General features: G+C 59.7%; 108 protein-coding genes, 5 tRNA genes and 1 riboswitch (2 of these 114 running past the window's edge). Of the genes, 30 read left to right on the top strand and 83 right to left on the bottom strand.

Annotation, left to right across the window (positions count from 1 at the left end):
• The 3 genes in view from ACIROY_RS11780 to ACIROY_RS11770 are tightly spaced (at most 58 nt apart) and all read right to left on the bottom strand, a layout consistent with a single transcriptional unit that may run on beyond the window.
• A protein-coding gene (locus ACIROY_RS11780; protein ID WP_402272973.1) for a RelA/SpoT family protein crosses the window boundary here: on the bottom strand, positions 1-231 show its 5' end (the start). 2,028 nt of this gene lie to the left of the window's left edge; the window shows 231 of its 2,259 coding nt (coding positions 1-231); its start codon is at positions 229-231; its stop codon lies off the left edge, out of view.
• 58 nt (positions 232-289) lie between these two features.
• Positions 290-640, bottom strand: coding sequence for a RidA family protein (locus tag ACIROY_RS11775; RefSeq protein ID WP_402272976.1), 351 nt, complete (start codon positions 638-640; stop codon positions 290-292).
• A 41-nt stretch (positions 641-681) separates the two neighbouring features.
• Entirely contained in the window at positions 682-1,548 is an 867-nt protein-coding gene (locus tag ACIROY_RS11770) for an alpha/beta fold hydrolase (RefSeq protein ID WP_402341675.1), read from the bottom strand.
• Between the two features lie 235 nt (positions 1,549-1,783).
• Here ACIROY_RS11770 and ACIROY_RS11765 point away from each other — a divergent pair.
• Positions 1,784-1,876 (top strand) — tRNA-Leu (locus ACIROY_RS11765).
• 123 nt (positions 1,877-1,999) lie between these two features.
• On the opposite strand, the gene ACIROY_RS11760 is transcribed toward ACIROY_RS11765, so the two are convergent.
• The 4 genes from ACIROY_RS11760 to ACIROY_RS11745 all read right to left on the bottom strand — a co-directional run bounded on the left by ACIROY_RS11760 (position 2,000) and on the right by ACIROY_RS11745 (position 7,883).
• Positions 2,000-2,935, bottom strand: coding sequence for an alpha/beta fold hydrolase (locus tag ACIROY_RS11760; RefSeq protein ID WP_402341673.1), 936 nt, complete (start codon positions 2,933-2,935; stop codon positions 2,000-2,002).
• Between the two features lie 149 nt (positions 2,936-3,084).
• The gene (locus ACIROY_RS11755) at positions 3,085-4,647 is read right to left on the bottom strand and encodes an MFS transporter (protein WP_402341671.1); all 1,563 of its coding nucleotides are present in this window, start codon (positions 4,645-4,647) and stop codon (positions 3,085-3,087) included.
• A gap of 308 nt (positions 4,648-4,955) precedes the next feature.
• On the bottom strand, positions 4,956-7,088 hold the full coding sequence (locus ACIROY_RS11750; RefSeq protein ID WP_402341669.1) for an ATP-binding protein: 2,133 nt from the start codon (positions 7,086-7,088) through the stop codon (positions 4,956-4,958).
• 207 nt (positions 7,089-7,295) lie between these two features.
• The gene (locus tag ACIROY_RS11745) at positions 7,296-7,883 is read right to left on the bottom strand and encodes a flavin reductase family protein (protein WP_402272987.1); all 588 of its coding nucleotides are present in this window, start codon (positions 7,881-7,883) and stop codon (positions 7,296-7,298) included.
• A gap of 184 nt (positions 7,884-8,067) precedes the next feature.
• Between ACIROY_RS11745 and ACIROY_RS11740 the strand changes: the two genes are divergently transcribed.
• Positions 8,068-9,585, top strand: a complete 1,518-nt coding sequence (locus tag ACIROY_RS11740) for a PLP-dependent aminotransferase family protein (RefSeq protein WP_402341667.1) — start codon at positions 8,068-8,070, stop codon at positions 9,583-9,585.
• On the opposite strand, the gene ACIROY_RS11735 is transcribed toward ACIROY_RS11740, so the two are convergent.
• Entirely contained in the window at positions 9,555-12,305 is a 2,751-nt protein-coding gene (locus tag ACIROY_RS11735; RefSeq protein WP_402341665.1) for an EAL domain-containing protein, read from the bottom strand. The genes ACIROY_RS11740 and ACIROY_RS11735 overlap by 31 nt on opposite strands.
• A gap of 450 nt (positions 12,306-12,755) precedes the next feature.
• Between ACIROY_RS11735 and ACIROY_RS11730 the strand changes: the two genes are divergently transcribed.
• Positions 12,756-12,992, top strand: a complete 237-nt coding sequence (locus ACIROY_RS11730) for a hypothetical protein (RefSeq protein WP_402341663.1) — start codon at positions 12,756-12,758, stop codon at positions 12,990-12,992.
• A 92-nt stretch (positions 12,993-13,084) separates the two neighbouring features.
• Here ACIROY_RS11730 and ACIROY_RS11725 read toward each other — a convergent pair whose 3' ends face one another.
• The gene (locus tag ACIROY_RS11725) at positions 13,085-14,473 is read right to left on the bottom strand and encodes an MFS transporter (protein WP_402272996.1); all 1,389 of its coding nucleotides are present in this window, start codon (positions 14,471-14,473) and stop codon (positions 13,085-13,087) included.
• Positions 14,474-14,526: 53 nt separating this feature from the next.
• Complete coding sequence (locus ACIROY_RS11720) at positions 14,527-15,921, bottom strand: dihydroorotase family protein (RefSeq protein WP_402341662.1); 1,395 nt, start codon at positions 15,919-15,921, stop codon at positions 14,527-14,529.
• A 122-nt stretch (positions 15,922-16,043) separates the two neighbouring features.
• On the opposite strand from ACIROY_RS11720, the gene ACIROY_RS11715 reads away from it, so the two are divergent.
• Genes ACIROY_RS11715 through ACIROY_RS11705 form a run of 3 tightly spaced genes read left to right on the top strand, consistent with a single transcriptional unit; the run spans position 16,044 to position 18,140 of the window.
• A complete protein-coding gene (locus tag ACIROY_RS11715; RefSeq protein WP_402273002.1) occupies positions 16,044-16,805 on the top strand; it encodes a GntR family transcriptional regulator in 762 nt (253 codons plus the stop codon).
• Positions 16,806-16,818: 13 nt separating this feature from the next.
• On the top strand, positions 16,819-17,142 hold the full coding sequence (locus tag ACIROY_RS11710; protein WP_402273005.1) for a hypothetical protein: 324 nt from the start codon (positions 16,819-16,821) through the stop codon (positions 17,140-17,142).
• Positions 17,139-18,140 (top strand): CobW family GTP-binding protein, encoded by a 1,002-nt coding sequence (locus ACIROY_RS11705; RefSeq protein WP_402341660.1) that lies wholly within the window; start codon positions 17,139-17,141, stop codon positions 18,138-18,140. Before ACIROY_RS11710 ends, ACIROY_RS11705 begins: the two co-directional genes overlap by 4 nt.
• 61 nt (positions 18,141-18,201) lie before the next feature.
• On the opposite strand, the gene ACIROY_RS11700 is transcribed toward ACIROY_RS11705, so the two are convergent.
• Entirely contained in the window at positions 18,202-20,118 is a 1,917-nt protein-coding gene (locus ACIROY_RS11700; protein WP_402341658.1) for a sigma-54-dependent Fis family transcriptional regulator, read from the bottom strand.
• 297 nt (positions 20,119-20,415) lie between these two features.
• Between ACIROY_RS11700 and adh the strand changes: the two genes are divergently transcribed.
• Positions 20,416-21,936, top strand: coding sequence for an aldehyde dehydrogenase (adh, locus tag ACIROY_RS11695; protein WP_402341656.1), 1,521 nt, complete (start codon positions 20,416-20,418; stop codon positions 21,934-21,936).
• A gap of 157 nt (positions 21,937-22,093) precedes the next feature.
• Positions 22,094-22,417, top strand: coding sequence for a DUF779 domain-containing protein (locus ACIROY_RS11690; protein WP_402342016.1), 324 nt, complete (start codon positions 22,094-22,096; stop codon positions 22,415-22,417).
• A 2-nt stretch (positions 22,418-22,419) separates the two neighbouring features.
• On the opposite strand, the gene yddG is transcribed toward ACIROY_RS11690, so the two are convergent.
• Entirely contained in the window at positions 22,420-23,343 is a 924-nt protein-coding gene (gene yddG, locus ACIROY_RS11685) for an aromatic amino acid DMT transporter YddG (protein ID WP_402341655.1), read from the bottom strand.
• A 321-nt stretch (positions 23,344-23,664) separates the two neighbouring features.
• Here yddG and ACIROY_RS11680 point away from each other — a divergent pair, with 321 nt between their 5' ends.
• On the top strand, positions 23,665-25,461 hold the full coding sequence (locus tag ACIROY_RS11680; RefSeq protein ID WP_402342014.1) for a methyl-accepting chemotaxis protein: 1,797 nt from the start codon (positions 23,665-23,667) through the stop codon (positions 25,459-25,461).
• Here the strand turns inward: ACIROY_RS11680 and ACIROY_RS11675 are convergent.
• Positions 25,458-26,351: a LysR family transcriptional regulator gene (locus tag ACIROY_RS11675; RefSeq protein WP_402341653.1), complete on the bottom strand. Its 894-nt coding sequence runs from the start codon at positions 26,349-26,351 to the stop codon at positions 25,458-25,460. The genes ACIROY_RS11680 and ACIROY_RS11675 overlap by 4 nt on opposite strands.
• A 95-nt stretch (positions 26,352-26,446) precedes the next feature.
• Between ACIROY_RS11675 and ACIROY_RS11670 the strand changes: the two genes are divergently transcribed.
• The 6 genes from ACIROY_RS11670 (at position 26,447) to ACIROY_RS11645 (ending at position 33,066) form a co-directional block, all read left to right on the top strand.
• Positions 26,447-27,229, top strand: a complete 783-nt coding sequence (locus ACIROY_RS11670; protein WP_402273022.1) for an NAD(P)H-dependent oxidoreductase — start codon at positions 26,447-26,449, stop codon at positions 27,227-27,229.
• Positions 27,230-27,412: 183 nt separating this feature from the next.
• Positions 27,413-29,572 (top strand): VTT domain-containing protein, encoded by a 2,160-nt coding sequence (locus ACIROY_RS11665; protein WP_402341651.1) that lies wholly within the window; start codon positions 27,413-27,415, stop codon positions 29,570-29,572.
• Positions 29,569-30,315, top strand: a complete 747-nt coding sequence (locus ACIROY_RS11660; protein WP_402273027.1) for an endonuclease/exonuclease/phosphatase family protein — start codon at positions 29,569-29,571, stop codon at positions 30,313-30,315. Before ACIROY_RS11665 ends, ACIROY_RS11660 begins: the two co-directional genes overlap by 4 nt.
• 30 nt (positions 30,316-30,345) lie before the next feature.
• Entirely contained in the window at positions 30,346-31,905 is a 1,560-nt protein-coding gene (locus ACIROY_RS11655) for an FAD-dependent monooxygenase (RefSeq protein WP_402341650.1), read from the top strand.
• Between the two features lie 150 nt (positions 31,906-32,055).
• A complete protein-coding gene (locus tag ACIROY_RS11650) occupies positions 32,056-32,376 on the top strand; it encodes a hypothetical protein (RefSeq protein ID WP_402273032.1) in 321 nt (106 codons plus the stop codon).
• Positions 32,377-32,880: 504 nt separating this feature from the next.
• Positions 32,881-33,066: a hypothetical protein gene (locus ACIROY_RS11645; RefSeq protein ID WP_402273035.1), complete on the top strand. Its 186-nt coding sequence runs from the start codon at positions 32,881-32,883 to the stop codon at positions 33,064-33,066.
• A gap of 68 nt (positions 33,067-33,134) precedes the next feature.
• Here the strand turns inward: ACIROY_RS11645 and ACIROY_RS11640 are convergent, their stop codons facing one another.
• From ACIROY_RS11640 to ACIROY_RS11630, 3 genes are all read right to left on the bottom strand, one after another.
• The gene (locus ACIROY_RS11640) at positions 33,135-33,536 is read right to left on the bottom strand and encodes a response regulator (protein WP_016833583.1); all 402 of its coding nucleotides are present in this window, start codon (positions 33,534-33,536) and stop codon (positions 33,135-33,137) included.
• A 356-nt stretch (positions 33,537-33,892) separates the two neighbouring features.
• Positions 33,893-34,114, bottom strand: a complete 222-nt coding sequence (locus ACIROY_RS11635; protein WP_029363300.1) for a hypothetical protein — start codon at positions 34,112-34,114, stop codon at positions 33,893-33,895.
• 287 nt (positions 34,115-34,401) lie between these two features.
• On the bottom strand, positions 34,402-35,445 hold the full coding sequence (locus ACIROY_RS11630; RefSeq protein WP_402273038.1) for an NAD(P)H-dependent flavin oxidoreductase: 1,044 nt from the start codon (positions 35,443-35,445) through the stop codon (positions 34,402-34,404).
• 297 nt (positions 35,446-35,742) lie between these two features.
• Between ACIROY_RS11630 and ACIROY_RS11625 the strand changes: the two genes are divergently transcribed.
• Entirely contained in the window at positions 35,743-36,357 is a 615-nt protein-coding gene (locus ACIROY_RS11625; protein ID WP_402273040.1) for a DUF2242 domain-containing protein, read from the top strand.
• Between the two features lie 150 nt (positions 36,358-36,507).
• Here ACIROY_RS11625 and ACIROY_RS11620 read toward each other — a convergent pair whose 3' ends face one another.
• From ACIROY_RS11620 to ACIROY_RS11580, 9 genes are all read right to left on the bottom strand, one after another.
• Entirely contained in the window at positions 36,508-36,762 is a 255-nt protein-coding gene (locus ACIROY_RS11620; protein ID WP_402342012.1) for a hypothetical protein, read from the bottom strand.
• A gap of 292 nt (positions 36,763-37,054) precedes the next feature.
• Complete coding sequence (locus ACIROY_RS11615; protein ID WP_402341649.1) at positions 37,055-37,564, bottom strand: 6,7-dimethyl-8-ribityllumazine synthase; 510 nt, start codon at positions 37,562-37,564, stop codon at positions 37,055-37,057.
• Positions 37,565-37,648: 84 nt separating this feature from the next.
• A riboswitch (FMN riboswitch) is annotated at positions 37,649-37,822 on the bottom strand.
• Between the two features lie 150 nt (positions 37,823-37,972).
• Positions 37,973-39,046 carry an alcohol dehydrogenase catalytic domain-containing protein gene (locus ACIROY_RS11610; RefSeq protein ID WP_402342011.1) on the bottom strand — a complete coding sequence of 358 codons (1,074 nt, stop codon included), beginning with the start codon at positions 39,044-39,046 and terminating at the stop codon, positions 37,973-37,975.
• Positions 39,047-39,170: 124 nt separating this feature from the next.
• Entirely contained in the window at positions 39,171-39,833 is a 663-nt protein-coding gene (dhaL, locus tag ACIROY_RS11605) for a dihydroxyacetone kinase subunit DhaL (RefSeq protein ID WP_402341647.1), read from the bottom strand.
• Positions 39,830-40,837, bottom strand: coding sequence for a dihydroxyacetone kinase subunit DhaK (locus tag ACIROY_RS11600; protein WP_402341645.1), 1,008 nt, complete (start codon positions 40,835-40,837; stop codon positions 39,830-39,832). Before ACIROY_RS11600 ends, dhaL begins: the two co-directional genes overlap by 4 nt.
• A gap of 98 nt (positions 40,838-40,935) precedes the next feature.
• Positions 40,936-41,703: a GolD/DthD family dehydrogenase gene (locus tag ACIROY_RS11595; protein ID WP_402341643.1), complete on the bottom strand. Its 768-nt coding sequence runs from the start codon at positions 41,701-41,703 to the stop codon at positions 40,936-40,938.
• A gap of 19 nt (positions 41,704-41,722) precedes the next feature.
• A complete protein-coding gene (locus ACIROY_RS11590) occupies positions 41,723-42,676 on the bottom strand; it encodes a substrate-binding domain-containing protein (protein ID WP_402342009.1) in 954 nt (317 codons plus the stop codon).
• 75 nt (positions 42,677-42,751) lie between these two features.
• Positions 42,752-43,735, bottom strand: coding sequence for an ABC transporter permease (locus ACIROY_RS11585; RefSeq protein ID WP_402341642.1), 984 nt, complete (start codon positions 43,733-43,735; stop codon positions 42,752-42,754).
• Entirely contained in the window at positions 43,735-45,213 is a 1,479-nt protein-coding gene (locus tag ACIROY_RS11580; protein WP_402341640.1) for a sugar ABC transporter ATP-binding protein, read from the bottom strand. The genes ACIROY_RS11585 and ACIROY_RS11580 overlap by 1 nt, the downstream gene beginning before the upstream one ends.
• A 276-nt stretch (positions 45,214-45,489) precedes the next feature.
• On the opposite strand from ACIROY_RS11580, the gene rpiB reads away from it, so the two are divergent.
• Entirely contained in the window at positions 45,490-45,945 is a 456-nt protein-coding gene (rpiB, locus tag ACIROY_RS11575; protein ID WP_402341639.1) for a ribose 5-phosphate isomerase B, read from the top strand.
• A 60-nt stretch (positions 45,946-46,005) separates the two neighbouring features.
• Complete coding sequence (locus tag ACIROY_RS11570) at positions 46,006-46,965, top strand: sugar-binding transcriptional regulator (RefSeq protein ID WP_402341637.1); 960 nt, start codon at positions 46,006-46,008, stop codon at positions 46,963-46,965.
• Positions 46,966-47,032: 67 nt separating this feature from the next.
• Here ACIROY_RS11570 and htpX read toward each other — a convergent pair whose 3' ends face one another.
• From htpX to ACIROY_RS11545, 5 genes are all read right to left on the bottom strand, one after another.
• Positions 47,033-47,917: a protease HtpX gene (gene htpX, locus ACIROY_RS11565; RefSeq protein WP_402273046.1), complete on the bottom strand. Its 885-nt coding sequence runs from the start codon at positions 47,915-47,917 to the stop codon at positions 47,033-47,035.
• Positions 47,918-48,028: 111 nt separating this feature from the next.
• Positions 48,029-48,472: a hypothetical protein gene (locus ACIROY_RS11560; protein WP_402341635.1), complete on the bottom strand. Its 444-nt coding sequence runs from the start codon at positions 48,470-48,472 to the stop codon at positions 48,029-48,031.
• Between the two features lie 121 nt (positions 48,473-48,593).
• Positions 48,594-49,553, bottom strand: coding sequence for a diguanylate cyclase domain-containing protein (locus ACIROY_RS11555; protein ID WP_402273052.1), 960 nt, complete (start codon positions 49,551-49,553; stop codon positions 48,594-48,596).
• 10 nt (positions 49,554-49,563) lie between these two features.
• Positions 49,564-50,196 carry a chemotaxis protein CheX gene (locus ACIROY_RS11550; protein WP_402273054.1) on the bottom strand — a complete coding sequence of 211 codons (633 nt, stop codon included), beginning with the start codon at positions 50,194-50,196 and terminating at the stop codon, positions 49,564-49,566.
• Positions 50,193-50,576, bottom strand: coding sequence for a response regulator (locus ACIROY_RS11545; RefSeq protein WP_402273057.1), 384 nt, complete (start codon positions 50,574-50,576; stop codon positions 50,193-50,195). Before ACIROY_RS11545 ends, ACIROY_RS11550 begins: the two co-directional genes overlap by 4 nt.
• Positions 50,577-50,984: 408 nt before the next feature.
• Between ACIROY_RS11545 and ACIROY_RS11540 the strand changes: the two genes are divergently transcribed.
• Both ACIROY_RS11540 and ACIROY_RS11535 read left to right on the top strand, forming a co-directional pair.
• Entirely contained in the window at positions 50,985-52,364 is a 1,380-nt protein-coding gene (locus tag ACIROY_RS11540; protein ID WP_402273059.1) for a cache domain-containing protein, read from the top strand.
• Entirely contained in the window at positions 52,357-52,995 is a 639-nt protein-coding gene (locus tag ACIROY_RS11535; protein WP_402273061.1) for a response regulator, read from the top strand. Before ACIROY_RS11540 ends, ACIROY_RS11535 begins: the two co-directional genes overlap by 8 nt.
• Before the next feature lie 69 nt (positions 52,996-53,064).
• Here the strand turns inward: ACIROY_RS11535 and ACIROY_RS11530 are convergent, their stop codons facing one another.
• The 33 genes from ACIROY_RS11530 to ACIROY_RS11370 form a co-directional block, all read right to left on the bottom strand.
• Positions 53,065-53,619 carry a histidine phosphatase family protein gene (locus ACIROY_RS11530; RefSeq protein WP_402273064.1) on the bottom strand — a complete coding sequence of 185 codons (555 nt, stop codon included), beginning with the start codon at positions 53,617-53,619 and terminating at the stop codon, positions 53,065-53,067.
• Between the two features lie 15 nt (positions 53,620-53,634).
• Positions 53,635-54,459: an adenosylcobinamide-GDP ribazoletransferase gene (locus ACIROY_RS11525; protein WP_402341634.1), complete on the bottom strand. Its 825-nt coding sequence runs from the start codon at positions 54,457-54,459 to the stop codon at positions 53,635-53,637.
• A 1-nt stretch (position 54,460) separates the two neighbouring features.
• Positions 54,461-55,495 (bottom strand): nicotinate-nucleotide--dimethylbenzimidazole phosphoribosyltransferase, encoded by a 1,035-nt coding sequence (cobT, locus tag ACIROY_RS11520; RefSeq protein WP_402341632.1) that lies wholly within the window; start codon positions 55,493-55,495, stop codon positions 54,461-54,463.
• A 155-nt stretch (positions 55,496-55,650) separates the two neighbouring features.
• Positions 55,651-56,550 (bottom strand): hypothetical protein, encoded by a 900-nt coding sequence (locus ACIROY_RS11515; protein ID WP_402341631.1) that lies wholly within the window; start codon positions 56,548-56,550, stop codon positions 55,651-55,653.
• Positions 56,551-56,849: 299 nt separating this feature from the next.
• Positions 56,850-57,800 (bottom strand): chemotaxis protein, encoded by a 951-nt coding sequence (locus ACIROY_RS11510; protein ID WP_402273072.1) that lies wholly within the window; start codon positions 57,798-57,800, stop codon positions 56,850-56,852.
• 275 nt (positions 57,801-58,075) lie between these two features.
• Positions 58,076-58,151 (bottom strand) — tRNA-Gly (locus tag ACIROY_RS11505).
• A 10-nt stretch (positions 58,152-58,161) separates the two neighbouring features.
• Positions 58,162-58,235 (bottom strand) — tRNA-Cys (locus ACIROY_RS11500).
• Positions 58,236-58,360: 125 nt separating this feature from the next.
• Positions 58,361-58,436, bottom strand: a tRNA-Gly gene (locus tag ACIROY_RS11495).
• Between the two features lie 41 nt (positions 58,437-58,477).
• Positions 58,478-59,068, bottom strand: a complete 591-nt coding sequence (gene pgsA, locus ACIROY_RS11490; protein WP_116433523.1) for a CDP-diacylglycerol--glycerol-3-phosphate 3-phosphatidyltransferase — start codon at positions 59,066-59,068, stop codon at positions 58,478-58,480.
• A gap of 138 nt (positions 59,069-59,206) precedes the next feature.
• Positions 59,207-61,072, bottom strand: a complete 1,866-nt coding sequence (gene uvrC / locus ACIROY_RS11485; protein WP_402341630.1) for an excinuclease ABC subunit UvrC — start codon at positions 61,070-61,072, stop codon at positions 59,207-59,209.
• 18 nt (positions 61,073-61,090) lie between these two features.
• Positions 61,091-62,158 carry a beta-N-acetylhexosaminidase gene (gene nagZ / locus ACIROY_RS11480; RefSeq protein WP_402273078.1) on the bottom strand — a complete coding sequence of 356 codons (1,068 nt, stop codon included), beginning with the start codon at positions 62,156-62,158 and terminating at the stop codon, positions 61,091-61,093.
• Positions 62,155-62,547 carry a holo-ACP synthase gene (gene acpS / locus ACIROY_RS11475; RefSeq protein WP_402273081.1) on the bottom strand — a complete coding sequence of 131 codons (393 nt, stop codon included), beginning with the start codon at positions 62,545-62,547 and terminating at the stop codon, positions 62,155-62,157. The genes nagZ and acpS overlap by 4 nt, the downstream gene beginning before the upstream one ends.
• Positions 62,544-63,320, bottom strand: coding sequence for a pyridoxine 5'-phosphate synthase (pdxJ, locus tag ACIROY_RS11470; RefSeq protein ID WP_402341629.1), 777 nt, complete (start codon positions 63,318-63,320; stop codon positions 62,544-62,546). The genes acpS and pdxJ overlap by 4 nt, the downstream gene beginning before the upstream one ends.
• Positions 63,321-63,324: 4 nt before the next feature.
• Positions 63,325-64,572, bottom strand: a complete 1,248-nt coding sequence (locus ACIROY_RS11465) for a benzoate/H(+) symporter BenE family transporter (protein WP_402341628.1) — start codon at positions 64,570-64,572, stop codon at positions 63,325-63,327.
• Positions 64,573-64,586: 14 nt separating this feature from the next.
• The gene (recO, locus tag ACIROY_RS11460) at positions 64,587-65,468 is read right to left on the bottom strand and encodes a DNA repair protein RecO (protein WP_402341626.1); all 882 of its coding nucleotides are present in this window, start codon (positions 65,466-65,468) and stop codon (positions 64,587-64,589) included.
• 14 nt (positions 65,469-65,482) lie between these two features.
• Positions 65,483-66,409 carry a GTPase Era gene (gene era, locus ACIROY_RS11455; RefSeq protein WP_402273089.1) on the bottom strand — a complete coding sequence of 309 codons (927 nt, stop codon included), beginning with the start codon at positions 66,407-66,409 and terminating at the stop codon, positions 65,483-65,485.
• Positions 66,406-67,455 (bottom strand): ribonuclease III, encoded by a 1,050-nt coding sequence (rnc, locus tag ACIROY_RS11450; protein ID WP_402341624.1) that lies wholly within the window; start codon positions 67,453-67,455, stop codon positions 66,406-66,408. The genes era and rnc overlap by 4 nt, the downstream gene beginning before the upstream one ends.
• Before the next feature lie 209 nt (positions 67,456-67,664).
• Positions 67,665-68,576 (bottom strand): signal peptidase I, encoded by a 912-nt coding sequence (lepB, locus tag ACIROY_RS11445; protein WP_116433532.1) that lies wholly within the window; start codon positions 68,574-68,576, stop codon positions 67,665-67,667.
• Positions 68,573-70,372, bottom strand: coding sequence for a translation elongation factor 4 (lepA, locus tag ACIROY_RS11440; protein ID WP_402273093.1), 1,800 nt, complete (start codon positions 70,370-70,372; stop codon positions 68,573-68,575). The genes lepB and lepA overlap by 4 nt, the downstream gene beginning before the upstream one ends.
• A 201-nt stretch (positions 70,373-70,573) precedes the next feature.
• Complete coding sequence (locus ACIROY_RS11435; protein ID WP_402273095.1) at positions 70,574-70,828, bottom strand: glutaredoxin family protein; 255 nt, start codon at positions 70,826-70,828, stop codon at positions 70,574-70,576.
• 109 nt (positions 70,829-70,937) lie between these two features.
• Positions 70,938-72,431, bottom strand: coding sequence for a DegQ family serine endoprotease (locus ACIROY_RS11430; protein ID WP_402273832.1), 1,494 nt, complete (start codon positions 72,429-72,431; stop codon positions 70,938-70,940).
• Between the two features lie 17 nt (positions 72,432-72,448).
• Positions 72,449-73,474 (bottom strand): MucB/RseB C-terminal domain-containing protein, encoded by a 1,026-nt coding sequence (locus ACIROY_RS11425; RefSeq protein ID WP_402273835.1) that lies wholly within the window; start codon positions 73,472-73,474, stop codon positions 72,449-72,451.
• 1 nt (position 73,475) lies between these two features.
• The gene (locus tag ACIROY_RS11420) at positions 73,476-74,159 is read right to left on the bottom strand and encodes a sigma-E factor negative regulatory protein (RefSeq protein ID WP_402273096.1); all 684 of its coding nucleotides are present in this window, start codon (positions 74,157-74,159) and stop codon (positions 73,476-73,478) included.
• A gap of 149 nt (positions 74,160-74,308) precedes the next feature.
• On the bottom strand, positions 74,309-74,965 hold the full coding sequence (gene rpoE / locus ACIROY_RS11415) for an RNA polymerase sigma factor RpoE (RefSeq protein WP_402273098.1): 657 nt from the start codon (positions 74,963-74,965) through the stop codon (positions 74,309-74,311).
• 61 nt (positions 74,966-75,026) lie between these two features.
• Positions 75,027-75,509 (bottom strand): protein YgfX, encoded by a 483-nt coding sequence (locus ACIROY_RS11410; RefSeq protein WP_402273100.1) that lies wholly within the window; start codon positions 75,507-75,509, stop codon positions 75,027-75,029.
• A gap of 61 nt (positions 75,510-75,570) precedes the next feature.
• Positions 75,571-76,812 (bottom strand): beta-ketoacyl-ACP synthase II, encoded by a 1,242-nt coding sequence (gene fabF / locus ACIROY_RS11405; RefSeq protein WP_402273102.1) that lies wholly within the window; start codon positions 76,810-76,812, stop codon positions 75,571-75,573.
• 30 nt (positions 76,813-76,842) lie between these two features.
• Positions 76,843-77,082 (bottom strand): acyl carrier protein, encoded by a 240-nt coding sequence (acpP, locus tag ACIROY_RS11400; RefSeq protein WP_007881445.1) that lies wholly within the window; start codon positions 77,080-77,082, stop codon positions 76,843-76,845.
• 123 nt (positions 77,083-77,205) lie between these two features.
• A complete protein-coding gene (gene fabG / locus ACIROY_RS11395) occupies positions 77,206-77,970 on the bottom strand; it encodes a 3-oxoacyl-ACP reductase FabG (protein ID WP_402273104.1) in 765 nt (254 codons plus the stop codon).
• Positions 77,967-78,899, bottom strand: a complete 933-nt coding sequence (gene fabD / locus ACIROY_RS11390; protein ID WP_402273106.1) for an ACP S-malonyltransferase — start codon at positions 78,897-78,899, stop codon at positions 77,967-77,969. Before fabD ends, fabG begins: the two co-directional genes overlap by 4 nt.
• Before the next feature lie 48 nt (positions 78,900-78,947).
• The gene (locus tag ACIROY_RS11385; RefSeq protein ID WP_402273109.1) at positions 78,948-79,934 is read right to left on the bottom strand and encodes a beta-ketoacyl-ACP synthase III; all 987 of its coding nucleotides are present in this window, start codon (positions 79,932-79,934) and stop codon (positions 78,948-78,950) included.
• Positions 79,931-81,025, bottom strand: a complete 1,095-nt coding sequence (plsX, locus tag ACIROY_RS11380) for a phosphate acyltransferase PlsX (RefSeq protein WP_402273111.1) — start codon at positions 81,023-81,025, stop codon at positions 79,931-79,933. The genes ACIROY_RS11385 and plsX overlap by 4 nt, the downstream gene beginning before the upstream one ends.
• 146 nt (positions 81,026-81,171) lie before the next feature.
• A complete protein-coding gene (gene rpmF / locus ACIROY_RS11375; RefSeq protein ID WP_006463510.1) occupies positions 81,172-81,354 on the bottom strand; it encodes a 50S ribosomal protein L32 in 183 nt (60 codons plus the stop codon).
• Positions 81,355-81,460: 106 nt separating this feature from the next.
• Positions 81,461-81,961 carry a YceD family protein gene (locus ACIROY_RS11370; RefSeq protein WP_402273113.1) on the bottom strand — a complete coding sequence of 167 codons (501 nt, stop codon included), beginning with the start codon at positions 81,959-81,961 and terminating at the stop codon, positions 81,461-81,463.
• Between the two features lie 104 nt (positions 81,962-82,065).
• On the opposite strand from ACIROY_RS11370, the gene ACIROY_RS11365 reads away from it, so the two are divergent.
• Positions 82,066-82,701 carry a Maf-like protein gene (locus ACIROY_RS11365; protein WP_402341622.1) on the top strand — a complete coding sequence of 212 codons (636 nt, stop codon included), beginning with the start codon at positions 82,066-82,068 and terminating at the stop codon, positions 82,699-82,701.
• On the opposite strand, the gene ACIROY_RS11360 is transcribed toward ACIROY_RS11365, so the two are convergent.
• The 4 genes from ACIROY_RS11360 to ACIROY_RS11345 form a co-directional block, all read right to left on the bottom strand.
• The gene (locus tag ACIROY_RS11360; protein ID WP_402341620.1) at positions 82,694-83,347 is read right to left on the bottom strand and encodes an isochorismatase family protein; all 654 of its coding nucleotides are present in this window, start codon (positions 83,345-83,347) and stop codon (positions 82,694-82,696) included. The genes ACIROY_RS11365 and ACIROY_RS11360 overlap by 8 nt on opposite strands.
• Before the next feature lie 52 nt (positions 83,348-83,399).
• Entirely contained in the window at positions 83,400-83,591 is a 192-nt protein-coding gene (locus ACIROY_RS11355; protein WP_116433547.1) for a DUF1289 domain-containing protein, read from the bottom strand.
• A 236-nt stretch (positions 83,592-83,827) separates the two neighbouring features.
• The gene (locus ACIROY_RS11350; protein ID WP_402273122.1) at positions 83,828-83,959 is read right to left on the bottom strand and encodes a hypothetical protein; all 132 of its coding nucleotides are present in this window, start codon (positions 83,957-83,959) and stop codon (positions 83,828-83,830) included.
• 71 nt (positions 83,960-84,030) lie between these two features.
• Positions 84,031-85,230, bottom strand: coding sequence for an HPP family protein (locus tag ACIROY_RS11345; protein ID WP_402273124.1), 1,200 nt, complete (start codon positions 85,228-85,230; stop codon positions 84,031-84,033).
• 132 nt (positions 85,231-85,362) lie between these two features.
• On the opposite strand from ACIROY_RS11345, the gene ACIROY_RS11340 reads away from it, so the two are divergent.
• Entirely contained in the window at positions 85,363-85,788 is a 426-nt protein-coding gene (locus ACIROY_RS11340) for a MarR family winged helix-turn-helix transcriptional regulator (protein WP_402273126.1), read from the top strand.
• Positions 85,789-85,803: 15 nt separating this feature from the next.
• Here ACIROY_RS11340 and ACIROY_RS11335 read toward each other — a convergent pair whose 3' ends face one another.
• Together ACIROY_RS11335 and ACIROY_RS11330 are read right to left on the bottom strand one after the other, a co-directional pair.
• Positions 85,804-87,531, bottom strand: coding sequence for a GGDEF domain-containing protein (locus tag ACIROY_RS11335; RefSeq protein WP_402341618.1), 1,728 nt, complete (start codon positions 87,529-87,531; stop codon positions 85,804-85,806).
• Positions 87,532-87,757: 226 nt separating this feature from the next.
• Positions 87,758-87,847: transfer RNA gene (locus ACIROY_RS11330), tRNA-Ser, on the bottom strand.
• Between the two features lie 242 nt (positions 87,848-88,089).
• On the opposite strand from ACIROY_RS11330, the gene ACIROY_RS11325 reads away from it, so the two are divergent.
• Positions 88,090-89,982: an EAL domain-containing protein gene (locus ACIROY_RS11325; RefSeq protein ID WP_402341616.1), complete on the top strand. Its 1,893-nt coding sequence runs from the start codon at positions 88,090-88,092 to the stop codon at positions 89,980-89,982.
• Between the two features lie 102 nt (positions 89,983-90,084).
• Here the strand turns inward: ACIROY_RS11325 and serS are convergent, their stop codons facing one another.
• On the bottom strand, positions 90,085-91,383 hold the full coding sequence (serS, locus tag ACIROY_RS11320) for a serine--tRNA ligase (RefSeq protein ID WP_402273132.1): 1,299 nt from the start codon (positions 91,381-91,383) through the stop codon (positions 90,085-90,087).
• 183 nt (positions 91,384-91,566) lie between these two features.
• Here serS and ACIROY_RS11315 point away from each other — a divergent pair, with 183 nt between their 5' ends.
• Positions 91,567-92,160, top strand: a complete 594-nt coding sequence (locus ACIROY_RS11315; protein ID WP_402341614.1) for a hypothetical protein — start codon at positions 91,567-91,569, stop codon at positions 92,158-92,160.
• A 31-nt stretch (positions 92,161-92,191) separates the two neighbouring features.
• Here ACIROY_RS11315 and ACIROY_RS11310 read toward each other — a convergent pair whose 3' ends face one another.
• A complete protein-coding gene (locus tag ACIROY_RS11310; RefSeq protein WP_402273136.1) occupies positions 92,192-93,487 on the bottom strand; it encodes a replication-associated recombination protein A in 1,296 nt (431 codons plus the stop codon).
• A gap of 172 nt (positions 93,488-93,659) precedes the next feature.
• On the opposite strand from ACIROY_RS11310, the gene fdxA reads away from it, so the two are divergent.
• Positions 93,660-93,995 carry a ferredoxin FdxA gene (fdxA, locus tag ACIROY_RS11305; protein WP_402273139.1) on the top strand — a complete coding sequence of 112 codons (336 nt, stop codon included), beginning with the start codon at positions 93,660-93,662 and terminating at the stop codon, positions 93,993-93,995.
• 18 nt (positions 93,996-94,013) lie between these two features.
• Here the strand turns inward: fdxA and lolA are convergent, their stop codons facing one another.
• Both lolA and ACIROY_RS11295 read right to left on the bottom strand, forming a co-directional pair.
• The gene (lolA, locus tag ACIROY_RS11300; RefSeq protein ID WP_402341612.1) at positions 94,014-94,679 is read right to left on the bottom strand and encodes an outer membrane lipoprotein chaperone LolA; all 666 of its coding nucleotides are present in this window, start codon (positions 94,677-94,679) and stop codon (positions 94,014-94,016) included.
• Positions 94,680-94,690: 11 nt separating this feature from the next.
• Positions 94,691-97,021, bottom strand: coding sequence for a DNA translocase FtsK (locus ACIROY_RS11295; RefSeq protein WP_402273143.1), 2,331 nt, complete (start codon positions 97,019-97,021; stop codon positions 94,691-94,693).
• 345 nt (positions 97,022-97,366) lie between these two features.
• Between ACIROY_RS11295 and trxB the strand changes: the two genes are divergently transcribed.
• A complete protein-coding gene (gene trxB, locus ACIROY_RS11290) occupies positions 97,367-98,320 on the top strand; it encodes a thioredoxin-disulfide reductase (RefSeq protein WP_402341610.1) in 954 nt (317 codons plus the stop codon).
• 76 nt (positions 98,321-98,396) lie between these two features.
• A complete protein-coding gene (locus ACIROY_RS11285; protein ID WP_402273147.1) occupies positions 98,397-99,050 on the top strand; it encodes a Smr/MutS family protein in 654 nt (217 codons plus the stop codon).
• Between the two features lie 5 nt (positions 99,051-99,055).
• Here the strand turns inward: ACIROY_RS11285 and ACIROY_RS11280 are convergent, their stop codons facing one another.
• On the bottom strand, positions 99,056-99,943 hold the full coding sequence (locus ACIROY_RS11280; RefSeq protein WP_402273148.1) for a LysR family transcriptional regulator: 888 nt from the start codon (positions 99,941-99,943) through the stop codon (positions 99,056-99,058).
• A 150-nt stretch (positions 99,944-100,093) separates the two neighbouring features.
• Here ACIROY_RS11280 and ACIROY_RS11275 point away from each other — a divergent pair, with 150 nt between their 5' ends.
• On the top strand, positions 100,094-101,098 hold the full coding sequence (locus ACIROY_RS11275) for an aldo/keto reductase (protein WP_402341608.1): 1,005 nt from the start codon (positions 100,094-100,096) through the stop codon (positions 101,096-101,098).
• A 25-nt stretch (positions 101,099-101,123) separates the two neighbouring features.
• Here the strand turns inward: ACIROY_RS11275 and ACIROY_RS11270 are convergent, their stop codons facing one another.
• From ACIROY_RS11270 to ACIROY_RS11255, 4 genes are all read right to left on the bottom strand, one after another.
• Entirely contained in the window at positions 101,124-102,305 is a 1,182-nt protein-coding gene (locus ACIROY_RS11270) for a PA0069 family radical SAM protein (protein ID WP_402341606.1), read from the bottom strand.
• 101 nt (positions 102,306-102,406) lie between these two features.
• A complete protein-coding gene (locus ACIROY_RS11265; protein ID WP_402273154.1) occupies positions 102,407-103,504 on the bottom strand; it encodes an ABC transporter substrate-binding protein in 1,098 nt (365 codons plus the stop codon).
• 77 nt (positions 103,505-103,581) lie between these two features.
• Positions 103,582-103,920, bottom strand: coding sequence for a P-II family nitrogen regulator (locus ACIROY_RS11260; RefSeq protein WP_007881397.1), 339 nt, complete (start codon positions 103,918-103,920; stop codon positions 103,582-103,584).
• 97 nt (positions 103,921-104,017) lie between these two features.
• Positions 104,018-105,631: an NAD+ synthase gene (locus ACIROY_RS11255; protein WP_402273157.1), complete on the bottom strand. Its 1,614-nt coding sequence runs from the start codon at positions 105,629-105,631 to the stop codon at positions 104,018-104,020.
• Between the two features lie 79 nt (positions 105,632-105,710).
• Here ACIROY_RS11255 and ACIROY_RS11250 point away from each other — a divergent pair, with 79 nt between their 5' ends.
• Positions 105,711-106,874, top strand: a complete 1,164-nt coding sequence (locus ACIROY_RS11250; protein WP_402273160.1) for a GNAT family N-acetyltransferase — start codon at positions 105,711-105,713, stop codon at positions 106,872-106,874.
• A gap of 67 nt (positions 106,875-106,941) precedes the next feature.
• On the opposite strand, the gene ppa is transcribed toward ACIROY_RS11250, so the two are convergent.
• The 5 genes from ppa to hemC form a co-directional block, all read right to left on the bottom strand.
• Entirely contained in the window at positions 106,942-107,481 is a 540-nt protein-coding gene (gene ppa / locus ACIROY_RS11245) for an inorganic diphosphatase (RefSeq protein WP_402273163.1), read from the bottom strand.
• A gap of 166 nt (positions 107,482-107,647) precedes the next feature.
• Complete coding sequence (locus ACIROY_RS11240) at positions 107,648-108,847, bottom strand: heme biosynthesis protein HemY (protein ID WP_402273165.1); 1,200 nt, start codon at positions 108,845-108,847, stop codon at positions 107,648-107,650.
• A 16-nt stretch (positions 108,848-108,863) separates the two neighbouring features.
• Positions 108,864-110,042 (bottom strand): uroporphyrinogen-III C-methyltransferase, encoded by a 1,179-nt coding sequence (locus ACIROY_RS11235; RefSeq protein ID WP_402273167.1) that lies wholly within the window; start codon positions 110,040-110,042, stop codon positions 108,864-108,866.
• Positions 110,039-110,821: a uroporphyrinogen-III synthase gene (locus ACIROY_RS11230; RefSeq protein ID WP_402341604.1), complete on the bottom strand. Its 783-nt coding sequence runs from the start codon at positions 110,819-110,821 to the stop codon at positions 110,039-110,041. The genes ACIROY_RS11235 and ACIROY_RS11230 overlap by 4 nt, the downstream gene beginning before the upstream one ends.
• A 61-nt stretch (positions 110,822-110,882) precedes the next feature.
• Positions 110,883-111,836: a hydroxymethylbilane synthase gene (gene hemC / locus ACIROY_RS11225; RefSeq protein WP_402273171.1), complete on the bottom strand. Its 954-nt coding sequence runs from the start codon at positions 111,834-111,836 to the stop codon at positions 110,883-110,885.
• Between the two features lie 164 nt (positions 111,837-112,000).
• Between hemC and ppc the strand changes: the two genes are divergently transcribed.
• Positions 112,001-114,301, top strand: partial view of a phosphoenolpyruvate carboxylase gene (gene ppc, locus ACIROY_RS11220; protein WP_402273173.1) — the 5' portion only. 624 nt of this gene lie beyond the right edge of the window; 2,301 of the gene's 2,925 nt are visible here — the first part of the coding sequence; its start codon is at positions 112,001-112,003; its stop codon lies off the right edge, out of view.

Here is a 114,301-nt window from a genome sequence, read left to right as displayed (position 1 = left end):
CTCGAACAGCAGCCCGGCGATGCGTGTTTCGGCATCGACATTGAGCGCCGTCAGTACGCCGGCCACGCCCTGCACGAATGCCAGCGCGTCCTGTCCCGACGTGATCGGCTTGCCGCGATAGATCGGCTCGACGAAGGCCAGCGCCTCCAGCACGCGTGCGCTGTCTTCCGGACTCAGGCCGGCGACGATGGAGGCGTTGCCCTCCTGCTGAACTGCGACGACAGAAACCATGAAACCTTTGCCTGATTCGATAAACGTTGAAGACTGCCTTGGAACGTGCGCCGGAAGATTATTTTTGAGCAGCGACGATGATGATCTCGACCAGCAATTCCGGACGCGCCAGCTTGGCTTCGACGGTCGCGCGCGGCGGCGTGTTGCCGGTGGCCACCCACGCATCCCAGACCGCGTTCATGCCTTCGAAATCCTTGACGTCGGCGATGTAGATCTGGCACGACAGGATATGTTCCTTGCTGCTGCCGGCTTCAGCGAGCAGGCGATCGATGTGGCCCAGCACTTCGCGCGTCTGGCCTTCGATGTTCTGGGTGGTGTCTTCGGCGATCTGGCCCGCCAGATAGACTGTGCCGTTATGGATGGCGGCCTCGGAAAGACGCTTGCCGACGTGCAGACGTTGAACTGTCATGATGTTTCCTTTCAATCAATAAGAGCCCGGTCAGGATGAAATCAACCGAGCAAAAAGTCCTTGGCGACCTGGATTTGCTGAGCATGCATGAAGGTCGGCGCATGGCCGACACCCTCCAGCTCCACCAGTTTCGCCTTGGGACCGCGTTGTGTCATGGCCTGCGCCACCTCGGGCAGCAACAGGTCGGATTGCGCGCCGCGCACCAGCAGCGTCGGACAGCGGATCGCATCGTAGGCGGCCCACAGCATGGCTTCGCCGATGCTGGCCGCTTCCGGCGTCATGGTCTTGAACGGTTCGGCCAGGCGCAGGTCGTAATGACGCTTCCACTTGCCCTCTTCGTCCTGGCGCAGGACGTCGCTTGCCAGCTTGTGCCACTCCTCGTCCGTATGCGGACCGAAGCTCGCCGAAATCGTGCGGATGTACAGCGCCGCTTCGTCGAACGCGTCGAAGCGCACATCCTGCCCGATGTATTCACCGATGCGCGCCAGAGCCGCGCCGTTGATGGACGGGCCAATATCGTTGAGCACCAGGCGGCGAATTGGATTGTCCCGCAAGGATGCCAGCCCCATGCCGATCAGGCCGCCCATCGAGGTGCCGAACCAGTCGACGCTGTCGGCATCGAGCCGCGCCAGCAGCGTGACCATGTCGCTGACGTATTGCGGAATCGCGTAATGCTGCGGATTGCCCAGGCGACCGGAACGCCCCCGTCCGACCACGTCGGGACACACCACCCGATAGGTGTCGCACAAATCGCGCGCCATCACGTCAAAATCATCACTCACGCGCGTGACGCCGTGGACGCAGACCAGCACATTCGGATTGTGCGCGTCGCCCCACTCTTTGTAAGCCATGGAATGCAAACCGGCAGGCGAAATACATTGAACTGTCTTCAATACAGCTTGTGTCATGGTCTCAACCGATTTGAATTGGAATAGCCCACATTTTACTACCTGCGTGGATGTTACAGACTGGAAATGCCGGGCGACGGCAATCCGCGCCGGCGGAAGCGAATGTGCGTTGACAGGCGTTACATCGACAAAAACCGCGAAATGCATGACGCTGCGGAAACATTCGCGCAAATCCGGCCAAAGTCGCTGCTATAATGCGTTCCTTTTCCGGCCTCCTGCGCCGGAAACACCCAAGGCCTGAGTGGTGAAATTGGTAGACACAGCGGACTTAAAATCCGCCGCTTACCTGGAAAGGGGCGTGCCGGTTCAAGTCCGGCCTCAGGCACCAAGAAGCATGGCAGGATCGTACGCAAAAGTCGTGAAAAAGCCGCTCAAACGCAAGTTTCAGCGGCTTTCTGTTTTACGGCGATCGGTGTTATTTCAGATCCGACTGCCGATGCGCTTCACGCCGTCAGGGAAAGTAGCGCCGGATCTCGCCGGCGATATCGACGCCATTCTCTTCCAGCGCGAAATGTCCGGTGTTGTAGTAATGGACACCGGCAGCCGGAATCAGGGCCTTGATCACGTCGCCGCCAGTGGGCGAGAAAATCGGATCGTTGCGTCCCCATACGACAAGCGTGCGCGGCTGCCGGGATCGCAGGTAGTCTTGCCAGGCCGGATACAGCGCCAGGCTCGACGGAATATCGAGTTGCAGATCGGTCATGATGCGACGCTTTTCCGGGTCGTTCAATGCATAGGCGTCGACCGCCCAGGAATCCGGATTGAGTTGTTCGGGATGCGCGGCGCCGAACTGGTGCAGCAGATTTGAAGTCGCCTGCACGACGCGCGCCGCCGCCGCCGCGCGCTTCTCGGGCGTCATCGGACCGACGGCGCCGGCCTGGATTGCAGCAAGCCTCTTGCCATCCCAGCCGTCCAGTGAGACCGGCGAGTTCTGGATGATCAATCCGTCCACCCGTTCCGGATTGCGCACCGCCATGCGCATGCCGACCGGCCCGCCGAAATCCTGCATGTACAGAATGTAGTTGGACAGATTGAGCTTGACTGCGAAATCTGCCATCACGGTCGCCAGGTTGTCGAAGGTCGGCTTGAATTTTTCAGCTGCGGGTGCTTCGCTGGCGCCCATGCCCGGATAGTCCGGCGCCACCACATGAAAACGGTCCGCCAGCAATGGCATCAGATCGCGGAACATTGCCGATGAAGAAGGAAAGCCGTGCAGCAAGAGCAAGGTGGGCGCGCGCGGATTGCCTGCTTCCCGATAAAAAATGTCGATGTTGTCGACGACGGCATGACGATAGCTGACCGTCGGCGCGTCTGCCGCCTTCGCTGCAATCGGTGCGGCAGCGATTGCAGCCAATATCAGGGCTGCCAATGTTGGGCCGATTTTCATTCATTGATCTCCGATAGATTTACTGCGATTGCCAATTACCTGCCGCAGTTGTCCGACAGCAGAATGCGCACCTGTCTTCTCATGGCACTGGGAGATCCGCGATGCCAAGACCTGGAACATACCTGCGAGATGAAAATGCAAGACGCTGTTTACTCTCCCGGCACGACAACGGAATTCAGATCGTTCCGTGCGCTTGCCGGCAAGTCCTTCTCCCTCGGCATGATCAGATACATCAGCACCAGGCAAACCGCCGCAATCAACGCAGCGCCAATGCTGGTGGAGGCAAAACCGGCATCAAACGCATGGCGCAGGGCATCCTGGTAGCGCGAGAAATCCACTCCGCCGGCATGCGCTTGCGCCGCTTCACCTGCAACGAAATGCTTTGCCAGTTCCCGCGCGGCGTCGGGAGAAAGTCCCAGGCTCGCCGCACGATCCGAAAACAATCTGCTGGTTGTCGCGGCCAGCACGGCGCCCAGCGCTGCGACGCTGAGCAACAAACCGGTAAAGCGGACGGTAGCGCTGACGCCCGACGCCATGCCGGCGCGCTCTGCCGGAATCGCGCCTTGCAAGGCTTTTGCCGTTTCGCTGTTGAGCAATCCGGCGCCGACGCCTGCCCAGATCATCACCGCAGCGAAGACGCCATAACTCATGTCCGACACGCTCACCAGCGCCATCAACAGATTGGCGGACGCCGTGATCGCCAGCGCCATGCCGAGGATGGTCTTTGACGAAATCATGGCCGACAGGCGTGCGCCCACCTTGGGAATCAGGAACATCGGCAGCGCAAACGGCAACATCGCCAGGCCGGCTGCTGCGGGCTCGTAGCCGTAGGCTTTCTGAAGATAGACCGGAAGATAGAAGATCATCACCTGCGCACCGCCGGCATAACCGATCATCGCCAGTGCGCTGCCAGTAAAGCGCGATGTCGTCAGCAGCGAAAAGTCGACCATCGGATCTTGCTGCCGCCCTTCCACGACAACAAACAGCAGCAGCAACACGATACCGCCGGCAAGCCGCAAGGAAATGGCGGCGCTGCTCCAGCCGAGCGCATTGCCGTCGATGACTGCCCAGGTAAGCAGGAACAGGCCGACGCTGAAGGTAGCCACGCCGGCGTAGTCCAACTTCTTGGCCACCGGTGATTTCGATTCGGGAATGATCTTTTGCGTGGCGAACATCAGCACGGCACAAATCGGGACATTGATCAGGAACACCCAGTTCCAGCCCCAGTAGTTCGAGATCACGCCGCCGATGATGGGACCGCATGTGATGGCAATGCCCAGGCAAGATCCCCAGAACGCATAGGCGCGGGCGCGTTCCTTGCCCTGGAATTCGTTGTTGATGATGGCCAGCGCAGCCGTCAGCAACAGGCTCGCGCCGATGCCCTGCACGGCCCGCGCCAGGTTCAGCAGCAGCGGCGACGTGGCGATCCCGCACAACAGCGACGCCAGTGCGAAGATGAACTGCCCCAGCAAGATGGCTTTCTTGCGGCCGTAGATGTCCGCCCATGATCCGGCCGCAAGCAGCAACGCAGCGAAAGGAAGGACGTAAGCGGTAATGACCCATTGCAAGGCGGAAAAATCCGCCCCGATGGAACGCGCGATCGTCGGCAGCGCAACCGCCACCACATTGGAATCGAGCATCACCAGCGACGAAACGATGGCGGCAATGTAAAGGATGCGGTTTGCCTCGGCCGGGTTACGGGCAGCATTCATTTTGTTTCCATCTCCACATCGTCGGATCAGTCAGAAAGAGGTGTAACTATCATTTAGATAGTAATATTACTATCATTATGAAAGTAATTCATCATTTAATTGAATGATCAATCGAAGTGTCGCCAAAACATCTGCCCGAAGGCGCGCGCTTACCTTGGCATTGCGGGAATACAGCGGGGGGGGGGGAGTATTGGTTTGGCGGAACAGACGCCCACAAAAAACAGCGTTGGCCGTGCGCCGGCCAACGCATTGAAGGCAATCAGACAGCAGACACGGAGAAGCCGAAAAACCCTCCTGAAGTCCATCTTCTAGCCAAGCGGCCTGCCATCGAGTTGCAAATGCTGATTGATGCTTTCCAGCGAGAACGGTTTCGACACCACCTTGAAGCCGCTCTTCATCGCCGACTGCAGGTCTTCGGCATAGCCGCTGATCAGGATCACCGGCAATGCCGGGTGAGACAGCTGGAGTTTCTTCGCCAGCGCGATGCCGGTGATGCCTCCCGGCATGTGGATATCGGAGATCACCAGTTCGACCTGGTTGCTCAGCAGGAACTGCTCCGCATCCATTGCGTTCTTCATGTGCGTGACCTTGTGTCCTGCAGTCTGCAGCAAAGTAATGATGCCATCGGCTACGTCGAGGTTATCTTCGACCAGCAACAGTGTCAGCGGCTTGACTGCGGCGGGCACTACGGCCTGCTCCAATGCCTGCGGGGCGCCGTCGGCGGCGGGCAGGAAAATGGACACGGTGGTGCCGACGCCGAGCGTGCTGTCCAGTTCGACATGGCCGCCGGCTGCGCGCGCAAAATTCTGCACCTGCGACAATCCCAGCCCGGTTCCCTTGCCCGCTTCCTTGGTCGTGAACAACGGATCGAATGCTTGCCGGCGCGCGCTCTCGGACATACCAATGCCATGATCGATGATGGCAAGGCGCACGAAATAATCGTGTGTCTGCGCCTCGTTGCGCTTGAGGACGTTGCCGATTTGCAGCGTGATTCTGCCTTCCTGCGGGCTGGCGTCGCGCGCGTTCATGAGCACGTTGATCAGTGCCAGTTGCAGTTCGATCGGATCAACGCAAACCGGCCAGGTGTCGGGCTCCACCTCGACCGTACAGCGCTCCGCGCCGATGGGATTGAGCAGCAGCACCTCCCATTCAGGAATGCGGACTTGCAGAGAAAAAATCTCCGGTTTGAGGGGCTGGCGCCGGCTCACGCCGAGCAATTGCCGTGTCAGTTGCTGGCCGCCGTTGACGGCACGTTCGATGGCGTCGATCTGCTTCTCGACGCCGGCGATACGCTTGAGGCGAATGATCTGGATGCCGGTGGTCACCACCATCAGGCAGTTGTTGAAATCGTGCGCGACGCGTCCGAGCAGCTTGCCGAGCGCTTCGAATTTCTGTGATTCGCGCAGCGTGGATTCGGCCGTGTGGCGCAGGCTGAATTCGCGTCTCCAATGGCTCCAGGCGACGCGCTGGTCGCGCACTTTACGAATCGCGAACAGGATGATCCCGCACAGCAGCCCGCACGGCACCAGCAGCAAGGCCGCCGCCAACGCCATGTAGGATAGCCAGGCGTTTCGCACGCTTGTCAGCGAGCCGGCCGACACCACATACAGGTCGTGATTGGCGACGCGCCGATACGCGAGGATTTTCTTGTCGCCGTCGATGGGAGAAATACCGACCAACGCGCCCGACTCCGAGTTCGCCTGGATGCCACGGAAGAACGGCGACCCCGGCGGCACGGTCGAGAATTCGCCCAGCAGGCGTGGATAACGGACCAGGAGCGCGCCGTCCTCGCGCACCAGCGACAACGACTGATGCATGTCGCCGGGCAGCATTTCCTCATAGAAGGACAAGAAGTAATTTGGATCGAGCGACACCAGGATGATGCCGAGGAATTCACCGCTCTCCGAGCGCCGCGCCACGCCATCGGTAAACACCGGCTGCAACGCGCGCCGGCCGATCACGACGGGCGACACCGACTCCAGCTTGCCTTCCTTGAGTGTCTTGAAGTAATCCCGATCCGACACGATCGTCCCCGGCGACGGATACTCGCGGCTGTGCACCAGCAGCTCGCCGTCCTTGCCGATGATGCCGACTGACACGACCTGCGGCAGGCCGGCGATCATGCGGCGCAATTTGGTGTGGATGTTTTTTTCGTCGGCGTGGATCGCGCTCTCGCTCATCCCGCCGAGCAAGTCTTCAATACGTCCTTTGAGCGCGGCGTTGAGTTCGAACACCTTGTCCGCGTGTTCCTTGGCCACCACGGTGGCGCGCGCCGCAGACAATTCGGCTTGCTCATGCAAGGTATGCCACTGGACGAAGCCGAGCACGCTCAGCAGTGTGAAAGAAATCAGCACGCACAGCGCCAGCAAGGCGATCAGGAGGCGTCGCTGCAAGTCGAATCCCACGCGCGGTGCGCTGAGATCCGCTGCGTCTGTCGCCATTGGTTGATTATTGTTGGTGTCCAAGAGCTGTTCCCGATGAATGTTTGCCGCTCCCCCGCTGACGTCACAGGTTGCCATAGCACATGTACTGATGACAACAATGTTCCTTCCGGCGCTGAGGAGTATCTCCAATGCCGCCGCAAAAGAGCAGGTCGAGAAACACTGATTACCGTGTAGGACAAAGAGAAGTGATCGGCGCGGGCGTGGTTACGCCGCTTCGCCTCCGGCGGCACGCAGAGGTTCGCCGATGGCGTAGTAATTCCCGCCGGCAATGTAGTGCAGGCTGCGCCATTCCGGACCGGCGTCTTCGAAGCGCCAGTGTCCGTCGCGGAAAACCCGCGTGTCGGCCCAGGCGCCGACGACTTCGCCGATGAACAGATCGTAGGTATTCTGGTTGTGCGGCTCCGGGATCAGGCGGCATGCCAGCCACGCCGAGCAGCCGGCCACCAGCGGCTGGTCGTGACCTTCCGCCCGGAACAACTCCACACCGCAGCAGCTGAGCTTGTCCGGTACTTCCGACAGGCTGGTGCTGCCGACCGCCTGGGTCAGTTCCAGCTGGGCGGCGTTGGGCACCTGCAACACGAAGAACCCGCTCTGCTCCACCAGCGCGCGCGTGGCAGTGGCCTTGTCCAGCACCACCGTCACCTTGGGCGGGGCGAAATCGAGCGCGCAAGCCCAGGCCGCCGCCATGACGTTGACGGTGCCGCCATGTTCGGCCGACACCAGCACCGTCGGACCGTGATTCAACAATCGGTAGGCCTTGCCAAGTTCAACTGCGGATATATGTTCGCTCATGTCATTTACTTGAAGGTGGATTTCGGAAAATCTGTATTATCGTCTGATCCGGAAAAGCGGACAGGAACAGCCTTTCCGGCCGGAAATACAATAAGACGCGCTCATACTCTCGTATGATTGGCGGACGGCAGTCGGCGACATAACATGGAAAAAGGGTGCAATGAAGCACCTCGGGGAAAACACCATGAAGCTATACGAAACGCTCGCGGAAACCATCGGAGAACAGATTGCCAGCGGCGTTATGCGCGAGGGCGAAAAGATCCCATCGGTCCGGCGCACCAGCCAGCAGCACAATCTCAGCATCTCCACCGTAATCCGCGCCTACCTGTTGCTGGAAAGCCGCGGCGTGATCGAGAGCCGGCCACAGTCGGGCTACTTCGTGCGCGCCGGCCAAAAGGACGCCGCATCCTCGACAGCGTCCTCGCGCCCGCCGGCGATACAGCCGACGGCGGAAAACCTGTCGTCGTACGCACTGGTGCTGTCCAACCTGCGCATGATCAATTGCCAGAATTCGGTACCGCTCGGCTCGCCCTACCCCGACCCTTCGCTGTTCCCCGAGGCCAGGATCAGCCAGCTGGCACGCGGCCTCTACAAACGCCGCGAACGCCAGGAACTGATCGGCGCGCTGCCGCCCGGCCATCCCGAACTGATCCGGCAAATCGCCCGCCGCCATCTCGAAACCGGGCTGGCCATCGACGCCGCCGAAATCATCATCACCGAAGGCGCCACCGAAGCCATCAACCTGTGCCTGCAAGCGGTCGCCAGGAGCGGCGACGCCATCGCCGTGGAGGCGCCGGCCTACTACGCCGTGCTGCATGCCATCGCCCGCATGGGCATGCGCGCCGTGCCGATCGCCACCGATCCCGAGACCGGCATCGATATCGACGCCCTGGAAGAAGCCATCGCCGCTGAGGGCATCGTGGCTTGCATCGTCATGCCGAACTTCCAGAATCCACTTGGCTTCGTCATGCCCGAGCGGCGCAAGAAAATGCTGGTGGAGATGATGCGCAGGCATGATCTTCCCCTCATCGAAAACGATGTCTACGGCGAATTGCATTTCGACGAGCAGCGTCCGAAATCGCTGAAGGCCTTCGACCGCGCCGGACTGGTGCTGTACTGCAGCTCTTTCTCGAAAAGTTTGACGGCCGAACCGCGCATCGGCTGGACCTTGCCGGGGCGCTATCGAGAGAGTATCGAAGGTCTCAAATTCCTGAACACGGTGACGACGCCGTCGACGCCGCAAATGGCAATCGCCGACTACCTCAAGAACGAAGGTTTCGATTACCACCTGCGCCGCCTGCGCAAGACCTATGCGCAACAGGTTCGCATCATGAGCGCGGCGGTGCTGCGCTTCTTCCCGCCCGGCACCAGCGTATCGCGCCCGGCCGGCGGCTATCTGCTGTGGGTCGTCATGCCCGCGCACATCGATGCCCTGGAACTGTATTCGCGCGGCCACAGTGACGGCATCAGCATCGCGCCCGGCACCATGTTCAGCCTTGACGAACAGTTCCGCAATTGCCTGCGCCTGAACTGCAGCTTTCCCTGGAGTCCGAAACTGGAAGACGCAGTGCAAACGCTCGGCGGCATTGCCACGCAGCTGGACGTGGTAAGGCCCATTGCGGCAACGCCCCCTGCGGCCTTGCCGGAAGTTTCCCGGCCGCACGCAGCCGTTCAGGGAATCGGATTGACCAAGCTCAGGTGAGACGAGCGCAGGCTCGCCGCCGTGTCGTCGACTGCGGCGAACCAATGCCGCAGATCACCGATCGTGCCGGGCCGGGCGAACAGGTAACCCTGGAAGTTGCCGCAGCCGATCTTCTTCAGCGCCGCCCATTGCTCCGCCGTCTCCACCCCCTCCGCCACCACCTCCAGCCCCATGCTCTGCGCCAGATTGACGATGGTCCTGACAATCGATGATGCATGCGGCGTCAGCAGCATGTCCTGGACGAACGAGCGATCGATTTTCAACTGGTCAATCGGCAGCTTCTTCAGATAGCTCAGCGACGAATAACCGGTACCGAAATCGTCCAGCGAGAAGCCGACGCCATGCGTTTTCAGCATGCTCATCTTGCGGATCAGGTCTTCGACGTCGGTCAACAGCATGCTTTCGGTCAATTCCAGCTTGAGGCGGCGCGGATTGGCGCCGGTGCGCTCGATGATCTGCAGGATGCGCTGGGTGAATTCCGGCTGGCGGAACTGGCGCGCGCTGACATTGACCGCAATGGTCAGATGCGCAGTGTCGCGATGCGCCGACCATTGCACCAGTTGCTCGCAGGCGGTTTCCAGCGCCCATTCGCCGAACTCGACGATGATGCCGGACTTTTCGGCCTGGGTGATGAAGGTACCGGGAAATACCAGCCCGCGCTGCGGATGGCGCCAGCGCATCAGCGCCTCGACGCCGCTCAGGCGGCCGTCGTGGTCGACGATGGGCTGGTAGTGCAACAGCAGTTCCTTGCGCGCCAGTGCGTGTCGCAGGTCAGTTTCCAGCATGGCGATTTCGTCGAGCGCTTCTTGCATGCGCGGATCGAAAAAACGGAAAGTATTGCGCCCTGCCGCCTTGGCTTCGTACATCGCCATGTCGGCCTGCCGCAGCAAGTCGTTGACGGTGTGTTCGCCGCCTCCGAACATCACCACGCCAATGCTGGGCGTGCTGCGCAATTCATAGGCGCCGAGTGCATAGCCGGCGTTGAGCGCGGCCAGCACCTTGCGGCAAACGAACTCGGCGTTGTTGCCTGCCTCCTCGGGGGAAGCGCCAAGGTCATCCAGCAGGATCACGAATTCGTCACCGCCCAGGCGCGCCACGGTATCCACTTCACGCGTCACCTGCGTGAGCCGGCGCGCCACCAGGCCCAGCAACTGGTCACCCATGTCGTGGCCCATGGTGTCATTGAGTGATTTGAAATTGTCGAGATCGACGAAGATCACCGCTCCGTGATAACCGCCGCGTTCACTGCGCGCCACTGCATGCGCCAGGCGTTCCAGCAGCAGGCGCCGGTTGGGAAGATTGGTCAGGCCGTCGTAGAACGCCAAATGCGCGATGTCGGCCTCGGCCTGCTTGCGCGCGCTGATATCCATGCGCGTGCCGACCATGCGCACCGCCCGCCCCTGCGCGTCGCGCCCCACCACGCGGCCGCGGCACTGGATCCAGACCCAGCGGCCTTCGCGATGCCACATCTGATATTCGGCTTCGAACGAATGGCTGCTGTCGTGCAGATGCTGCCGCAGCACCCGGTCGAGTTCGTCGCGATGCTCAGGATTGACCAGGCTGCGCCATTCGCCGGGCGTATTGTGCTGGCGCTCGGCCGGATAGCCTAGCATGGCGTTGGCGCGCGCGTCGACGGTGCGGCTGTCGTTGGGGATATCCCAATCCCACAGACCAAGGTTGGCGCCGCTCAGCGCCAGTTCGATGCGTTCGGCGGTTTCGGCCTGATGCGCCTCGTGCACACGCACAAGATGTTGTGCAATGCGCTGGCGCCGTTGCACCAGCGCCAGCGCCAGTGAGCCGATCATGGCGAAGACGCACCACGCCAGCAGGTAGGACATCGCCAGGTCGTGCCAACCGGCATGCAGTTTGTCGACGCTGCGCGTGAGGCTGATGACCAGGGTCTTGTCCAGCCCGAGGTCGCCCGGCGCCACGCTTCTTTGCACCACCATGCGCTTCTCGCCGTCGCCGCCCAGCCCGACCAGTACGCTGGTGGCATTGCCGGCGCGCAAATGGCGTAGCAGAAAGTCGTCCTCGCCTGCGCCAAGCGAGCGCATCGCTGCCGTATTGGCCGGTACGAACAGCACGCGGCGGCCGTCTTCCTGGGTGATGGCGCTGTTCATGTCTTCCGCGTACAGCGCTGAACGCATGACGGCGTCGAAGTATTCCGGATTGAGGATGGCGCTGATGGCGCCGACGTTGTGCGCGCCGGCATCGAGGATGGGCATCGACAACTTGATGTTGAACACGCCCGGCGTGTTTTCAAACGGCTGCGACAGATACATCAGCTTGCGTGAGTACATCTGTGAAATCTGCGACAGGAAATCGCGGTCGTCCAGATGGCGGTCGCCCATGTCGTCGGCCGACATGCGGATCTTGCCCTCGGCGTCGAGCACGACCAGCGCACGCACGCCCGGCATGGCGCGCTTGAGCGAATGCAGCAGCAGGTTCTGGCAGTCACCACCGCAGCGCGTCGGGTCGCTGATCGCTTCACGCGCACTGTCGAGCGCATTGCGCACGCCCTGGAACTGATGCGACAGATTTTCTTCAATGATCCTGGCTTGCGTCTGCATGCGCGAGGTTTCCGAGGCCGTGATCAAGCGCCGTTCGGCCCAGATGAAGTTGGCGATCAGCAAGGCGGTGAACACCAGCACGGCGCAGAAAGTACACCACTCAAGGACGGTGCGGCTGAAGCCGACGTGATCGAAAAGATGTCTGCGCATATAGCCTCCCGCGATGGTGTTCACGCGACACAGATGGCGCGATGATCCATGGCCGGCCTGATCCGTATGGAAAGATTTCCGAGTGTCATCTGATGCCCTCGCTGTGCCTGAACGAACCGCGACACCTGCGCCGGATTGGCGCCGCTTGTCGCTATTCGAGCTGTTGCAGCAAGTGTAGAAGCAAGTGCATCGGTGCTGGACGCACACATGAGGCAACGTGCGAGGAACACAGTTGAGCTGGAATGAGAACGACTGGCATCGCGCGTAAGTCTTTACGGACAAGGGATTGCGCTATGAAGGAGTGCAGCCGGAACACGGTCGGAAAAAGGCGATGATTAAACCAAGGTATGAGCACAGCCACACCTTGGTCGGATGGTGGCAGCGGCAACGCGCACCTAAGCTCGACGTTCCAAACAATGCGCACACGCAACCACACCCAACGGAGAACGCATGCTGATTGAAGTCATCGGTCAATATGAAATTGTGCTCGAGGCCTACCCCGACCTGTCGTCATCGGCATGGACGCCGTACCTGACCATCTATCGCGGCCGCGCCGCCTCCTATCGCAGCATCCGCGTTCTGGAGCGCCAGCCGGTCGCGTCAGAACAGCCGGCGCAAAGCCGCGAGCAGGCCATTGATCTTGCGCGCGTGCACGCGGCGCGCAAGATTGCAATCGGGAATTTCTAGCCTTCAGCGTTCGCGGAACATCCCGGGTATGAAAAAGACCCGCTCTAAGCGGGTCTTTAGCTGGAGATCCCTGCGTCGGCAGACGCATTCGCTTAGCTCGAAACATCTTCCAGAGACTGTCCTTTTGTCGACGGACCAAATCTTGCGATGGCGATCGCCGCCACGAACAACACCACGTCGCTGATGAGAAAGACGAACAACTTTCCTTTCAGTACCGCGAATACGCCGAATACCAGGAGCAGGATAATGGCGCCGGCTCTTCCCCAGGCGGAGGCGATACCCATGCCGGTGGCGCGGATTTCAGTAGGGTACAGTTCAGGCGTATAGCTGTAGATCGCCGTCGATCCGAGGGCCAGGCAAAACGCCGTCAACCCGCCGAATGCCATCAGCATGGTTGATGTCGTTGCCAGGCCGAAGAGCGTGCCGAAAATTGCCGTTCCGATGAAAGCGAGAATCGCAGTCGGCTTGCGGTCGAGCCAGTCGACGATATAGCCGCCAAATATGTAGCCGGGAATGACCGATGCATAGATGGCGATCGAGAACTGAAACGACTTGACGATGCCAAACCCTTCCATGGCCAGCAAGGTCGGCACAAAAGTCATGAACGTGTAGAGCACCCCATACTCTGCGAACCAGGCCAGCCACAGCATGATGGTGGTCTTGCGGAATTTCGGACTGAGCAGATCCCGCGCTCGATATTTCTTGACTGGTACGGCGTCACTCGGCTTCACCTGAACGGCGATATCGGGCAAGATGCGACCAACCCGAGTCTCAATCCATGACAACGCTTCCTCCGCCTCGGCGGCGCGTCCCCTGCTCAGCAACCAGCGCGGCGACTCCGGCAGTCCGGATCGCATCAGGCCGACCACGATTGCGAAAGGCAAGGTCAGGAACAGTGCCGCGCGCCATCCCCATTGCGGAATGATGTTCAATGCCCAGATCGGCGAAAAGGCGATGCCCAGTGCGAAGAATCCCATCATCCAGCCGCCGAGCTTTCCGCGCACACGTGTGGGCCAGAGTTCGGCCAGGTAAGCCGGCACGATCGAACTTTCCGCGCCGACGAACAGCCAGGTAAAGAAATTCAATGCAGCAAACCCCCAGACGTCGTTGACCAGTCCGCGCGAGGCGGAGAATATCGAGTACATGACCAGGGTCAGCATGATCATTTTCTTGCGCCCGTATTTATCGGCGGCGAAACCTGCACAGGCGGAACCGACCAGATAACCGGACAAACCAATGGCGGAGATGATGCCGATCATCGCTGCGTCAAATCCCCAGATCGGTTTTAGCGCAGCCAACACGAAGCCGGTAATGACGGTATCGAGTGTGTCAAAGAACAAAGACATTGCTGCCACCACCAGCACGGTGATGTGAAATCTCGAAACCGGCAGACGGTCCAGGCGCGCAGCAATCTCCTGCTGCGTCAGTGGCGAAACGTTCCCTAGCGTGTTCATGTTTGACTCCCTTTGTATTGCCGGCATTTTCCGACAGTATGCTTTTATGAAGCAGATAACTGCTTTTTATGTGTGATTGCTCAGGCTGCGGCGATGCCGGGATGAAATTGTCCATGGCCTGGTACGCCGACAATCTTGCCGTGGTCCATTACGGTCACTCCCCGCACGATCGTGAACACGGGCATTCCTTTGGTGCCGATCCCTTCCCACGTGGTATAGCCGGCCTTGGTATGCATGTCGCCGACGGTGAAGGTCTGCTTTTTCTGCATGTCGACAATGGTGAAATCGGCATCGGCGCCAACCTGAATCCGGCCCTTCTTGGGGAATTGACCGAATCGCTTGGCCGGCGCTTCTGCGCATAATCGTGCGACATCGTTCAACCCGAGTTTCCCGTCGTTGACTGCGTTGAGCACCAGCGGAATGAATTCCTGGGCACCGGTGATGCCGAGCGGTACAGAAAAATTGTCGAGCCAGCCCGGAGAAATTTCTTCCAGCGTGTGCGGCGCATGTTCGCCGACCAGCATGTCGGCGGTGCCGTTGCGCACGGCTTCCCAATGCGCTTCGGGTGCATACGCCCAGGCGTACGCGCCAGGCCCTACTTTTTCTGCCTGCTCCCGCGTCATGAACAGCGTCGCCGCCTCCATCTCACAGGAAATATCCAGGCCCTGACTCTTGGCGTTACGCACCAGTTCATTTGCTGCGGGCGGCATGACGCCCATGTGCAGCACGTGCAGCCTGACCTTGGTCAGTTGAGCGTAATAGATGGATGCCGCCAGTCCCGCCGCCATTCCGTGTCCATACATGTAGCCGCGTTCATAGGCTTCCATGTAGTCACGGTTGGTGGTCTTTCCGGGATTGATGTAATCACGGAAGGTCAGGCGTTTGCACCACTCGCTGTCGTCATGATGCACAGCGCAAAGCAGGCCGGTATCGGCAATCGCTTCGTAGAGTTCATGCAGGATGCCGTGATCGACCACCCCGAGTTCCGAAATATAGGGATAGACCTCCTTGACATGGCGCGTGTTGAAGATCTTGATGCCGATGGCGCCAGCTTTGGCTAGCGCCTCTACAGTCTTGGGATACAAGCCGCCTCCATACAGGGCGTAGTCAACCAAGGCTTTGGCGGCGATTTTCTCGCGCTTCAATTCAAATGTCTCCAGAGTGGTCGGATGCGGATCGTTGTTCGTCATGTCAATACAGAACGTGATGCCGCCGGCCGCCGCCGCCGTGGTGCCGGAGGTGAAGTCTTCTTTATAGGTATGCCCCGGTTCGCGGAAGTGGCAATGCACATGCCACAAGCCGGGCAGGACATCCAGCCCGCCGGCATCAATAGTTCGCTTCGCCGGCGGCGTATTGGCCTCGTCTACCAAGCCCACAATCTTTTCGCCTTTGACGCAGATATTGACGATCGACCACCCCTCCGAAGTATGTACCCGCCCATTCCTGATCACCAGATCAGCCGTCGCTTCAGTCATTTTGGATCCCTCATTTAAATATACACAATAAATACACAGCTTATTTTTATTGTATAAACATCTTGTGTCAAGGGATTATTTTCACTAAACTTCTCTCAACACCACACTTTTGCAGAGAAGCAATGCCTAAAAAGAACGAAGTGAAACAAGATGACGTCACCAAAAATGCCAAAGGATCCGGCGCGACCAAGGCTTATCACCTGCTGCGCGAACGCATCGTGTCATTGGCGATGCGTCCCGGGGACGATATCGATGAACAGGCGCTCGTGGATGAGTTCGGCATTTCGCGAACACCACTGAGAGAAGCGATGATCCGTCTTGCAGCCGAAGGTCTTATCTCGCTGCTGCCGAACCGCGGCGCGCGGGTGGCGTCCATGGATATCCCGCAATTACAGGAGCATCTGGAAGCCTTCGAACTGGCGCAACGCGCGACGACCCGGCTGGCGGCGTTACGGCGTACGCCGGCGGATCTGCTTAAGATTGAAGCGCTGGTGGTCGCGTTTGAACACGCGCATGAACAGGGCGACGTCAACGGCATGATCGATGGCAACTGGGATCTGCATCTGGCCATCGGCAACGCCTGCGGCAACCGCGTGCTGGCGAAGATCTACGCCAATCTGCTGACGGAAAACCTTCGGGTGGCGCGTCTGGCGATGAGCTACGAGACTTTTCCGACCGAAGAGCAACGAGAAGGCCATCTCGGAAGAATATTGGACGAGCATCGGGAAATTCTGAAAGCCCTGGTCGAGCAAGACGCCGACCGCGCCGAGAACCTCGCCGCTTCGCATACCAACCTGGCGCGCAAGCGGGTCACGGAATATATCTCGCTGAGCGCCATCGGCGGCATGTCGGTCGGCATGTCGGCATTTCCGTCTTCACTGTAAGGAGCGCATTGCGATGTGTGAAGTATGTGCCGTCTTTGGCGTAGGCCAGCACTGGACCGACGCAGGTGACCCGATGGGGCAGCATTCTGTCGCCAAGGGTATTTTGGAGAATCGTGCAGAACGCACGCGGCGACTGCAACTGATCAAACGCATCCTGAGGCCGCGCGGCCTGGATGCCGGCGATTGGGATGGCGAGTCGTATTACGTCGAGAACGCCTCCGGTCGCCGCCAGGTCGCCGCCGACTTGTCGTCGTTATGGCGTATCGCGGAACAGCTCGGACATACTTTGCTGGACCCCCTTGAACCTGACTTTATTCAAGCGGAGAAGGCATCATGAGACTCGTCCCTCGCCTTGAACTGAATATCGTCACGGGATTTCTCGGCAGCGGGAAGACGACGCTGCTCAAGCGCTTTCTTGAAACAAGCTCCCCCGAATCGACGCTGGTCATCATCAATGAATATGGTCGTGAATCAATCGACGACCGTCTGACGCTGCATCTGAAGTCTGAAATCAAAACGATTGCCGATGGATGCCTTTGCTGCACCGTGCTGGAACATCTGCGCACGACGCTGCTGACCATATTGAAACGCCGGGCCGGTGGAGAATTACCGCATCTCCAGCGCATCATCATCGAAACCAGCGGCCTGGCCGACCCCGGCCCGATTCTCGGGACCATCCTCTCGGACGAGAATCTCAACGAATATATCCATGTGGGTCCCTGCATCACCACCTTCGACGCCCTGGAAGGAACCGAGTCGCTCAAGCGCTTTCCCGAAGCCGCCGCCCAGCTGGCGGCGGCAGACCGCGTCGTGCTCACCAAGACGGATCTGGTGTCCGATGAGGCTGCACAGGCCTTGCTGAGCGTGGTGCGCGCCGTTAATCCGGCTTGCACGATCATGTTCAGCGACGTGCCGGAACATGCATTTGCTCCGACGGAGATGGGCGTAGCTGTTAGGGAATTGCCGCCGATACAGGCAATCAGCCATGCACATACTTTGTCAGTGCAAAGTTTTTCGGCGGCTCTCGACGTGGCTCTTGACTGGGCGACATTTTCCGTCTGGCTCACCGCCCTCCTGAATCGCCACGGAGATCGGATCCTGCGCTTCAAATCAGTACTGTCGGTAAGATCCAGCCCGGGCAAGCTCGTCGTGCAAGGCGTCCGGCATCGCGTCTATCCGCCGACGCATCTTCCTGTTCAGGAGGCTGCGGATGATACTTCTCGCCTCGTGTTCATCACCGACGGCCTCACCAGTGAACGTATCCTCGCTTCGTTGCATCAGCTCGTTGAACATCGGCTGATTGACGGACGATTCGCCGAAATGGCGCTGCGCTGACCTTGACTGATCCGCTCTAAACTCCGCTCCGGAGAGCGCCGTAGTCGAATCAATCGTCGAATCAATCCTGCATTTTTCGATACAGCGTCTGCCGGCTGATGCCCAGCGTGCGGGCCGCCAACGAGACGTTGCCATCGCTCTTTTCGAGGGCCTGCCGGATGGCGTTGTGCGACAGCGCCCGCAGATTCTGCGGCGCTTCTTCCGAGACGGCGGTCGCCTGTTTTCGCGCCGCCAATAAATCTTCCGCAATGTCGTCCGGCAGATGCTTCCAGTCGATGCAGTTCTCATCATCGTCGAGCATGGCGACGGCGGTACGCAAGACGCTGCTCAACTGACGCAAATTGCCCGGCCAGGCGAAACGCTGCATCTGCTCCAACAGGGCGGGCGCCAGATAGAGCTCGCGTCCGGCGTGCTGGCCGGCTAGGATTTTGCCTGCCAGACTGCAAAAATCGCTGCGTTCGCGCAGTGCCGGAAGCTGTACCGTCAGACCATTGAGGCGATAGTACAGATCGCTGCGGAACGCCCCCTTTTCCGCCTCTTCACGCAACTTGCAATGCGTCGCGCAGAGAAGGGAAAAATCAACCGCGACCGCCGCGCCGCCACCCAAGGGCGTGACGCAGCGCTCCTGCAACACTCTCAACAGCCGCGTCTGCATCGTCAACGGCATGTCGCCTATCTCGTCGAGAAAGAGCGTGCCGCCCTGCGCCTCCTGCAAGCGGCCGGGGCTGCCTCCTTTCCTGGCGCCTGTAAAAGCGCCTGGTGCGTAGCCGAACAATTCGGCTTCAATGAGGTTTTCCGGAATGGCGGCACAATTGATCGCCACAAAAGGGCCGTTGCGACGCAGGCTGCTCTCGTGCGCTGCGCGCGCCAGGTATTCCTTGCCCGTTCCCGATTCGCCCTGGATCAGAATGGGAATGGATTTGTCCAGCACCCGACGCACCTTGTCCGCCGCGCTACGCCAATTGAGATCCCCGTTGTCGAGCACCGCCAGCGCATCGGCAGGAGGCGCAGCGCTGGCCGGACTGGCGGAAGGCATGGCAACCGCCGCAACGTAATCAGTCTGCAACTGGGCAAACAGCAGCACGCCGTTGTGCAAGTGCACCGGCGTCAGTTGATCCGGCCGGCGCCGATGCTGCGCCAGCAAGCTATCTAGGTTGACGTCGATCACCATGTTCAGATGCAACGCGCCGACCTGCAGCGAATTCATCCGAAACAACGCCATCGCGACACGATTGGCGCCGATGATCCTGCCGTCGCCGGACAACATCAGGATACCTTCCGCCAGCGTACCAATGCCTTCCGGCTGGGCATGAAAATGGATGCGCAGGTGCCGCTTGCGACGGCAGTCGGCCACCAGCAAGCGGTTCTCGATCATGCGTGCAGCGGTCTTGACCAGGCCCAGCGTATGCGACTGTCCGGTGTGCTGTTCGCCGGACACATCCAGAATGCCAAGCAGTTGGCCGCACGACGACATGATCGGCGCTGCGGCGCAGGTCAGGAAACCGTTACGTTCCAGGAAATGTTCGGGGCCATGGATTTCAATGGCACATTTTTCGGCCAGGGCCGTGCCGATTGCATTGGTGCCACGTTGTTCTTCACGCCAGGACGCACCTGCGGACAAGGCGACACGTTCGGACTTGCTCATGAAGTTGGGATCGCCCAGCGTGTGCATCAAGGTGCCACGGTTGTCCGCCAGCACCACCACGCTTTGCGAGGGGTGTACTTGCTCGAACAGGTACTCCATCACGGGACGGGAATAGGCGAGCAATTCGTGATTTCGCACCAGTACATGGCGCAAGGCGTCGCGCTCCGAAAATTCGACGGCGGGAAGCCGCCCCACGGGCAGCAGACCAGCCGCTATGCTGCGTTCCCAGGAACGCGCCAGCCGTTCGTTCACGACTCCGGCGGGCATGTTGCCATGCTCGATCAGATGCTGTCGCGCGTGGCGCAACGCCAGTACAGCGCTTGAATTGGCCATGCTGTCTCCTCGGTAGCGGTGTCGTTCCGCTTGTTGTTCCAGCAGTATAGAAATAGTTCGAGCGTCTGCGCAATGCTCTTGCCGGCGATATGCGCCGATTGTCACGTTTTGGAACAGTTGTCACGTTCCGGAACGTTGCACCTCTTCTGCCGACCGGCTCCGCAACACGCGTGGTCCGACAGCAAAAGAATCAAATCAACGACTTAGCGAACACGGGATGCCGTGGCACAAGACTTGATAGAGAGGGATACCCGCGAGGGATATTTTCACCATCATGACAACATTCAGGAGACAACAATGCTCTACGCATTCCCCGGCGCTGTCGGCGCCAAAATCACTTATCAGACGCACTACGACAACTTCATCGGCGGTAAATGGGTCGCACCGGTGACGGGACAATATTTCGACGCCATCACCCCAATCAGCGGCAAGCCTTATACAAAAGTGGCGCGCTCCACTGCGCAAGACGTGGAACTGGCGCTTGATGCCGCCCACGCCGCAGCCGACAGCTGGGGCCGCACGCCTGCCGCCGAACGCGCCAACATTCTTCTCCGCATAGCCGATCGGCTCGAAGCCAACCTGGAATTGCTGGCCTACGCTGAAACCGTCGACAACGGCAAGCCGATCCGCGAAACGCTCAATGCCGACATTCCGCTGGCGATCGACCATTTCCGTTATTTCGCCGGTTGCCTGCGCGCACAGGAAGGTGCATTGAGCAATATCGACGAAAACACCGTGGCCTACCATTTCCAGGAGCCACTGGGCGTCGTCGGACAGATCATCCCCTGGAATTTCCCGATCCTGATGGCCGCCTGGAAACTGGCTCCCGCCATCGGCGCCGGCAATTGCGTGGTGCTCAAACCGGCGGAATCAACGCCTGTCAGCATCCTTATCCTGGCCGGGCTGATTGCCGACCTGCTGCCGCCGGGCGTACTCAACATCGTCAACGGCTATGGCCGTGAAGCCGGTTTGCCGCTGGCTACCAGCAAACGCATCGCCAAGATTGCGTTTACCGGTTCCACCACCACCGGCCGCGTGATTGCCCAGGCCGCGGCCAACAACCTGATTCCCGCCACGCTGGAGTTGGGAGGAAAATCGCCGAACATCTTTTTTGCCGATGTCATGGACAAGGACGACGGCTTCCTCGACAAGGCAATTGAAGGACTGGTGCTGTTTGCATTCAATCAGGGCGAAGTCTGCACCTGCCCGTCTCGCGCCCTGATTCAAGAATCGATCTACGACAAGTTCATGGAACGGGTGCTCAAGCGGGTTGCCTCCATCAAACAGGAAAACCCGCTGGACACCGACACCATGATGGGCGCGCAGGCATCGCGCGAGCAGCTGACCAAGATCCTGTCGTATCTCGATCTTGGCAAACAGGAAGGTGCACAATTGCTGGCCGGCGGTGCGCAAACCCAGCTCGGCGGGGAACTGGCCGATGGTTACTATGTCCAGCCGACGCTGTTCAAGGGACATAACAAGATGCGCATTTTCCAGGAAGAGATATTTGGACCGGTCCTGGCCATTACCACCTTCAAGGATGAGGCCGAGGCGCTCGAAATTGCCAACGATACCCTCTACGGACTGGGAGCGGGGGTCTGGAGCCGTAACGGCAATGTCGCCTATCGCATGGGTCGCGCCATCAAGGCGGGCCGGGTCTGGACCAACTGCTATCACGCCTATCCGGCGCATGCCGCGTTCGGTGGCTACAAAGAGTCCGGCATCGGTCGCGAGACGCACAAGGTGATGCTCGATCACTACCAGCAAACGAAAAATCTGCTGGTGAGTTACAGCGAGCAAAAGCTGGGCTTCTTTTAAACATCAAGAGAAAAACACTGCCGCGAGGGAGACGGCCACCTGTCTCCCTCCGCACGACAGGCAGATCTGACGTCCGAGGCGCCATTTCAACAATGGAGACAACAGCATGGTAGACAAAGTAATTGCTACGCCAGCCGCGCTGGAACTTGTGTAGTTCCTGAAGAAGAAACACGGGGATCTGATGTTTCACCAATCCGGAGGGTGCTGCGACAACAGCGCGGCAAATTGTTACCTGCCCGGAGAGATCACGATGGGCGCCGGCGACGTCTATCTCGGCCACATAGGAGGATGTCCGTTTTACATCGGGCGGGCTCAGTATGCATACTGGAAGCACACGCAATTGATCATCGATGTGATCGAAGGGCATGGCGGCACCTTCTCACTGGAAGGCCCTGAGGGCAAAGCATTTCATACCCGCTCGCGGGTTTTTACCGAAGAAGAGATGCAAGAAATTCTGCGAGAAGAGAATCAGGAGGCATGAGTTCAGGTCCGCTCTGCGCCGACGCCTTCCGGCCCCGCTGAAGATTTCCCGGCGCCGGTTGCACGCCAGCACAATATCGATCCGGCACACACCAGAGACGCCCCGATCCAAAACGATCCCGGCAACGGAGCCCGGAGCAGGATCGCAGACAGCGCCGACGAGAAAACGGGAATGAAGTACGACGATCCTGCCAGAACGGTGACATTGCCGTGCAGGATGCCGACATTCCATGCCGCATACCCGAAGCCCATCGCTGCTGCCGCCAGGAGCAGATAGACCACGGCCGGTGTGCTGAAAGAGATCGGACGGTAATCCTGCAGAAAGAATTTCACCCAAAGCGCCAATGAGACAAGAATGAAGAACAGCGTCACGCCGTTTTTCCCCTGCGCGACATTGGTCGTGACGGTGCAATATGCAGCCCACACAACAGCTCCCGCCAGAGCCAGGCCGTAGCTGAGCGGATTGGCTCTGACATTGGCAAGCATGCTGAAGACATCCAGTCCCTGATCGCCACCCACTACCCAGGCAATACCAACAATGGAGCAAGCCACGCCGGGAACCACCAGCAAGGTCGCCCTTTGCCTGCTGAACGTCATTGCGGAGATGAGCGTGAATGTCGGCCACAAATAGTTGACCATTCCCACCTCAATTGCCTGTCTGCCCGAGTCGGCATACCCGATCGACAGGGAAAGACAAAGCTCATAAGTAACGAACAGAAGGCTTCCCCACAGTAGATATTTCCTGGGGAAGGAACCGAGCTTCGGCATGCCGACCGAGCAGAACAAAAACAAAGAGGCAACGCTGTAAATCATGGCCGCTCCCGCAGTGGCGCCGAAATACTCGCTCACGCTGCGGATCAGTCCAACGATGGAACTCCAGAGGAGCACTGAGGTAAGTCCTATGAGGGTGGCTTTCTTGCTATTCATTAAATTCCAACAAGTACGGGGTGAAAAAGGATAGCGCGAAGTCTAGCCGAACGAGGGGCTTGGCACTGCCCTTTCGGCGCCACAGATCAACTCGGCAGAACTTGACAGCTTTATTTATACAAGTAGTATACACCGTGTATTAATAATGCAAAACGACTCCCGTTGTTGCTTCGCTTCTGGAAGAACCATCGACTGCGGGGCGTTCTGACGACGGAATTGATCGGCCAGGCGACATGCCTGCAGACAGTTCTCATAACAAACCCGGGGATTGCGGACTGGCTTCGCATTCACGCCTTACTTATTCGAGGCTTCACCATGTCATTGTTCCGCTCAATCCGGACGAGAATTCTCATCGCCAGTCTGTCCATCCTCGCTGCGGCACTCCTCGCGAACGCAGCGCTTAACTATTTCGTGGCGAACATATTCAGCAAACAGTCGATCGTTTCGAATCTGGACTCCGTCTCCGCAGGCCACGTCGCCGGCATTGACGACTGGGTTGCGACGCGCGCACAGATGATCATTTCGCTGAGAACCGCGGCGAGCGAGCCTGATCCACTCTCGACGTTCATCGATGTTCAGAACGCAGGCGGTTTCACCGCCGTGTTCATGGGTCGCGCGGACAAGACTTTTGTATCCACCGCAAAAACCAATCTCCCTTCGGACTTCAATCCCGTCGAGCGCCCCTGGTACAAACAAGCGACGGCTTCGGGCAAGCCGATTGTCACGACGCCCTATATCGATATCACTTCCGGCAAATACGTCGTGGCCTTCGCCGCGCCGGCGGAAGGGCCGAACGGGATCAAGGAAGTTGTGGGAGGCAACGTCAGCATGGCGACCGTGCTGGCGAACGTCGATGCGATTCATCCGACGCCAAGCAGCCTGGGCATCCTGTTTGCAGGAAACGGAAATATCATTGCGTTCTCCGATGCAAAAATGATCGGCAAACCGATCTCCACGCTGATTCCGGATCTATCGATCAGTGCTTTGACGTCGGCTACGCAGCCCCTTCCGGTCAAGATCAACGGCGCGACGAAATTGCTGAAAGTAACGCCGATCAAGGGGACCGACTGGCACGTGGTAGTCGCGCTGGATGAGGCGGAAGCCACGGCAGGCATGCGTTCGCAATTGTCCGCCGCGATCCTGGTGCTTGTCGCGATCATGATCGTGGCAGCGCTGGTGATGTACGCGGTGACGACGATATTGCTCAGGCGCCTCGATACGATCAAAGACGCAATGATCGCGATTTCTTCTGGCTCGGGCGACCTGACTAAACGCTTGCCGGCCGCAGGCGAAGACGAACTGGCGCAGCTCTCCGCGGCGTTCAATCGCTTTGCGGAAAAGCTGCTGATCGTTACGCGCCAGGTACGCGTCATCAGCGAAGCGGTCCGGGAGGCAGCGAACCAGATTGCAAGCGGAAACGAGGAATTATCCGGAAGAACGGAAGCGGCTGCCGCCAGCCTGGAACAGACGGCGACGTCGATTGAGGAAATCACTTCTACCGTCAGCCTGTCGGCAAGTGCGGCCAAGGACGCCAACTCTAAATCGACTGACGCCTCGACGATCGCCGCACGTGGCGGCGAAGTGATCACGGGCGTGATTGCCTATATGCAGGAAATCGAAGTGGCGGCGGGCAGAATCCGCAGCATTATCAGTGCCATCGACGGGATTGCTTTCCAGACCAACATCCTTGCCTTAAATGCCGCAGTCGAGGCCGCACGTGCCGGGGAACAGGGACGAGGATTCGCAGTCGTCTCCAGTGAGGTCCGCAGCCTCGCACAACGAAGCGCGCAAGCCGCCAAGGAAATCAAGGGACTGATTGAAGCCACCATCGACAGCATCGCTTCAGGATCCTCGCGTGTCGCCGTGGCTGGACAGACCATGCAGGAAATCGTGGCGTCGGTCAACGACGTCAAAACAATGATGGGACAAGTTTCGGAAGCCGCGGATGAGCAGACGCTGGGCATCCACGAAGTCAATCGCGCCATGGGCCAGCTCGAGGCCATGGTTCAGCAAAACAGTGTCCTTGTGCAGGAATCGACTGCGACGGCATCGACCCTTTTGCTTCAAGCAAACGAACTTGCCGTGACGGTGAGTCAGTTCAAGACCGACAGTGACTAGACCGAATTCACCAGATAATCGCGCAACCATTGATGCGCCGGATCGCGATGCGAGCGTTCATGCCATAGCATCGCCATGTCGTAGCCGGGGACGTCGACGGGAGGCTCGACCACCTGCAGCGCGGCGGATCCGCGCATCAGGCGCGACGGCAGCATCGCCACCATGTCGGTGTTGGCCAGCACCGACATCATGAACAGGAAGTGCGGCACCGACAATGCCACGCGGCGCTGCAACCCCGCGGCCGCCAGCGCGTCGTCGGTAACGCCGCGAAAGCCGCCGCCATCCGGCGATACGATCACGTGCTCCAGCGCGCAGAACTGCGCCGGCGTCGGCTTGCGCCGGAGCTTGGGATGCCCACTGCGCCCCACCAGGACATAGCGCTCGCGGAACAGCACGCGCTGCCGCAGGCCCGGTGGCGCATCATGGCTGGTATGAAAGGCCAGGTCGATCTCGCCCTGCTCCGCCTGCCGCGCAATGCGCGTCGGCGCCAGTTCAACCACCGCCAGGCGCGTACCGGGTGCGGCGGCGCGCAATCCCGGCAAGGCCGGCAGCAACACTGCCGTTTCGGTGGCGTCGGTAGCGGCGATGCGCCAGGTATTGTCCGCCGTGGCGGGATCGAATCCTTCACCCGGCGCCACCGCACGCTCGAGCGCCTGCAAGGCTTCACGCAAGGGTTCCCGCAATTCTTCGGCGCGTGCGGTCGGCTGCATGCCGCGCGGTCCCGGCAACAGCAACGGGTCGCCGAAGATTTCACGCAGCTTGGCCAGATGCACGCTGACCGACGGCTGCGAGAAGTTGAGTCGCTGCGCCGCACGTGTGACATTGTGCTCAGACAGCAGCACGTCCAGCGTCACCAGAAGATTGAGATCGAGTTGCCGCAGCTTGTTCATGATCAGCTTTCGTAATACCTGTCATTGTAGAAATTCATTTCCAATATACCTGACACAGACCTAAGCTGGGCGCTTCCTTCTTTTGAAAGCCCGCCATGAATGTCCTGATTGTCTACGCCCATCCCGAACCGCAATCGCTGAACGGTTCCCTCAAGGATTTCTCGGTTGCGCGCCTGGAGGCGGCCGGCCACGCCGTACAAGTGTCGGATCTGTATGCCATGAACTGGAAAGCGCCGATCGATGCCAACGACAGCCTGGCGCCGCGCAACGGCGAACGCTTCGATGCATCGCTGGCATCGATGCATGCCTTTGAGAACGGCCTGCAAAGTGCAGATATCGCGCGCGAACAGGACAAGCTGCGCTGGGCCGATATGGTGATTTTGCAATTTCCGCTGTGGTGGTATTCCATGCCGGCCATCATGAAGGGCTGGGTGGAACGCGTGTACGCTTACGGCTTTGCCTATGGCGTCGGTGAACATTCCGATACCCACTGGGGCGACCGTTTTGGAGAAGGCACGCTGGCAGGGAAACGCGCGATGGTAATCACCACCACCGGCGGCTGGGAGTCGCACTATGCAGCGCGCGGCATCAACGGCCCGATCAACGACCTGCTGTTCCCTATCCACCATGGCATCCTGTATTACCCCGGCTTCGCGGTGCTGCCGCCGTTCGTCGTGTACCGCACCGGCAAGACCGATGCTGCGCGCTACGCCGACATCTGCGCAGCGCTCGGTGAGCGCCTCGACACGCTCGCCAGCACCACGCCGATTGCGTTCCGTCCGCAAAACGCCGGCGACTACGCCATCCCGGCGTTGACGCTGCGTGAGGAGATTGCGCCGGGGGTGTCGGGCTTTGCGGCGCACCTGCGGGATTTATGAATTCATTGGAATGATTCCAAAATCGCAACATTTCCCACATTGCGCTTGTTGCGCCCCTTCAACTTCCTTTTTGTCTGACTTTGGAAAAAGGCATTTGCCGATACCCGCGCCGGACTGTCCTGTTTACGCTGGAATCCCTTATTGCGCCTGCACCGCAGGCATTACCGAAAGGTCAGCGGATCCATGCATACCGAGCCAGCGCCATCCCGAACTCGCCTGCTCGAGCCCGGCAAGAATTGCTGGCGCATTGCGCCGGCTCATCGCTTCAAACTGCTGATCGACGCTGACGCCTATTTCAGCGCTGTGCGCGCCGCTGTGCGAAAGGCGCAGCGCAGCGTGTTCATCCTGGGCTGGGACATCGACAGCCGCATGCGACTGATGCCGGGAGGCGCCGACGACGGCTATCCGGAGGCGCTGGGCGACTTCCTCAACGCACTGATTGAGGAACGTCCGCAACTGCACGTCTATATCCTGAACTGGGATTTTGCGATGCTGTATGCCTTGGAGCGCGAATGGCCGCCTGCCTACAAGCACGGTTGGCGCAAGCGCAGCCGGCTCTACTTCCATATGGACGCCAGCCATCCGGTCGGCGCTTCGCATCATCAGAAAATCGTCGTGGTGGACGACAAGCTGGCCTTCGCGGGCGGCATCGATTTGACGCGCAATCGCTGGGACACGCCGGAACATGCGCCGGATCAACCGTTGCGCCGCGACATTGATGACAAATCCTACGGTCCTTTCCATGACGTGCAGGCCATAGTCGACGGCGAGGCCGCTGAAGCACTGGGCGAATTGGCGCGCATGCGCTGGTCGCGTGCCGGCTGCAGACCTGCGCTGGCGCTGAACAAGGCTGGAGGTGGCGACGACCTGTGGCCGGCCGGTGTGGAAGCCGACCTGTGCGAGGTCGAGATCGGCATCGCACGCACCGAACCGGAACGTGACGGCATCGACGGCGTCGGCGAAATCCGCCAGCTCTACCTCGACGCCATCGCAACGGCACGGCATTCCTTGTTCTTCGAAAATCAGTACTTCACCTCCAATGTGCTGCACGACGCGCTGGCGGCACGCCTGGCTGAAGACGACGCGCCGGAAGTCGCCGTGGTGTCGCCGCAGAACCAGAGCGGCTGGCTGGAGCAAGCCACCATGGGCCACCTGCGCGCACGCATTCATCAGCGCCTGAAAACCGCCGACCGTCGCGACCGCTATCGCATGTACTGCCCGCAACTGGCCGGCGAGCAGGACGGCTGCCTCAATGTCCACAGCAAGGTGTTCGCGGTCGACGATCACCTGTTCTGCGTCGGCTCGGCCAACATGAGCAACCGGTCAATGGCGTATGACACCGAATGCAATCTCGTGATCGAAGCCCATGGTGACGAGACCCAACAGGCGCGCATGCGTGCGGCGATCGCCGATATGCGCAACCGCTTGCTGGCAGAACATCTCGACGTCAATGTAGAAACAGTCCGGTTGGAAATCGACAAGGGCGCCGGCCTGCATGCCGCGATCGCCTCACTGCAGAGCGAGGGCCGGTCGATGGTCACGCTCGATCCGGAGCTGCTGCCGCAGATCGAGGCACTCATGCCCGACAAGGTGATGTTCGATCCGGAAACGCCGATCAATCCCGACGAACTGATTGCCCAGTTCGTGCCCGGTCATGCACGCAAGCCGGTGCCGCGCCGTCTGATCGGCCTTGGCGTGTTCGGTATCCTGCTGTTGGCGTTGACTCTGGCGTGGCGCTTCACGCCGCTGCGCGAGTGGCTCAACCTGAGTTCGCTGATCGCCCTGGCGCGCGGCCTTGAGGCATTGCCATTCACGCCGCTGACGGTGATGGCGGTGTATCTGGTGGCGGGTATGCTGATGTTCCCGGTGACCTTGCTGATCGCGGTGACGGGCATCGTGTTTGGACCGTTCTACGGCGCCCTGTATGCGCTGGCGGGATCGTTGCTGAGTGCGCTGGCCGGTTTCGGCTTTGGCGTCTGGCTCGGACGCGAGACGCTGCAACAGCTGCTGGGCCGCCGCGTCAACAGCCTGAGCCGGCGCTTCGCCAAGCGCGGCATCCCTGCCATGGTGGTGATCAGGCTGCTGCCGGTGGCGCCGTTCACGATCGCCAATGTGGTGGCCGGCGTGTCGCACCTGAGCCTGCGCGATTATCTGATCGGCACCTTCCTCGGCATGGCGCCCGGCATTATCCTCACGGTCGCATTTGCGCATAACCTGGCCGAAGCGATCCGCCATCCCAGCCTGGCGACAATGGCCTTGCTGGCAGGTATGGCGGCGCTGCTGATCGGCATGGCGCTGGGCTTGCAGAAATTGTTTTCACCGCAACAGCGGAGCGTGCGATGAACGACATCGCCGCCATCCTGGCGCCCCCCGCGCAAGCGGTACCGGTCAGCCCCACTCCCTGGCCGCTCACCGTCGCTACCTACAATATTCATAGTGCGATCGGCATCGATGGTCGCTTCGCGCCCGAACGCATCGCACGTGTCCTGCTCGACATCGGCGCCGATGTGATCGCGTTGCAAGAGGTGCCGCTGGGCGGATCCCGGAACGCAGACGTGCTGAAGGTATTGCAGGAAGCGACCGGCTTCCACGCTGTCGAAGGTCCGACTGAAGACTCTCCGCAGCGCCGCTACGGCAATGCGGTGCTGAGCCGCTATCCGGTGCGGGCGACGCGCGCCATCGACTTGTCGTTTGGCAGCCGCGAAGCACGCGGTGCGCTGGACGCCGATCTCGACTGCCACGGCCAGCCGCTGCGCGTGGTAGCGACGCACCTGGGCCTGCGCCCGGCCGAACGGCGCGATCAGATCAGGCGTCTGTTGCAGACCTTCGATACCGACCGCATGCCGGTGATCCTGATGGGCGACGTCAACGAATGGTTTGTCTGGGGGCGGCCGTTGCGCTGGCTGGTGTCGCACTTCGATGCGGTCCCGGCTCCCCGCACGTTCCCGGCGCGCTGGCCGCTGTTTTCGCTCGACCGCATCTGGATCAGCCCGCGCCGCCGGTTGTTGCGGGTGCACGTGCACGCGAGCCCGTTGGCGCGCCTTGCGTCAGACCATTTGCCGCTGGTGGCGCATATCGATGCCTAGTGGTTCGGCCCTCATTGAAAGGAACATCCAATGGAACAGCATGAAGTCCTGATCGTCGGCGCCGGCCCTACCGGCATGGTGCTCGCGTTATCGCTCAACAAATTCGGCGTGCGCGTGCGCATCCTCGACAAGGCGGCTGCGCCGGGCACGGCGTCGCGCGCGCTGGTGGTGCAGGCGCGGACGCTGGAACTGTATCGCCAGCTCGACCTGACCGAGGCCGTATTGGCAGACGGGCATCGGGCCCAGGCTTTCAACCTGTGGGCCGAAGGCGAGCACAAAGCGCACGTGCAGCTCGGCGCGATCGGCGAAGGGCTCACTCCCTACCCGTTCCTGCAGATCTTCCCGCAAGATCGTCATGAAAAACTGCTGGCCGAACGGTTGCAGGCAGCCGGCGTTGTGATCGAACGCGGCATCGAGTTCATCGACTACAGCGACGCCGGCCCGCACATCAGTGCGCGTTATCTCGACGCTGACGGCCGCGCACAGAACTGCGAGGCGCGCTATATCGTCGGCTGCGATGGCGCCCATTCGATGGTGCGCAAAAGCCTGGGGGCGGATTTTTCCGGCGGTACGTATCGCCAGCTGTTCTACGTCGCCGATATCGAAGGCAGCGGGCCTGCGCTCAACGGCGAGGTGCATGTGGATCTCAGCGAGGCAGACTTCGTCGCGGTGTTCGGTATGAATGCGGGCGGCCGTGCGCGCCTGGTCGGCACCATCCGCGAAGATCGGGTGAATGGTTTGAGCGGCAACGGACAAGCCGCAGCACTGAGCTTCGAGGATGTCTCCGAACGCGCCCTGCGCGAGATGAAGATCAAGGTCGACAAGGTCAACTGGTTCTCCAGCTATCACGTGCATCATCGCGTGGCGGACCGTTTCCGCTCCGGTCGCGCCTTCATCGCCGGCGATGCCGGACACGTGCACAGTCCGGTCGGCGGCCAAGGCATGAACACCGGCATCGGCGACGCCATCAACCTGGCGTGGAAACTGGCTGCGGTCTTGCAGGGCCAAGCCGGCGACAGTCTGCTGGACAGTTATGAAGCGGAACGTCTGACTTTCGCGCGACGCCTGGTGCAGACCACCGACCGCGCCTTCACGCTGGTGACTTCGCCGGGGAATCTGGCGAAGGTGGTGCGTACGCGCCTGGCGCCGGCGTTGCTGCCACGCGCAGTGCGTCTGCCGATGGCGCGCGAGTTCCTGTTTCGCACGGTGTCGCAAACCACCATCAGTTATCGCCACGGCCCGCTCGGCGCAGGACAGGCCGGCGCTGTCCGTGGCGGTGATCGCCTGCCTTGGGCGCCGACGCATGGCGGCGACAATTTCGCCAGCCTGGCGACGCCTGCATGGCAAGTTCACGTCTATGGCGAAGCGCGCGCGGAATTATCCGAGTGGGCTGCTGCGCGCGGCATCGCTCTGCATGTCTTCGCCTGGGCCGCGCAGCACGACCATGCAGGCCTGGCCCGCAACGCGGCCTATCTGCTGCGGCCCGACTCTTACATCGCGTGCGCCGATCCGGCGGGCGGCGTGCAGACGTTTGACGACTATTTGCAGCAGCGTGGCTTGCAGGTCGGCGGAGGCGCAAGAGCCGCATAGCCATCGGAAAAGACTTCAAACCACTACAAGCCGTCCGTCCTACTCTGACATCGTGTAGCGGTACTTGCCGACTTTCAATGGCGTCATTCTTCTTTAGCATGGTTCAACACGCCACGCGTCTGCCCGGCGTCCACATCCAAGGAGACCATCATGCATTCCAAACTCATTGCAGTTCTCGTCGCCGCGACCTTCAGCGCGGGCGCGTATGCCCAGGCCAGCACCGGTACCGCCGGCACCAGCACCACCAATGATTCGGCACAAACCGTGAACAACGACATGTCGAAGTCAAAAACCAAATCAACAAAGAAGAGCTCACGCCAACCGAAGGACAGCAACGCCGCACCCAAGCCTCCTGGTGGCGGCAACAGCGGTAGCGGAAATAGCGGCGGCGGTTCCGGCGGTGCAGGCGCCGGAGGCGCTGGTGCTGGTGCCGGAGGCGCAGGCGGTGCTGGCAGCGGCAGCGGCGGCTAATCCATTCGCGCCGTCAAACCGATCCGGCTTGCCCAGCGACTCTCTGTCGTAGCGGCAAGGCGGATCTCCTCAAGCGCTCAGTTCCTGCTTCGCCACCATCCAGATTGCGCCGGCGCATACTCCGGCCGCAGCCACGGCCAAAACGTGCAAGAGCCAGTCGAAACTCATTCCATTTCCTCCCGGCGTTCAATTTCCCCTGCACCCTCACAAGGCATGCGTCGAGTATAGGAAACAGCGCCGGCGAAGTTCGTTCGCGCCCGGTAAAACGCCGCAAAGTTTTGCAAAGACGGATAACCGCTGCCGCCTTGTCGAGGGTAGTTAAAAACAGGAATGATCGCGATGACAATCAAATGTGCAGTTTCATTTACATAACTGCACATTTTCTGCCCCAAGCTTTGACAAAGCGACAAGCACGAGAAAAGATTTCACCTGTTTTACACAAAACGTCCCGCGAAAAGCGAAAGGTTCATGCTAGGATTTTGCCATTCAAGGGAGAAACGAAGAATGCCTGACGGTCACCAATGTATCGAACTGCCGACCATCATCAACAATGTTGAGTATGTTTTGCAAAGCCGCACGATCGCAGCTGCGGATGGAACACAGCAGCCCGAGTACCGGGTGCTGCTGGAAGGTGTGGTGATCAAATCCTGGACTGCCGGCGATATACGCGCTTACTTCGCCATCGGCTGACGGCACGGCAGCCCGAGCAGCCGAACCGGTCGCCTGATGCGGCCCCGGCCCGCATATTTCACAGATCCTTACGTCGCCATGTTGGCGCGACGATGAATGATCTTTTCGATCTTATCTTTCAGCGTTGCCGCATTGAAGGGCTTGACGATATAACCGTCAGCGCCGGCTTGCGCCGCTTCGACGATATTCTCCTTCTTCGCTTCCGCAGTAATCATCAGGACCGGCAGATGCGCCAGGGACGGTGTCGCACGGATTTTTTTCAGCAAGGCCAAGCCATCCATCACCGGCATATTCCAGTCGGTCAGCACGAAGGTGATGGGAGCTGCGCCGCCTTCCAGCACTTTCATCGCCGCGGCGCCGTCTTCGGCCTCTGCCATCTTGGTGAACTCAAGTTCTTTGAGCAAACCGGTTACGATGCGCCTCATGGTAGAAAAGTCGTCTACCACCAGGAAATATTGATCATCTGCCATGTTGGGTAATGTGATTCTTGCGAGTTAGTGAGAGCGAGGGACTATCTAGATTTTTATCTGGATTTTTTACTGTTGCCAGTTTAAAACATTTCTGGAAACTTCAATACTCTACGGTACGAATATTGTAATAATCCATGAAAAATCAAGTTATCTATTTATAAATAAACAATATTTTTACGAGATCGTATTGTAAGGACATTTCCGGCGAGGCCACGTTCAATATCGGTAGAAACCCGATCTAACCGTGCGTCGATCCTTGGATTGGCAAAGCAAACTTGCGGAAAATACGCTACCTCTTTCCAGAGCAGGAAACAGACCAGGGTGGATGCCAGGAGCGATGATCCCGCCTTGCGACCCTATTTCTTGAGCAGTTCAATGGCGTCTTCGGCGACGCTGCGCAAATTGGTGATCGTCGCATTGAGATCGGCAAGTTCCCTTGCCGTCGGCGGCTCATCCATCCCACCCTTGACCAGCGACGCCTTGACGATCGTCGCCGCCATATGCCAGGCAGCGCGATTGTGCGCATTGATCAACTCTCTACGGATCCGCTCCAGTTCCGTTTTCTTTGTTTTATCCATCGCTTGTTTTTAGCTCGTCGGTTATTCGAATCTGACGGTTGACGCAGCCCCCACAACACTTCCGGTTGGAAAGATATTGTGAGACCCCCACCACCATACTATGCATCAATTCTTTCAAGCCCGTGACTCGCATTCACTTCGGTATCTTGATTGCAACTTGGCATTGCGAAATAGACATTACACCGAATTTCTATATCGAAACAATAAATCTTCTGACTTTCTATGCCAATTTTTATTGAGACATGATCCTGATCAACTTATTGCCGGCACACAGCCGCTCTCCAACCTTAAGCCCACCCGGCGGCCAACTCACGGGTCAGGTCAGCTGAAGGAATTTCCTTGCAACCACGGGCATTCTGTCCCGACCACAGCGGAGAAAAATCGCCGCTGCCCTGGGCTTCCGCCTTGGCGCGCAACGGCGCAATCGCGGCGGTGGCGAGCGGAAAAACTTGCGCGGCGCTGCTCAACGGCCCCAGCTCGCGCATGACGCGATTGACGATGCCGCGCGCCGGACCGCCTGTAAACAAGGTCGTCAGCGCAGTGTGTTCGGCGGCGGGCCCCTTGAGCGCAGCGCGATGCGGCGCGCTGGTAAGGGCTTCCGGTGTCAGCATGTACGCGGTGCCGATCTGCACGCCGGCTGCTCCCAGCAGCTTGGCGGCAGCCACGCCGGCCGCGTCGGCAATTCCGCCGGAGGCAATCACCGGGACTTTGACGGCACGGACAATTTGCGGCAGCAAGGCAAAAGTACCGATTTGCGTCGACAGGTCGTGCGTGAGGAAGAAGCCGCGATGACCGCCTGCTTCGAGACCTTGCGCAATAATGGCGTCGACACCCTGCTCTTCCAGCCAGCGCGCTTCCGCCACGGTGGTGGCCGAACACAGTACTTTGGCGCCCCACTTGCGTACGCGGTCGATCAATGCTTGGTCGGGCAAGCCGAAATGGAAACTCACCACCGGCGGCTTGAATTCGCTCAGCAGTTCCGCGGCCTCGGCGGAGAAAGGCGCACGGCCGGCCCCTTGCGGAATGAGCTCGGGATCGATGCCGTACTCGCGATAATAAGGCGCGAGCGCGGTGCGCCAGGCAGCTTCACGTGCGGCATCCGGCGTCGGCGGCGTGTGGGCGAAAAAATTGACGTTGTAGGGCTTGGACGTGCCCGCGCGAATCAATTCAAGTTCCTTGCGCAGGGTCTCGGGCGTCAGCATTGCACAGGGCAAAGAGCCCAGCCCGCCGGCATTCGATACCGCGATGGCCATGGCGTGGCCCTGAATCCCCGCCAGGGGCGCCTGAATCAACGGCAGCTCGATGCCGAGCAGTTTCTGCAGTGTGTCCATGACTGTTCTCTGTCCCGATTCTTTTTCTGCGGTTCATGATGCCGTCAAATTGCTGCGAAGCCGAAGCTGCCTCAAATGAAATTTTTACGTCATGACCGACGAGAAATATTCAACAAGAAATCAACGAAAATTCACATTTAAACCAAAATATTCGTGTTCATCGCCAGTATAACGGGCCGCGTCATTTCGCGTCGGCGGCGACTTCGCTGTTACCACTCCTTACCTTCTGCTTCGACTTGCGGGCTTGCCGATAATTTACAATCGGGGGTATCGAATTACCTTCAGGAGAATCCAGGCATGCGCCGCTCGCTTCCTTTGCCGTTCGCTTATACCGTGCTGCCGCTCGTGGCCGTCGCGCTGCTGGCGGGCTGCTCCACGTCCAAGCCATCGTTTTACCATCAGGAAGATTTCAGCGAAACCGACACCTATTCGCGCAGCTTCGGCGGCAGCGACGCCGCAGTCTGCGAAGCCGCGCGCCGCGCCCTCCTGGGCCAGGGCTACATCATCAGCAAGGCGCAGGCCAATATTGTCGACGGCACCAAGAGCTTCCAGCCGGAAGCCGACCAGCACGTCGAAATCGCCTTCCACATCGTCTGCGCAGGGAACGGCAAGGCCGATCAGAAGGCCTCGGTCTTCGTCAGTGCCACCCAGGATCGCTACGCGCTGAAGAAAACCAACAACTCGGCCAGCCTCGGCGTGGGTGTGCTGGGCTCAGTCTCCATGCCGTTCGGGTCCAGCGACGACTCACTGGTGCGGGTGGCCAGCGAAACCATCCGCTCGGCACATTTTTACGACCGCTTCTTTGGCGCGGTGGAGCGTTACCTGGCGCCGGGCGAGGATGATGCCGCCAAAGCCAGCAAAACCGAGCTTGACGGCCCTTTGCCGCAGCCACAAAAAAAGGAGTCCAAATAGGACTCCCTGCACAGTTTTTCAGCAACTGCCTGATTTTGAGGCGCGTCACAGTATTTCAATAAAATCAATGACTTGCCAAGGTTGTACAGACTTGCTCACATGGTTACCCACAGTTTCTGTGGGTAACTGTGGACAACCTTGCGAGGCGGTTTAACGGCGATGGTCGTGGCGATCATAATGGCCGTGGCCGTAATAACGCGGGCCATGGCGGTAATAACCGGGGCCGCGATGATAGTAGCCGCGCTCCACATAGACCGGCGCCGGAGCGTAATAGACCGGTGCTGGACGGACATAAACAGGTGGCGGCGGTGCATACACCGGCGCAGGGGCGTAATAGACGGGCGGTGGAGGCGGTGCATACACCGGCACGCCGATGTTGATGCCGACGCCGACATGGGTCGCCATCGCCGGCGTCGCGAACAGGCTCGCGGCGAGCACGCCGACAGAAATGACTGTCACGGAGAGAAGAGATTTTTTCACGATGGCTCCTTGGATGTACCTGAAGGTACTTAAATACTTTGCTAAATATAAAACGTTGAATCCTTAGCTGTATTTAAATCCAATTCGAGGCCGAGGACCAGTCAGTTGATGGTAAGCCTTGTAACAAGATGCTACAAATTCCTGACGTAGTTTGACACCTGCAATAAAAAACGGGCCTCGATACCAGCAAGGCCCGTTTTGTTTTCCGCCACGTGCTTCAGGCGGCGTTCAGCACCGCCACATTGCCCTGCCCCGCTTCAATACGCGCAACCTTGGCCACGGTATCGGCGCAAGCGCGCGCCACTTCCTGGCCCTTGACCACGAAGTGCTCATGGAAGAATTGCTGATGCTCGCCGTGCGAGTGGAAATGATGCGGTGTCAGCACGGCCGAGAAGACCGGTACTTCGGTCTCAAGCTGTACGCTCATCAGCGACGTGATCACCGCTTGCGCGACGAAGTCGTGACGATAGATGCCGCCGTCGACCACCAGGCCGGCCGCGACGATGCCGGCGTATTTGCCGGTCTTGGCCAACAGCTTGGCGTGCAGCGGGATTTCAAACGCGCCGGGCAATTCAAAGAAGTCGATGCTGGATTCGGCGAAGCCGAGTTTGGCGATTTCCGCAGTGAAGGAGATACGGCACTGATCGACGATCTCCTTGTGCCAGCTGGCCTGGATGAAGGCGATGCGATTCTTGGTGGACGAGGTATTGCTGGATGGGTGTTGCATTTGTTCAGGACTCCTGTTTGTCGAATAAAAAACAGGGCGCATGAAAACCGGCGAACGCATGCAGGCAGCATGCGCGCGGCAGGTTTTCGTTCTCTTTCATCCGGACTGTGACCGTCGGCCCCGGGATCACACCGGGTCTGCTGACCTCAACGGACAGGCGTCCGCCAAGCGCTCGCGGGCTCGCTGCAATGACGTCGAAAACAACGCCGTTACAGCATTACCGCCGGTGGGGATTTCCACCCCGCCCCGAGAACATCGTGGTCGAAAAATATCGCATCGGATGCAAAGTTTTTCGCCACGCAGGAATTTATCACGATTACAAAAATGCTGCAGAGCACACAACAACTTTTCCCGTTCCTTCCGCCAAGGGTAGCGCGTCGTCAACCCATTAATCGAACTACAGAAATGTCATGCCTCTGGTCTCAACAATACCTTGATAGATGCCATCGAATCGGCCACCTTGATGGCCTTGTCCCACTCCGCCAAGGTAAAACTATGCGTCACAATTCCTTTGGACGTGACTAACCCGCGTGCCAGCAAATCAATGGCAATCGGATAGCAATCGGCACTCAAGTGAGCACCCCGCAAATCCAGTTCTTTTTCCTCGCCTATGATGGACCAATCAACCGTAGTGTCCCGCCCGAATACGCTGAATTCAACAAAACGCCCGAGCTTGCGAATCATGTCCAGGCCTTGCGTGACACCGATTGGCGCGCCAGTGGTTTCAACGTAGACGTCGCAGCCGTAGTTGTCGGTCAGGTTTCGCACGACTTTCTCCGCAGTTTCCCGAGTTGGATTGATCACGATATCGGCACCGAAGATCTTGGCCAGTTCAAGCCGCTCATCGACCATATCGATGACGACGAGCTTCTTCGGTGTTTTCAGGCGCACCACTTGCACCATCAACAGCCCGAGCGTGCCGGCACCAGCAATGACCACCACATCATCGAGTTGGATGTCACCACGATTGACGGCATGAATAGCGCAAGACAAGGGTTCCGTGATAGCAGCATCTTCAAATGCGATATGTGTAGGTATCTTATGAATCACGGCACGTGCCGACAATCGCATATAGTCAGCCATACCGCCTTCCGCGACCTGGCACTGGAAGCCATAGACGTCATGTACCTCGCACATCCATCGATAGCCAGTTTTGCAATAGCGGCATTTCTGGCAAGGGACGATTTGCTCGGCGATCACCCGGTCGCCCAGCGCGACCCCATGATATGTTTCGGCGCCTGGACCAAGCTCCACGACATGCCCCCAGAACTCATGTCCGGGGATCACCGGCGGCTTGACATAGGACGGCTTGCTTTTTTCCTTGTCGCCCCAGAACCGCGCCGCTCCGGCGTAGCATTTACAGTCACCGGCGCAAATACCGCAAGAGGCGATTTTGATGATCACTTCGTTGATGCCGGCAGCCGGCCGCTTGACGCGTTGCAGTCGGTAGTCTTTCGGCGCATGGCATACCACCGCCAACATGTCTTGTTCATGGAAATTCACGTTTTTTCCTTTGACAATTGTGCTTTCACGTCTGCCCGTGAAGAACAGCGACGTCGGACGAAATAATCCGCATGGACAGTCCCTGCCTTATGGGCAAAATCTTTCATCGCTCAGGTTCTTCAGACAGCTTCGTTTGTAATGATCCTGCGATGCTTTGCAGGATCAGAAAGCAAGAACAGGATCCGGCATCGAGGACACCAATGGACCGTTCACCCAGCCTGCTGGCGCGGCCGATACGCGCCTGCATCGCCTTAGTTGATTGCATGCCGGCCTCCGCCGCTTTCGTCATTGTCGTTAAGCACTCTGCAAACGAACTACCTTGCGATAACGCCTGGCGATAGGCATCGCGTGCAGGAATCAAGGTGTCGACCAGAGTTTTGTCGCCGACCTTGGCGTCACCGATGGTTTGCACGGCATCGATTGCCGCCGACAAGGCGTTAAAGAAAAGTTCTTTGTCCAAGTTTTTTTGCGTCCCCAACACTTCACCGAAGGTCATGAAAAAACTCCCGTACAAGGGCCCCATGGAACCGCCGATGCCTTCCATCAAGACCAGATACAACTCGTTGAAAGCGCCCGCCAGCGATCCGCCGCGCTGCAGGGCCAGCCTTTCGCCACATTGCGTAAAACCTTTGCTCATGTTGATACCGTGGTCGCCGTCGCCAATAGCCCCATCGATTTCGCTCAGATATTCGCGGTTGCGGTTAATCGCAGCAACCAGATCTTCGACCACCCAATACGCCTGCGTCATATCGAAATCGTCTTTCATTTCCGCTCTCCGATTGTCAACCCCATGGATTCACAGGGATAGGACATGCATTGATCGAGTTCGTCGTCCAGGCGCATCAATGTCAACGTGACGCCCATCATTTCCAGCGAGGTAAACAGATTTCCGACCAGCGAATGTCGCACCTCAATGCCGGTCTCATGCAAATAATCGACGACATCTGCATAGAGGATGTATTGCTCCATTAATGGCGTTGCTCCCAGACCGGAAATCAACACCGCGACCTTGTCACCGCGAACGAAGGGCAAGTCCTTCAGGAGCTTGTCCAACATGAGCCTGGCCATGTCCTTTGCCGGCACCACACTTTGCACCAGTACGCCGGGCTCGCCGTGGTGCCCGATGCCGACCTCCATCTCGCCCTGCTTGATGACAAAATTGGCTTTGCCGACGGCCGGAATCGTGCAGGCAGACAAACCTACGCCGATGGAGCGAGTGTTGCTTATGGCCTTTTGCGCGGCCGCAACGACCTGTTCGAGACCGGCTGCCTGCGCCGCTGTGGCAGCGCCCACCTTCCACATGAAGATCTCGCCCGCGACGCCGCGCCGTTTGCTCATTTCATCAGCGTGTGCCGAGGCGGCATCGTCATTGGCGACAACGGCCCGAACCTCGATGTCGGCTCGCTCCGCCATCTTCATCGCCATTTTCACGTTCATATTGTCGCCGGCGTAGTTCCCATACAGGCAAGCGATACCGGCGCCGCCATCAGCCGCCTGAAACGCGTCAAAAAACGACTTTGCCGTAGGCGAGGAAAATACTTCCCCCACCGCCACTGCATCCACAAGATTGCGACCGACATAACCGATGAAGGCAGGCTCATGGCCGGAGCCGCCACCCGTAACGATTGCTACGCGTCCCCTGACCGCCGCTGCGGCGTGGCGCACCACACGCGGGTTTTGCGGCCAGACCGATAATTCCGGACGCGCAGCGACGATGCCGCGCAACATATCCTCGACCACCATGTCGGGATGATTGATGACTCGATTCATTGGGATTCCTTATGCTTGCCATCACCCAGTGAGGCGACGACGATCGTGATTGTTATGGCGACAGTACTTGGCAATATTGCGCCGACCAAAAAGTTGGGCTATTGCACCGAATAACCGCCGTCAATGAGGATATTTTCGCCAGTGATCATGGCTGCCTGTTCGCTGGCAAGATAGGCAATCAGGCTGGCGACTTCCTGCGGCTGCGCGAAACGGCCCGCAGGGATTCTTTTGCGCATTTCTTGACCCGCGGCACCTGCCCAGGCTTGTTTTCCGAGCGCCGTTTCGACCACTGTCGGCGAGACGGCGTTGACAGTGACACCATCCTTTGCCCATTCCAGCGCCAGCACCTTGCTCATACCGACCAAGCCGGCCTTGCTGGCGCAATAGGCTGCGTGACGCTCAAGACCAATCACGCTGGCCTGGGAAGCAAGGTTGACGATACGGCCATATGCCTGTCGCCGCATCGCAGGAGCCACCGCTTGTGCCAGCAGAAACGGCGCCTTGAGATTGATTGCCATGGTGGCATCCCAGGCTGCCTCCGACAAACTGTCAGCCGCCTCCAGCAAGGCGACGCCGGCGTTATTGACCAGCACGTCGATACAACCATAGCGCGCCATGACCTGTTTTACTACCTTGACGATGCTTTCGGCGTCCGTCACGTCAAGCACACAACCAAGATGACGGTCAATGCCGCCCGTCAGTCGCGCGGCGACCTGTACCACCTCCGTCTGACGATCCAGCAATACCACTTGCGCGCCGTAAGACGCGAACAACTCGCTTACCGCTAATCCGATGCCGCTGGCAGCGCCGGTCACGATGACGACGCGACCGGAAAAATCGTATGTTTGTTTGGGTGATGCATTCATTGCCGACATCTCCCGGTAATCACTTCTTCACTTTTTTCAGGAACGCGTCGGCGTTCGCTGGCACGATTGCGGTCCAAGGCACGCTGTACGACTTGGCCGCGCCGTCGCCCCAAGGCATGGTGTCGGCATATTCGCGCCAGATCGGCGAACGCGGTTGGTAAGACGCTCCCTTGAGCGTTCGCAACGCGACATCCAGCGCGCCTTGGGCCTGCGCCTGTGCATCCTGAAAATTGGTCGTCATCTCGCCGCGTTTGACGGCCTGAATCGCGGCAGCAATGCCATCCACACCGACGACCGGAATGGTCTTGATATCGAGACCCTTGGATTTGATCGCCTGAACCGCACCGAGCGCTTCATCGTCATTTTGAGCAATGACGCCGTTGATCTTGCCCGGATAGGCCGTCAGCCAATTTTCCATCAAGCTCATGGACTCGGCGCGAGACCAGTTTCCGGTCTTTCGGGCCAATACTTTGACATCTTTGTATTTGGAGAGAATCTCGTCATTGCCCTTGGCCCGCTCGATCTGTGCAGACTGGCCGATAGGTCCTTCGATCACCACGATATTTCCCTTGCCACCGATCGCCTTCATCAGGGCCTCGGCTTCCATGCGACCGGCGACCACGTCGTCATTGCCGACGTAGGACGTCAATACGTCTCCCAGCACCCTGGTATTGGATCCGATCACAGGAATACCGGCCTTGATCGCCTTTTGCACAGCCGCGGCACCGGCCTTGAGGTCGATCGGCACAAAAATGATGGCATCGTACTTCTGCGTGATCATGGTATCGAACTGATTGCTTTGCATGAGCGCATCGTAATTACCGTCGAAGATGGTGATCTGCACCGAACCGTCCTTGACTGCCGGATGCGCCTTGAGCTGATTGCTCCACATTTGCATGAACTCGCCTTTCAGGCCGTACACGGCGGCGCCAATGCGCAATGGTCTTTCCTGCGCATGCACAGACAAGGACATGGTCAGGCCCAGTCCACACAGAACGGCAATTTTTTTCAACGAAATCATGATGGTCTCCGAAAATGTTTGAGCGAGTTACTGCTTTTTGCGAGAAGCATCCAGCAAGACGGCCCCCACAATAATCACGCCCTTGATAACTTGCTGGTAATAGGAAGAAACGCCGAGCAAATTAAGGCCGTTGTTGATCACACCGATGAGCAAAGCACCCACGACCGTGCCACCCAACGACCCCGTACCACCCGACAGGCTGGTGCCGCCAATCACCACCGCAGCGATCGCGTCCAGTTCATAAGAAACCCCTGCCTGGGGCAACGCAGCCGTGGTGCGTGATGCCAGCAGAATTCCTGCGAGAGCTGCCAATAAGCCACTGACGACATACACTGCGAAAAGTACTTTGCGCGTGCTGATCCCGCTGGTCTTGGCGCTCTTGGCGTTGCCACCGACGGCGTAGATATAGCGTCCGTAGATGGTATAGCGCAGGACAAACCAACTGATCGCGATCACTGCGACAAAAATCAGGATGGGTACCGGGACTTGCCATACGTAACCGGCGCCGATTTCCAAAAAGTCGTCGGGCAAATCCGATACCGGCATGCCATCGTTGTAGATGTAGGTCAAACCACGTGCGGCGCTAAGCATGCCCAGTGTGGCGACAAATGGCGGCACGGACAGGCGCGCCACCAACAATCCATTGACCGCACCGAGCAACGCTCCGAAACCTAGCCCCGCCAACAAGCTCGTCGTCACACCGTGAGAATTGTCGCCGGCGACCAGCCAGGCGCTTACCATCCCGGCGAAGGCGAGTATGGCGCCCACCGATAAATCGATGCCGGCGGTGAGGACCACAAAGGTCATGCCGATCGCGAGGATACCGTTGATGGAGGTCTGCCGAAGAATGTCGGCCCAGTTGCCCCAGCTCATGAAGTACTGATTGCTGAACGATAAAAAAATGCATAGCGCAATCAACGCCGCCAAAATGCCGTAGCGCGCATAAAACTGCTGCAAACTGAAGGCAGGTGTCGAGGAAGGCAGAGCGATAGGAGTGATCTTGATATTCATCACGAGGCCAAATGTAAGAGTTCTTCTTGGGTTGAGGTATGTCCGTCCAACATGGCGACCACGCTGCCGGCCTTGAAAACGGCGATCCTGTCGCTGACGTCCAGCACTTCTTGCGCCTCCGAAGAAACCAGAAGTACCGCGCCGCCGTTTTCCGCAAACTCGTTGATGAGCTGATAGACCTCCCGTTTGGCGCCCTCGTCTATGCCGCGCGTCGGTTCATCGCACATCAGGCACACGGGCTCGGTCGACAGGCAACGCGCCAGTACGACTTTCTGCTGATTGCCGCCGCTCATTGACGACACAGGCAGATTCACGGAACTGGTTTTCATGCGAATGCGCTTCACCATATCGCCGACCAGGCGGTTCACACGCTGTCGATCGATCAGAGCCAGACGAGACATGCGTCGGTAGGCCGACAATGCGATGTTGTCGCGGATCGAAGCCGTGAGCACCAGGCCGGTTTCCTTACGATCTTCGGTGACAAGTGAAATGCCCGAGGCAATGCTCTTGCCGGGATTTCCAACCGGCAGCGATACGCCCCGCAAGCGAATATCCCCGTCGTCCGGCCTGGTAAGCCCATAGATGCAATTGAGATATTCGCTGCGCCCGGCCCCCATCAGACCGTAGATGCCCAACACCTCTCCGGCGTGTACACGCAATGAAATTCCGCTGAACTCACCGTTTCGGCTCAGACCTTCGGTCTCCAATACCGCCTTGCCTGCGGCCCGGCGAGATCGTGTTGCGGTTTGCAATTTGCGGCCAACGATCGCTGTAACCAGCGCAGCGCGGTTAATGTCTGCGATGCGTCCGCTTTCAACAAAGCGACCATCGCGAAACACCGTGTAGTCATCGGCGATCTGGAATATCTCGGACAAACGATGGGAAACATAGACTATCCCCGCACCCTGGGCCGTGAGGCTACGGATCGCGTTGAACAACACTTCCGTCTCGCGTTCGCCGATCGCCGACGTCGGCTCATCCATGATCATGACGTCGCAATCGCGGCTGAACGCCTTGGCGATTTCAACCAGTTGGACTTGCGCCAGACTCAATGAGGACATGCGCAGACGCGGGTTGACGGGAAACTGCAAACGGTCGAGCAAAGCCTGCGCTTGCCGCAGCATGGTCTTGAAATCGACGCAGATTCCGGCAGTGCGCGGCTCTCGTCCAAGATAGATATTTTCCGCAACCGTCATGCCTGGGATCGGCGACAGCTCTTGCGTAATCATGGCGACCCTGCTTTCCAGGGCCTCTCCCGGCGTCGCAAAATCCACCTGGCGACCATGAAGGAAAATCTCGCCGCCATCGCGACGGACCATGCCCATCACGATACTCAGGAATGTCGACTTGCCGGCACCGTTGCCGCCACACAGCGCATGCACACTGCCCGGACGCAATGCCAGACGACCGTCCGTCAATGCAGGAATCCCCTGAAATGATTTTTTTACCCCAGCCGCATCAAGAAGCAGTGTTGCCATGATTTGTCTCCAGCAATTAACATTTGATCCTTAAAGATCTTTTTTTCACTGCGCCGATGGTAGCAAGCGAGATTTTTGGCTGTCAATCACACTGAGAAAACTCTGCCAGATTTCGAATTAAAACGAATATAACGACAAATAAAATCAATATAAGAATAATAAGAGGAAGATAGGCACTTATACTTCTTGACTTCGTTATTGTGAAAAATGAGAATTTGATTTGTTGCGATCATTTTTTCACCACACTCACCGACGCGACTAGAAAGGAAAAATATCGTGGAAATCGCCATCGGCTGTGACGAGGCAGCGTTCGAACTGAAGGAAATCATCAAGCAGCATCTGGCCGGCAAAGGCCTGGCGGTCACTGACTTCGGCACATATGACACCCAGCCGGTCATCTATCCGGATATCGCGTTCGCGGTGGCCGAGGCCGTTATGGAGCAGCGTTTTTCCCGCGCCATATTGCTCTGCGGGACCGGCATCGGTATGGCGATCTCGGCCAACAAGGTGCCCGGAATGCGCGCGGCCCAATGTCACGACACTTACTCAGCTGAACGGGCCAGCAAAAGCAACAACGCTCAAATCATTACGCTGGGCGCGCGCGTGGTGGGCCCCGAACTGGCAAAGTCGATTGTGGACACCTGGCTGTCATCTGAATTTTCCGGCGGGCGCTCGGAGTCGAAGCTCAACCGCATCCGCGAATACGAAAGCAGCCTGCAAAAACAAAAATGAACGACAATCCGGACACCAAGATCCGGACTTCAGGGAGAGAAGAAATGAAAGGACCAGCAGATGTCGACCGATGAGCTGACGCGGCTCGCGACGCTCTACTACGTAGACGGACTGACGCAGGACGAATTGTCCAAACGATTTTCGATTTCACGCCCGACTATCGGCCGCATGCTCAAACGTGCACAGAGGGAAGGCATCGTTGAAATTCGCGTCCGCCATCACCCTGGCGACACCCGCCAGCTCGAGCATGAACTGATGACACGCTTCGGAATTGAGCGCGCCATCATCTCGATCAATCACAATGATCAGGAAAGTCAGCGTGGACTCCTGGCTGGCTTGGTCGCCAGCCATCTGGACCGGATTCTCGCCAACGACATGATCGTGGCGGTCGGCATGGGTCGCAACATCAGCGCGGTCTCCGAGCATGCGGTTTCGTCGATGCAGCGCAATTTGACCTTTGTCTGCGCCATTGGAGGCTCCTATCGCGGCGGCGAAACGATGAATTCCGATCATATTTGCCGTCGCCTAGCCGCGCGGTTCGGCGGCGAAAGTGAAACCCTTTATGCACCTGCCTTGGTCAGCGATCCTCAGGTTCGCAGCAGTCTGCTCGCCAATGACACCGTCAAGCAAACCTTGGATAAAGCGCAGCGGGCGCATATTGCACTGATCGGTATCGGCGATATCAACGAAGACAGCAACATGGTGCGCATGGGCTGGTTTTCACCACAGGAGATTCTTGATGTCAAACGCATGGGCGCCGTTGGCGACATGATGGGTTACGATTTCATCAACATGAATGGAGAGCCGGCTCAGACATCCCTGCAAGCGCGCGTTATCGGTCTGACTCTGGACGACTTGCGGCGCATTCCCAATGTCATCGCAGTTGCCAGTGAAAACTCAAAAACCACGGCAGTCCTCGGGGCGCTGCGCACAGGCGTCATCAATACCCTAGCCACGACAGAAACAATGGCGCAGTCCATTTTGACGCTGGAAGAAGCGACACGCCCGCGCGAAAAATAGACATTCCTGGCAAAACGCCCTGTCCGCAACAGCCGACAGGGCGCTATTCATACCTGTACCACAACGCTTATGCGATCGCACGCCCCTGCAACGAAGCGATGCGCGATTCGATCGGAGGATGGCTGGAGAACAAACCCATCCACGAACCGCGGCCGGCGATGCCGGAAGCCTGCAGGTTTTGCGGCAGGCCGTCGGCTTCCATGCCGCCCAGGCGACGCAAGGCGCCGATCATCGGCGTCGGCGTTCCCATCAGTTTGGCGGCGCCGGAATCCGCGCGATATTCGCGCTGGCGCGAGAAGTACATGACGATAATGCTGGCGAGGATGCCGAAGACGATTTCGCACACCACCACCGTGACCATGTAGCCGATGCCGGGACCGGACGACTGCTCGTTGTTGCGGCGCAGGGCCGAATCGACGAAGTAGCCGACGATGCGCGCGAAGAACATCACAAAGGTGTTCACCACGCCCTGGATCAGCGTCAGCGTGACCATGTCGCCGTTGGCGATGTGCGCGACTTCATGCGCCAGCACGGCTTCCACTTCTTCCTTGGTCATGCCTTGCAGCAGTCCGGTCGAGACCGCCACCAGCGAATTGCTCTTGCTGGCGCCGGTGGCGAAGGCGTTGGGCGGACCGTCGTAGACGGCGACTTCGGGCATCGTCAGGCCGGCGCGCGTGGCGAGACGATTGACCGTGTCGACCAGCCACATTTCAGTGGAATTCTGCGGATGCTCAATGACGCGCGCGCCGGTCGACCATTTGGCAATGGTCTTGGACAGCAGCAGCGAAATGAACGAGCCGCCGAAACCCATCAGCGCACAGAACATCAGCAGCATGCCGAAGTTGAGGCCGTTGGCGGTCATGTAGCGGTTGATGCCGAGGATGCTGGCGGTGACGCTCAGCACCAGCATCACTGCCAGATTGGTGACGAGGAAAAGAATGACGCGTTTCATGATGCTTCCTATGCAAAGAGAGCGCGACCGTGCAGTGACGATCGTCGCGAAAAAATCGGATTCGGAAAAAGAATTGTCGCCGCGTTGGACAGAATCGGACGCGGACAGGGATCAGACGACCGGAGGCGGCCGCAGTATATCGATGAACGCGGACTTGCCGCCGCTCACGTGGGGATACAAATGGGGAAAGGATTGCCAGTCCAGCGGCAAGGTGGCCACAGGCACCGGCAGAGTCTGGTCTTCCAGGTCGGCTTGCACCTCCCATGGATCGAGATTGGAGTCGGCTTCATCGCCTGCCGCCTGCACGCTGCTCAATGCGTCCGCATCGACATGATCTGAAGCACGCTGCCGCTCTTCAAAAACAATGAGAATCACGTCCTCCGTCGCCGCCACCGAATTCACCACAGGCTCAAGCGTCCCCGCAAACAATTGCAGGGGAAACAGGAATGCCAGCAACAAAAAGCAGAATCGGCGCATGGGCAAGGCAATAGGGGCCAAGGGAATGACGTTGAAATGGATCGGGACAAAAGGCAATAAGGTCCGCAAGGGCCGCATTATACGCAAAAGCAGCCGGACATTTATCCACAGAAAATGTGGTCAACTCTGTTGATAACTTGTTTATGACCGCGTGTAACCCGCATGCGTTCAAGCTTTCATGCGATTGGACGAAAATTGCTCAGGATGCGCTTTGCACGCAGTTGCGCCCCTGCTTTTTGGCCCGGTACAAGGCGCCGTCGGCGACGTTGAGCAGGGTCTTGCCTTCGCTGGCCTGGTTCGGCGTCATGGTGCAGACGCCGACGCTGATGGTCATGTTCGGCCGCACGGTAGATTTTTCATGCACAATCGCCAGGTCGCTGACGCTGGCGCGCAGCCGCTCGCCGAAACGCTCGGCCTGCTCCGGCGTGAAGCCCGGAATCAGCATGATGAATTCTTCGCCGCCGTAGCGCGCACAGATATCGGTGGGCCTGCGCATCTGCGCGCGCAGGGTGTTGGCCACCAGTTGCAGGGCCTTGTCGCCTTCGACGTGGCCGTAGTGGTCGTTGTACTGCTTAAAGTAGTCGATGTCGATCATGAACAGCGACAGGCTGCTGCGATTACGTTTGGCCGTGCGCAACGCAATCGCATAGCTCTCGTCGAAGAAGCGGCGGTTGTAGATGCCGGTGAGGCCGTCGGTGATGGCTTCGCGTTTCAGGGCATCGGAATGCGAGATCAGCATTTTTTCGCGCTTGATGGACGTGCTCGAATCACTGATCTGGATCAGGCAGCTGGCCGCCTTACCTTCGCTGGCTTGCAGCGGCGTCATGACGATCGACTGGTGCATGCGCAGCGGCTTGTCGCTCTTGTCCTGCTCGAGGAACAAGGGCAGCGGCGAACGGTGCAACGCGCTCGACATCATGGCCGGCAAGCCGTAGCCGATGGCGTTGTTGAGCGTACGCAAAAAACCCGGCGTGAGTTGTTCGCCGAACAGCGCGATGATGTTCTTGCCCAGCGCCTGCTCGCCGGTAATGCGGCTGTGCCTGGCCATCCAGTCGTTCCACAGCAGGATGTTCAGATCGCTGTCCACCACGACCAGTCCCAGGCCGATGCTGTTGACCACTTCTTCCGGAGAAAATCCCAAAGATGCCGCGCTGCTCATGACGTGCCGTTCAGAGAATATTGTTCAAGTATTGCTGGATATGCGAGATCAGCTTGCTCAGCGAGGTCGAGCTGAGCAGGAAGATCAGGTGGCCTTCGGTATGGTGTTTTTCCAGCACCAGGTCGATATGTAGGACCAGGATGTAACTGCTGTCCCCATCTTCTTCGCCCTTGTCCGCCAGCCGCGTGGTGATTTCGTCCGGCGACGACATGGCGTAGGTCGGCAACGAACTGTTCAGGCTGATGCCGAGCATGTCCGCCATGGCCGACAGGCAGGCGTTGAGGATGATGTTGCCGAGCTCGCACATGGCTTCCTGCTCGAATTCGGCGAGGTCCTCGATGCTCATCTGCGAGCCCATCATGTCGCGCACGATTTCGAGCGCGTAGTTCTCGGTAAACAGCAGCACCGCCTCGGCATCGAACGGGCCGGAAAACAGTTGGCTGACGGTGGCGAACTTGTCGTCCTTGAGCGTCAGCACGCGGCTGTTGACATCCTCGGCCTTGAGCACTTCGATGGAGGGTACCGACAGCATGACTTCTTCGCCGACGATTTCGCTCAGGCTGAGCGCCGCCCTGCCGGCGCCGACGTTGAAGACTTCGGTGAGCGCGTCGAGCTGGATCTCGGAGAGAACCTTCGCCTTCATGCATTCCTCGCGAAATGGCCGAGCGCCTGGGCGATAGATTTTTCCGTCACCGGCTTGGCGACGAACAAGGCGCCCAATTGCTGTGCGCGCGATTGGGCGGCTTCCTGGATATTGGCCGAGAAAATCACCACGCGCAGTTGCGGATGTTTGGCGAGGATGATTTCGGCGGCGTCGGTGCCGAGCATGCCCGGCATGTTGATGTCCATCGTGCAGTAATCGGGCAGGTCGCGCTCGACCGCGCCGATTGCCTCGTCGCCGCTGGCTGCCTCCTGCACACTCCATTCAGGATAGGCGGCGAGGATGTGCGCCTTGATGACCATGCGCGAGACTTTACTGTCGTCGACGATCAAGACTTTCTTTGGAGTGGGGATGGCGGACATGTCGGCATTCATGGATAAAGTTGTCTTTTTTTCTACATTCTACTATTTTTAAATCGAATATTTTCAAGTGTTACAGAAACGGAGACAAAATCAACGTCGATTTTTTTCACGAAATCTTGCCTTAAAACAATGACTTGCCGTAAATCATCTGCGCCATTGTCGGCATCCCGTCTGTGACGCGGCTCTTCACGCATTCACATGAGAAAGGAAACCCTCGGCCTTGCTTGAAATGTGGGTGCTCTCCAGCCTCCCATCCGCCCCTTGCCGCCACAATGCGCTTCCTGGCGAAGAACGCCTCGCAGCTCATCGGCCCGGCCTCAGGATTGATCGCCTTCGAGAACCGCCACAAGCGGAGCATGCAGACTGCTACGTATAACTACGTAATTAGGGTTAGGTAGAATGCGCGACATGAACTTACGTCACAAGATCATTTTCCTCGCCATCGTGCCGCTAGCGCTGGCCTTGTCCGCGATTGCGCTGGTGGTGCGCCACCAGGCGGTGACGCTCGGCCAGCAGCAACGCGCATCGGTACAGGCCGCCTATCTGGCGAGCAAGGATGCCGAGCTCAAGCACTACGTCGATCTCGCCACGCGCGCGATTGCGCACCTGTATGAATCAGGCCGCAGCGACGCCGCCGTGCAGGAAGAAGCCAAGCGGATTCTCGAGCGCCTGGATTTCAGCGACGACGGTTATTTTTACGTCTATGACCAGCACGGCAAGAACCTGGTCCATCCGCGCCAGCCCGAGCTGGTCGGCAGCGAGATGTGGGACTGGCGCGACGCCAGCGGCAGCCCGACCATCCAGCTGCTGATCGCGCGCGCCAACGAGGGCGGCGGCTATGTCCGCTACCTGTGGGAGAAGCCGTCCAGCCGTACGGTCGCGCCCAAGCTCGGCTATGTGGTGGCGATACCGAACTGGGGCTGGGTGGTCGGCACCGGCATCTACCTCGACGACGTTGATGCCGCGCTGGAAAAGATCGACACCCAGGTCTCCGGCCATATCCACGAGACCATGCTGCTGATCGCCGGCATTGCGATCCTGAGCGCGCTGGTGGTGGCGCTGTCGGGTCTGCTGCTCAACGTCAGCGAACATCGCGTCGCCGACGCCAAGCTCAAGCAACTGGCGCAGCGCGTGGTGCGCTCGCAGGAAGAGGAACGTGCGCGGCTATCGCGCGACCTGCATGACGGCATCAGCCAGTGGCTGGTGTCGATCAAGCTGCAGATCGAAGCGGCCGTGATCCGATTGTCCGGCACCCCCGACCAAGCTGCAGCCGCCAAACTCAGCGTCGAACGCACCGCCACCCAGATCACTGACGTGCTGGCCGAAGTGCGCCGCATTTCACACGACTTGCGCCCCGCCATCCTCGACGATCTGGGCTTGGCCGCCGCGCTGGAACATCTGTGCCAGGAATGGAGCAGCACCGCATCAACACCGATCGCTTTCCATGCAGGCACCCAGGTCGACACCTTGTCAGGCGGCGCCAATACCGTGCTGTTCCGCATCGCGCAGGAAGCGCTGACCAATATCGCGCGCCACGCCCAGGCCACGCAGATCGACATGCAGCTGCACGCCGACGCCGGCCACGTCACGCTGGAGATCGGCGACAACGGCATCGGCTTCAACCTCGACCAGATCGACGACCATCCCAAGCGCGGCATCGGCCTGCGCAACATGGTCGAGCGCCTGGAAGCCGTGGGAGGCAGCTTCTCACTGCGCTCATCGTCGGAAGGCACGGTCGTGACCGCCCGCATTCCCCACTCAACCGCACCGGTATATCCCTATGTCTGAGTCCGCATCCGCCCCCCGTGTTACCCGCATCATGCTGGTCGACGATCATCCGCTGGTGCGTGACGGTTTGCGCGCGCGACTGGAGACTGCCGCAAACCTGCATGTGGTGGCGGAAGCCGGCGGCGCCGACGAAGCGCTGAAACTGGCGACGCTGCATGAAATCGACCTGGTGCTGATGGACATCAACATGCGCGGCATGAACGGTATCGACCTGACGGCCGAATTCCACGCGCGCTTTCCGGAGATCGCGGTGCTGATCCTGAGCATGCACGACAAGAGCGAATACGTGATGCAGTCGATCCAGGCCGGCGCGCGCGGCTATGTACTCAAGGACGCGCCGGGCCAGGACATTATCCGGGCCATCGAGACGGTGATATCGGGAGGAATCTATTACAGCGCCGCGCTGGCCAGGAAGCTGTCGCAGCCGCTGGCGGCGGGCGACCTGCTGACCTCGCGCGAGCGCCAGGTGCTGCAGCACATCGCCAACGGTGAATCGAACAAGCAGATCGCGCGTGACTTGGACCTGAGTGTGCGCACGGTGGAAACACATCGCCTGAACATCAAACGCAAGCTCGGCATCGATGGCCAGGCGGAGCTGATCAAATTTGCGGTGGAACAGCGCTACGAGTAAAGAGAAATCGGCAGAAAAATCAGAACAATAAAATCAAGCGCACGGATGAAAGCCGTGCGTTTTTTGTTTTTACAGCTTCAGCGTCAGCACTTCGCCGAACGCAATCGCATGTGCATTGACTGCTGCATGCTCGGCCATCTTGGTGACCGCCAGACCGAGTGCGCGCGCCTGCAACAGGCGGATCGTGCCGGCGTGGCAGACCACGATGGCCTGGCTCTGCCCGCGCTGCTGCAGATCGCTGCAAAAAGCGTCGACGCGTTGCGCCACGTTGAGGACATTCTCTCCGCCGCCAGGACGATAGCCGACCACATCACTGGCCCAGGCATCGATTTCCGCTCGCGGCAAATCATCCCAGGCGCGCTGCTCCCAAGTGCCGAAATGCATTTCCATCAGGCGCGGATCGTAGCGCACCGGACCCGCATTGAGCGCCGTGGCCAGCGGTTCGGCCAAGAAGACGCAGCGTTGCAGTGGACTCGAGTACACCGGCACGTGCGGCGGCAGTGCAGGTTTGACCTGCTCAAGCACCTTGACGCATTCTTCTTCGGTCACGGCCAGGTCGCTGCTGCCGTAGCAAAGGCCTTTATCGATAACGGGTTGGGGATGGCGGATGAGATGCAGCAACATGGTCGACCTTTCTGTTTATGTAGGTAAAGCCGGCGACATTGACGCTGCGGCCAGCAGGCCCAGGTAGATCGCGACTTCACTGAATTGTTGAACGGCGCCGAGGCAGTCGCCGGTATAGCCGCCGATGCGGCGCTGAAATTTTCGCGCGAGGAACCAGGCAGCTGCGGCGCCGAGCAACATGGCCGGCAGCAACGCCTGCAGCACCAGCCACCCTGCTGCGACACACACGACCAGCGGCAGCGCGGCGGTAATCGCGGCGACGGCAAATTCGCCATTGCTCATGTTTTGCGCCAGCGGCTTGACCTTGCCCTCTTCGCGCACATACGGCATGCGCCAGATCAGTGCTGCGGCGAAGCAGCGCGACAAGGGATGCGCAATCAGCAAAGCAGGCATCACCTGCAGGACGGGCAGCGACGCCAGGCCGACGATCTTGGTCGCCAGCAGCAGCACGATACCGATCACGCCGTACGCGCCGACTCGCGAGTCACGCATGATCTCAAGCACACGCGACGCTTGCATGCCACCGCCAAAACCATCGCAGACGTCGGCAAAACCGTCTTCATGGAACGCGCCCGTGAGGTAAATTCCGGCTGCGGTCGACAACAACACCGCCACCACTTGCGGCAGCCACAGCGCCGTCAGCCAGTAGACGGCGGCGCATGCCAGCGAAACAAGGATCCCGATCGCCGGAAAGTAACGCGCTGCATGCTGCAACCAGGCAGCGTCGAAACCGACCCAGCGCGGCGCCGGCAGGCGTGTGAAAAATTGCAGCGCCGTGAAGAACAGCTGCAGCTGATAGCGCAAGCCGGTGGCGGGTGTCGGCGTGGGCGCGGCAGCCATATCAGGCGCTCTTCTCACTGACCTGCGCAGAGGAAAACGTCGCCATCTGCGCCAGGAAGTTGACCGCTGCATGCAGCAACGGCAAGGCCAGGGCGCTGCCGGTGCCTTCACCCAGCCGCAGATCGAGTTGCATCAGCGGCCGTGCGTGGAGATGTTGCAACATGCGACGGTGGCCATGTTCGTCGGAACAATGCGAGAACAGGCAATAGTCGAGGATGTCCGGCTGCAGTTTTGCCGCCACCAGCAAGGCCGAGGTCACGATGAAACCGTCGATCAGCAACACCATGCGGCGCTCCGCAGCCTCGAGCATGGCGCCGGCGATCATGGCGATTTCAAAACCGCCGAAGGTACGCAATATGTCCAACGGATCCTCGGCGCCGGCATGCAGCGCGACCGCCTGCTCGATCACCTGCTGCTTGTGGCGGATGCCATCGGCGGCCAGGCCGGTGCCGGCACCGACGCATTCTGCGACGGCGATGCCGGTGATCTTGTGCATGATGGCCGCAGCCGCAGTGGTGTTGCCGATGCCCATTTCGCCGAAACCGAGGACATCCACCGACATCGCCGCTACCAGGTCCATGCCGTGCTGCAGCGCTTGTTCGCACTGTGCCGCACTCATGGCCGGCTCTTTCGCGAAGTTGCGCGTACCGGGCCCCAGCTTGCGCGAGATCAGCCCTTCGCGCTCACCGAACTCATGGTTCACTCCGGCATCGACGATGTGCAGCGCGCAATCGTTCTGGCGCGCAAACACGTTGATTGCGGCACCTTGCTGCAGGAAATTTTCCACCATCTGCCAGGTCACGCTTTGCGGATAGGCCGAAATGTTTTCCGCCACCACGCCATGGTCGGCCGCAAACACCACGACGGCGGTACGGTCGATGCGCGGCGTGTGCGATTGCTGGATGAGGCCGATGCGGTGCGCGACGAACTCCAGCACGCCGAGGCTGCCGTGCGGCTTGGTCTTGTTGTCGATCGCTGCTTGCAAGGCCGAAGCCAGCGCAGCGTCTTGCGTAGGAGCTAACTGTGGAATGCGCATAGCAGGATCACGATGCCGCGACCGGAAAGTGGGAACAGGTTTGAAAGGACGTCAGTATAAGAGATAGCGGCGTTCTGCGAGCAAATGTGCCGCGATGAAGTCCCGATCTTTACATTTCGATGTGCCTGGGCACATTCAATTGCGTTTAATTGCGGTCATCGGATATCACCAGTCGGAAACACGACAGGACGCCCGTCATTCAGGATATTGGCGTCCGTGATCCATTGCTGGTGGTGCGCACGGTCCTCGTAGGAACTGATGCATTGCACGCGCGCGCCCTCGGGCACGTCGATGGCGACCTTGCCAACCATGGCGATGCCGGCCTCGGTCCATTCCAGAGATTCGCCGGGCACCATGCCGCGCCGGATCACTTTGCCCTTGAGCAAGATGCGATAACCCAGCCGCAGGCGATATTTGTCCATCGATTTTGCCGTCCACAGGCCCAGGCTGGCGCTGGTGCCGATGATGGTCGAACCCGCGAACACCTGCACCGGCGTCTGCGCAATCACTTCCAGCCGGCTCTTGCCTTGCGCCATGCCTTCCAGTCCATAGTCATGGCATAACTCCTCGACGGTATCGTAAGGCAGCTCGCCGCCTTTAAGGATCCAGTCGCTTTCCGGCTGCGGCAGAAATTTCTCGCGGCTGCCGCCGTTGATTTCCAGCCCGACCAGTCGATGGGATTGCGCCGTCATTTCCGGCACCAGCAGGAGCGGATCCGATACCAGCACTTCGCCGCCGTCGCCGGGCGCCATGCGCAGGATGCCGTGGCCGTCGAGCTGACAGCCCTGCGGCGACAACAGGCCCCCGATCAGTTGCTCCACGCTCATCGATGAGGACGAGATATCCCACTGCCCGGCCTGGATGGCGCCGGCACGATAGGGTTCGGGAATCAATATACTGGGAGAAACGTCGAGGAAAATCCGCGCCGAGACGACGTTGAAACGACCGTCTTCATATTTCGCCAGGTAATACAGGCAAGCGCTGTGATAGGCCTTGCGCCAACCGGCAATCAACTCGAAAAACGCGTCGATCTTGCGTAAAGAGGATTCTTTCATGGAATCGCCATTGGTGATGGTTCACTTCCCCCGCCCGCACCGGCGCTGTCGATACGTCGACATTCTTGAACACGACAGCTTCCGGTGCAATATCCGGCGCTCCTGGACATTGCCTGTTTTTGCTTGTACTTTGCAGCCTGTTGCATGCGCGAACCGCAGCGGCATGGCCGTCCGGTCGCTTATCCATTGTAGACAGATTACGGAGAATGGCAAAAATGCCGCTCGTCATCTGCATGCAGGACAAACGGCATTTCGTTTCTACTTGCGGCGACCTGGCTCCAGGCGCCGCAGCTGACAATTTATTTGGCCAGCGCCTTGATGAGGGCGGCAGTCAGATCTTCGATGACGAACTTCGCCACATAACCGTCGGCGCCGATGTTCTTGACGTGATCTTCGTTAGCCGAGCCGGACAGCGATGAGTGAATCACCACCGGGATGATTTTGAGACCGTCGTCGCGCTTGATGTTGCGCGTGAGCGTAAAGCCGTCCATCTCCGGCATTTCCAGGTCGGTCAGCACCATCGCCACGCGATCGGTGATGGGCACGCCCTGGGACTTGGTTTCCTTGTAGATGTCCTGCAGCTTTTCCCAGGCTTCCTTGCCGGTCTTGCACATCACAAATGGCAGACCGAGCGCCTTGAGACCGCTCTCAACCAGCGAACGGGCGACCTTGGAATCGTCCGCCGCGAGGATGACTGAACCCGGCTTGAGTTTGATATGTTCCAGACCGGTCATGTCCATGTCGCGCTCGGTCGGCATGATTTCATGCAGGATCTGTTCGACGTCGAGCACCTGTGCAAGACGGCTGCTGCTGACGTCGTCGTCGAGGCGCGCGATGCTGGTGACGAAGTTGCCTCCGGCCTTGGATTCGGCCGACAAGACCTGGCTCCATTCCAGCCGCACGATTTCATCGACCGACTCCACCGCAAACGCTTGTGTGCTGCGCGCGTACTCGGTGACCAGCAGGATGTTGAGGCCGCTCTTGGGCACACAGCCGACTACTGCCGGCAAATCGATCACGGAAATGATCTGGCCGCGGATGTTGACCATGCCGAGCAGCGGCGAACGCGTACCGGCGGCCTTGGTGATCTCCTGCATCGGGACGATTTCGCGAATCTTGAATACATTGATGCCGAACAGCTCGGAACGAACACCGTACGGGTCCGTGCCCAGGCGGAACAGCAGCAGTTCGAACTTGTTGGAACTCGTGAGATTGGTTCTCTCGTCGATTTCTTTTTGAAATGCATCCATTTCCCTATCCCCCGTTTGTTATGAACCACCCTCGTCGACCGGAATACCAATGTAGAGTGTAATTGCTTAAAAAACAATTACATCCAACGAAATGCGACATAAAAGTAACGATGCGCTGATGATACCTGCACTGTGCGGGTGCAGCACGGTGCAGATGCAGCAGGGCGTGGGACCGGAAGATGAAATGGGGTAACTATGGACGGCAGGAAAAAAGCGAGCCAAAAATGAGCCGGAAAAGAAAAAAGGAAGCTCATTGCTGAGCTTCCTTTTTAATTTGGAGCGGGAGAAGAGGCTCGAACTCTCGACCTATACCTTGGCAAGGTATCGCTCTACCAACTGAGCTACTCCCGCATGGAGTGTTTGGAGGCGGGGGTCGGGATCGAACCGGCGTAAACGGCTTTGCAGGCCGCTGCATAACCACTTTGCTACCCCGCCAGGGGACACTGAAACTGCTGTCAATTGCGATGTATTGTCAACCGGCTTCCGAGGAAGTTGTTCCGACTGATGGCCAAACTCTCACAATGAAAAAAGGAAGCGTTTTGCGCTTCCTTTAGTAATTCTGGAGCGGGAGAAGAGGCTCGAACTCTCGACCTATACCTTGGCAAGGTATCGCTCTACCAACTGAGCTACTCCCGCATCAACAACAGAACGCTATTATAGAGCTTCCATAGGAGAAGTCAAGCGCCACTTTTACTTTCCTGCACTTTTTTAATGAGCGGCCAGGCCTTGCGCAGGTAGTAAAGCATCGACCAAACCGTCAGCACCGCAGCGATCAGCAACAGCCAGTGGCCCCACTCACGTGTGTCGATGATGCCGAACAGATCCGAGTAGAACAGCAACATCGGAATGGCGATCATCTGCGCGGTGGTTTTGATTTTCCCGAGCGAACTGACTGCCACCGATTTGGAGGCGCCGAGTTGCGCCATCCATTCGCGCAGCGCGGAAATGGCGATCTCGCGACCGATGATGATGAAGGCCGTGATGGGATGCACACGGTCCAGATGCACCAGCACCAGCAGCGCACCGGTGACCATGAGCTTGTCGGCTACAGGGTCGAGGAAGGCACCAAAGGCGGAGGTCTGGTTCCAGCGCCGGGCAAGGAAGCCGTCGAACCAGTCGGTGGCGGCGGCGACGACAAATATGGCGGTCGACGCCACGCCTTGTTCGAAGCGCGACAGGCCGAGTTCCGGCACGTAAAACACGCCGACCACCAGCGGAATCAGGGCGACACGCAACCAGGTGAGCAAGATGGGGAAATTGAATGGCATACGTTTATTTGTTGTCGTCGACGGGTGCGCGGATTGAAATTTACCGAGATAGTATCAGAGCCGCCTCTTAAAACCTGTTACTGGCGGAAATGACGCGCCCGCATCGCACTTGCAGGCGAAGCAAAAGAAATCAATAGTTCAATGCAATTGGCGATAGATTTCTTCGGCCAACGTGTGAGAGATCCCCTCCACCGAGGCCAATTCGTCAATGCTCGCATCAGCCACGCCGCGCAAGCCGCCGAAGCGCGCCAGCAATTTTTGCCGACGCTTGGCGCCGATGCCTTCGATCTCTTCCAGCCGCGAAGTCTGGCGCGCCTTGGCGCGCTTGGCGCGCATGCCGGTGATGGCGAAGCGGTGCGCTTCGTCGCGGATTTGCGCGATCAGCATCAGCGCTGCGGACTCCTTGCCGAGTTCTTGCGGCGCGCGGCCGTCGACGAAGACCAGTGTCTCGAGGCCGACCTTGCGCCCTTCCCCTTTCGCCACGCCCACGATGAGGCTGATGTCGAGACCGAGTTCGGTAAAGACCTGGCGCGCGATTTCGACCTGGCCCTTGCCGCCGTCGATCAGCACGATGTCGGGCATGGTGCCGTCGCCGTTGGCGACTTTTTCATAACGGCGCGAGAGCACCTGGCGCATCGCCGCGTAATCGTCGCCGGGCGTGATGTCGTTGATGTTGTAACGGCGGTATTCGCCGTTCTGCATGGCGTGGTGATGGAACACTACGCACGAAGCCTGGGTCGCTTCGCCTTGCGTGTGGCTGATGTCGAAACACTCCACACGCAGGGCTTCAATATCTTCCACTTCGGTGCCGAGCGCTTCCACCAGGGCGCGTGTACGCGCCTGCTGCGAGCCCTGCTCGGACAACAAGCGCGCCAGCGCGATCTCGCCGCCCTTGTGCGCCATCTCCAGCCATTGGCGGCGCTGGCCCTGCGGCTGCAGCGTGAGCGTGATGCGGTGGCCGCATTGCTCCATCAGCGCCAGCATCAACGCAGGGTCGTCGAACTCGGTATTGACGATCAGGTTGCCGGGAATGAATTTCTCGATGTAGTGCTGGGCGATGAAGGCCTTCAGCACTTCGGCCTCGATCGACTCTTCACCGTCGGGAATCGCGCCGTCGACATGCGTCGGGAAATACGCGCGGTCGCCCAGGTGGCGGCCGCCGCGCACCATCGCCAGGTTGACGCAGGCGCGGCCGCCCTGCACGATCACGGCGATGATGTCGATGTCGGCGTCGCCGCCGGTTTCCATGGTCTGCTGATGCAGCACGCTGGAGAGCGAGGTGATCTGGTTACGCACCGCCGCGGCCTGTTCGAACTTGAGCTCGCCGGCGTAGGCGTGCATTTTTTTTTCCAGCACGTCGAGCACTTCGCTCTGGCGGCCGCGCAGGAATTTGGAGGCATTCTCGACGTCGAGCGCATAGTCTTCGGTGCTGATCAGCTTCACGCACGGGCCGCTGCAACGATGGATCTGATGCAGCAGGCAAGGACGGGTACGGTTGGCGTAGACCGTGTCTTCGCAGGTGCGCAGCAGGAACACCTTCTGCAGGATCTGGATTGATTCCTTGACTGCCCAGGCATTCGGAAACGGACCGAAATACTGGTTCTTCTTGTCCACTGCGCCGCGGTAGTAGGCCATGCGCGGATAAGCATGGCCGGTGATCTTCAGGTACGGATAGGACTTGTCGTCGCGGAACAGGATGTTGAAGCGCGGCCGCAGCGTCTTGATCAGGTTGTTTTCCAGCAGCAGCGCTTCGGCTTCGCTGCGCGTCACGGTCGTCTCGAGTCGCGCGATCCGTTCAACCATCATGGCGATGCGCGGGCTGCTCAGCGTCTTCTGGAAATAACTCGACACACGTTTCTTGAGGTCGCGCGCCTTGCCGACGTAGAGCACGTTGTCTTCCGCATCGAAATAGCGATACACGCCGGGCAGGTGCGGCAGCTTGGCGACTGTCTCGAGGACGATCTCGCGCGGATCAGGCGGCGAAGGCGGCTGGATATCGGACATTGCTGTGGAGTCAGTCAATCACGCGAGCGTCTGCAGCAGCTTTTTCGCCGCGCGGAAGCGCTCATCCTGTTGCAGCGCATCCCATTCCGGCGCCGCGCCTTGCGGCACCAGTGCAGCGATGCGGGCAGCCGAGGCCGGAGATACCTCGACTCGCAAACCGCTCAGCAACTGATCGGCCTTGTCCGGTGAATTGCACATCAGCACCATGTCGCAGCCCGCCTGCAATGCAGCGTTTGCACCGTCGAGCGCACCGCCGGCAACGCTGGCGCCATGCATGCTGAGGTCGTCGCTGAAGATCACGCCCTGGAAGCCGAGGTCCTTGCGCAGGATGCCCAGCCACTTCTTCGAGAAACCGGCCGGATGCTTGTCCACCTTGGGATAAATCACGTGCGCCGGCATCACCGCAGTCAGGCTCATGCCGAGCCAGTCATAAGGCGAGGCGTCGTCGCCGAGGATGTCCTTGAGCGGGCGCTCGTCCACCGGCAGGTCGACGTGCGAATCGGCGGTGACGTAACCATGGCCGGGGAAATGCTTGCCGCAATTGGCCATGCCGGCCAGCGCAAGGCCATGGTTGAGGCTCTTGGCCAGCAGTGTGACGACGCGCGGATCGCGATGGAAAGAACGCGTGCCGATCACCGACGAGCCGCCGAAATCGAGGTCCAGCACCGGCGTAAACGATAAATCGACGCCGCAGGCGCGCAGCTCGGACGCCAGCACATAGCCGGCGGCAGTGGCCAGCTTGGTCGCCTGCAGCACGTCGCGGTCCCACAATTCGCCGAGCGTGCGCATAGCCGGCAGATGCGTGAAGCCATCAGTGCGGAAGCGCTGCACGCGACCGCCTTCGTGGTCGACGGCGATCAGCACGCCGGGACGTGCGGCATGGATGCCCTGCGTCAGCGTCACCAGCTGCTTGCGATTTTCATAATTGCGCGCGAACAGGATCACGCCGCCGGTCAGCGGATGCTGAATACGGCGGATATCTTCCGCCGTGAGCGTGGTGCCGACCACGTCGAGCATGACGGGACCAAGCGGCTGGCGTGATGGACGTTGTTGAATGGATGCTTGCGCCTGACCTGCTGCCTTCATGTTTTCTCCGCGATGACAAATGCGACCGCATAGTCCACCTCGTCGGTGATCGAGACTTGCGCGGTCAATCCTTTTTCTTCCATCCAGGCCTTGAGTGCCCCGCTGCAGACCACGACCGGCTTGCCGCTCGGCGCGTTGAGCGTCTGCATCGACCGCCACGTCATCGGCATGCGCATGCCCAGGCCGATCGCCTTGGAAAACGCCTCCTTGGCAGCGAAACGCGTGGCCAGGAAACTGATGCCGCGCGCTTCGACCTTGGCCTTGCGGCTCAGGTACTTGACCATTTCTTCCGGACCGAGAATCTTTTCAGCGAAGCGGTCGCCGCGCCGCGCAAGCGTCGCCCTGAGGCGTGAAATCTGCAGGATATCGGTGCCGATGCCGTAGATCATGATCCGATTTTTCCGGCCGCATCGAGACGCGCCTTGAGCATGATCGCCTTCATGTCGCTGACCGCCTTGTGCCAGCCCACAAACACGGCGTGCGCGACGATGGCGTGGCCGATGTTGAGTTCGGCGATATCGGGAATCGCGGCGATGGCTTGCACGTTGGTGTAATGCAGGCCGTGACCGGCGTTGACCTTGAGGCCGCGACGAATGCCTTCGCGCACGCTTGCGCGCACGCGCTCCAATTCCTTCTCCATCTCGGCCTGGTCATGCGCTTCGGCGTAGCGGCCGGTATGCAGTTCGATCACCGGTGCGCCGGTTTCGGCGGCAGCCTTGATTTGCTCGTCGTCAGGATCGATGAACAGGCTGACGCGGATGCCTTCGGCCTGCAGTTGCTTCACGGCGGCCTGCACCTGGGCGAAATGGGTGACGACGTCGAGGCCGCCTTCGGTGGTGATTTCAGTGCGTTTCTCGGGCACCAGGCAGGAATCCTGCGGCTTGATGCGGCAGGAAAAATCGATCATCTCGCTGGTCACCGCCGCTTCCAGATTCATGCGTGTGCGCAGCAGCGGACGGATCGCTTCGACGTCGGCGTCGCGGATGTGGCGACGGTCTTCGCGCAGATGCAGCGTGATCGCATCAGCGCCGGCCTCTTCCGCCTGCAACGCAGCCTGGATCGGATCGGGATACGTGGTGCCGCGCGCGTTGCGCAAGGTGGCGACGTGGTCGATATTGATGCCCAGCTCGATGGCGGGACCGACGGGATTCAGGAAGCTCATGGGATTATCGCGATGTACTTGGAGTAGATGAAGTGAACGGCGCACGTGTTTCCTTGGCGTCGTTCGTGTCGTTGGTGTCGATGGCGGCGCCCTGCTTCCAGCGCCAGTTGAACACCAGCAGCGCCAGGCCGCCGGCGACCAGGCCCCAGAAGGCCGTGCCGATGCCGAACAGCGATACGCCGGAGGCAGTCACGAGGAAGGTGATCAGCGCCGCTTCGCGCTGCTTTTCATTGGCCATGGCTACCGTCAGGCCGTTGGCGATGGTGCCGAACAGGGCCAGGCCGGCGATCGCCATGATCAGCGCCTTGGGGAAGGCCGCAAACAAGGCCACCACGGTGGCGCCGGACACGCCGGCGATCAGGTAGAACACGCCGGCGGCGACGCTGGCCATGTAGCGCCGGGAGGGGTCTTCATGGGCTTCCTTGCCCATGCAGATGGCGGCGGTAATCGCGGCCAGGCAGATCGAGAAACAGCCGAACGGCGCCAATACCAGCGTGGTCAATCCGGTCCAGGTCATCAGCGGCGACACCGGCGTGTTGTAGCCGGAGGCGCGCATGATGGCCACGCCGGGCGCGTTCTGCGACGCCATGGTGACAACGAACAAGGGAATGCCGACGCCCAGCAGGCTGGTCAGCGTGAACTCGGGCATGACGAATTCAGGTGTGGCGAGAGCCAGGTGGAAGCTGTCGAATTTCAGCAGACCTTGCGTGCCGGCGAAGGCGGTGCCGAGCGCCAGCACCAGGATGATGGCGTAGCGCGGCAACCAGCGCTTGCCGAACAGATAGGCTGCAAACATCAGCAGCACCAGAGCGAATTCGAGCTTCATGGCGACGAACACGTCCATGCCGAAACGCGCCAGGATGCCGGCCAGCATGGCGGCGGCAATCGAAATTGGAATGCGATTCATGGCGCGTGCGAACAAGCCGGTCACGCCACAAATTGTCACCAGCGCAGCGGAGAACATGAACACGCCGATGGCCTGCGGCATGCTCAGGCCGGCCAGGCCGGTGATCAGCAAGGCGGCGCCGGGCGTCGACCAGGCAGTGACGACCGGGGTGCGGTAATACAGCGACAGGCCGATGCAGGTCACGCCCATACCGACGCCGAGTGCAAATATCCACGAACTGATCTGCCCTGGCGTGGCGCCGGCGGCAGCGGCGGCCTGGAAGATGATGGCGGCGGAACTGGTGAAACCGATCAGTACGGCGACAAAACCCGCCGCCGCGCCAGACCAGGAAAAGTCTTTGAACACGTGGATTCCCGAACTCAGAGTTGCGACAGATCGATCAGAATCTGACGCGTGTTCAGTTGGGCGCCGCCGAGATGGTGTGACAGCAGCGAGCGCATCAGCAACTTGCTTTGGCTCTGTGTGGTGGCGTCGCTGTAGTCTTCTTTTTCCATGTCGAGCAAGGTCTTGCCGGACACTTTCGGTCCGGTATCGGACAGCCGTGGAAAACGCACGCCCTGCTCCGGATCGACAACGTAGGTATCGTCCGGCGCAACCGGCTTGCCGTTGGTGACGCAGAGGGTCCAGTCGCCGGCCACGCCGGTTTCCTTGAGCAGCGCGCGCTCGAACTTGCGCAGCACGATCGGCGCCGATTCGCCGTGCGCCAGCTGGTTCAACGTCGAGACATAGTGATCGAACAGCGCCGGATGCGCATCCTCGCGCGCCAGCAGTTTGACCAGCAATTCATTGAGATAGAAGCCGCACAGCAAGGCCGATTTTTCCAGCGGCAGCAGCCCGCCGACCCATTCGGCCGCCGTCAGCGTGCGCACTTCAGATTTGCCGCTCCAGCTCACCGACAGCGGCTGGAAGGTCTGCAACACGCCGCGCAGCTTGGAGTGCGGACGTTTGGCGCCCTTCGCGACCAGGGCCACACGGCCGTGATCGCGCGAGAAGACGTCGACGATCAGGCTGGTTTCCTTGTAGGGATAGCTGTGCAGCACGAAACCGGGCTGGGCCTGGACGCGCGTGTCTTTTTCAGGGACTTTGGGACGGCGCGGAGCACTCGTTGCACGCGTGCTCCGCTTGGGTGCAGCGGAATTTTTGGCGTTGGCCAGCGCAGACTCGGCAGCCGCAGCGCTCAGGGCTTCGGCATCCAGTGTTTGAGGTTGACCAACAGCAGAATCAGCGATGATCGCAGCCATAGAGTATGTGTTTGCTATTCGTAGCCGTAGGCGCGCAATCCGGCTTCGTTATCAGCCCAGCCGGATTTGACCTTGACCCAGATTTCCAGATAGACCGGACCGCCGAACAGGCGCTCCATGTCCAGGCGCGCCTGCGTGGAAATTTCTTTCAGGCGCGCGCCCTTGTTGCCGATCACCATGGACTTGTGGCCGTCGCGTTCGACCAGGATGGCGGCGAATACGCGGCGCAGGTTGCCTTCCTGTTCAAACTTCTCGATCAGGACGGTACTGGTGTATGGCAGTTCTTCACCGACGAAACGGAACACCTTTTCACGCACGATTTCCGACGCCAGGAATTTTTCACTGCGATCGGTGATGTCGTCTTCGTCGAACATCGGCGGATTGACCGGCAGCAGCTTGCGAATTTCGTCCTGCAGGGCATCCAGCTGGAAACGCTGCTTGGCCGACACCGGCACCACGGAGGCGAAATTGTGCTGTGATGCGACTTCCTGCGCAAACGGCATCAGCACCGATTTATCCTTGCTGCGGTCGGACTTGTTCATCACCAGGATGCACGGCACGTTGGCCGGCAACAGTGCCATGACCTGCTTGTCGGCCGGTCCGAATGTGCCCGCTTCGATCACGTACAAAATCACGTCGGCGGCAGTCAGCGTGGACGTGACGGTGCGGTTCAGGGTCTTGTTCAGGGCGTTGCTGTGACGCGTCTGGAAACCCGGTGTGTCGACGTAGACAAATTGCGTGTTGTTTATCGTCTGGATGCCGGTGATGCGGTGACGCGTGGTCTGCGCCTTGCGCGACGTAATACTGACTTTGGCGCCGATCAGTGCATTCATCAAGGTCGATTTGCCGACGTTCGGGCGGCCGACAATGGCGATGTAACCGCATCGATAATCGGTCGAGGCGTCAGGCGAAGCGTCGGAAGGGGCGTTAAATTCTGTCATGCAGTTTTGCTTTGTGTTACTGAAGGCGCCGGAGCTGCGGGCACCTCGGTGCGGGAATCGTTCAGATCGGCGGTGGCCGTCTGGGCCTTGCTGTCGCTTTTTCCGTCGGTCGTTTTGGGTTCGGCTTTGTGGTCTGCTTTGGGATCGGCGGTTTTTGCCTCTGCCTTGCTTTCCGCTTTCAGATCAGCCTTGGCGTCGCTTTTGGCGGCCTTGACGACCACCGGTTTCTCCAGCTTTTCCGGCTTGGCGGCAGGCGCCTCGGCAGCCAGCGGCAATTCTTCGTTGGGTGCATCCGGCTGAATCGTGGCTATCCCGGCCAGCTTGAGTTGCGTCGTGCGCGCACGCGGTTTGCGTGTTGCGGCGGGAGTCTTGACCAGGGCGGCCTGTACTGCTTCCAACGCCAATTTGGCGGCCGCCTGCTCGCCCGCGCGACGACTGCCGCCGGTGCCGAAGACCTGGATTTCCAGCTTGGGCACCAGACATTCGATTTCGAACTCCTGGTTGTGCGCCGCGCCGTGCGTGGCCACCACATTGTATTGCGGCAGCGGGATTTTCTTGCCCTGCAGATATTCCTGCAGCAGCGTTTTGGCATCTTTGCCGAGCGTCTTCGGATCGACGGTGTCGAGAATCGGGATGTACAGCGAGCGAATCACATCGCGTGCGGCATCGAAACCGGCGTCGAGGAAAATCGCGCCGAACAGCGCTTCCAGCGTGTCGGCCAGGATCGACGGACGGCGGAAACCACCCGACTTCAGCTCACCTTCGCCGAGCCTGAGGAACTGCGACAGGTCGAGGCGCTGGGCGATTTCGTACAGCGATTGCTGCTTGACGAGGTTGGCGCGCAGACGCGACAAGTCTCCCTCGTCGATTTTGTTGTAACGGTCGAAAAGGAGTGAGGCGACGACGCAGTTGAGGATAGAGTCGCCGAGGAATTCGAGGCGTTCGTTATGCAAGCTGCTATGGCTACGATGCGTCAAGGCCTGCTGCAGTAATGTAGCGTCCTTGAAGTTGTGCCCTAGCCGATTTTGCAATACTAATGGATCCATTTATTCATCCGTCGCTTAGAGATGCGAACCTGGCTGCGCTGTCCTGCCGCCTTTCGCATACCTCCCAGGCCATCCGGCCCGTTACCTGCAACCTGCCGTCGTCACTACGAAATACGCCGGCAGGCTGGCTGTTGGATTTTCCTGGAACAGAGAAAAACACCGGGAAAATACCGTGTTCCGCCTCCGAAGAATTAATGCCTGACAGCAACTTAATGAAAACTGCCGATACGCTTCAAATTACCCAGATTCATCCAGACAAAAAATGCTTTTCCGACAATGTTCTGATCCGGCACAAAGCCCCAATAGCGGCTGTCCAGGCTGTTGTCGCGGTTATCGCCCATCATGAAGTACTGGCCGGCGGGCACGGTGCAGGCAAAGCCTTCCGTGTTGTAGCTGCACAGCTCATGCTGAGGAAAAGCGTCCGGATTCGGTACGAAATTGGGGGCGCGCTCATCCGTCAGTATCTTGTGGCCGACGCCGGTCAGGTCTTCCTGCCACTGCTTATAGTACGTCAGATTCTCATCATCCAGATAATCTGGCAATGGCTTGTAAGAAACTTCTTTACCATTTACGGTTAGGTGCTTGTTTTTATAGACAATTTTATCACCAGGCACGCCTACAACGCGCTTGATGTAGTCAACCGTCGTATCCTTCGGATATTTGAACACCATCACGTCGCCGCGCTGCGGATCGTTGATGCTGATGATCTTTTTATTCACGATCGGCAGGCGGATGCCGTAGGTATATTTGTTCACCAGGATCAGATCGCCGACGAGCAAGGTCGGCACCATCGAGCTTGATGGAATCTTGAATGGCTCATACAGGAACGAGCGCAAGAAAAACACCAGCGCGATGACCGGGAAGAAGCTGCCCGAATATTCGATCCAGGTCGGCTGACGCAACAGGTCGGCCTCGATCTTGGCGCGACTGGAGGTATCGCTCTTGACGCCGTCGCTGGCGTTCTTGGCGATGCGCGCATCGAACTCGGCCAATGCGGCGTCGGCCTTCGCACGTCGCTGCTTGGACCAGAAATAGGTATCCAGGAACCAGATGACGCCTGTCAGCACCATCAACACAAACAGAATCAATGCGAAATTGCCTAAGAGAGCCTGCAGGTTCATTTGTCGTCCACTTGTAAGATTGCCAGGAATGCTTCCTGTGGAATTTCCACCGAGCCGACCTGTTTCATGCGCTTCTTGCCGGCCTTCTGCTTCTCGAGCAGCTTGCGCTTGCGGCTGATGTCGCCGCCGTAGCATTTGGCCAGCACGTTCTTGCGCAACGCCTTGACGTTTTCACGCGAGATGATGGTCGCGCCGATGGCCGCCTGGATCGCCACGTCGAACATCTGGCGCGGGATCAGTTCACGCATCTTGGCCGCCACGGCACGGCCGCGGAACTGGCTGTTGGCACGGTGCACGATGATGGCCAGGGCATCGACCTTTTCGCTGTTGATCAGCATATCGACTTTGACCACGTCGGCCGAACGGTATTCCTTGAACTCGTAGTCCATCGACGCGTAACCGCGCGAGGTCGACTTCAGGCGATCGAAGAAGTCGAGCACGATTTCGGCCATCGGCATTTCGTAGGTCAGTTGCACCTGCTTGCCGTGATAGCTCATGTTGGTCTGCACGCCGCGCTTTTGCGTACACAGCGTGATGACCGAGCCGACGTATTCCTGCGGCATGTACAGATTGACCGTGACGATAGGTTCGCGCACTTCTTCGATCCGGGACGGTTCCGGCATCTTCGACGGATTGTCGACCATCAGGATGGTGCCTTCGCCATCGCGCAGCACGACTTCGTACACCACCGTCGGTGCGGTCGTGATGAGGTCCATGTCGAACTCGCGCTCGAGACGTTCCTGCACGATTTCCATGTGCAGCAAACCGAGGAAGCCGCAGCGGAAGCCGAAGCCCAGCGCTTGCGAAACTTCCGGTTCGTATTGCAGGGCGGCGTCGTTGAGCTTCAGTTTTTCGAGCGAGTCGCGCAGTGCGTCGTATTGATTCGCCTCGACCGGGAACAGGCCGGCAAACACTTGCGGCTGCACTTCCTTGAAGCCCGGCAGCGGCTCGGCGGCCTTGTTCGCAGCCAAGGTGACGGTGTCGCCGACCTTGGCCGCCTTCAATTCCTTGATGCCGGCGATAATGAAGCCGACCTGCCCTGCCGACAGCGTTTCGCGCGATTGCGACTTGGGCGTGAAGACGCCGATGCTTTCAGTCAGGTGAGTCGACTCGGTCGCCATCAGGAAGATTTTTTCCTTCGGACGCAAGGTGCCGTTGACAATGCGCACCAGCATGACCACGCCGACGTAATTGTCGAACCAGGAATCGATGATCAGCGCCTGCAGCGGTGCATCCGGATCACCCTTCGGCGCCGGCACTTTGGCGATCATCGCTTCGATGACGTCTTCCACGCCCAGGCCGGTTTTGGCCGAACACGGCGTGGCGTCGGAGGCATCGATGCCGATGACTTCTTCGATCTCGCTCTTGGCGTTGTCGGGGTCGGCCGATGGCAAGTCGATCTTGTTCAGTACGGGGACCACTTCCACGCCCAGCTCCAGCGCCGTGTAGCAATTGGCCACGGTCTGCGCTTCCACACCTTGCGATGCGTCGACGACCAGCAGCGCACCTTCGCATGCCGACAGCGAGCGGCTGACTTCATAGCTGAAGTCGACGTGGCCCGGCGTATCGATCAGGTTGAGGTTGTAGATCTGGCCGTCCCGCGCCTTGTAATGCAACGCTGCGGTTTGCGCCTTGATCGTGATGCCGCGCTCGCGCTCGATGTCCATCGAGTCGAGCACCTGAGCTTCCATCTCGCGGTTGGAAAGGCCGCCGCACAACTGGATGATGCGATCGGCGAGCGTGGATTTGCCATGGTCAATATGGGCAATGATCGAAAAATTACGGATATTGTTCATTAAATTGCAGAAAACGATGAAAAAAGGCGCTCCAGAATGGGAGCGTCTCCCAATTGAGCGCCTTTACAACAGCTTTTGTTCAACCCGTCATTCTACCGGATTTCAGAGGGTAAAACCCGAATAAGCCATTGACGGCTTGCGGTCCGGAGCGATTCTGTGGCCTTGCGATTGCCAAGCCGGTGAAATATCGAATCAATTACTTTAAAGCAAGAATTTTTCAACGCCCGCGACATCCAGAAAATAATGGCACAGCTGCACTGGAGGCTGTCCTTGCCGTTGTCCCACGAGCACCGGTACAAGCTCGTCGTAGCGCTGCACCAGCGCTTCGTCGGCGTCAACGTCGATGATCTCCACGGTGAATTCATGCACCGGGCGGAATTTTTCCAGCGCGAGCAGCATGTCCTCGCACAAATGGCAGTAGGAACGGGAATACAGGATGAAATGGGCAGAGGACATCGGACGTTCCGGTTCAGTCGCGAAGATCACAAAACAAAGGCTGCAACCCGTGGGTATGCAGCCTTCATGCTGAAAGAATGACGCGGGCGCGGGCTTGCGCCCGGCATTCTCAGTTGCCGCTGGCGCTTGGACGCAGAGGCACGAACTGTGACGAGTCGCCGCGACGCACCAGCACTGCCGCGCGCTTCTTCGGATCCAGCTTGGCCACCAGGCCGTTGAATTGCTTGGCGTCCTTGATATCGACGTCGTTCAGGCGCTGGACCACGTCACCGGCTCGCAACCCGGCTGCTGCCGCCACGCCGACTGCAGATTCCACCAGCACGCCGCTGTCGACCTTGAGTTCTTTTTTCTGCGCATCAGTCAGATCGCTGACCACCAGGCCCAGGGAATTCGGCGTGACTTCCTGCTTCGGCTTCTTCTCTTCCGCCTTGGCCGGCTTGTCGGCTTCGATCTCCACCACGGTCACGGCGATATCACGGGCACTGCCCTTGCGCCAGATGTTGACCGTCGCACGCGAACCCGGCTTGGTGCCGCCGACCATGCGGGGCAGATCGCTCGGCCTCTCAATGGCGGTGCCATTGAATTTCAGGATGATGTCGCCGGCTTCCAGGCCGCCCTTTTCTGCCGGGCCACCTGGCTCAATACGCTGCACCAGGGCACCTTGCGCCTTGGCCAGACCCAGCGATTCGGCCACATCCTTGGTCACTTCACCGATTTGGACACCGATACGACCGCGCGTCACGCGACCGGAAGCCTTCAGCTGATCGGACACGCGCAGCGCTTCATCGATGGGCACTGCAAAAGAGATGCCCATGAAGCCGCCGGAACGACTGTAAATCTGTGAATTGATGCCGATCACTTCGCCCTTCAGGTTGATCAGCGGGCCACCCGAATTACCGGGATTGACCGCGACGTCAGTCTGAATCAGCGGCAGGTAATCGCCGGTGTCGCGCGCCTTGGCGGAAATGATGCCGGCGGTCACGGTGTTTTCCAGGCCGAACGGCGAGCCGATCGCCAGCACCCATTCACCGGCGCGGATCTTGTCCGAGTCGCCGATCACCAGGCGCGGCAGGCTGTTGCCGTCAATCTTGAGCAACGCCACATCGGTGCGTGTGTCGGAACCGATGATCTTGGCCTTGAACTCGCGCTTGTCGGTCAGGGTTACGTAGACGTCGCTGGCGCCTTCAACCACGTGGGCGTTGGTCATGATGTAACCGTCTGCCGAAATGATGAAACCGGAACCGACGCCGCGCGGCACTTCTTCCTGCTGAGCGCTGCCGCCCTTGCGGTTAGGATTGGGACGCGGTGTGTTTGGCGTATTGGGTTGCTGCTGGCGCGGCATCGGCACGCCGAAGAAGCGACGGAAAAATTCCTGCATCTCTTCGTCGTCGGCACCGGCTTGCGGCTGGCCGGTCTTGACGCGTTCGGTAGTCCGGATGTTGACCACGCCCGGACCGGTGCGATCGACGATATCCGCGAAGTCAGGCAGGCCGGCGACGGCAGGCGCTGCGACTGCGGCACTCAAACCAGTCAGCGCCGGCGCCAAGGCGAGAGCGGAAGCGCTTAGCAGCGACGACAACAAGATTTTCTTGGCGGGAATCATCATTGGTATTTTTCGTATTATTTGGATTTGAATTCTATGGAATTCGACACTTGCCGAATCGCCGGACCCGGCACTTCACCGACCACGGTGAGCCAGTAATCGCCTTGACGGCGGCCCACGATATTCATTGCGCCCTGCTGCATGGAGCCTTCGGTACGGCTCTGCGAACCCGGCTCGATAAATACGGAAATCGCCGCCAACCCGTCTGAAAACACGATCTGCGACACTTCGCGCTGTGTCGTCACGCCATGCTGCGTTGCGGACGCGCCGGTATTTTGCGTATCGGAAATGAGGCGTTTGACTTCCTGGATCTTCTTGAACCCCGGCGGCGGCGTGACCGACCAGCCCGACAGGTTGACCTGGCTCATGACCGAATTTTCGATGTGCCAGCCATTGGTGTTGGTGATGCTCGGCTTGACGCGGTTGTGGTCGATATTGCCGATTTCGATCTGGGTAAAGGAAATCTGCTCCACCACATCGTTCTTGGCGTCAAAAGTCTGCGCACGCAACAGCAAGCCGGTCGCCTTGTCGGCCCATAGCTTGTAGCCGTAACGCAATTTATCCTTGGGCTCCAGGATCACTGCCTGGCAATCGTGACCGGCGACGCGGCCGGTCTCACCCATTTTGACGCTGTAGTAATCCACCAGGTCGGTGGGATTGGCTGCAAGGATGGCGGGGAAGACGTCGCGCGTGACCCGCTTTTCGATCAGGACGGTTTTCGCCTCGGGAACGTAACAGGCCACATCGTCATTGTTGCGGATATATTCACGCGGCTTGCCATCGAGGACTTCCAATTTCTCGATTTCGTTTTTGCCGGACAAAATGTGGGTGATGCGCGAAGTGCGCATCTGATTGGACTGCTGGTAGACGAACGTACCTGAATAGTTGAGCCGCTGCGCTGCGGATTGTATTTTTTTTAGTAAGACCTGCGCATCCTGATTGTTGTTTACTTTTGTCGGCAATGCATTCTCCGCCTGGGCGGAGAATGCTACAAATGCCGAAATAAAAAGAACGACCCGGAGCAAACCTTGTGTCTGCCGCATATTATTTATCTGAGTCAATTGCGAAAGCCGCCGAACGGGCGTATTGGGCCGAACTGTACATCGAAGGCGAGAAGCGCTGATGCGCCAGCAGATAGTCGTCGATACGCGCATCGCGTGCGACTTCACCCTGTTGCGCCAGACTGTTAATCGACGCCACACCTTGCGGTACGGACGACGTTGCAGCCACAGTCGTGATCGCCGACGGCACAGTGGCCGTCGCTGCCGTCGACACAACCGGCGCCGGAGCGCTGGCCAATGTCGTCGACTGCTGCTGTCCCGTCACCAGGACAACCGCGACAATCGCTGCCGCTGCAGCAGCGCCCGGCATCACGAAACGGCGCACGAAACGCTTGCGCGCCGGCACCAGCGACACGACATTCGAAGCCGTCGCGTCATTCACCGCCACCGGAACGATGATCTGTTCGGCAGTGGTGGTCATCAACTGTGGGGCGATGATCGTCGGTTCGGCGTCAAGGCGCGCACTCATTTTGGCGGCAAAGCCGTCGCTGAGCGAAAACGCCATTTCCTCCGAACGCATGACATCGCCGATCTGATGGTACAGATCCCACGTCACCTGCTCTTCCGGCTGGCGTAAAACGGCGAGAGCCATGCTGACATGTGCGTCAACCAGCTCGCCGTCGGCCAATGCCGAAATTTTTTCTCTGCTAATTTCTTTGGTATCCATAAGTAGTCACCCGGCCACAAAATTTCAGTTCCATCACCCGCTCTTATTTTTATGTCTTTTACTGACGTCTACGACGTCATATAACGCATAACTCCCGTGCTTCAAGTACAGCTTACAAATACAGCTTACAAATGCAGCTTAAAAACAGCCTACCAGCGCTTGTCCAGCGCCGTTCCAAGCAGCGGCCGCAGCTTTTCCGCGATCGCCTCGCGCGCCCGGAAAATCCGGCTGCGCACCGTACCGATGGGGCAACCCATGGCGTCGGCGATCTCGTCGTAGCTCAAACCCTCTATTTCGCGCAGGGTAATCGCGGTCCGCAATTCTTCGGGCAAGGCTTCCATCGCAACGTTGACCGTTTGGGCAATCTGCTTGGTCGCCAGCATCGACTCGGGAGTATTGATGTCTCTTAGGTGCTCTCCGTCGTCAAAAGTTTCAGCCTCTTCTGCATCTGCTTCAGTTGACGTCGGCGCCCTTCTGCCCATGGTCACAAGGTAGTTCTTGGCCGTGTTGATACCGATCCGGTACAACCAGGTATAGAACGCCGAATCGCCACGGAATTGCGGCAGCGCGCGGTAAGCCTTGATGAAAGCTTCCTGCACGACATCTTCCGCTTCCGCCTGATCGCGCACCAGGCGCGATACGAGCCGCATCAGTTTCCGTTGATATTTGGCAACTAATAGCTCGAACGCCTTCTTATCGCCACGCTGTACACGCTCGACAAGCAGTTGATCAATTTCGCGTTCCGTCGTCAAATCCAGTTTCCTTGTTTTTTTATCATTTCTGCGCAAACCGAACCATTGATCCATTTCGAAGCAATAAATTCAGTAAGCGTACTATCTTTTCGATTTTTTTGTAGAGGGCATGCCATCAGGCGTCGTTATTATGACTTGCAACCCATCGACAAGCCACTTGCAGCGCCCGAAAAGTTTCTTGGGGAACAGAGTCGGGCAATACCGGAATAGTCCGGACCCGGCCATTTTCCAGCCTTAACCGCAACAACAGCAGGTTCGGCCAGACGGTTGATCCGGCCAGCAACTGCGCCAGTCCCCCGCTCATGACTTGCGAACCTGGTTTGACGCGCACCACCGCGTGATGCTCGACCAGCCGGATCTGCCCGGTGCCGGAAATATGCAACCAAACCGTCTTGCGGTTCTTCAGCACCAGCCAGAACACAAGGATTGCCGCGACGATACATGCCCCGGCAAGCGACATCCTGAACACGAAAGACAATTGCCCGACCAGGGCGAAAGCAAAAATAACGCCGATGAGGGCAACAGCGACAGCCGCAGCCGCCATCATGATCAAAAGCAGACGGGAAGGTTTGATATCCGCAGAGACTGCTATCGACATAGGAATGGAGGGGGAGTGGAAAAGCAAAACCCGGCTTTCTTTCGAAAGCCGGGCCAGGTTCTTATACCTTGCCGAACACCAAAGTGCCGTTGGTGCCGCCGAATCCGAACGAATTCTTGACGGCGATATCGATCTTCATGTCGCGCGCCTGGTTGGCGCAGTAGTCAAGATCGCACTCCGGATCCTGATTGAAGATGTTGATCGTCGGAGGAGAGATCTGATTGTGCAATGCCAGCACGGTGAACACCGATTCCAGCCCGCCCGCACCGCCCAAAAGATGGCCGGTCATGGACTTGGTGGAATTGACGACCATCTTGTAAGCATGCTCGCCGAAGGCAGCCTTGATTGCATCGGTTTCATTCTTGTCGCCCAGAGGCGTGGATGTACCGTGTGCGTTCAGATACTGGACTTCGTCAGCATTTACGCCGGCATCGCGCAAGGCCGACACCACGCAACGGCGCGGGCCGTCCAGGCTCGGAGCAGTCATGTGGTAAGCGTCGCCGCTCATGCCAAAACCCAGCACTTCTGCATAGATCTTGGCGCCGCGCGCCTTGGCATGCTCGTACTCTTCCAGCACCATGACGCCTGCGCCTTCACCCAGCACGAAACCGTCGCGATCCTTGTCCCATGGACGGGACGCAGTCGCCGGATCGTCGTTGCGGGTAGACAGCGCGCGCGCCGAAGCGAAGCCGCCGATACCCAGCGGCGAAACGCTGGACTCGGCGCCGCCGGCAATCATCACGTCGGCATCGCCGTACTGAATCATGCGGCTGGCGGAGCCGATGCAATGCAAACCTGTCGTGCAAGCTGTCACGATGGCCAGATTAGGGCCCTTCAGACCGTACTTGATGGACAAGTTGCCGGAAATCATATTGATGATCGAAGCCGGGATGAAGAACGGGCTGATGCGGCGCGGGCCGCGATTGGTCAGCTCTTCATGGGTCTGCTCGATCAGCGGCAAGCCACCGATACCGGAACCGATGATGACGCCGATACGCTCGGCGTTTTCATCGGTGACTACCAGGCCGCTGTCCTGAAAGGCCTGCATGCCCGCCGCCATGCCGAAATGGATAAACGTATCCATGTGGCGCGCTTCTTTGGCGGGGATGTAATCTTCGATGTTGAAGCCCTTCACTTCTCCCGCAAAATGCGTAGAAAAAGGAGTGGCGTCAAACTTGGTGATGGTGGCAATGCCCGACTTACCTTCCTTGACTGCGCCCCACGCGTCGGCAATCGAATTGCCAACGGGTGAAATGCAACCGAGACCGGTAATGACTACACGACGTTCACGTGAGCGGCTCAAGCAATTCTCCTAGAGTCGTTCAAAACCAGCTTAGGCCTTGACGTGTGCCTTGGCGTAATCGATCGCCTGTTGCACGGTTGTAATCTTTTCAGCTTGTTCGTCAGGGATTTCCATTTCGAACTCATCTTCCAGCGCCATGACCAGTTCGACTGTGTCGAGCGAGTCAGCGCCCAGATCGTCCACGAACGACGATTCTGTCTTGATGTCTGCTTCTGCGACGCCCAGTTGTTCAGCGACGATCTTTTTAACGCGTTGTTCGATATCGGACATAAATGCCTCCAGTGGATAGGTTACAAAAGTGCGCGCATTTTATCAGGTTTGCACGCTAAAAATTTACTTTTAAGTATTCTCGACAAGAATAAGTAAGTTGCTGCGATCTGCGTCCAAAGACGCTTAATTCATGTACATGCCGCCATTGACATGCAAGGTCGTGCCGGTAATGTAGGCCGCTTGCGGCGATGCCAGGAATGCCACCGCCGCTGCGATGTCCTCCGGGGCACCCAGGCGACCCAGTGGAATCTGCTGCAGCAAGGCGGCGGTCTGCTGCTCGCCCAGCACCTTGGTCATGTCGGTATCGATGAAACCCGGCGCGATGCAGTTGACGGTAATGTTGCGGCTGCCGATTTCACGCGCCAGCGCACGGCTCATGCCTGCCACCCCGGCCTTCGCCGCAGCGTAGTTCATTTGTCCCGAGTTGCCCGCCGAACCGACCACCGACGTGATGTTGATGATACGGCCGTTGCGCGCCTTCATCATGCCGCGCAAGACTGCACGCGACAGACGTCCGACCGCGGTCAGGTTGGTCGCAATGACATTATCCCACTCTTCGTCTTTCATGCGCATGGCCAGTTGGTCTTGCGTGATGCCGGCATTGTTGACCAGGATCGAGAGACCGCCGAATTCTTTTTGCACGTCGTCAATGACGGCGATGCAGGCAGCGGCGTCATTGACGTTGAGGACCACGCCCTTGCCGCAACCAGGCTGCGCCTGCTCGAGGTATTCGCTGATGGCCGCAGCGCCGGCGGCCGAGGTTGCCGTGCCGACGACTTTCGCGCCCTGGCGCACCAGCTCCAGCGCAATGGCGCGTCCGATGCCGCGGGAAGCGCCGGTCACCAGCGCGATTTGATTTTGCAAATTTTGGGAATTTTGTTCACTCACTTGAGCAGCTCCAGTACTTTGTCCAGGGACACCTGATCAACGATTGCCTCGCCGACCAGATCTCCGTTGATACGCTTGGTCAAACCGGCCAATACCTTGCCGGGACCGCATTCGACCACGTGGGTGATGCCTTCCGTCGACATCTTTTGCACGGTCTCGACCCAACGCACGGCGCTGGCCGCCTGACGCACCAGCGCATCCTTGATGCCGGCAGGATCGTTGACGATGGCGACGTCGACATTGTTGATCAGCGGAATCTGCGGCGCCGAGAACGGCACACCGGCGAGGTATTCCTGCAGACGATCCGAGGCCGGCTTGAGCAGCGACGAATGGAACGGCGCCGAAACCGGCAACACCAGCGCGCGCTTGGCGCCCTTGGTCTTGGCGATTTCGCAGGCGCGCTCAACTGCGGCCTTGCTGCCGGCGATCACTACTTGCGCCGGTGAATTGTAATTGACGGCTTCGACCACGTCGCCCTGCGCAGCTTCGGCGCAGGCGGCGCGCACGTCATCGTCCGACAGGCCGAGGATCGCCGCCATGCCGCCCTGCCCGACCGGCACGGCTTCCTGCATGGCTTGCGCACGGAAACGCACCAGCGGCACGGCGTCCTTGAACGCGATCACACCGGCCGCCACGAGAGCGGAATATTCGCCCAGGCTGTGGCCGGCGACCAGCGCCGGGGCCTTGCCGCCGGCAGCGAGCCAGGCGCGGTAGAACGCCACCGCCGCAGTCAGCATGACTGGCTGGGTATTGGTGGTCAGGTCGAGATCCTCTTTCGGACCTTCGGCGATCAGCTTGCCGAGATCGAATTGCAGCGCGTCGGAAGCTTCCGCAACGGTCGCTTTGACCACTTCATTGTCGGCAAATCCATTCAGCATTCCGATGGCCTGGGAACCTTGGCCCGGAAAAACAAAAGCAAATGTTGTCATGCTCTATTTTGTCGTTGAAAAATCAGTTCAAAGCCGGCTGCAGCCGGCTTACATGCGCGCCAGCACGGCGCCCCAGGTGAAACCGCCGCCGACGCCTTCCATCATGACGTTCTGGCCCGGCTTGACGCGACCGTCGCGCACCGCCTGGTCCAACGCAAGCGGAATCGAGGCGGCCGATGTGTTGCCGTGCTCGTCGACGGTCACCACCATTTTTTCCAGCGGCAGGCCGAGTTTCTTGGCCGTGCCCTGCATGATGCGAATATTGGCCTGATGCGGAATCAGCCAGTCGATTTCTTTCGCATCCACCTTGGCGATCTCCAGCACTTCACGCGCCACCTTATCCAGCACCGAGACCGCCAGCTTGAACACTGCAGGGCCGTCCATGTACAGATAGGCATTGCCGGCGACTGCGCCGTCATTGACGTTGCCCGGCACGCACAGGATGTGGCCGTGGCTGCCATCGGCATGCAATTTCGCCGCGAGAATACCAGGCTCTTTTGACGCCGTCATGACGATCGCGCCGGCGCCGTCGCCGAACAGCACGCAGGTGGTGCGGTCTTCAAAATTCAGGATGCGCGAAAACACTTCCGCGCCGATCACCAGCACGTTCTTGTGCATGCCGGTCTTGATGAAGCTGTCCGCCACCGACATCGCGTATACGAAGCCGCTGCATACCGCCTGCACGTCCATCGCAGCGCCGCCGTTATTGATGCCCAGCTTGCGCTGCACGACACAAGCCGTGCTTGGAAAACCGCCTAGATGGTCCGGCGTCGATGTCGCCAGGATAATCAGGTCGATGTCATTGGCTTGCAAACCGGCTGCTTCCAGCGCGCGCTGCGAGGCCGCCACGGCGAGGTCGCTCGAGAGCACGTCGGCTTCGGCGTAGTGGCGCGCGGAAATGCCGCTACGCGAAAAAATCCATTCGTCGGAAGTCTCGATGCCCTTCTTTGCAAGCTCCTGCGCCAACTCGTCGTTGGTCACGCGCTTGGGTGGCAGGTAACTGCCGGTGCCGACAATTTTGCTATAAAGAGTCATACCGTTTTCTGTTCTGTTAGATCGGTTGATGGTGTGATTGCATTAACGCGCTCGACTGCACCTTCCGCCTGTGGAATCAGCTCGGCGATAGTGGTCGTGATGCGCGACAGCACGTCATATTTGGCTGCATCGTAGGCACGTTGAATTGCCCATTCAAAAGCATACGCATCGGCGCCGCCATGGCTCTTGAACACCAGGCCGCGCAAGCCGAGCAGGCTGGCGCCATTGTAGCGGGATGGATTGAGACGACGCGACAGCGCCTTGATGGCGCCGTAAGCAATCAGGGCGCCGAGCTTATTGAAGAAGCCTTTTTTGAATTCCGTAGTGAGCACGATCTTGACGAAACGCCCCAGGCCTTCGGAGGCCTTCAGCGTGACGTTGCCGACAAAGCCGTCGCACACCACGATGTCGGTGGTGCCTTCGAAAATGTCATTGCCTTCGACGTTGCCGTAGAAATTGATCAGACCTTTTTCGTGATCCGCATGGAGCAACTCGGCAGTCTGCTTGACCACTTCATTGCCCTTGATTTCTTCTTCGCCGACGTTGAGCAGACCGACCGTAGGGCGCGGCTTGCCTTCCATGGCCGACACCAGCGCAGAACCCATCAGCGCGAACTGATGCAAATGCTGCGGCTCGCAATCGACGTTGGCGCCGAGGTCGAGCATGTAGGTCGGACCGTCCTTCTGATTGGGAAGAATCGTGCAGATCGCCGGACGATCAACGCCCGGGATAGTTTTCAGTACGTAACGCGAGACCGCCATCAGCGCACCGGTATTGCCGGCGGAAACAGCCGCGCTGGCCTGCCCTTCCTTGACCAGGTTGACCGCGACGCGCATGGACGAATCCTTCTTGCGGCGCAGGGCGACCTCGATCGAGTCGTCCATGGTGACGACTTCGGCGGCGTGCTGAACGTGTATGCGTGAAATATCGCCTTGCTTGTGCTTGCGCAAAGCGGCGCGCAGCGCTTCTTCCTGGCCGACCAATATCAACTCGGCGTCAGGCTCGCGCTGCAAAAACGAAATGGCGGCTGGGATAGTGACTGAAGGGCCGTGATCGCCGCCCATGCAGTCAATGGAAATTTTGATGGTCATTGTTTTGATTCAGAGCCTTGCCAACCCGCATTATGGGGCAGATTTGGCGCGATTCAAAATGACGCGCTAAGCTGAAGCAGCATATAAAAAGCGGCGCCAATTGAAAAATTCATTGCGCCGCATTTTGCCTTAACAGCAATTTCCGATTACTCGTCGTTCTTGGTCTTCAGGACCTTGCGACCACGGTAGAAACCGTTCGGGCTGATGTGGTGACGCAGGTGCGTTTCACCAGTTGTCGGCTCGACTGCCAGCGGTGGCGCTGTCAGGAAATCGTGTGCACGATGCATACCGCGCTTCGATGGGGTCTTTTTGTTTTGCTGAACAGCCATGATAACTCCTGAATCTTAAGTTCTAAAATTTTAACATATCCGGCCAGCAAACTCACTGCCCAACCGAGAATCCTTACATCCGGCAGAAACATCCCGCCACCTTCTTTTACTGCTTCAAATTCTTCAATACCGAAAACGGCGATACCTTCTCAGTCGCTGCCGCCCCCGACTCCGCCATCGCTTGCGCAGGACAGACATCGTGCTTGGGCGCTACCGGCAAGGCAAGCAAAGCCTCATCCTCAACCAGATAACTGACGTTGAACTCGGCCTCGCCGACAATCACGTCAATTGATTCGTCGTCGAGCACTTCTTCGATGGCGTCGGCTGATTCTTCATCCTTGGCCAATACCAGCACCGACTCGGACGACAGCTCGAAAGACATCGCAGTCAGGCATCGCTGGCACACCAGGTTGACCTGGCCGGAGACGGAAAGCTTCAATTGCGGGTGACCGAGCTTGTCGGCACCGCCGCTCAGCGCCCATTCAATGACGCCGGCACGATCGACCGTTTCGCTCGCCAGGCGCGCCATATCGGCCACCGCGAGTTCGCCTTCGGCCTGCTCTTTGAGCCGACTAAATTGAAATGCGTCGATCACAAAAGCACTCATGGCGAAAGCTGAATCCGGAAAACCTGCGATAATAACAGCGTTTTCCCTTATTCGTCAAAGTGTTAGCGTATTTTTCGCCAACGCCGCCACCTTGCTGTCGCATAATGCCCAAAACCCTCCCCCTGCCCCGCCTCATCCTGGCCTCCAGCTCGATCTACCGGCGCGAGCTGTTGTCTCGTTTGCAATTGCCTTTTGAGGTCATTGCGCCCGACATCGACGAAACCCCCGCAGCAGGCGAAAGCCCGGAGAGCACCGCCCTGCGCCTGGCCCGTCAGAAAGGCGACGCGATTGCGCAACACCATCCTGACGCGCTGATCATCAGCTCGGACCAGGTCGCTACGCTGGACGGCGAACAGATCGGCAAACCCGGCAACCACGCCAATGCCTTGCAGCAACTCATCAAGATGCGCGGCCGCCGCGTGATTTTCCATACGGCGCTGTGCCTGTCGGATCACCGTCGCCCCGAAGCCCCAGTCATTCAGATCGAGAATATCCAGACCTTCGTCACTTTCCGCGATCTGCCGGATGCCGAGCTGGACGCCTACCTGAGCATCGAACAGCCTTACGATTGCGCCGGCAGCGCCAAGAACGAGGGACTTGGGATCGCCATCCTGGAAAGGATCGACAGCACCGATCCTACCGCCCTGACCGGATTGCCGATGATCGCGCTGACCGGCATGCTGCGCAAGGCAGGCATGCCGTTTTTTGGCGCTACCGCCGCCGACTCCGGCGTTATTTGAACGTAATCAGGTCGCCGCGGCTCAGCGTGACCTTCTTGTCGGCCAACGGCGTGTTGGCCGCATTGATGAAGCCCGGCTGGTTCAGCAACTGGTAGCGCGCCAGCACGGTATTGATCGGGGTCGGGCTCGAGATGCCGTCTTCCGCCACCACCACCGTGAAACCGCGCGTGTTGGCATGGAACGAGGTGTACATCACGGCGCCGTTGGCGGCACTACCGACGATCACCAGCGTCTCCGCTTTCTTTTGCTTCAACAATTCTTCCAGATTGGTGCCCGTGAATTTATTGGCGCGCGTCGACACCACCGGCTCACCGGCCTGTGGCGCCACTTGAGCCAGGGTCAGCGGGGGTCCGGAAGGGCTGACGGTCGTCGAGTACAGCACCGGCACATTCGCCGCACGCGCCTTGGCGATCAACGCGGCAACAGCCGGCACCGTGCTCATGCAGGCCGGGTTCGGCTGGCAGACGGCGGTGTTGATGTCGAGCACCAGCAAGGCGGTGCTCGCAGCCGGCAAGCTCACTTGTGCCGGCGCGGGAATGTCCGGAATGCTATTGGCGGTGGTCGCGGCCGGCATCGAGCCGCAGGCGGTCAAGGCGGCCAGCAGCAAGACTGAAGCAGCGGTACAGGCGATTCGTTTCTGGATCATGGTGTCTACTCCGTTGGTTGTGATGCATGGCGCATGCAGATGCAGAGTTCGCCTAGGACTTGCGACGCGGATATCCCTCGGCGGTAATGCGTATCCAGACCGCGTCCTTTTCCTGCTCGGTCATGAACACCCAATGCGCCACTTCCGACACGGTGCGACCGCAACCGCGGCAAACATCGTCAAAAGTGGTGGAACAAACGGCAACACAAGGGGTATCGGGGCGTTCAGGGGGAGTCTGGGACATGGATATCTTTACAAGGACTGCATGGGGCTTGCCGACATCTTACCAAGAAGCGCGAAACCATTCCCGGCACAAAATCTCAGGACAAAAAAAAGCCCGCGAACCAGAGGTTGCGGGCTGAATCCAATCTTCTTAAGGAGGAGAATTGGAGGAGACAGGTGTAACTATAGCGATCCGGCCTCCCCTCGTCTGCTTTATTGTTCCAATAGCAGATATTCACAAAACCAATAACTCATCCTTCAGGTCTGCACCGACACCGCGGGCGCCACGGGCGCCATTGACACCGTGGGCTTGGGCGGCTTGTCCTTGCGCTCACACGCCGTACTCAGCACGGCAAAGGCAACGACGGCAATCAGAACGGCATGGCGCATGGCGATCTCCTGTTTCGGTCTTGCGTGGACTCCCGATATTTAGACGCCGTCCGCCCGAATGGTTCGTCGGCCTACGAAGCCACTGCACGCAAGCCACCGCGCGCACGCGACAAATTGTTCACGTACAACGCCGCCACCATGTCCGATTGCGTCACCATGCCCACCAATCGGCGCTCGTCGTCAATCACCGGAATCTGATGCACGCCCTCGTCCGCCATCAGCGGCACCAGTTGCACAATCGGAAGGTGCATCGAGGCCGTCTTCACCTGCTTGCCCATGATCTGCCCTACCACTTCCGGCTTGATGGAGTGCGTATGCGGCGTGCGGCGCAGCAAGAAACGCAACTTGTCGCCGAGCTTTTCATACTCATCGGTGCCGGCATGCAGCAGGAAATCCGTCTTGGTCACGATGCCGATCACGCGGCGCGCACGATCCACCACCGGCAACGCCTGCAGACGATGCGCCCGCATCTGCCGCCAGGCCTCGGCCAGCTCGGTGGAGAACTCCACCGCCACCACATCGCCGGACATGATGTCGGCGCACACGGTCTCACCAAAACGGCGCCGGTAGGCCTCCATCTCGGTTTGCTGGAGGATTTCCTCAAGGTCGTCGCGGCTGATGTCGAGCACCTGGTTGTAACGGCGCAGCACCGCATCCAGATCGTCATGCGTAAAACCCAGCCGCGCACTCGGCGCGACGTCGTGGGTCTGGTGCACATTGTTGCGATGCTCGCTCTGCTGCGCGTGCGGATAACGGCGGCGCGTGGCATTGTTGAAAAACAGCGCCATCGCCAACAGTAAAAAAGAATTGAGCAGCACCGGCGACAATACGAAACCGTAGCCCATCGCATGCACCGCCGGCCCGCCCAGCACTGCTGTCAGCGCCACCGCACCGCTGGGTGGATGGATGCAGCGCAGTGCGAACATGCAGGCGATCGCCAGCGCAATCGCCAGCGCCGCCGCCAGCGCCGGCTCGCCGATCAGCTTGCCGCAAGTGACTCCCACCAGCGCCGCCACGAGATTGCCGCCGATGATCGACCACGGCTGCGCCAGCGGGCTGGACGGCACCGCAAACAGCAACACGGCCGAGGCTCCCATCGGCGCGATCAGCCAGATGGTCGCGGCGTTGTGCGGCAGGATCAGGTAGCTCAGCAAACCCGTCAGCAGGATCCCGAACAGTGCCCCGACGCTGGCGCGCATGCGCTCGAAGCGATCCACTGCCGTTTTTTGCGGAATGAAACTTCTCAGCCATTGCAGGATAGAATCGCGCATGCCCCAACCCATTTCGGAATAACGTCAAACCGCAATTACATCACAAGATGATATATCTTGCTGTTTGCCGGTTTACCTTTCTCCGCTTACCGGCTTATTTATCCGCTTATTTGCAGCATCCGACCTTCACCAATGAAAACACCCTCACGCCTGCAAAAAGACGACTTCGAAGCGCTTTCGGAATTTCGCTATCAGTTGCGCCGCTTCATCCGCTTCAGCGAAGACGCCGCGCAAAGCGAGGGGCTGACGCCGCTGCAATACCTGCTGATGCTGCATATCAAGGGATTTCCGGGGCGCGACTGGGCCAGCATCAGCGAACTCGCCGAACGCCTGCAGTCGCAGCACCATGGGGTGGTGGCGCTGGTGACGCGCTGTGAAAAAGCGGGATTGGTGACGCGCACCCAGGACGACAAAGACAAGCGCCTGGTCCAGGTGCGCCTGACGGAGACCGGCGAACAATACCTGCATCGCCTGGCGCAACTGCATCGCAACGAATTGCATTCGCTGTCGAGCGTGTTTCAGGTCTCGCACATCTCGGCGTTCAACGACCGCGACTGAAGATCTCCCAAAGAATCAGCCGGCCCGCTCGACGCAGTTGCGGCCTTTGTGCTTGGCGGCGTAGAGCGCCTCGTCTGCCTGCCGGATCAACTGATCGAGACTTTCTCCTGCGCCCAGCGCGCTGACGCCGAAGCTGGCGGTAATGCCGAGCTCGCGACCATCGTCGAGCGTAAATGCCTGGCCCGCCAGCATCACGCGCAATTTTTCAGCCACTGCCACGCCCTGCTCCAGATCCGCCTCAGGTAACAAGATAATGAATTCCTCTCCGCCATAGCGGGCAAACACATCCATCTTGCGCAATAGTTGCGATATCTTCTGCACGGCATTGCGCAGGATGTTGTCGCCGGCGAGGTGACCGTAATTATCGTTGAAGCGCTTGAAGTGATCGATGTCGAGCAGGATCAGCGCCAGATTGCGCCCGTAGCGCTGCGCAATCGCCAGCTGCTGCTCGCTGTGCGCGAAGAAGGCGCGGCGATTCAGCACGCCGGTCAGGAAATCGGTATTGGACGACAGTTGCAACTGCTCGATCAGTGTTTCGCGCTCACCGGCCAGGCTGATACGCTCCAGGCTGCGCGCCTTGAGCACGTGCAGCGCACGCAGCATGTCGCCAATCTCGTCCTTATGGTGCGCCTGCGGGATCGGCGCATCGTGGTTTCCCTCAGCCAGGCCGACCACCAGTTGCGTCGCCTTCAGCACCGGCTGCAACACGCGCTGGCGCACGAGGTAGAGCAACACGAAAAAGAACAGGAAAGCAAACAGCGTCATCGTGATCGCACCTACCAGCAGATTGAACGCCTGGCGATGACGGATTTCGGCCTCGCGGATCAGATCCGCCAGAATCACGTCGCGCAGCCGCAGGATCGATCCCATCGGCGGCACGTAACGCGCCGCCAATTCGGCCGTGTTGACCTCGTACGAACCGGACAACAGGCCGGTCTGCAGCAAACCGTCGAGGAACGGAAAACCCTGCCCGAAATATTGCGTGTCGAGGTCCGACAGCGCCGCACGGAACGCCGCGTTGTCCTTGTAGGCACGCATCTGGATATCGAGCAAGGTGCGCAACTGCTCGATGCGGCCGTAGAGCTTGCCGATTTCGATCACTTCGCTTTTGGTCAGCGGACGCTGCATGATGACCGGCGCGGTGAATTTGGAACCGACCTGGCCGGCGTATTCGCGCAGGCTGGCAGCCACGCGCATGCCGGTCAGGCCGTCCAGCACCTCGGGATCGGCCTGGATGGCGATGCTCGACAAATCCGCCACCGAAGACACCATCATGGGAATCAGAGCGACCATGCCGTCGACCGCTTCGCTGATATCGCGCGACGAACGCTGCCACTTGACCAGCCCGACCTGCTGGTCGACCCGGTCACGCGCCGGGCCGAGCGCCTGGCGTACCGTTTCTATCTTGCGGATTGCCGGTGCATAGCGGACATCAGCCTCCTGGCGCAAGCTCTCGAGCACGCGAAACAGCGCTTCATCGCTATCGCGCCGCGCTGCATCCAACCGCTTGCGCAATGCGGGCAAGGCATTGCTGTCGCCGCCCATGAGAGCATTCGACGGCCCGCGCTCGATCGAGACTTTTTCCATCGCCAGCAAGGTCAACTGCACCACGCGCACGGCCTCGACACTGCGCGCGCCGCGGCGGTAGGCATCCCACTCGATCAGCACGATGCGCGCGGCCAGCACGGAAAACAGCAGCATCAGCGCGACGGAGACAAGCCAGAACAGGCGGTTCAGCGACATCGATACACCCCGGATGCCCGTCGCAATTCAGCCGGGCACATTAATTATTATCAAAAATACAATGAAACCGGCCATTATAGTTCAGCGGACCAGAATTGCTTGATTTTTAGGCAGGCGCTCCCAACGCAAAGCGGAGAGGAAAGCTGGATGCAAACAGGAAACAATAATGCAAGCGGATAGCAAAACGCCCGCATGACGCGGGCGTTTTTACTTTGATGCTTGATTCTGGCGGAGAGGGTGGGATTCGAACCCACGGTACGGGAAACCGTACGCCTGATTTCGAGTCAGGTACATTCGACCACTCTGCCACCTCTCCGGTTAACTTAGTCGAATTGCTTACCCTGGGGCAGCAAAGCAAAAGATTATAGCAGAACCAATTTGAAGATGGAAAGATCCTTGCGGATAAATCTTCAAATATTTTCCCGGCCCGGCTGTCGAAAATAATTTACACATCATCATCTTGTCATAAATCTTCTCTACGATCAGATGTTGCCCGGCGCTTGTGCGCTCACTACACGCGATCTCTTCATTTCTATGGTTGGACCTACTGGACCTGACATGGCCCCATTTGCCTCACACGATTTCGACCACCATGTTCCGCCCTTGCCTGCCGGCCCGGGCGAGCCAGGCCCTGTCCAGTTGGCGGCCGAACAACAGGAGTCACAACAGAACTCGCAATTGCTGTCGCATCTGCACGAAATCATCGCCCAGCGCAGCCTGACGGCGCTGTTCCAGCCCATCATCCGCATGCGCAGCGGCGAGATCGTCGGCTATGAAGGCCTGATCCGCGGCCCCTCCAACAGCCCGCTGCATTCGCCGCTGAATCTGTTCAAGGTGGCGCGCGCCAACAAACTGTCGGTGCAGGTCGAACACCTGTGCCGCCATATCGTCATGGCGCAATTCGCGCAGTCCGGCCTGCCGGGAAACCTGTTCCTCAACGTCAGCCCGGGCGCGCTGGTGCAACCCGAGGCGATCCAAGGTGAAACCCTGCGCCATCTGGAAAAACTCGGCATCAATCCGCAGCGCATCATCATCGAACTGACCGAAAACGAGCCGACCTACGATTACGAGCTGCTGCGCAATGCAGCGATGCACTACCGCGACATGGGCTTCCAGATCGCCATCGACGACCTTGGCGAGGGTTTCTCCAGCCTGCGCCTGTGGTCCGAGCTGCAGCCGGAATACGTCAAGGTCGACATGCACTTCATCCAGGGCATCAACAACGACCCGATGAAGTTGCAGTTCGTGCGCTCGATCCAGGAGATCGCCGAGAAGTCCGGCTCCATCGTCATCGCCGAAGGCATCGAAACCCAGGCCGAACTGCTGACCATTCGCGACCTCGGCATCGCCTGCGGCCAGGGTTATCACATCGCCCGCCCGCACGCCAATCCGAAGACCGTGGTCGGCGACGATATCAGCAAGATCCTGCGTCGCGACAAAGTACCGCTGGTCACACAAAAATACGGCCCGACGAAAAAGAGCGCCACCGTCTTCAAACTGCTGCGCGAAAGCCAGTACGTCGCGCCCGATGTGTCCAACGACGAGGTCTACCACCTGTTCGTCAACGATCCGCAATTGCAGGCGCTGCCGGTGGTCAGCAACGGCATCCCGGTCGGCCTGATCAATCGCTACAGCATGGTGGAGCGCTTCGCCCGCCTGTATGGCCGCGAGCTCTACGGCAAGAAGTCCTGCACCTTCTTCATGGACCCCAACCCGCTGCTGACCGAGCAGGACACCAGCTTGCAAGACCTCAGCCACATCCTGGTACAGGCCGAATCCCATCACTTGTCAAACGGCTTCATCATTGTCGACCAGGGCCAGTACGTCGGCATGGGCACCGGCCATGACCTGCTGCGTGAAATCACACAAATGCAGATCGAAGCGGCGCGCTACGCCAACCCGCTGACGCAGTTGCCGGGAAACGTGCCGATCAACGAGCACATCGAGTTCCTGCTGCAAAGCGGCGTCGAGTTTTGCATCTGCTACTGCGACCTCGACAATTTCAAACCCTTCAACGATGTCTACGGCTATCGCAAGGGCGACGACATGATCCAGCTGACCGGCCGCACGCTGAGCCAGTTCTGCGACACGCAACTGGACTTCATCGGCCACATCGGCGGCGACGACTTCCTGATCATGTTCCAGAGCGAAGACTGGGAGCATCGCTGCAAAGCCATGCTGGAAGCGTTTGCGGTCGCTTCGCAGACCTTTTACTACGTCGAGGACAAGGAGCGTGGCGGCTACTACAGCGAAGACCGCCAGGGTGACCGGGTGCTGCATCCGTTAGTGAGCCTTTCGCTGGGCGCGGTCAAGATCGAACCCTCGCAATACTCCTCTCCGCACCAGATCGCCTCGGCCGCGACCAAGGCCAAGAAGCAGGCCAAGAAGACGCCGGGCAACAGCCTGTTCATCGAGCGGCGCGTGCCGGCGACTTTCTCATGGGCAATGTAAACGATCCCACGCCGTAAAGGAGTGCGCATGAAAAATGGCTGATGCCCCTGCGGACATCAGCCATTTTTCATTGTGCAGCGTGGAATGCCTGGATTGCGTGGATTACGGCGCCAGTTTTTCCAGCCCACCCATGTATGGACGCAATACCTCTGGAATCGTCACGCTGCCGTCAGCCTGCTGGCCGTTCTCAAGCACCGCCACCAGTGTGCGGCCGACCGCCAGGCCCGAGCCGTTGAGCGTATGCACCAGCTCCGGCTTGCCTTGAGGATTGCGGAAACGCGCCTGCATGCGACGCGCCTGGAAGGCTTCGCAATTCGACACCGATGAGATTTCACGATAGGTGTTCTGCGCCGGCAGCCAGACTTCGATGTCGAAGGTCTTGGCCGCGCCAAAGCCCATGTCGCCGGTGCACAGTGTAATGACGCGATAAGGCAGGCCCAGCTTCTTGAGAATGTTTTCGGCGTGACCGAGCATCTCGTCCAGCGCTTCGTAGGACTTTTCGGGATGCACGATCTGGACCATCTCGACCTTGTCGAACTGATGCTGGCGGATCATGCCGCGCGTGTCGCGGCCATAGCTGCCGGCTTCCGAACGGAAGCACGGGGAATGCGCAGTCATCTTCAGCGGCAGCGTGTCGCCGGCCACAATCTCGTCGCGCACCAGGTTGGTCAGCGGCACTTCGGCGGTAGGGATCAGGTACAGCGCAGCGTTGTCACTGGAGTCACCTTCCTGGCCGCCCTTCTTGGCCGCGAACAGGTCGGCTTCGAACTTCGGCAACTGGCCGGTGCCGCGCAGCGAATCGGCGTTGACGATGTAAGGGGTGTAGCACTCGGTGTAGCCGTGCTCGAGTGTGTGCGTGTCGAGCATGAATTGCGCGAGCGCACGATGCAGGCGGGCGATGCCGCCCTTCATGACGGCGAAGCGCGAGCCGGTAAGCTTGGTGGCGACATCGAAGTCGAGGCCGAGCGCGGCGCCGACGTCGACGTGATCCTTGACTTCAAAATCGAAGGTGCGCGGCGTGCCGACCTTGCGCAGTTCGACATTGCCGCTTTCATCGGCGCCGGCCGGCACGGATTCGTGCGGCAGGTTCGGCAGCGTCAGCAGGAAATCGCTCAATTGCACCTGCACTTCTTCCAGGCGTGTGGCGGATGCCTTGAGTTCATCGCCGATGCCGGACACTTCCGCCATCACCGCCGAGGCGTCTTCGCCCTTGCCCTTGAGCATGCCGACCTGCTTGGACAGGCTGTTGCGCTTGCCCTGCAATTCCTCGGTACGGGTCTGGATCTGCTTGCGCTCGCCTTCGAGCGCATTGAAAGCGGCGACATCAAGCTGGAATTTGCGCGCTGCCAGACGGGCAGCGACATTGTCGATGTCTTTACGAAGAAGTTGGATGTCGATCATGGAGTACCAGATAAGTAAATACGAAGTAAATGCGATGAATGCGATGAATGCGATGAATGCGATAAACCGAGATTGTACCAAGGACATTGACCATCCTCGCGGGCTGCCGGCTGAATGCGCGAAAAATAGCCTCGCTTGCGTTACCATTGCCGCCAACATTCAGGACCATTACAGGAACCCGCCATGTCCGACAAACCCTCCCAGCCGCCTTTGATCGCCTACCTGATCGGCTTCGCCCTGTCCGCCTGCTGCGCCATCTGGGCCGGCTCACAATTCGCCCTGACCGGCTCGAGCATCGGCTACGGCGTGCTGACCGGGCTGGCCTTCGGCGCCATGTTCGCCTTCGGGCAACGCGTCAAGAACCGTCTGTTCCCGACGCCGGAATCGACCAAATGGAAGATCAATGCCGGCCCCAGCGCCGCCGACCTGCGTCCGGCCAAGCGCGCGGCGGCGCGCGCCAAACCGGTGACGGTGACGTTCGACGATGAATTCATCAAGACCACCCGCGCCGGCGCCGAACTGGAAAGCATCGCCTGGCAAGACGTCGAGCGCATCGTCATCACCATCGGCGACGATTTCCTGCCGATGCCCTATTGGATGATCGCCACCGCCAAGGGCGGCATCCGCCTGCCCAACGACACGCCGGGGCTGGAAGGCCTGATGGAGGAGTTCAAGGCGAAGCTGCCGGGCTACGACAACGACGCCACCTATGCCGCGGTGATCGCGGCCATGGGAGCGATGGAAGGTGTGTTCGAAGTGTGGAAGAAGACTGCGTGAACAAGCCGGCGCATTGCCGCCCGGCCCGGCATTACTCTTTGTTGTTCTTCTTGTACTCGCGATCAAGCTCGCGCAGATGCGCCATCTTGTCGCCGATCTTGGCCTCGAGTCCGCGCGGCACCGGCTGGTACCAATGCGGATCGGGAATGCCGTCAGGCAGGTAAGTCTCGCCGGCGGCATAGCCTTCCGGTTCATCATGGGCATAGCGATACAGCTTGCCGTAACCCAGTTGCTTCATGAGCTTGGTCGGCGCATTGCGCAGGTGCTCCGGCACGCCGCGCGACTTGTCTTTCGCGACGAAGGCGCGGGCCTGGTTGTAGGCCATGTAGCCGGCATTGCTCTTGGCCGCAATCGCCAGATAAATCACCGCCTGCGCCAAGGCCAGTTCGCCCTCCGGCGAACCGAGGCGCTCATACGTGGCGGCGGCGTCGTTGGCGATCGTCATGGCGCGCGGATCGGCCAGGCCGATGTCTTCCCACGCCATGCGCACAATGCGGCGCGCCAGGTAACGCGGATCGGTGCCGCCGTCGAGCATGCGCGTGAGCCAGTACAAGGCGCCGTCGGGACTGGAGCCGCGCACTGATTTATGCAGCGCTGAAATCTGGTCGTAGAAAGCGTCGCCGCCCTTGTCGAAGCGACGCAGCGCATCACCCAGGCATTCGGCCAGCAGTTCCGTGCCAACCATGGCAACATTCTTCGCCTGTGCTGCACGCGCCACGATTTCCAGGTTGTTGAGCAGCTTGCGCCCGTCGCCGTCGGCGCTGGCGATCAGCATTTCCTTGGCTTCCGGTTCGAATTGCAGGCCGTCAAGTTCATCGCGGCAAGCGCGGTCGATCAGCGCGCCGAGGTCTTCTTCCGTCAGCGATTTGAGCACGTACACGGCCGCGCGCGAGAGCAGCGCGCCGTTGACTTCGAACGAGGGATTTTCCGTCGTCGCGCCGATGAAGGTAAACAGGCCGCTTTCCACATGCGGCAAGAAAGCGTCCTGCTGGCTCTTGTTGAAGCGATGCACTTCATCGACGAACAGGATGGTGCGGCGACCGGAATTGGCGCGGATCACTTCGGCGCGCTCGACTGCTTCGCGGATGTCCTTGACGCCCGACAGCACCGCCGACAGCGCGATGAATTCGGCATTGAAACTGTCCGCCATGATGCGCGCCAGCGTGGTCTTGCCTACGCCCGGCGGCCCCCACAGGATCATCGAATGCGGCTCACCCGATTCGAACGCCACGCGCAGCGGCTTGCCCGCGCCGAGCAGGTGCTGCTGGCCGATGACATCGTCAAAGGAGTGCGGGCGAAGACGTTCGGCTAACGGCGCGGAATTCATGGAGCGGTCAAATTGGGGAATTAAAATGGATGCCAGTCTAACCGATCCGGCAGCGGGTTATCGGGCCGGATGCTAGAATCCTGCCGGCTTGCGGGTGCGGAACAGTGTTGGTCCGGTTTGCCCGCTTGTCATTTTGCCTACTTCTTCGGCGCGCCACGGCGCGTTTCAGCCCATGCCTTTTGTCGTCACCGATTCCTGCATCGCCTGCAAATACACCGACTGCGTCAGCGTCTGTCCCATGGATTGTTTTGTCGAAGGCCCGAACTTCCTGGCCATCGATCCGGACGGCTGCATCGATTGCTCGATGTGCGTGCCGGAATGCCCGGTCGGCGCCATCTACAATGAAATCGACCTGCCCGAAGGCCTGCGCCACTTCACCGAACTGAACGCCAAGCTGGCCAAGCATCCCGGCTGGAAACCAATCACCCAGGCCCAGGCGCCAATGCCCGACCACGCTAAATGGCGCGAGGTCGAAGGCAAGATCGACATGCTCAAGACGTCGATCTGACCTTGCCGTTACATCCGGTTATTGATTGAAGACGTCGGCGCCCTTGGGCACGACGAAGGTGAAGCTGGTCGCTTTCAACGGCGGATTCTTCTCGAAGTTGGTGAACGACAGCAGCGAGGTCTGACCGAACGAATCACGCAATTCCATCGCGTGCGGCACGCCGTCCTTCAAGGCGATGCCGATACGGTCAAAGGTCGTGTCCTTGGTCTTGGGCGTGGCTTCCAGCCACTCCATGCCGTCCTTGGTGCCGCCTTCTTTCAGCGTGAAATTCTTTTCCAGATCGTTGCTGCCGAACAGGATTGCAGCCGGCGATGAGCCGAGCGCGTTGCCCAGCTTCTTGGTGGTGACCTGGTTCAGGTCCTTGTCGTAGATGAACAGCTTGTCGCCATCGGCCTGCAAGACTTGCTCATACGGCTTCTGGTAAGTCCAGATGAATTTGCCCGGACGCGAAAACACAAACGTGCCGCTCGAGGTGTTCGATACCTTGGCGGTGCCGCTGTCTATCTTGACCAGGCGCTGCACGAACTCGCCCTTGGCCGATTGCGTCGACGCCACGAACTGCTTGAACTGCTCCAGTGCGCTGGCCGCAGCCTGTGCGGAAAACAAGGCCGCGCTCAGACCGATCGCAGCAACGGCGACATGCCATTTGTTCAGAAGAGGTGATGCCTGTATTTTTATTTGCATGGTATGCGTCTTTACTCCGTGGTATTTCCTGCCGGCACGAGGATTTCCCGGTTGCCGTTCGATTGCATCGTCGACACCAGACCGCTTTGCTCCATCTGCTCCAGCAGACGCGCGGCGCGATTGTAGCCGATGCGCAAGTGACGCTGCACCAGTGAAATCGAGGCCCGGCGGTTTTTCAGCACGACCGCGACGGCCTGATCATACAGTTCGTCGCCTTCGGTGCCGCCCGCAGCGCCGCCGCCGATTGCACCGTCGGCATCGTCGGCAACGCCTCCTTCTAGGATGCCCTCGATGTAATTCGGTTCCCCCTGCTCTTTCAGGTGATCCACCACGCGATGGACTTCTTCATCGGAAACGAAGGCGCCGTGCACGCGGATCGGCAAGCCGGTGCCCGGCGGCATGTAGAGCATGTCGCCCATGCCGAGCAGCGCTTCCGCGCCCATCTGGTCGAGAATCGTGCGCGAGTCGATCTTGCTGCTGACCTGGAAGGCGATGCGGGTCGGCACGTTGGCCTTGATCAGGCCGGTGATGACGTCGACCGAAGGCCGTTGAGTCGCCAGGATCAGATGGATGCCGGCGGCGCGCGCCTTCTGTGCGATACGCGCGATCAGTTCTTCCACCTTCTTGCCGACCACCATCATCAGGTCGGCCAGCTCGTCGATGATGATGACGATGGTTTCGAGCTGTTCCAACGGCTCCGGCGCGTCCGGGGTCAGGCTGAACGGATTCGGTATCTTTTCGCCGCGCTTGTCGGCGTCGATGATCTTCTGGTTGTAGCCGGCCAGGTTGCGCACGCCCAGTTTGGACATGCGCTTGTAGCGGCGCTCCATCTCGGCCACGGCCCAGTTCAGCGCATGGCCGGCCTGACGCATGTCGGTCACGACCGGCGCCAGCAAGTGCGGGATGCCTTCATAAATGGAGAGCTCCAGCATCTTCGGATCGATCAGGATCAGGCGCACCTGCTTCGGCGTCGACTTGTACAGCAGCGACAGGATGGTGGCGTTGATGCCGACCGATTTGCCCGAGCCCGTCGTACCCGCGACCAGCAAGTGCGGCATCTTGGCGAGGTCGGCCACCACCGGATTGCCGGCGATGTCTTTGCCGAGCGCGATGGTCAGGCTGGAATGGCTGTCGTTGTAGACCTTGGAGCTGAGAATCTCGGTCAGGCGCACGATCTGGCGCTTGGGATTGGGTAGCTCCAGGCCCATGTAATTCTTGCCCTGGATGACTTCCACCACACGGATCGAGGTCAGCGACAGCGAGCGTGCGAGGTCGCGCGCCAGGCCGACGATCTGGCTACCCTTGACGCCGGTGGCCGGTTCGATTTCGTAGCGCGTAATGACCGGGCCGGGATAAGCGGCAACCACTTTGACTTCGACGCCGAAGTCGGACAGCTTCTTCTCGATCAGGCGGCTGGTGAACTCCAGCGTTTCGACGGAAACCGTCTGCTGCGCCGGCGGCGCTTCGTCCAGCAGCGACAACGGCGGCAGGCTGGAATCGATGTCCTGAAACAGGCTGGTCTGGCGCTCCTTCTCGATGCGCTCCGACTTCGGCACCGCCACCACTTGTGGCTCAATGCGGATCGGCGGCGCTTCGTCGATCTTGGCGCGTTCCTGCACCACCACTTCTTCGCGCTTGACGGCGGCGACGTGGCCGACCTTGCGATCTTCGCGCGCCGAATAGAAATTGCGGATCCAGAAAATACCGTCTTCAATCGCGCCGCCAATGCGTTCAACCGCAGCCAGCCACGAGACGTGGAAGAACAGGCTGAAGCCCAGTCCGAACAGCAGCAGCAGCAACAGCGTGGCGCCGGTGAAACCGAGCGAGGTCTGTGCCGCGCTGCCGATCATTTCGCCCAGCACGCCGCCTGGCGCGCGCGGCATCGGCGCCTTCATGGTGTACATGCGCATGTATTCGATGCCGAGGCTGCCGGCCAGCAGGAACACGAAACCGATGGCACGGATCAGGCCTTCCTGATGGTGCTCGGGTTCGGTCTCTTTCTGCATCAGGAAGCGATTGGCCAGGTGCCGATAGCTGCGCCAGATGGAATGGCCCAGCAGCACGCACCACCACCAGGTCGACATGCCGAAGATGTACAGCATCAGGTCAGCCACCCAGGCGCCGACGCGGCCGCCCCAGTTATGCAGGTGCGGCACGGAATTGGCCACCGACCAACCCGGGTCACTGCGCGAGTAGGTCAGCAGGATCAAGGACAAATACACCAGCAAGGTCGCCATGGCCAACCAGCGGGCTTCGTACAGGAGGCGCACCAGCCGGCTCGGCAGCTGCGGAGTTTCGGCGGCTTTGGTGTTGCGGGTATAGGCTTGGCTGGTCTTGGTCATAAATCTTTATCTGGCGCGCCTTGGGGGCGCATTTAACTCAGGCGACATTGTAACGGCGATTGCCGGGCAGAAAACCGGGGTATGGAAATCGGCAGAGAATCAGGGCAAATCGCAGGGCGGACGGCCCTATTGATGGAATAGCGTAATTCCATCGGGCCGGTCTGGCGCTTCGTCTATAATCTTAACCGTTTTGCAGCGCAATATAGGATAAACGGCAACATAAGCCGCAGTCTTCCGGCATCGCAGCCGGTCATCCTCGCGCCCGCATTGAAATCCGGCAGTCCGGCATCATTTTAATGACATGCCGCTGCGCCCCACTTCTGTTCAGTTCATTAAGAGTATTTTATGACCATGCCCAAACACGCCAAGGTTTTGATTCTCGGTTCCGGCCCCGCCGGCTACAGCGCTGCCGTCTACGCAGCACGCGCCAACCTCAATCCGGTGCTGATCACCGGCGTCGAGCAAGGCGGCCAGCTGATGACCACCACCGACGTCGAAAACTGGCCCGGCGATCCGATGGGCGTGCAAGGACCGGAACTGATGCAACGCCTGTTGAAACACGCCGAGCGTTTCAATACGGAAATCATTTTTGATCACATCCACACGACCAAGTTGTCGGAACGGCCATTCCGCCTGATCGGCGACTCCGGCGAATACACTTGCGACGCGTTGATCATCGCCACCGGCGCGTCGGCGCAATATCTCGGTCTGCCTTCCGAAGAAGCCTTCATGGGCAAAGGCGTGTCCGCCTGCGCCACCTGCGACGGCTTTTTCTATCGCGGCAAGGAAGTCGCCGTGGTCGGCGGCGGCAACACCGCGGTCGAAGAAGCGCTGTATCTGTCCAACATCGCCAGCAAGGTCACCATCATCCATCGCCGCGACAAGTTCCGCGCCGAACCTATCCTGATCGACCGCCTGCTGCATAAGGTTACCGAAGGCAAGATCGAGATCAAGTGGCATCACACGCTGGAAGAAGTCGTCGGCGATGAAAGCGGCGTCACCGGCATCAAGATCAAGTCGACCCAGGACGGCAGCGTCACGCCGATCACACTGCACGGCCTGTTCATCGCCATCGGCCACAAGCCGAACACCGGCATCTTCGAAGGCCAGCTTGACATGCAGAACGGCTACATCAAGACCCGCACCGGCCTGGAAGGCTTCGCCACCGCCACCAGCATCAACGGCGTGTTCGCCGCCGGCGACGTGCAGGACCATATTTACCGCCAGGCCATCACCAGCGCCGGCACCGGCTGCATGGCCGCGCTGGACTCCCAGCGCTATCTGGAAGGCTTGGAGTAACTAGCTCAGCTCGTCATCCTCAGCCCTCCCTCTTCATCGCGGGAGGGCTTTTTCAATTCTTACCGGTACGCGAATCATGGCGACTATCAAGGATTTTTCGGCGCTCAAGTCATTGCGCAAGGATCTCAAGGCGCAGGAAGAAGCGCGCCTCGCCGCCGAACGCCAGCGCGTGGAAGATGAAAAGCGCCTGCGCGCCGAAGCCGACATTTTCCGCAGCAGCATCGGCAAGATAGCGCCGCTGCGCAGCAACGAAAAAGCCGCCCTGTTCCCGCCGCAACCCTTGCCGATCGCGCGCCACCACATCGCCGACGAACAGGCGGCGCTGATGGAATCGCTGTCCGACGAATTCACCTTCGACACCCTGCTCGACACCGACGAAAACCTCAGCTTCGCGCGGCCCGGCGTGGGCAGCGACGTGCTCAGCAAATTGCGGCGCGGCCATTGGGCAATCCAGAACCAGCTCGACCTGCACGGCCTGCGCCGCGACGAAGCGCGCGAAGCGCTCGGCGAATTCCTGCGTCAGGCGCGCCGGCGCGGCCAGCGCTGCGTGCGCATCATCCACGGCAAGGGACTGGGTTCGGTCAACAAGGAGCCCGTGCTGAAACAGAAGGTGCGCAACTGGCTGGCGCAGAAGGACGAAGTCATCGCCTTTTGCCAGGCGCAGCCGGCCGACGGCGGGTCAGGTGCACTGATCGTACTGCTGCAATCGAGCGCGCCGGCCAACCGCTAGAACCTCTAGCGAATTTTCAGTATCTCGGCCAGCCAGTCGACAAACACGCGCACACGCGGCGACAGATGCCGGTTGTGCGAATACACGATCGCCACCGGCAACGGCGGCGGTTTGAATTCCGGCAGCACTTCTTCGATCACGCCCTGCGCCAGCAAGTCCTCGGCGCCCAGCAAAGGCGCCTGCACCAATCCCAGTCCCGCCAGGCAGCACGCCATGTAGGCCTCGGAACTCGCCACCGATACCTGGCCGCGCAACTTCAGGGTTTTCAGCTCGCCGTTCTGCATGTATTCCCACGGCAGTTCGCGGCCGGTGCGGCTGGAAAAATAATTGATCATCACGTGCTGCTCCAGCTCCGCCAGCGTGCGCGGGCGGCCGTGGCGATCGAGGTAGGCCCTGGAGGCGCAAGTGATCTGCTCCATCGCGCCGATGCTGCGCGCAATCAGCGTCGAATCGCTGAGGATGCCGACGCGCACCACGCAGTCGACGCCTTCGCCGATCAGGTCGACGAAGCGGTCGCTGGCATTGAGCTTGACCCGGATGTCGGGATAGCGCGCGAAGAACTCCGGCAGGCGCGGAATCACGCTCTTGTGCGCCAGCCGCTCGGGCAGGTCGACACGCACCACGCCTTGCGGCTGCTCGTGGTCGAACAGGTTTTCGACATCCTGGAATTCCGCCAGCAAGCGCTGGCAACGTTCAAGGTAAGCCGCGCCGTCATCGGTCAGCGTGACCTTGCGCGTGGTCCGCTGCAGCAGGCGCACGCCGACGCGCTTCTCCACCGCCTGGATGGCGTTGGTCACGGTCGCCGCCGGCAAGCCCATCTGCTCCGCAGTCTTGCTGAAGCTGCCCAGTTCGGCGACGCGCACGAATACTTCCATTGCCTGAAGACGGTCCATGATAATTATTGATATTCGAATAAAGAAATCATTTTAACGCCATTTATTCGAAATTCAATAAGTTCGACAATACCCTCCATGCGCCGAAGAACGACCGCTGTCGCCTCCGTTCCGGCTGGCATCCCTACTTTTCACCTGGAAGGAATCATCATGGAACATCGCACACTCGGCCGCAGCGGCCTCTCCTCCTCCGCCCTCGGGCTCGGCTGCATGGGCATGTCGGATCTGTACGGCCCGGCCGATGAACAAACCGGCATAGCTACCATCCACGCCGCTCTGGACGCCGGTGTAACGCTGCTCGACACCGGCGACTTCTACGGCATGGGTCACAATGAAATGCTGATCCGGGACGCCTTGCGCACGATCGGCAGCGGCAGTCGCGACAAGGTCCAGCTGAGCGTGAAATTCGGCGCCATGCGCGACGCCGGCGGCAACTGGGTCGGCATGGACAACCGCCCGGCGGCGGTGAAGAATTTCCTGGCCTATACGCTGCGTCGTCTCGGCGCCGACCATATCGACATCTATCGCCCGGCGCGCCTCGATCCATCCGTGCCGATCGAAGACACCGTCGGCGCCATCGCCGAAGAAATCAAAGCCGGCCGCGTGCGTCACATCGGCTTGTCGGAAGTCGGCGCGGACACCTTGCGCCGTGCTCACGCCGTGCATCCGATCACAGATTTGCAGATCGAATATTCGCTGATCTCGCGCGGCATCGAAAAGGACATCCTGCCGACCTGCCGCGAACTGGGCATCGGCATCACGGCCTACGGCGTGCTGTCGCGCGGCCTGATCAGCGGTCACTGGGATGCGTCGCGCCAGCTGGCGGCGAACGACTTCCGCAGCCATAGCCCGCGCTTTTCGGGCGACAACCTGGCGCATAACCTGGCGCTGATCGACGTGCTGCGCAGCGTCGCCGCCGACAAAGAGGCTACACCGGCTCAGGTCGCGATCGCCTGGGTGCTGGCGCAAGGCAGCGACATCGTGCCATTGGTCGGCGCACGTCGCCCGGAACGCCTTGCGGAGTCGCTGGGCGCACTCAAGCTGGTGCTGACGCGCCAGGATCTGGCGCGCATCGAAGAAGCCATTCCAGCCAATGCTGCGGCGGGCGAACGTTATGCCGCGCATTCGATGGCGCACTTGGACAGCGAGAAATAGACGGAAGCAGCGATGCCCGCGCCGGTCAGAACAAGTTGAACTGGCCGGACGGCGAGGCGCGCGCCGGTCGCGCGGGCGCCACGAATTGCGACGCATCAAGCATGTCGAACCAGCCGCGCTCATGCATGCCGCTGCGCTGCACGGCTTTTTCAAAACGCTGGCGTATCAGCTCGGCCCACACGCCTTCGCCGCGCATGCGCGTGGCGAAATCGGAATCGTTGTCCTTGCCGCCGCGCATCTCGCGGATGCGGTTCATGACGCGGTTTGCCCGTTCGGGAAAGTAGGTCTGCAGCCATTGCTGGAACAGCGGATTGACTTCCCACGGCAAGCGCAGCACGGTGTAGCCGGCACGCCTCGCGCCGGCCTCTGCAGCCGCCGCGATGATGTCTTCCAGTTCGGGCTCGTTGATGAAGGGAATCACCGGCGCAACGCTGACACTGACCGGAATGCCTGCTTCGGCCAACGTGCGGATCACCCGCAGACGGCGCGTCGGCGTGGCCGCGCGCGGCTCCAGCTTGCGCGCCAGCGCCGGGTCTAGCGTGGCGATGGTGACGGCGGCGATCACCTGCCGCCGTTCAGCCATCGGCGCGAGGATGTCGATGTCGCGTTCGACCAGCGAGGACTTGGTGATCAGCGCAGCCGGATGCCGGCAATCGCTGAGTATCTGCAATACGCGCCGCGTGATCTGCAGCTCGCGCTCGCAGGGCTGGTAGGCATCGGTGTTGATGCCCACGGTGATCGTCTCGGGCACATAGGACGGCTTGGCCAATTCGCGCAGGAGCAATTCCGGGGCATTGGTCTTGGCGAAAATCCTGCTCTCGAAGTCCAGTCCCGGCGACAAGCCCAGGTAAGCGTGTGTGGGACGTGCAAAGCAGTACACGCAGCCATGTTCGCAACCGCGATACGGATTGAGCGACACATTGAACGGCAGGTCGGGCGACTTGTTGCGGCTGATGATAGTTTTGGCGGTTTCTTCGGTGATGATGGTGCGCACGGTTGCCGGTTCGTCTTCTGCGCCATTTTCTGATTCAGGCGCCCCCCAGCCGTCGTCGAAGCCGACGCGCTGCTCCACCTCATAGCGCCCCTGTATGTTGCTGACCGCGCCACGGCCCTTGCGCGCATCGAACACCCGCGTGAAAGTCTCGCCTTCGCTCTCGCGTACTTGCGTGATTTGCAACGGGACTTTGCGGTAGCCGGACTTGCTCATGGGGTCATCGCCTTGCATTGGAATACTGTATATATAAACAGTATTTTAAACCAAATACAGCGATGTTCGTAAAGACCGGACAAGCCAGTGAATCGACGGCTTCAGTTCATGAAGCGCGCATCCTTGGTCATGGTCGCAATGTCCACGTACATCGATCCCTGGTGATTGGTGGCGGAGAAATTGACGACATAGCCGCCACCGTCGTAGTTGCGCGCATTGATGCTTTCGAGCGCACGGATCAGGCGCTCGCGCGTCAGATTACGCCCTGCCCGCTTCAAGCCTTCAACCAGCACGCGTGCCGCAATGTAGCCTTCCAGGCTGGTGACGGTGAATTCCTCGTAGCCTGACTCAGCCATGCGCTTGCGGTATTCGGCAACGAGCGGCATCGAAATGCGCCAGGGCAGCGGCACCACTTGCGTGACCAGAATGCCGTGCGCCAGCTCGCCCAGTTCGCTGGCCAGTTGCTTGTTGCCGACGAAGGACACGGCAAAGAACTGCCCGAGGAAGCCGCGGTTGCGCAAGCTGCGCACGATGCGGGCGTTGATCTGGGAGTCGGCATGGACCAGCATGACGACATCGGCCTGCACGCTCAGTGTCTTGTCGATCAGGGGCTCGAGGTTGACGCCGCCATGGTTGATGCCGATGCTGGTCAGCTCGATGGCTTCGCGGCGGGCGCGACTATCGACGTCCTGCTTGATCATCACGCCATATTGGTCTTGCTGATACAGCAGCGCCAGCTTGCGTATGCCGAGCCAGTTCATGTTGCGCAGGAAGTAAGCGTATTCGTCCGCATAACTCGCACGGATCGAAAACAGATGTCGATCGAACGATGCATGAAGCGCACCGCCGGTGAACGGCGCAAAGAAAGGCACGCCCGCACGCGAGGCGATCTGCAGGCCGGCCTGGCTGGTCGGCCATCCGACGAATCCGAACAGCGCAAACACGCCGTCACGCTCAATCAATTGACGCGTGTTATAGGCGGCGAGGGATGCAGAATATTGGTCGTCGCGGGTACGCAGCTCAATGCGTCTGCCATGCACACCGCCTTGCTGGTTGATCTTGTCGAAGTAGACTTTGGCGCCGATCAACACCTGGCGCGCGTATTGCGCAGTGGGCCCCGACATGCCGGCCGATTGTCCGAGCAGGATGCGGGTATCGGAGACGCCGGGGTCGGCGTCGGCATGTGCGGGGGAGAACAAGCACGTTAACAAAAAGATCGGAAAAATTCGAAACAACCATCGAAGCTGCTCCGACATGCGATCTCCCCTTCACGGTGTTATACCGCTTCCGCTCCTGTCTCGCCGGTGCGGATGCGAATGACCTGTTCGACTTCCTGCACAAAAATCTTGCCGTCGCCGATCTTGCCGGTGCGCGCCGCCTTGATGATGGCGTCGACCACCGGTTCCACCACGCTGTTGTCGACCACGACTTCGATCTTCACCTTGGGCAGGAAATCGACAACGTATTCAGCGCCGCGATACAGCTCGGTATGGCCCTTCTGACGGCCGAAACCCTTGACTTCGGTAACGGTCAGTCCGGTGACGCCGACTTCGGCCAGCGACTCGCGCACTTCGTCCAACTTGAACGGTTTGATGATAGCAGTGACTTGCTTCATGGCTATTCCCTCCTTATAAAATGTCGCAGAAAATCGAATTAAATCAATGAAAGTTTTTACGAAACACTCTTAATTATGCGCAGCGAACAACGTAATGTTATTCGCGGAATCTTGACGTAATCGGATATCGCCAGTCGCGACCGAAAGCCCTGTGGGTGACCCGGATACCCACCGGCGCCTGGCGCCGCTTGTATTCGTTGATCTTGATCAGGCGCGTGATGCGCTCGATATCTTCCTTCTGGTAACCGGCCCGCTCGATCTCGACGATGCCGAGATTTTCTTCCATGTACATCTGCATGATGGCGTCGAGGACTTCATACGGCGGCAGCGAATCCTGGTCCTTCTGGTCGGGCCGCAGTTCGGCCGACGGTGCGCGTGTCAGGATGCGTTCGGGAATGACTTCGGAAATGCTGTTGCGGTAAGCGCACAAACGATAGACCAGCGTCTTGGCGATGTCCTTGATCACGGCGAAGCCGCCGGCCATGTCGCCGTACAGCGTGCAGTAGCCCACCGCCATTTCGCTCTTGTTGCCGGTAGTCAGGACGATGGAACCGTACTTGTTGGACAGCGCCATGAGCAGCGTGCCGCGAATGCGGGCCTGGATGTTTTCTTCGGTGGTGTCTTCCTTGAGTCCCTTGAACTCTTCGGACAAGGTGCTGCGGAAGGCCGAGAAACAATCGTTGATCGAAATCTCGTCGTAGCGCACCTTGATGCGCTCGACCATGTCACGCGAGTCGATCCAGGAAATGTCTGCCGTATAAGGCGACGGCATCATGATCGCGCGCACCTTGTCGGCGCCCAGCGCATCGACCGCGACGGCCAGCGTCAGCGCCGAATCGACGCCGCCTGACAAGCCGATCAGCACGCTCGGGAAACCGTTCTTGCCGACGTAATCGCGCACGCCCAGCACCAGCGCCTGGTACACCTGCGCTTCAATCGACAGCGCCGGCGCCATCTGTGGATTGCGGATCTGCACACCGTCGAATTCGATGACCTGCAAATCTTCCTGCGCATGCGCCAGGCTGGCGACCAGTTCGCCGGCGATATCCATGGCGAAGGAATTGCCGTCGAAAATCAGTTCATCCTGGCCGCCCACCAGATTGGCGAACACCAGCGGCATGCCTTGTTTGGTCACATTGTCGCGCATCACGTCGAGGCGCAGCGACTGCTTGTTCATATGGTACGGCGAACCGTTCAGGATCAGCAGTACCTGTGCGCCGGCCTCTTTGGCGCGGGCAGGCGCGCGCGGGAACCAGGTGTCCTCGCAAATGTTGATGCCGAATTTCGTGCCTTTGACGTCGAACACCAGCGGCGTGCCGTCGGGCGTGAAGTAGCGCTTCTCGTCAAACACGCTGTCGTTGGGCAGCTCCAGCTTGTGATAGCTGCCGGAGATTTTGCCGTTGAGCAGAACCGATGCCGCGTTGAAGCGCGCACCATCCTTGAGCACCGGATGGCCGACGACGACGTGCACGTCTTTCAACCCGGCCAGCTCGGCCGTGAGCGCTTGCAACGCTTCGTCGGTTTTTGCGTAGAATGCCTGACGCAGCAACAGGTCTTCAGGAGGATAGCCTACCAGCGACAATTCCGGCGTGAGGACGATGTCCGCACCCTGTGCTGCGGCACGACGAGCGAATTCGACGATTTTGTTGCGATTGCCCGAGATATCTCCAACGGTGCTGTTGATCTGGGCGATGGCGACTTTGACTGACATGATGGCGACAAGTAAGAAATGACGGTAAGAAAATGACGAAGAGTACGGACGCAACACCTGTGCCGGGGAGCTGCACGCAGTGAACGCAGAGTCTCATTATCGCACGCGAATCATTTCTTCTCTGGCAGAAGTTGGCCAGCCGGCATGGGATGCGCTGCTTGCCGCCCAGGCCGACGCCACGCCGTTTTTGTCCTACGCTTTCCTGCATGCGCTGCATGAAAGCGGCTCCGCCGCCAAGGACACCGGCTGGGAGCCGCAATACCTGACACTGTGGCAAGGTGATGACCTGAAGGCGGCATTGCCGCTCTACCTGAAATATCACTCCTACGGCGAGTACGTGTTCGACTGGGCCTGGGCCGAGGCTTATGAACGTCACGGCCTGCCCTATTACCCCAAGCTGCTGGCGGCGATTCCGTTCACGCCGGTCAGCGGCGCTCGCCTCCTCGCGGTGGACGAGGCCGCACGCCAGGCGCTGGTGCGGGCCTTGCAGGAACTCCAGGAAGCCGCACAGACCTCCTCCACCCATGTGCTCTACCCTCCCGCAGCAGAGGCGCAGACGCTGGCAGAGGCCGGCTTCATGCTGCGCAGCGGCGTACAGTTCCATTGGCACAACGAAGGCTATCGCGACTTCGCCGAGTTCCTCACCACGCTGGAACGCAAGAAACGCAAGAACATCCTGGCCGAGCGGCGCAAGGTGGGCGACGCCGGCGTGACGTTCCGCCATCTGCGCGGTCACGAAGCCGGCGAAGCCGACTGGCGTTTTTTCCACCGCTGTTACCGCCACACTTATGCGGCACACCATTCGACGCCTTATCTGAACCTCGACTTTTTCCTGCGCATCGCCGCCGGGATGCCGCAGCATCTGCTGCTGACAGTGGCCCATCGCGACGGCAAACCGGTCGCCTCGTCGTTAGTGGTCTATGACGAAGACGCACTATACGGACGCTACTGGGGTGCGCTGGAAGACATCCCCTGCCTGCATTTCGAAACGGCTTACTACCAGCCGCTGGAATTCTGCATCGACAACAAGATCGCGTGGTTTGAAGGCGGCGCCCAGGGCGAGCACAAGATGGCGCGCGGCTTCCTGCCGCAGAAAACCTGGTCGGCGCACTGGCTGGCGCATCCCTCGTTTGCCGATGCGGTGGAACGCTTCCTCGAACGCGAAGGCGGCGGCATCGACGATTACCTGAGCGAACTCAACGAACGCAACCCGTTTCGAGATCCGACTCGCGATCCGACATGACTGCGACCGGCACAAAAAAAGCGCACCCGCGGGTGCGCTTTTTTATCGGCAATGCCTGGACTGCAGATTACTTGGCTTGCTGCTTCTTGAAGGCTTCGACGCCGGCGAGGATTTCCGCCTTGGCCGATTCCGGACCTTCCCAGCCGTCGATCTTGACCCATTTGCCCTTTTCCAGGTCCTTGTAGTGCTCGAAGAAATGCTGGATCTGCTTCAGGCGCAGTTCGTTCATGTCTTCCGGCTTTTGCCAATGCGTGTAGATCGACAGGACCTTGTCGACCGGCACCGCCAGCAGCTTGGCGTCAACGCCCGACTCGTCGGTCATCTTCAGCACGCCGATGGGACGGCAACGCACCACCACGCCGGGGAACAGCGGGAACGGGGTAATCACCAGCACGTCGACCGGGTCGCCGTCTTCGGACAGCGTTTGCGGGATGTAACCGTAGTTGCACGGATAGTGCATCGCGGTGCCCATGAAACGGTCGACGAAAATAGCGCCGCTATCCTTGTCCACTTCATACTTGATCGGATCGGCGTTCATCGGGATCTCGATGATCACATTGAAGTCGTTGGGCAGGTCGCGGCCGGACGGGACGTTATTCAGGCTCATGGTGCTTTCTCGTAAAGAAATGAAGGGATGGGAAACCCGAGATTATAACGGCATTCAGGCCGCCAATCTGCATCTGCGCCGAATCAGCGCGCACTTGAAATCAGGCAATAAAAAAGCCGCCGGGTCGTTACAGCGACACGGCGGCTCTTTCTTGTTCGTCAGAAAACTAGCGGATGGCCGTCGCCAGCGCGCATTGCTTGTAGTGCGCGGCAGCCTGTTCGTGCTGGTCGAGCGCGTCATGCAACTGCGCGAGGCTGAGGTGCGATTCGCGCACGGTGCGCGGCTCAAGCGCATCGGACAGGGCTTGCTCCAGATGGCGCTGGGCCTTGCCCCACAGCTTCTGGCGCAGGCAGAACATGCCCAACGTCAGCGCCAGTTCGGCATCAGTCGGACGTTTCGCCAGCCATGCCTCGCAGCGTTCGATCTGCGCCAGCAGCGCCGGCGAGCCGGCTTCGGCCGTCGAATCACGGTAAGCGCGGATCAGGCGGTCATCCCAATCGGCTGCCAGTGCGCGCTCCAGCAGCGTGCGCGCTTCGTCGTGCAGGCTGCGGCTGCTGAAGGCCTGAGCGGCGCGCGCGGCAATATAGGGTTTCAGGCGATCGGCGTTAGGCACTTCGGCCCACAAGCGACGGATCGATTCGGCATCGTGCGAGCGATCCGACAGCAGTGCGTCGTAGGCCATTTCACGCAGGCGATTGGACAAGGCCGGATGCAGCGCATTGCGCTTGTCCAGCGTTTGCACCAGGCGCAGCACTTCTGGCCAGTTCTTGGCTTGCTGATTGGCCTTGAGCGCCCATTGCAGCGCCTGGATGTGACGCGTGCCGTTGGCGTTGAGCTCTTCGACAGTATCGAGGGCGGCCTTGAACTGATGATCGTCGACCAGCAATTCCAGCGTCGTCATAAGGCGCGCGGCCTTGAGTCCATTGTCGCCGTCGGTGCTGGCCAGCCAGATGTCGCGCCGATCGGTCTGGCGCATGCGGTGCGCGGCACGCGCGCCGACCAGCGCGGCGATGCCGGCGTTGTCGGGCAGTTCGGCAGCGCGCGTGGCGGCTTTTTCAGCGTGACCGAAACGGCCTTCGAAGAAAGCCTTGATCGAATCACGCAAAGCCTTGTTGCCGTCGTTTTCACGCTTCTGGCGGCGATAGGCGATCACCCGGCCGGGCAGCTTTTGGGTCAGGCGCACGGCGCGGATCAGCACGTACAGCGCGATGAACAGCACCACCACCGCGGCCAGGAAGAAGTTGAGCGACAAATCGACGCGGTACGGCGGATAGAACAGCACGACGTTGCCGGGATTGAAGCGCGCCAGTACCGCCAGGCCGATGGCGGAAGCAAACAGGGTCAGGAGCCAGAGAAGAATTCGCATATTTCTGTCGTCTTAATTAACGGCGGCCTTTGTAGTTGCGCACCGCGTTGATGCTTTCGCTGAGCGTCGGCATCTGGATCGACAGGTTGCTGCCCTGGACTTGCTTCAACATGGCCTGCGTAGTCTGCACTTGCTTGGCGCGGGTGTCGAAGTACTTGGCGATGGTGTCTTGTGCTGCGGCCAGGTCGTTGCGGAACGCGAACTCGTTGCGCGACAGCAGCGCCAGGCGAGCATTGAGCAGGCGCAGCTTGAGGTTTTCACGGGCATAGTAAGCCTGGGTCGGCGACAGCAGCAAGGCGTCCGGCGTGTCGACGCTGCGGATGCGCACCAGCTGCTTCAGCTCGGTCCACATTTCGGCGCTGAAGCTTTGCCACTTTTCCTGGGCGTCAGCCAGCCAGTCGGACGCCGGAACTGCAGATGCGGCAGCCGGCTGCTCCTTGCCGTTCGACTTGGCGGCAGCTTTGGGGGCGGCGCGCGCGGGTTGTTTCTTCGGTTCCGTCACCGACACCACCGGTTTTTCGTCCGACAGCAACGGCATGCTGTCGATCTGGCCGATGACGCTGTCGAGGCGCACGGCGATACCGGGCACGTCAACAGTCGGTAAGGCTTTCAGGCGGTCCTGGTCGCGCGCAATGGCGCGGCGGATGGCGATGAATTGCGGCTTGTCGGAGCGCGACAGGCTCTTGTCGGCGTTCTGCAAGGCGATCAGCGCACCCTGCACGTTGCCGGCCAGTTCCAGCTGCTGGCTGGCGGTCGACAGCACTTCTTCGATTTCCGACAGTGCCCAGTCATCGCGATTCTTGGAGAGATCCTGGTAGAGCTGTTCGAGCGCCAGTTGCTGGCTTTGCGACTCGGCCTGCTTGCTGTCGAGCACGCTGACCTTGGCTTGCAATTCCTTGGTGCTTTCCTGGACGGTCTTGAGTACGCCCTTGACCTCGGTGTTGGCGACGTCGCCGGTTTGCAGGCGACGCGCGACTTCTTCGCGCAGGCCGCGGATTTCGCTATGCGACACCCACCACTGCGCCACCAGCACGATGGCGAGAATCACCACCAGCAAGGTCAGCAGCCGCAGGCGCTTTTTCAGCACGCCGTTGTCCGAAGGTGTAAAGGAAGGGAGCACCATGCTCGCCTGCAGTCCGGGATCCGCTTTCGGGTCCGGCTGGTTCTGGTCGGGGGAGGATTGCAGTTCGTTCATGCAGGGGATTGTAACGCGGCAATCAGGCGTTCGTCCCCTGATCCGGTCATGGTCACATGGGAGAAACCCAGCGAGTGCGCTGTTTCAGCGATCCGCTGGTGCGAAACGATGATTTCATTGCGTTGTAGTTTTACCACACAGTCCTGTCCCAGCGCCTCGGCGGTGACTTGCAGCAGGTTGCGCAAGGCCTCGGAACTGGTGACCACCCATTCGCTGCCGGCGTCGATCAGGCTGCGCAGATGCACTGCCTTTTCAGCGTCGATTTTCGGCAGCAGGCGTTGATACGCGGTCACGTGCTCGACTTCCACTTGGCTGGCGCGCAGCATGTCCGTCAGAAAATCGCGTCCGGCCTGGCCGCGCACAATCAACACGCGTTTGCCGCGCAGCGCGTCGAGATTGAATGATTTGAACAATTCCTCGGAATCCATGCGCTCGCTGTTGCGCGGCGCGTGGATGGTGGCGTGGGATTCGTCGACCCCGTGGCGCTGCAATGCCAGCCGGCTGCCTTCGCCGACGATGCCGATGGCGACATTCCCCGGCCACGACGGAATGAACTGGAAGGCGGCATCGATGGCGTTGGGACTGACGAACACCACCAGCGCAAACCGCTCCAGCGCGGACAGCACGCGTTGCAGTTCGGCGCTGTCGGCCACCGGTGCGATTTCCAGCAAGGGAAAAATCACCGGCATGCGGCCGATCGCCGTGACTTGCGTGGCGAACGCGCCGGCCTGCGCCAAGGGACGCGTGATGACTACGGGCCTGGCAGCGAACTCCTTCACGGCGTCCCCTTCAGTTCAGAGAGTAACGAGGGATGAACGGACGGGCAAATTCGGCGCTGAATCATTCCGCTGCATCGGCCTCGGCCTTGCATGCCGCCAGGATCGCTTCGGCGCCCTGCACCTGCAGCAAGTCGGCAACCTGTCTGCCGAGCGCGGCCGGCGCATCAGCCGGACCTTCGGCTTCGGCGGCCGCGACCTGCTTGCCGTCCGGTGTCGCCACCAGGGCGCGCATGCGCATGCGATCGCCGTCTATCGTGGCGAAAGCCGCCAGCGGAATCTGGCAGCTGCCGCCGAAGGTGCGCGACAGCGTACGCTCGGCCGTCACTGCACGATCGGTAGCGAGATGGTTGATCGGCGCCAGCACGCGTTGCAAATCGGTGCGGTCGGCCAGGATCTCAATCGCCATCGCGCCCTGCCCGGGCGCCGGCAGGCTCTGTTCCGGCGCGATGGCGGAACGGATGCGCGACTCCAGGCCGAGGCGTTTCAGGCCGGCCACGGCGAGAATGATGGCCGCATAGTCGCCGCGGTCCAGTTTGCCCAGGCGGGTATCGAGATTGCCACGCAAAGGCTTGATGACCAGATGCGGATAGCGCGCGGCGATCAGCGCCTGGCGGCGCAGGCTGCTGGTGCCGACCACGGCGCCGTGCGGCAAGTCGTCCAGTCCGGCATAGTCATTGGAGACGAATGCATCGCGCGGATCTTCGCGTTCCAGAATGGCGCCCAGCACAAAACCTTCCGGCAACTCCATCGGCACGTCCTTGAGCGAATGCACCGCAAAATCGGCGCGTCCCTCGGCCATGGCGACTTCCAGTTCCTTCACGAACAGTCCCTTGCCGCCGACCTTGGACAGGGTGCGATCGAGGATCTGGTCGCCGCGCGTGGTCATTCCGAGAATAGTTATGCTGCACTGCGGATATAATGCAGCCAACCGGTCGCGCACGTGTTCGGCTTGCCACATGGCGAGACGGCTTTCACGTGAAGCGATGACCAGACTGGAGGGAGGAAATTCTTTCAAGACGGTTCTTCCGGTAGTCGCCGAGTCATCTGTGAAGATGCCCGGCGCATAAAAATATAAAAAAAGTGAGGCAATCAAGTGAGCAGATTCTAGCACGCAGCATCACTGACAGTTCGACCAGCACGCCCGACTTTCTCCTCTGAAAACCGTAGCAATTGTTGATCATGGCAACTAAACCAAAAACCCAAACCCCTGCTCGTTCTGCCCCTGTCCGTTCCGATAAACCTGCTGAAAAGCCTGCCGAAAAACGCGCTGGCAAAACCGCTACCGACAAAGACGCTCCGCTGAAAGAAGACATCCGTCTGCTCGGTCGTCTGCTGGGCGAGGTGCTGCGCCACCAGGAAGGCGACGCCGTCTTCGAAGTGGTCGAGACCATACGCCAGACCGCCGTGCGCTTCCGCCGCGAATCCGACGCCAAGGCCGGCGCCGAACTCGACAAGCTGCTCAAGAAGCTGACGCGCGACCAGACTAATTCGGTGGTGCGCGCGTTCTCTTACTTCTCGCACCTGGCCAACATCGCTGAAGACCAGCACCACAACCGCCGCCGCCGCGCCCACTTGCTGGCCGGCTCGGCGCCGCAACCGAGCAGCGTGGCCTATGCGCTGTCGCGTCTGGACAATGCCGGCGTGTCGGGCAACACCGTGCGCAATTTCCTCTCCGAATCGCTGATCTCGCCGGTGCTGACCGCCCACCCGACTGAAGTGCAGCGCAAGAGCATCCTCGACGCCGAGCGCGAAATCGCCCGCCTGCTGGCGCTGCGCGACCAGCCGCTGACGCCCAAGGAATTGCGCGACAACACCGAACTGCTGCGTGCGCGCATCGCCACGCTGTGGCAGACCCGCATGCTGCGCTATACCAAGCTGACAGTCGCCGACGAAATCGAAAATGCGCTGTCCTATTACCGCATCACCTTCCTGCGTGAACTGCCGGCGCTGTACGACGACATCGAAGAAGAAATCAACGCGCAGTTTCCGTCGCGCTTACGTGCCAAAACCAGTGCCCGCACCACGCCGGCGGAACTGCCGCCCTTCGTGCAGATGGGCAGCTGGATCGGCGGCGACCGCGACGGCAATCCCAACGTCAACGCCGGCACCATGCAGCGCGCGCTGCAACGCCAGTCGAGCACGATCTTCGACTTCTACCTCGACGAAGTCCACGCGCTCGGCGCCGAACTGTCGATCTCGACCTTGATGGTCGACGCCAGCGCCGCACTGCTGGCGTTGGCCGACGCTTCGCCGGACAACTCAAATCATCGCGCCGACGAGCCTTACCGCCGCGCACTGATCGGCGTGTACGCGCGCCTGGCGGCAACCGCCCGTCATCTCGGCGTGGTCAACATCCTGCGCCAGGAAGTCGGCGCCGCCGCGCATTACGCCGGACCGGAAGAATGCATCGCCGAACTGCAGGTGCTGGTCGACTCGCTCAATGCCAACCACGGCAGCGCGCTGGTCAAGCCGCGCCTGGCGGTGCTGAAGCGTTCGATTGAAATCTTCGGCTTCCATCTCGCCACACTGGACATGCGCCAAAGCTCCGACGTGCACGAGCGCGTACTGGGCGAACTGTTCGCCAGCGCGCAAGTAGAGCCTTCGTATGCCGGCCTCTCCGAAGAAAAGAAAATCGCCCTGCTGCTGGCCGAACTGGCCAAGCCGCGCCTGCTGTATTCGCCCTACCTGACGTATTCGGACGAAACCAATTCCGAGCTGACCATCCTGCGCACGGCCCGTGAAATCCGCCAGCGCTACGGCGCGCGCGCGATCCGCAACTACATCATCTCGCACACCGAAACTGCGTCCGATTTGCTGGAAGTCCTGTTGCTGCAAAAGGAAACCGGCCTTCTGCACGCCGACGCCAAGGATCCGTCGAAGCTGTCCGAACTTGAGCTGATGGTGATCCCGCTGTTCGAGACCATTCCCGACCTGCGCTGTGCTGCCGACATCATGGAGCAATGGCTGTCATTCCCATTGGTGGCGCCGCTGATCGCCAAGCAAGGCAAGCTGCAGGAAGTGATGCTGGGCTACTCCGACTCCAACAAGGACGGCGGTTTCCTGACCTCAAACTGGGAACTGTACAAGTCGGAAAACCGCCTGGTGGAATTGTTCAACCGCGCCGGCGTCAAGCTGCGCCTGTTCCACGGCCGCGGCGGCACTGTCGGTCGCGGCGGCGGACCGAGCTACCAGGCCATCCTGGCGCAACCGCCGGGCACGGTCAACGGCCAGATCCGCCTGACCGAGCAAGGTGAAATCATCGCCTCCAAGTTCTCCAATCCGGAGATCGGCCGCCGTAACCTCGAACTGCTGGTCGCGGCGACGCTGGAAGCCAGCCTGATGCCGGAAACCACCGACGCCAAGGAAACCCGCAAGCTGGCCGAGTTCGAACGCGTCATGGGCGACCTGTCCGATCGCGCCTACCAGGCCTATCGCAACCTGGTCTACGAGACCCCGGGCTTCACCGACTACTTCTTCGCC

Origin of the sequence: Herbaspirillum sp. NPDC101396 (genome assembly GCF_044767365.1) — a bacterium.
GTDB lineage: Bacteria > Pseudomonadota > Gammaproteobacteria > Burkholderiales > Burkholderiaceae_D > Herbaspirillum.
Note: the sequence above shows the minus strand (reverse complement) of the source record. Positions and strands in the feature narration are given on the sequence as shown.

Excerpts from the sequence above, each read along its gene's own strand:
- ACIROY_RS11270 (WP_402341606.1), bottom strand. The coding sequence starts at position 102,305 with ATGAGCAAGTCCGGCTACCGCAAAGTCCCGTTGCAAATCACGCAAGTA.
- ACIROY_RS11570 (WP_402341637.1), top strand. The coding sequence starts at position 46,006 with ATGTCGACCGATGAGCTGACGCGGCTCGCGACGCTCTACTACGTAGAC.
- ppa (WP_402273163.1), bottom strand. The coding sequence starts at position 107,481 with ATGAGCCTGAATAACGTCCCGTCCGGCCGCGACCTGCCCAACGACTTC.
- ACIROY_RS11385 (WP_402273109.1), bottom strand. The coding sequence starts at position 79,934 with ATGACTCTTTATAGCAAAATTGTCGGCACCGGCAGTTACCTGCCACCC.
- ACIROY_RS11710 (WP_402273005.1), top strand. The coding sequence starts at position 16,819 with ATGTGTGAAGTATGTGCCGTCTTTGGCGTAGGCCAGCACTGGACCGAC.
- ACIROY_RS11740 (WP_402341667.1), top strand. The coding sequence starts at position 8,068 with ATGAAGCTATACGAAACGCTCGCGGAAACCATCGGAGAACAGATTGCC.
- yddG (WP_402341655.1), bottom strand. The coding sequence starts at position 23,343 with ATGAATAGCAAGAAAGCCACCCTCATAGGACTTACCTCAGTGCTCCTC.
- ACIROY_RS11345 (WP_402273124.1), bottom strand. The coding sequence starts at position 85,230 with ATGCGCGATTCTATCCTGCAATGGCTGAGAAGTTTCATTCCGCAAAAA.
- ACIROY_RS11555 (WP_402273052.1), bottom strand. The coding sequence starts at position 49,553 with ATGAGCAGCGCGGCATCTTTGGGATTTTCTCCGGAAGAAGTGGTCAAC.
- ACIROY_RS11255 (WP_402273157.1), bottom strand. The coding sequence starts at position 105,631 with ATGTCAGTCAAAGTCGCCATCGCCCAGATCAACAGCACCGTTGGAGAT.
- pgsA (WP_116433523.1), bottom strand. The coding sequence starts at position 59,068 with ATGCCATTCAATTTCCCCATCTTGCTCACCTGGTTGCGTGTCGCCCTG.
- lepB (WP_116433532.1), bottom strand. The coding sequence starts at position 68,576 with ATGAACCTGCAGGCTCTCTTAGGCAATTTCGCATTGATTCTGTTTGTG.
- ACIROY_RS11725 (WP_402272996.1), bottom strand. The coding sequence starts at position 14,473 with ATGCCGGCAATACAAAGGGAGTCAAACATGAACACGCTAGGGAACGTT.
- lepA (WP_402273093.1), bottom strand. The coding sequence starts at position 70,372 with ATGAACAATATCCGTAATTTTTCGATCATTGCCCATATTGACCATGGC.
- ACIROY_RS11550 (WP_402273054.1), bottom strand. The coding sequence starts at position 50,196 with ATGAAGGCGAAGGTTCTCTCCGAGATCCAGCTCGACGCGCTCACCGAA.
- ACIROY_RS11755 (WP_402341671.1), bottom strand. The coding sequence starts at position 4,647 with ATGAATGCTGCCCGTAACCCGGCCGAGGCAAACCGCATCCTTTACATT.
- ACIROY_RS11635 (WP_029363300.1), bottom strand. The coding sequence starts at position 34,114 with ATGGATAAAACAAAGAAAACGGAACTGGAGCGGATCCGTAGAGAGTTG.
- ACIROY_RS11720 (WP_402341662.1), bottom strand. The coding sequence starts at position 15,921 with ATGACTGAAGCGACGGCTGATCTGGTGATCAGGAATGGGCGGGTACAT.
- ACIROY_RS11545 (WP_402273057.1), bottom strand. The coding sequence starts at position 50,576 with ATGTCCGCCATCCCCACTCCAAAGAAAGTCTTGATCGTCGACGACAGT.
- ACIROY_RS11340 (WP_402273126.1), top strand. The coding sequence starts at position 85,363 with ATGAAAACACCCTCACGCCTGCAAAAAGACGACTTCGAAGCGCTTTCG.
- cobT (WP_402341632.1), bottom strand. The coding sequence starts at position 55,495 with ATGCGCATTCCACAGTTAGCTCCTACGCAAGACGCTGCGCTGGCTTCG.
- lolA (WP_402341612.1), bottom strand. The coding sequence starts at position 94,679 with ATGCAAATAAAAATACAGGCATCACCTCTTCTGAACAAATGGCATGTC.
- ACIROY_RS11260 (WP_007881397.1), bottom strand. The coding sequence starts at position 103,920 with ATGAAGCAAGTCACTGCTATCATCAAACCGTTCAAGTTGGACGAAGTG.
- ACIROY_RS11420 (WP_402273096.1), bottom strand. The coding sequence starts at position 74,159 with ATGGATACCAAAGAAATTAGCAGAGAAAAAATTTCGGCATTGGCCGAC.
- ACIROY_RS11660 (WP_402273027.1), top strand. The coding sequence starts at position 29,569 with ATGAACGACATCGCCGCCATCCTGGCGCCCCCCGCGCAAGCGGTACCG.
- ACIROY_RS11560 (WP_402341635.1), bottom strand. The coding sequence starts at position 48,472 with ATGCGGCCCTTGCGGACCTTATTGCCTTTTGTCCCGATCCATTTCAAC.
- ACIROY_RS11275 (WP_402341608.1), top strand. The coding sequence starts at position 100,094 with ATGGAACATCGCACACTCGGCCGCAGCGGCCTCTCCTCCTCCGCCCTC.
- rpoE (WP_402273098.1), bottom strand. The coding sequence starts at position 74,965 with ATGGATCAATGGTTCGGTTTGCGCAGAAATGATAAAAAAACAAGGAAA.
- trxB (WP_402341610.1), top strand. The coding sequence starts at position 97,367 with ATGACCATGCCCAAACACGCCAAGGTTTTGATTCTCGGTTCCGGCCCC.
- ACIROY_RS11590 (WP_402342009.1), bottom strand. The coding sequence starts at position 42,676 with ATGTCCTTGTCTGTGCATGCGCAGGAAAGACCATTGCGCATTGGCGCC.
- ACIROY_RS11370 (WP_402273113.1), bottom strand. The coding sequence starts at position 81,961 with ATGAGTGCTTTTGTGATCGACGCATTTCAATTTAGTCGGCTCAAAGAG.
- ACIROY_RS11730 (WP_402341663.1), top strand. The coding sequence starts at position 12,756 with ATGCTGATTGAAGTCATCGGTCAATATGAAATTGTGCTCGAGGCCTAC.
- ACIROY_RS11360 (WP_402341620.1), bottom strand. The coding sequence starts at position 83,347 with ATGATCCAGAAACGAATCGCCTGTACCGCTGCTTCAGTCTTGCTGCTG.
- ACIROY_RS11310 (WP_402273136.1), bottom strand. The coding sequence starts at position 93,487 with ATGAATTCCGCGCCGTTAGCCGAACGTCTTCGCCCGCACTCCTTTGAC.
- acpS (WP_402273081.1), bottom strand. The coding sequence starts at position 62,547 with ATGATCTACGGCATCGGCACCGATATCCTGCAGATTTCACGCCTCAGG.
- recO (WP_402341626.1), bottom strand. The coding sequence starts at position 65,468 with ATGGCTGCGATCATCGCTGATTCTGCTGTTGGTCAACCTCAAACACTG.
- ACIROY_RS11595 (WP_402341643.1), bottom strand. The coding sequence starts at position 41,703 with ATGAATGCATCACCCAAACAAACATACGATTTTTCCGGTCGCGTCGTC.
- ACIROY_RS11735 (WP_402341665.1), bottom strand. The coding sequence starts at position 12,305 with ATGCGCAGACATCTTTTCGATCACGTCGGCTTCAGCCGCACCGTCCTT.
- ACIROY_RS11430 (WP_402273832.1), bottom strand. The coding sequence starts at position 72,431 with ATGATTCCCGCCAAGAAAATCTTGTTGTCGTCGCTGCTAAGCGCTTCC.
- fabD (WP_402273106.1), bottom strand. The coding sequence starts at position 78,899 with ATGACAACATTTGCTTTTGTTTTTCCGGGCCAAGGTTCCCAGGCCATC.
- pdxJ (WP_402341629.1), bottom strand. The coding sequence starts at position 63,320 with ATGAGCTTCCTGAATCCCGTCGGTCCCGCCATCGAGCTGGGCATCAAT.
- ACIROY_RS11770 (WP_402341675.1), bottom strand. The coding sequence starts at position 1,548 with ATGACACAAGCTGTATTGAAGACAGTTCAATGTATTTCGCCTGCCGGT.
- dhaL (WP_402341647.1), bottom strand. The coding sequence starts at position 39,833 with ATGAAAGACGATTTCGATATGACGCAGGCGTATTGGGTGGTCGAAGAT.
- ACIROY_RS11620 (WP_402342012.1), bottom strand. The coding sequence starts at position 36,762 with ATGGCGACCCATGTCGGCGTCGGCATCAACATCGGCGTGCCGGTGTAT.
- ACIROY_RS11435 (WP_402273095.1), bottom strand. The coding sequence starts at position 70,828 with ATGTCCTCTGCCCATTTCATCCTGTATTCCCGTTCCTACTGCCATTTG.
- ACIROY_RS11365 (WP_402341622.1), top strand. The coding sequence starts at position 82,066 with ATGCCCAAAACCCTCCCCCTGCCCCGCCTCATCCTGGCCTCCAGCTCG.
- ACIROY_RS11335 (WP_402341618.1), bottom strand. The coding sequence starts at position 87,531 with ATGTCGCTGAACCGCCTGTTCTGGCTTGTCTCCGTCGCGCTGATGCTG.
- rpmF (WP_006463510.1), bottom strand. The coding sequence starts at position 81,354 with ATGGCTGTTCAGCAAAACAAAAAGACCCCATCGAAGCGCGGTATGCAT.
- ACIROY_RS11235 (WP_402273167.1), bottom strand. The coding sequence starts at position 110,042 with ATGAACGAACTGCAATCCTCCCCCGACCAGAACCAGCCGGACCCGAAA.
- ACIROY_RS11775 (WP_402272976.1), bottom strand. The coding sequence starts at position 640 with ATGACAGTTCAACGTCTGCACGTCGGCAAGCGTCTTTCCGAGGCCGCC.
- ACIROY_RS11350 (WP_402273122.1), bottom strand. The coding sequence starts at position 83,959 with ATGCGCCATGCCGTTCTGATTGCCGTCGTTGCCTTTGCCGTGCTGAGT.
- ACIROY_RS11510 (WP_402273072.1), bottom strand. The coding sequence starts at position 57,800 with ATGGATGCATTTCAAAAAGAAATCGACGAGAGAACCAATCTCACGAGT.
- ACIROY_RS11325 (WP_402341616.1), top strand. The coding sequence starts at position 88,090 with ATGGCCCCATTTGCCTCACACGATTTCGACCACCATGTTCCGCCCTTG.
- ACIROY_RS11750 (WP_402341669.1), bottom strand. The coding sequence starts at position 7,088 with ATGGCGACAGACGCAGCGGATCTCAGCGCACCGCGCGTGGGATTCGAC.
- ACIROY_RS11535 (WP_402273061.1), top strand. The coding sequence starts at position 52,357 with ATGTCTGAGTCCGCATCCGCCCCCCGTGTTACCCGCATCATGCTGGTC.
- ACIROY_RS11665 (WP_402341651.1), top strand. The coding sequence starts at position 27,413 with ATGCATACCGAGCCAGCGCCATCCCGAACTCGCCTGCTCGAGCCCGGC.
- era (WP_402273089.1), bottom strand. The coding sequence starts at position 66,409 with ATGACAGAATTTAACGCCCCTTCCGACGCTTCGCCTGACGCCTCGACC.
- ACIROY_RS11280 (WP_402273148.1), bottom strand. The coding sequence starts at position 99,943 with ATGGACCGTCTTCAGGCAATGGAAGTATTCGTGCGCGTCGCCGAACTG.
- ACIROY_RS11580 (WP_402341640.1), bottom strand. The coding sequence starts at position 45,213 with ATGGCAACACTGCTTCTTGATGCGGCTGGGGTAAAAAAATCATTTCAG.
- rnc (WP_402341624.1), bottom strand. The coding sequence starts at position 67,455 with ATGGATCCATTAGTATTGCAAAATCGGCTAGGGCACAACTTCAAGGAC.
- ACIROY_RS11515 (WP_402341631.1), bottom strand. The coding sequence starts at position 56,550 with ATGAAAGAATCCTCTTTACGCAAGATCGACGCGTTTTTCGAGTTGATT.
- ACIROY_RS11610 (WP_402342011.1), bottom strand. The coding sequence starts at position 39,046 with ATGTTGGCGGTGGTATGCCATGCGCCGAAAGACTACCGACTGCAACGC.
- ACIROY_RS11650 (WP_402273032.1), top strand. The coding sequence starts at position 32,056 with ATGCATTCCAAACTCATTGCAGTTCTCGTCGCCGCGACCTTCAGCGCG.
- serS (WP_402273132.1), bottom strand. The coding sequence starts at position 91,383 with ATGATCGACATCCAACTTCTTCGTAAAGACATCGACAATGTCGCTGCC.
- ACIROY_RS11315 (WP_402341614.1), top strand. The coding sequence starts at position 91,567 with ATGTCCGACAAACCCTCCCAGCCGCCTTTGATCGCCTACCTGATCGGC.
- ACIROY_RS11670 (WP_402273022.1), top strand. The coding sequence starts at position 26,447 with ATGAATGTCCTGATTGTCTACGCCCATCCCGAACCGCAATCGCTGAAC.
- ACIROY_RS11525 (WP_402341634.1), bottom strand. The coding sequence starts at position 54,459 with ATGGCTGCCGCGCCCACGCCGACACCCGCCACCGGCTTGCGCTATCAG.
- ACIROY_RS11630 (WP_402273038.1), bottom strand. The coding sequence starts at position 35,445 with ATGGACACACTGCAGAAACTGCTCGGCATCGAGCTGCCGTTGATTCAG.
- ACIROY_RS11285 (WP_402273147.1), top strand. The coding sequence starts at position 98,397 with ATGGCGACTATCAAGGATTTTTCGGCGCTCAAGTCATTGCGCAAGGAT.
- ACIROY_RS11745 (WP_402272987.1), bottom strand. The coding sequence starts at position 7,883 with ATGAGCGAACATATATCCGCAGTTGAACTTGGCAAGGCCTACCGATTG.
- fdxA (WP_402273139.1), top strand. The coding sequence starts at position 93,660 with ATGCCTTTTGTCGTCACCGATTCCTGCATCGCCTGCAAATACACCGAC.
- ACIROY_RS11240 (WP_402273165.1), bottom strand. The coding sequence starts at position 108,847 with ATGCGAATTCTTCTCTGGCTCCTGACCCTGTTTGCTTCCGCCATCGGC.
- ACIROY_RS11655 (WP_402341650.1), top strand. The coding sequence starts at position 30,346 with ATGGAACAGCATGAAGTCCTGATCGTCGGCGCCGGCCCTACCGGCATG.
- adh (WP_402341656.1), top strand. The coding sequence starts at position 20,416 with ATGCTCTACGCATTCCCCGGCGCTGTCGGCGCCAAAATCACTTATCAG.
- ACIROY_RS11705 (WP_402341660.1), top strand. The coding sequence starts at position 17,139 with ATGAGACTCGTCCCTCGCCTTGAACTGAATATCGTCACGGGATTTCTC.
- ACIROY_RS11585 (WP_402341642.1), bottom strand. The coding sequence starts at position 43,735 with ATGAATATCAAGATCACTCCTATCGCTCTGCCTTCCTCGACACCTGCC.
- ACIROY_RS11640 (WP_016833583.1), bottom strand. The coding sequence starts at position 33,536 with ATGGCAGATGATCAATATTTCCTGGTGGTAGACGACTTTTCTACCATG.
- nagZ (WP_402273078.1), bottom strand. The coding sequence starts at position 62,158 with ATGAAGGCAGCAGGTCAGGCGCAAGCATCCATTCAACAACGTCCATCA.
- htpX (WP_402273046.1), bottom strand. The coding sequence starts at position 47,917 with ATGAAACGCGTCATTCTTTTCCTCGTCACCAATCTGGCAGTGATGCTG.
- ACIROY_RS11530 (WP_402273064.1), bottom strand. The coding sequence starts at position 53,619 with ATGTTGCTGCATCTCATCCGCCATCCCCAACCCGTTATCGATAAAGGC.
- ACIROY_RS11425 (WP_402273835.1), bottom strand. The coding sequence starts at position 73,474 with ATGCGGCAGACACAAGGTTTGCTCCGGGTCGTTCTTTTTATTTCGGCA.
- ACIROY_RS11295 (WP_402273143.1), bottom strand. The coding sequence starts at position 97,021 with ATGACCAAGACCAGCCAAGCCTATACCCGCAACACCAAAGCCGCCGAA.
- ACIROY_RS11675 (WP_402341653.1), bottom strand. The coding sequence starts at position 26,351 with ATGAACAAGCTGCGGCAACTCGATCTCAATCTTCTGGTGACGCTGGAC.
- plsX (WP_402273111.1), bottom strand. The coding sequence starts at position 81,025 with ATGACCATCAAAATTTCCATTGACTGCATGGGCGGCGATCACGGCCCT.
- ACIROY_RS11645 (WP_402273035.1), top strand. The coding sequence starts at position 32,881 with ATGCCTGACGGTCACCAATGTATCGAACTGCCGACCATCATCAACAAT.
- uvrC (WP_402341630.1), bottom strand. The coding sequence starts at position 61,072 with ATGTCCGATATCCAGCCGCCTTCGCCGCCTGATCCGCGCGAGATCGTC.
- ACIROY_RS11410 (WP_402273100.1), bottom strand. The coding sequence starts at position 75,509 with ATGTCGATAGCAGTCTCTGCGGATATCAAACCTTCCCGTCTGCTTTTG.
- ACIROY_RS11355 (WP_116433547.1), bottom strand. The coding sequence starts at position 83,591 with ATGTCCCAGACTCCCCCTGAACGCCCCGATACCCCTTGTGTTGCCGTT.
- ACIROY_RS11715 (WP_402273002.1), top strand. The coding sequence starts at position 16,044 with ATGCCTAAAAAGAACGAAGTGAAACAAGATGACGTCACCAAAAATGCC.
- ACIROY_RS11760 (WP_402341673.1), bottom strand. The coding sequence starts at position 2,935 with ATGAAAATCGGCCCAACATTGGCAGCCCTGATATTGGCTGCAATCGCT.
- ACIROY_RS11700 (WP_402341658.1), bottom strand. The coding sequence starts at position 20,118 with ATGGCCAATTCAAGCGCTGTACTGGCGTTGCGCCACGCGCGACAGCAT.
- ACIROY_RS11625 (WP_402273040.1), top strand. The coding sequence starts at position 35,743 with ATGCGCCGCTCGCTTCCTTTGCCGTTCGCTTATACCGTGCTGCCGCTC.
- ACIROY_RS11600 (WP_402341645.1), bottom strand. The coding sequence starts at position 40,837 with ATGAATCGAGTCATCAATCATCCCGACATGGTGGTCGAGGATATGTTG.
- ACIROY_RS11540 (WP_402273059.1), top strand. The coding sequence starts at position 50,985 with ATGAACTTACGTCACAAGATCATTTTCCTCGCCATCGTGCCGCTAGCG.
- ACIROY_RS11615 (WP_402341649.1), bottom strand. The coding sequence starts at position 37,564 with ATGCAACACCCATCCAGCAATACCTCGTCCACCAAGAATCGCATCGCC.
- acpP (WP_007881445.1), bottom strand. The coding sequence starts at position 77,082 with ATGTCCGATATCGAACAACGCGTTAAAAAGATCGTCGCTGAACAACTG.